This is a genomic window from Albidovulum litorale, assembly GCF_025751495.1.
GTDB classification, from domain to species: Bacteria; Pseudomonadota; Alphaproteobacteria; order Rhodobacterales; family Rhodobacteraceae; genus Albidovulum; species Albidovulum litorale.
On record NZ_JAOWKZ010000005.1, the window covers coordinates 225,533 to 337,426 of the forward strand.

At 63.4% G+C, this 111,894-nt stretch carries 109 protein-coding genes and 1 tRNA gene (2 of these 110 only partly in view); 63 read left to right on the top strand and 47 right to left on the bottom strand.

All coding sequences use genetic code 11. From position 1 onward, the window contains the following. On the bottom strand, window positions 1–226 hold the start of the coding sequence (locus tag OEZ71_RS18970) for a bifunctional sulfate adenylyltransferase/adenylylsulfate kinase (RefSeq protein WP_263741655.1). The gene continues 1,838 nt to the left of window position 1, outside the view; only the first 226 of its 2,064 coding nucleotides appear in the window; it begins with the start codon at window positions 224–226; its stop codon lies off the left edge, out of view. 442 nt (window positions 227–668) lie between these two features. On the opposite strand from OEZ71_RS18970, the gene OEZ71_RS18975 reads away from it, so the two are divergent. Then, window positions 669–2,195 carry an ABC-F family ATP-binding cassette domain-containing protein gene (locus tag OEZ71_RS18975; RefSeq protein WP_263741656.1) on the top strand — a complete coding sequence of 509 codons (1,527 nt, stop codon included), beginning with the start codon at window positions 669–671 and terminating at the stop codon, window positions 2,193–2,195. Between the two features lies 1 nt (window position 2,196). Here OEZ71_RS18975 and trxB read toward each other — a convergent pair whose 3' ends face one another. After that, window positions 2,197–3,165 carry a thioredoxin-disulfide reductase gene (gene trxB, locus OEZ71_RS18980; RefSeq protein WP_263741657.1) on the bottom strand — a complete coding sequence of 323 codons (969 nt, stop codon included), beginning with the start codon at window positions 3,163–3,165 and terminating at the stop codon, window positions 2,197–2,199. A gap of 250 nt (window positions 3,166–3,415) precedes the next feature. Between trxB and OEZ71_RS18985 the strand changes: the two genes are divergently transcribed. After that, window positions 3,416–3,916, top strand: coding sequence for an Lrp/AsnC family transcriptional regulator (locus tag OEZ71_RS18985; RefSeq protein WP_263741658.1), 501 nt, complete (start codon window positions 3,416–3,418; stop codon window positions 3,914–3,916). 54 nt (window positions 3,917–3,970) lie between these two features. Here the strand turns inward: OEZ71_RS18985 and OEZ71_RS18990 are convergent, their stop codons facing one another. From OEZ71_RS18990 to lgt, 4 genes are all read right to left on the bottom strand, one after another. Then, entirely contained in the window at window positions 3,971–4,657 is a 687-nt protein-coding gene (locus tag OEZ71_RS18990) for a Hint domain-containing protein (protein WP_263741659.1), read from the bottom strand. Window positions 4,658–5,415: 758 nt separating this feature from the next. After that, a complete protein-coding gene (pgeF, locus tag OEZ71_RS18995) occupies window positions 5,416–6,171 on the bottom strand; it encodes a peptidoglycan editing factor PgeF (RefSeq protein WP_263741830.1) in 756 nt (251 codons plus the stop codon). A 5-nt stretch (window positions 6,172–6,176) separates the two neighbouring features. Further along, the gene (locus OEZ71_RS19000; RefSeq protein ID WP_263741831.1) at window positions 6,177–7,250 is read right to left on the bottom strand and encodes a class I SAM-dependent methyltransferase; all 1,074 of its coding nucleotides are present in this window, start codon (window positions 7,248–7,250) and stop codon (window positions 6,177–6,179) included. Then, window positions 7,247–8,125 carry a prolipoprotein diacylglyceryl transferase gene (gene lgt / locus OEZ71_RS19005; RefSeq protein ID WP_263741660.1) on the bottom strand — a complete coding sequence of 293 codons (879 nt, stop codon included), beginning with the start codon at window positions 8,123–8,125 and terminating at the stop codon, window positions 7,247–7,249. The genes OEZ71_RS19000 and lgt overlap by 4 nt, the downstream gene beginning before the upstream one ends. A 116-nt stretch (window positions 8,126–8,241) precedes the next feature. Here lgt and OEZ71_RS19010 point away from each other — a divergent pair, with 116 nt between their 5' ends. The 4 genes from OEZ71_RS19010 to OEZ71_RS19025 all read left to right on the top strand — a co-directional run bounded on the left by OEZ71_RS19010 (window position 8,242) and on the right by OEZ71_RS19025 (window position 10,425). Next, window positions 8,242–8,490 (top strand): accessory factor UbiK family protein, encoded by a 249-nt coding sequence (locus OEZ71_RS19010; RefSeq protein WP_263741661.1) that lies wholly within the window; start codon window positions 8,242–8,244, stop codon window positions 8,488–8,490. Window positions 8,491–8,701: 211 nt separating this feature from the next. Next, window positions 8,702–9,205 carry a type III secretion system chaperone family protein gene (locus tag OEZ71_RS19015; RefSeq protein ID WP_263741662.1) on the top strand — a complete coding sequence of 168 codons (504 nt, stop codon included), beginning with the start codon at window positions 8,702–8,704 and terminating at the stop codon, window positions 9,203–9,205. Window positions 9,206–9,280: 75 nt separating this feature from the next. Next, window positions 9,281–10,093: a pyrroline-5-carboxylate reductase gene (proC, locus tag OEZ71_RS19020; RefSeq protein ID WP_263741663.1), complete on the top strand. Its 813-nt coding sequence runs from the start codon at window positions 9,281–9,283 to the stop codon at window positions 10,091–10,093. After that, the gene (locus OEZ71_RS19025) at window positions 10,090–10,425 is read left to right on the top strand and encodes a tRNA-binding protein (protein WP_263741664.1); all 336 of its coding nucleotides are present in this window, start codon (window positions 10,090–10,092) and stop codon (window positions 10,423–10,425) included. The genes proC and OEZ71_RS19025 overlap by 4 nt, the downstream gene beginning before the upstream one ends. Window positions 10,426–10,723: 298 nt before the next feature. On the opposite strand, the gene OEZ71_RS19030 is transcribed toward OEZ71_RS19025, so the two are convergent. Then, complete coding sequence (locus OEZ71_RS19030; RefSeq protein WP_263741665.1) at window positions 10,724–11,323, bottom strand: thymidine kinase; 600 nt, start codon at window positions 11,321–11,323, stop codon at window positions 10,724–10,726. A 382-nt stretch (window positions 11,324–11,705) separates the two neighbouring features. Between OEZ71_RS19030 and OEZ71_RS19035 the strand changes: the two genes are divergently transcribed. After that, window positions 11,706–12,164: a hypothetical protein gene (locus OEZ71_RS19035; protein WP_263741666.1), complete on the top strand. Its 459-nt coding sequence runs from the start codon at window positions 11,706–11,708 to the stop codon at window positions 12,162–12,164. A gap of 18 nt (window positions 12,165–12,182) precedes the next feature. Here the strand turns inward: OEZ71_RS19035 and OEZ71_RS19040 are convergent, their stop codons facing one another. Continuing rightward, on the bottom strand, window positions 12,183–13,499 hold the full coding sequence (locus OEZ71_RS19040; RefSeq protein ID WP_412175656.1) for a DEAD/DEAH box helicase: 1,317 nt from the start codon (window positions 13,497–13,499) through the stop codon (window positions 12,183–12,185). Window positions 13,500–13,849: 350 nt separating this feature from the next. Here OEZ71_RS19040 and OEZ71_RS19045 point away from each other — a divergent pair, with 350 nt between their 5' ends. From OEZ71_RS19045 to OEZ71_RS19070, 6 genes are all read left to right on the top strand, one after another. Continuing rightward, the gene (locus tag OEZ71_RS19045) at window positions 13,850–14,416 is read left to right on the top strand and encodes a hypothetical protein (protein WP_263741668.1); all 567 of its coding nucleotides are present in this window, start codon (window positions 13,850–13,852) and stop codon (window positions 14,414–14,416) included. Between the two features lie 37 nt (window positions 14,417–14,453). After that, complete coding sequence (locus OEZ71_RS19050) at window positions 14,454–14,876, top strand: putative toxin-antitoxin system toxin component, PIN family (protein ID WP_263741669.1); 423 nt, start codon at window positions 14,454–14,456, stop codon at window positions 14,874–14,876. Then, window positions 14,873–15,094 carry a pilus assembly protein HicB gene (locus OEZ71_RS19055; protein WP_263741670.1) on the top strand — a complete coding sequence of 74 codons (222 nt, stop codon included), beginning with the start codon at window positions 14,873–14,875 and terminating at the stop codon, window positions 15,092–15,094. The genes OEZ71_RS19050 and OEZ71_RS19055 overlap by 4 nt, the downstream gene beginning before the upstream one ends. A gap of 190 nt (window positions 15,095–15,284) precedes the next feature. After that, complete coding sequence (locus OEZ71_RS19060; protein ID WP_263741671.1) at window positions 15,285–15,881, top strand: hypothetical protein; 597 nt, start codon at window positions 15,285–15,287, stop codon at window positions 15,879–15,881. A gap of 89 nt (window positions 15,882–15,970) precedes the next feature. Next, window positions 15,971–16,747, top strand: coding sequence for a GNAT family N-acetyltransferase (locus tag OEZ71_RS19065; protein WP_263741672.1), 777 nt, complete (start codon window positions 15,971–15,973; stop codon window positions 16,745–16,747). Window positions 16,748–16,900: 153 nt separating this feature from the next. Beyond that, a complete protein-coding gene (locus tag OEZ71_RS19070) occupies window positions 16,901–17,548 on the top strand; it encodes a hypothetical protein (RefSeq protein ID WP_263741673.1) in 648 nt (215 codons plus the stop codon). 209 nt (window positions 17,549–17,757) lie between these two features. On the opposite strand, the gene carB is transcribed toward OEZ71_RS19070, so the two are convergent. Beyond that, entirely contained in the window at window positions 17,758–21,099 is a 3,342-nt protein-coding gene (carB, locus tag OEZ71_RS19075) for a carbamoyl-phosphate synthase large subunit (RefSeq protein WP_263741674.1), read from the bottom strand. A gap of 65 nt (window positions 21,100–21,164) precedes the next feature. Then, window positions 21,165–22,472: a glycosyltransferase family 87 protein gene (locus OEZ71_RS19080; RefSeq protein ID WP_263741675.1), complete on the bottom strand. Its 1,308-nt coding sequence runs from the start codon at window positions 22,470–22,472 to the stop codon at window positions 21,165–21,167. A gap of 140 nt (window positions 22,473–22,612) precedes the next feature. On the opposite strand from OEZ71_RS19080, the gene aspS reads away from it, so the two are divergent. Further along, window positions 22,613–24,394, top strand: a complete 1,782-nt coding sequence (gene aspS, locus OEZ71_RS19085; RefSeq protein ID WP_263741676.1) for an aspartate--tRNA ligase — start codon at window positions 22,613–22,615, stop codon at window positions 24,392–24,394. A gap of 6 nt (window positions 24,395–24,400) precedes the next feature. Here the strand turns inward: aspS and OEZ71_RS20290 are convergent, their stop codons facing one another. From OEZ71_RS20290 to OEZ71_RS19095, 3 genes are all read right to left on the bottom strand, one after another. Beyond that, a complete protein-coding gene (locus OEZ71_RS20290; protein WP_412175662.1) occupies window positions 24,401–25,261 on the bottom strand; it encodes a BglII/BstYI family type II restriction endonuclease in 861 nt (286 codons plus the stop codon). Next, window positions 25,158–25,790, bottom strand: coding sequence for an MT-A70 family methyltransferase (locus tag OEZ71_RS19090; RefSeq protein WP_263741832.1), 633 nt, complete (start codon window positions 25,788–25,790; stop codon window positions 25,158–25,160). Before OEZ71_RS19090 ends, OEZ71_RS20290 begins: the two co-directional genes overlap by 104 nt. A 93-nt stretch (window positions 25,791–25,883) precedes the next feature. After that, window positions 25,884–26,843: a LysR family transcriptional regulator gene (locus tag OEZ71_RS19095; RefSeq protein WP_263741677.1), complete on the bottom strand. Its 960-nt coding sequence runs from the start codon at window positions 26,841–26,843 to the stop codon at window positions 25,884–25,886. A gap of 118 nt (window positions 26,844–26,961) precedes the next feature. Between OEZ71_RS19095 and OEZ71_RS19100 the strand changes: the two genes are divergently transcribed. Then, the gene (locus OEZ71_RS19100) at window positions 26,962–27,654 is read left to right on the top strand and encodes a hemerythrin domain-containing protein (RefSeq protein WP_263741678.1); all 693 of its coding nucleotides are present in this window, start codon (window positions 26,962–26,964) and stop codon (window positions 27,652–27,654) included. 116 nt (window positions 27,655–27,770) lie between these two features. On the opposite strand, the gene OEZ71_RS19105 is transcribed toward OEZ71_RS19100, so the two are convergent. Continuing rightward, window positions 27,771–28,709 (bottom strand): LysR substrate-binding domain-containing protein, encoded by a 939-nt coding sequence (locus OEZ71_RS19105; RefSeq protein ID WP_263741679.1) that lies wholly within the window; start codon window positions 28,707–28,709, stop codon window positions 27,771–27,773. Between the two features lie 104 nt (window positions 28,710–28,813). On the opposite strand from OEZ71_RS19105, the gene OEZ71_RS19110 reads away from it, so the two are divergent. After that, window positions 28,814–29,020, top strand: a complete 207-nt coding sequence (locus OEZ71_RS19110; protein WP_263741680.1) for a hypothetical protein — start codon at window positions 28,814–28,816, stop codon at window positions 29,018–29,020. 86 nt (window positions 29,021–29,106) lie between these two features. On the opposite strand, the gene OEZ71_RS19115 is transcribed toward OEZ71_RS19110, so the two are convergent. Together OEZ71_RS19115 and OEZ71_RS19120 are read right to left on the bottom strand one after the other, a co-directional pair. After that, window positions 29,107–29,235, bottom strand: a complete 129-nt coding sequence (locus tag OEZ71_RS19115) for a hypothetical protein (protein ID WP_263741681.1) — start codon at window positions 29,233–29,235, stop codon at window positions 29,107–29,109. A gap of 132 nt (window positions 29,236–29,367) precedes the next feature. Beyond that, entirely contained in the window at window positions 29,368–30,087 is a 720-nt protein-coding gene (locus OEZ71_RS19120) for a response regulator (RefSeq protein ID WP_263741682.1), read from the bottom strand. A gap of 153 nt (window positions 30,088–30,240) precedes the next feature. Here OEZ71_RS19120 and mce point away from each other — a divergent pair, with 153 nt between their 5' ends. Both mce and OEZ71_RS19130 read left to right on the top strand, forming a co-directional pair. Then, window positions 30,241–30,645: a methylmalonyl-CoA epimerase gene (gene mce, locus OEZ71_RS19125; protein WP_263741683.1), complete on the top strand. Its 405-nt coding sequence runs from the start codon at window positions 30,241–30,243 to the stop codon at window positions 30,643–30,645. Then, the gene (locus OEZ71_RS19130; protein ID WP_263741684.1) at window positions 30,645–30,929 is read left to right on the top strand and encodes a DUF1467 family protein; all 285 of its coding nucleotides are present in this window, start codon (window positions 30,645–30,647) and stop codon (window positions 30,927–30,929) included. Before mce ends, OEZ71_RS19130 begins: the two co-directional genes overlap by 1 nt. A gap of 14 nt (window positions 30,930–30,943) precedes the next feature. Here the strand turns inward: OEZ71_RS19130 and OEZ71_RS19135 are convergent, their stop codons facing one another. The 3 genes from OEZ71_RS19135 to OEZ71_RS19145 all read right to left on the bottom strand — a co-directional run bounded on the left by OEZ71_RS19135 (window position 30,944) and on the right by OEZ71_RS19145 (window position 32,191). Then, window positions 30,944–31,303, bottom strand: coding sequence for an ArsR/SmtB family transcription factor (locus OEZ71_RS19135; RefSeq protein WP_412175657.1), 360 nt, complete (start codon window positions 31,301–31,303; stop codon window positions 30,944–30,946). 124 nt (window positions 31,304–31,427) lie between these two features. Next, window positions 31,428–31,922, bottom strand: a complete 495-nt coding sequence (gene ferA / locus OEZ71_RS19140) for a flavin reductase FerA (protein ID WP_263741685.1) — start codon at window positions 31,920–31,922, stop codon at window positions 31,428–31,430. Between the two features lie 119 nt (window positions 31,923–32,041). Beyond that, window positions 32,042–32,191: a hypothetical protein gene (locus OEZ71_RS19145; RefSeq protein ID WP_263741686.1), complete on the bottom strand. Its 150-nt coding sequence runs from the start codon at window positions 32,189–32,191 to the stop codon at window positions 32,042–32,044. Window positions 32,192–32,427: 236 nt separating this feature from the next. Between OEZ71_RS19145 and OEZ71_RS19150 the strand changes: the two genes are divergently transcribed. Then, the gene (locus OEZ71_RS19150) at window positions 32,428–33,471 is read left to right on the top strand and encodes a DUF475 domain-containing protein (protein ID WP_263741687.1); all 1,044 of its coding nucleotides are present in this window, start codon (window positions 32,428–32,430) and stop codon (window positions 33,469–33,471) included. A 200-nt stretch (window positions 33,472–33,671) separates the two neighbouring features. On the opposite strand, the gene OEZ71_RS19155 is transcribed toward OEZ71_RS19150, so the two are convergent. The 8 genes from OEZ71_RS19155 to OEZ71_RS19190 all read right to left on the bottom strand — a co-directional run bounded on the left by OEZ71_RS19155 (window position 33,672) and on the right by OEZ71_RS19190 (window position 42,222). After that, window positions 33,672–34,328 (bottom strand): hypothetical protein, encoded by a 657-nt coding sequence (locus OEZ71_RS19155; protein ID WP_263741688.1) that lies wholly within the window; start codon window positions 34,326–34,328, stop codon window positions 33,672–33,674. Window positions 34,329–34,419: 91 nt separating this feature from the next. Further along, window positions 34,420–35,058, bottom strand: coding sequence for an ATP-binding cassette domain-containing protein (locus tag OEZ71_RS19160; RefSeq protein ID WP_263741689.1), 639 nt, complete (start codon window positions 35,056–35,058; stop codon window positions 34,420–34,422). Then, window positions 35,055–36,764, bottom strand: coding sequence for an ABC transporter permease (locus OEZ71_RS19165; RefSeq protein WP_263741690.1), 1,710 nt, complete (start codon window positions 36,762–36,764; stop codon window positions 35,055–35,057). Before OEZ71_RS19165 ends, OEZ71_RS19160 begins: the two co-directional genes overlap by 4 nt. Beyond that, window positions 36,761–37,948 carry an ABC transporter substrate-binding protein gene (locus tag OEZ71_RS19170; RefSeq protein WP_263741691.1) on the bottom strand — a complete coding sequence of 396 codons (1,188 nt, stop codon included), beginning with the start codon at window positions 37,946–37,948 and terminating at the stop codon, window positions 36,761–36,763. Before OEZ71_RS19170 ends, OEZ71_RS19165 begins: the two co-directional genes overlap by 4 nt. Window positions 37,949–37,963: 15 nt before the next feature. Further along, window positions 37,964–38,575, bottom strand: coding sequence for a CDP-alcohol phosphatidyltransferase family protein (locus OEZ71_RS19175; RefSeq protein WP_263741692.1), 612 nt, complete (start codon window positions 38,573–38,575; stop codon window positions 37,964–37,966). Continuing rightward, complete coding sequence (locus OEZ71_RS19180) at window positions 38,576–40,726, bottom strand: FAD-dependent oxidoreductase (RefSeq protein WP_263741693.1); 2,151 nt, start codon at window positions 40,724–40,726, stop codon at window positions 38,576–38,578. A 224-nt stretch (window positions 40,727–40,950) separates the two neighbouring features. Beyond that, window positions 40,951–41,175: a hypothetical protein gene (locus tag OEZ71_RS19185; RefSeq protein ID WP_263741694.1), complete on the bottom strand. Its 225-nt coding sequence runs from the start codon at window positions 41,173–41,175 to the stop codon at window positions 40,951–40,953. A gap of 318 nt (window positions 41,176–41,493) precedes the next feature. Then, window positions 41,494–42,222, bottom strand: a complete 729-nt coding sequence (locus OEZ71_RS19190) for a helix-turn-helix domain-containing protein (RefSeq protein WP_263741695.1) — start codon at window positions 42,220–42,222, stop codon at window positions 41,494–41,496. A gap of 255 nt (window positions 42,223–42,477) precedes the next feature. On the opposite strand from OEZ71_RS19190, the gene OEZ71_RS19195 reads away from it, so the two are divergent. The 9 genes from OEZ71_RS19195 to OEZ71_RS19235 are packed head-to-tail and all read left to right on the top strand — an operon-like array spanning window position 42,478 to window position 54,499. Next, on the top strand, window positions 42,478–45,207 hold the full coding sequence (locus tag OEZ71_RS19195) for a nitrate/nitrite transporter (RefSeq protein ID WP_263741696.1): 2,730 nt from the start codon (window positions 42,478–42,480) through the stop codon (window positions 45,205–45,207). Window positions 45,208–45,224: 17 nt separating this feature from the next. Beyond that, on the top strand, window positions 45,225–48,968 hold the full coding sequence (locus OEZ71_RS19200; protein ID WP_263741697.1) for a nitrate reductase subunit alpha: 3,744 nt from the start codon (window positions 45,225–45,227) through the stop codon (window positions 48,966–48,968). Next, entirely contained in the window at window positions 48,965–50,485 is a 1,521-nt protein-coding gene (gene narH / locus OEZ71_RS19205) for a nitrate reductase subunit beta (protein ID WP_263741698.1), read from the top strand. The genes OEZ71_RS19200 and narH overlap by 4 nt, the downstream gene beginning before the upstream one ends. Further along, complete coding sequence (narJ, locus tag OEZ71_RS19210; protein ID WP_263741699.1) at window positions 50,482–51,183, top strand: nitrate reductase molybdenum cofactor assembly chaperone; 702 nt, start codon at window positions 50,482–50,484, stop codon at window positions 51,181–51,183. Before narH ends, narJ begins: the two co-directional genes overlap by 4 nt. A gap of 11 nt (window positions 51,184–51,194) precedes the next feature. Beyond that, a complete protein-coding gene (gene narI / locus OEZ71_RS19215) occupies window positions 51,195–51,878 on the top strand; it encodes a respiratory nitrate reductase subunit gamma (RefSeq protein ID WP_263741700.1) in 684 nt (227 codons plus the stop codon). Window position 51,879: 1 nt separating this feature from the next. Continuing rightward, window positions 51,880–52,671 (top strand): peptidylprolyl isomerase, encoded by a 792-nt coding sequence (locus tag OEZ71_RS19220; RefSeq protein WP_263741701.1) that lies wholly within the window; start codon window positions 51,880–51,882, stop codon window positions 52,669–52,671. 1 nt (window position 52,672) lies between these two features. Further along, on the top strand, window positions 52,673–53,287 hold the full coding sequence (locus OEZ71_RS19225) for a carbonic anhydrase (RefSeq protein WP_263741702.1): 615 nt from the start codon (window positions 52,673–52,675) through the stop codon (window positions 53,285–53,287). Between the two features lie 12 nt (window positions 53,288–53,299). Further along, window positions 53,300–53,812, top strand: a complete 513-nt coding sequence (locus OEZ71_RS19230; RefSeq protein WP_263741703.1) for a DUF2478 domain-containing protein — start codon at window positions 53,300–53,302, stop codon at window positions 53,810–53,812. Between the two features lie 24 nt (window positions 53,813–53,836). Further along, complete coding sequence (locus OEZ71_RS19235; RefSeq protein ID WP_263741704.1) at window positions 53,837–54,499, top strand: 5-formyltetrahydrofolate cyclo-ligase; 663 nt, start codon at window positions 53,837–53,839, stop codon at window positions 54,497–54,499. Window positions 54,500–54,508: 9 nt separating this feature from the next. On the opposite strand, the gene OEZ71_RS19240 is transcribed toward OEZ71_RS19235, so the two are convergent. After that, window positions 54,509–55,168: a GntR family transcriptional regulator gene (locus OEZ71_RS19240; RefSeq protein ID WP_263741705.1), complete on the bottom strand. Its 660-nt coding sequence runs from the start codon at window positions 55,166–55,168 to the stop codon at window positions 54,509–54,511. Between the two features lie 150 nt (window positions 55,169–55,318). On the opposite strand from OEZ71_RS19240, the gene OEZ71_RS19245 reads away from it, so the two are divergent. Genes OEZ71_RS19245 through OEZ71_RS19270 form a run of 6 tightly spaced genes read left to right on the top strand, consistent with a single transcriptional unit; the run spans window position 55,319 to window position 62,684 of the window. Further along, window positions 55,319–56,209, top strand: a complete 891-nt coding sequence (locus OEZ71_RS19245) for a dihydrodipicolinate synthase family protein (protein WP_263741706.1) — start codon at window positions 55,319–55,321, stop codon at window positions 56,207–56,209. After that, window positions 56,209–57,639 (top strand): aldehyde dehydrogenase family protein, encoded by a 1,431-nt coding sequence (locus tag OEZ71_RS19250; protein WP_263741707.1) that lies wholly within the window; start codon window positions 56,209–56,211, stop codon window positions 57,637–57,639. The genes OEZ71_RS19245 and OEZ71_RS19250 overlap by 1 nt, the downstream gene beginning before the upstream one ends. Before the next feature lie 22 nt (window positions 57,640–57,661). Further along, complete coding sequence (locus tag OEZ71_RS19255; protein WP_263741708.1) at window positions 57,662–58,951, top strand: NAD(P)/FAD-dependent oxidoreductase; 1,290 nt, start codon at window positions 57,662–57,664, stop codon at window positions 58,949–58,951. Continuing rightward, complete coding sequence (locus OEZ71_RS19260) at window positions 58,948–59,949, top strand: 4-hydroxyproline epimerase (protein WP_263741709.1); 1,002 nt, start codon at window positions 58,948–58,950, stop codon at window positions 59,947–59,949. Before OEZ71_RS19255 ends, OEZ71_RS19260 begins: the two co-directional genes overlap by 4 nt. Window positions 59,950–59,965: 16 nt before the next feature. Next, the gene (gene lhpI / locus OEZ71_RS19265) at window positions 59,966–61,642 is read left to right on the top strand and encodes a cis-3-hydroxy-L-proline dehydratase (RefSeq protein WP_263741710.1); all 1,677 of its coding nucleotides are present in this window, start codon (window positions 59,966–59,968) and stop codon (window positions 61,640–61,642) included. A gap of 10 nt (window positions 61,643–61,652) precedes the next feature. Beyond that, window positions 61,653–62,684: a trans-3-hydroxy-L-proline dehydratase gene (locus OEZ71_RS19270; RefSeq protein ID WP_263741711.1), complete on the top strand. Its 1,032-nt coding sequence runs from the start codon at window positions 61,653–61,655 to the stop codon at window positions 62,682–62,684. Window positions 62,685–62,765: 81 nt separating this feature from the next. Here OEZ71_RS19270 and cysK read toward each other — a convergent pair whose 3' ends face one another. Then, a complete protein-coding gene (gene cysK / locus OEZ71_RS19275; RefSeq protein ID WP_263741712.1) occupies window positions 62,766–63,842 on the bottom strand; it encodes a cysteine synthase A in 1,077 nt (358 codons plus the stop codon). Window positions 63,843–64,050: 208 nt separating this feature from the next. Next, a complete protein-coding gene (locus OEZ71_RS19280; RefSeq protein ID WP_263741713.1) occupies window positions 64,051–66,054 on the bottom strand; it encodes a BTAD domain-containing putative transcriptional regulator in 2,004 nt (667 codons plus the stop codon). A gap of 147 nt (window positions 66,055–66,201) precedes the next feature. On the opposite strand from OEZ71_RS19280, the gene OEZ71_RS19285 reads away from it, so the two are divergent. After that, a complete protein-coding gene (locus OEZ71_RS19285) occupies window positions 66,202–66,396 on the top strand; it encodes a hypothetical protein (RefSeq protein WP_263741714.1) in 195 nt (64 codons plus the stop codon). A 47-nt stretch (window positions 66,397–66,443) separates the two neighbouring features. On the opposite strand, the gene OEZ71_RS19290 is transcribed toward OEZ71_RS19285, so the two are convergent. Beyond that, complete coding sequence (locus tag OEZ71_RS19290; protein ID WP_263741715.1) at window positions 66,444–67,526, bottom strand: saccharopine dehydrogenase C-terminal domain-containing protein; 1,083 nt, start codon at window positions 67,524–67,526, stop codon at window positions 66,444–66,446. A 247-nt stretch (window positions 67,527–67,773) separates the two neighbouring features. Here OEZ71_RS19290 and OEZ71_RS19295 point away from each other — a divergent pair, with 247 nt between their 5' ends. Further along, entirely contained in the window at window positions 67,774–68,148 is a 375-nt protein-coding gene (locus tag OEZ71_RS19295) for a hypothetical protein (RefSeq protein ID WP_263741716.1), read from the top strand. A gap of 122 nt (window positions 68,149–68,270) precedes the next feature. On the opposite strand, the gene amaB is transcribed toward OEZ71_RS19295, so the two are convergent. The 5 genes from amaB to OEZ71_RS19320 form a co-directional block, all read right to left on the bottom strand. Beyond that, window positions 68,271–69,770 carry an L-piperidine-6-carboxylate dehydrogenase gene (gene amaB, locus OEZ71_RS19300; RefSeq protein ID WP_263741717.1) on the bottom strand — a complete coding sequence of 500 codons (1,500 nt, stop codon included), beginning with the start codon at window positions 69,768–69,770 and terminating at the stop codon, window positions 68,271–68,273. Window position 69,771: 1 nt separating this feature from the next. Next, window positions 69,772–70,803, bottom strand: a complete 1,032-nt coding sequence (locus tag OEZ71_RS19305) for an ACP S-malonyltransferase (RefSeq protein WP_263741718.1) — start codon at window positions 70,801–70,803, stop codon at window positions 69,772–69,774. After that, window positions 70,800–72,989 (bottom strand): thiamine pyrophosphate-dependent enzyme, encoded by a 2,190-nt coding sequence (locus OEZ71_RS19310; protein WP_263741719.1) that lies wholly within the window; start codon window positions 72,987–72,989, stop codon window positions 70,800–70,802. Before OEZ71_RS19310 ends, OEZ71_RS19305 begins: the two co-directional genes overlap by 4 nt. A gap of 102 nt (window positions 72,990–73,091) precedes the next feature. Next, entirely contained in the window at window positions 73,092–74,300 is a 1,209-nt protein-coding gene (locus tag OEZ71_RS19315; RefSeq protein ID WP_263741720.1) for an acyl-CoA dehydrogenase, read from the bottom strand. A gap of 7 nt (window positions 74,301–74,307) precedes the next feature. After that, on the bottom strand, window positions 74,308–75,513 hold the full coding sequence (locus OEZ71_RS19320; protein WP_263741721.1) for a pyridoxal phosphate-dependent aminotransferase: 1,206 nt from the start codon (window positions 75,511–75,513) through the stop codon (window positions 74,308–74,310). Between the two features lie 91 nt (window positions 75,514–75,604). Here OEZ71_RS19320 and OEZ71_RS19325 point away from each other — a divergent pair, with 91 nt between their 5' ends. The 4 genes from OEZ71_RS19325 to tdh all read left to right on the top strand — a co-directional run bounded on the left by OEZ71_RS19325 (window position 75,605) and on the right by tdh (window position 79,490). Beyond that, window positions 75,605–76,522 carry a LysR family transcriptional regulator gene (locus OEZ71_RS19325; protein WP_263741722.1) on the top strand — a complete coding sequence of 306 codons (918 nt, stop codon included), beginning with the start codon at window positions 75,605–75,607 and terminating at the stop codon, window positions 76,520–76,522. Between the two features lie 31 nt (window positions 76,523–76,553). After that, complete coding sequence (locus tag OEZ71_RS19330; protein ID WP_263741723.1) at window positions 76,554–77,114, top strand: helix-turn-helix domain-containing protein; 561 nt, start codon at window positions 76,554–76,556, stop codon at window positions 77,112–77,114. 148 nt (window positions 77,115–77,262) lie between these two features. Continuing rightward, window positions 77,263–78,453: a glycine C-acetyltransferase gene (locus OEZ71_RS19335; RefSeq protein WP_263741724.1), complete on the top strand. Its 1,191-nt coding sequence runs from the start codon at window positions 77,263–77,265 to the stop codon at window positions 78,451–78,453. An 11-nt stretch (window positions 78,454–78,464) separates the two neighbouring features. Continuing rightward, window positions 78,465–79,490: an L-threonine 3-dehydrogenase gene (gene tdh, locus OEZ71_RS19340; RefSeq protein ID WP_263741834.1), complete on the top strand. Its 1,026-nt coding sequence runs from the start codon at window positions 78,465–78,467 to the stop codon at window positions 79,488–79,490. On the opposite strand, the gene OEZ71_RS19345 is transcribed toward tdh, so the two are convergent. The 3 genes from OEZ71_RS19345 to OEZ71_RS19355 are packed head-to-tail and all read right to left on the bottom strand — an operon-like array spanning window position 79,487 to window position 81,694. Next, window positions 79,487–80,287 carry a 3-methyl-2-oxobutanoate hydroxymethyltransferase gene (locus tag OEZ71_RS19345; protein ID WP_263741725.1) on the bottom strand — a complete coding sequence of 267 codons (801 nt, stop codon included), beginning with the start codon at window positions 80,285–80,287 and terminating at the stop codon, window positions 79,487–79,489. The two genes, tdh and OEZ71_RS19345, sit on opposite strands and share 4 nt — an antisense overlap. Before the next feature lie 3 nt (window positions 80,288–80,290). After that, window positions 80,291–80,605 (bottom strand): MocE family 2Fe-2S type ferredoxin, encoded by a 315-nt coding sequence (locus OEZ71_RS19350; protein ID WP_263741726.1) that lies wholly within the window; start codon window positions 80,603–80,605, stop codon window positions 80,291–80,293. 12 nt (window positions 80,606–80,617) lie between these two features. Beyond that, window positions 80,618–81,694 carry a fatty acid desaturase family protein gene (locus tag OEZ71_RS19355; RefSeq protein WP_263741727.1) on the bottom strand — a complete coding sequence of 359 codons (1,077 nt, stop codon included), beginning with the start codon at window positions 81,692–81,694 and terminating at the stop codon, window positions 80,618–80,620. 136 nt (window positions 81,695–81,830) lie between these two features. Here OEZ71_RS19355 and OEZ71_RS19360 point away from each other — a divergent pair, with 136 nt between their 5' ends. The 12 genes from OEZ71_RS19360 (at window position 81,831) to OEZ71_RS19415 (ending at window position 93,471) form a co-directional block, all read left to right on the top strand. Further along, complete coding sequence (locus OEZ71_RS19360) at window positions 81,831–82,862, top strand: LacI family DNA-binding transcriptional regulator (protein WP_263741728.1); 1,032 nt, start codon at window positions 81,831–81,833, stop codon at window positions 82,860–82,862. A gap of 160 nt (window positions 82,863–83,022) precedes the next feature. Continuing rightward, window positions 83,023–83,850, top strand: a complete 828-nt coding sequence (locus OEZ71_RS19365) for a TIM barrel protein (RefSeq protein ID WP_263741729.1) — start codon at window positions 83,023–83,025, stop codon at window positions 83,848–83,850. Between the two features lie 78 nt (window positions 83,851–83,928). Beyond that, window positions 83,929–84,870: a sugar ABC transporter substrate-binding protein gene (locus OEZ71_RS19370; RefSeq protein ID WP_263741730.1), complete on the top strand. Its 942-nt coding sequence runs from the start codon at window positions 83,929–83,931 to the stop codon at window positions 84,868–84,870. An 81-nt stretch (window positions 84,871–84,951) separates the two neighbouring features. Then, on the top strand, window positions 84,952–86,025 hold the full coding sequence (locus tag OEZ71_RS19375) for an ABC transporter permease (RefSeq protein ID WP_263741731.1): 1,074 nt from the start codon (window positions 84,952–84,954) through the stop codon (window positions 86,023–86,025). Window positions 86,026–86,038: 13 nt separating this feature from the next. Next, window positions 86,039–86,812 carry an ATP-binding cassette domain-containing protein gene (locus tag OEZ71_RS19380; protein WP_412175658.1) on the top strand — a complete coding sequence of 258 codons (774 nt, stop codon included), beginning with the start codon at window positions 86,039–86,041 and terminating at the stop codon, window positions 86,810–86,812. Next, window positions 86,812–87,582 (top strand): SDR family oxidoreductase, encoded by a 771-nt coding sequence (locus OEZ71_RS19385; RefSeq protein ID WP_263741732.1) that lies wholly within the window; start codon window positions 86,812–86,814, stop codon window positions 87,580–87,582. Before OEZ71_RS19380 ends, OEZ71_RS19385 begins: the two co-directional genes overlap by 1 nt. A 10-nt stretch (window positions 87,583–87,592) precedes the next feature. Beyond that, complete coding sequence (iolG, locus tag OEZ71_RS19390) at window positions 87,593–88,597, top strand: inositol 2-dehydrogenase (protein ID WP_263741733.1); 1,005 nt, start codon at window positions 87,593–87,595, stop codon at window positions 88,595–88,597. Window positions 88,598–88,628: 31 nt separating this feature from the next. Then, on the top strand, window positions 88,629–90,458 hold the full coding sequence (gene iolD / locus OEZ71_RS19395; protein ID WP_263741734.1) for a 3D-(3,5/4)-trihydroxycyclohexane-1,2-dione acylhydrolase (decyclizing): 1,830 nt from the start codon (window positions 88,629–88,631) through the stop codon (window positions 90,456–90,458). An 11-nt stretch (window positions 90,459–90,469) separates the two neighbouring features. Then, window positions 90,470–91,369, top strand: a complete 900-nt coding sequence (gene iolE / locus OEZ71_RS19400; protein ID WP_263741735.1) for a myo-inosose-2 dehydratase — start codon at window positions 90,470–90,472, stop codon at window positions 91,367–91,369. Continuing rightward, window positions 91,369–91,563 (top strand): hypothetical protein, encoded by a 195-nt coding sequence (locus OEZ71_RS19405; protein WP_263741736.1) that lies wholly within the window; start codon window positions 91,369–91,371, stop codon window positions 91,561–91,563. The genes iolE and OEZ71_RS19405 overlap by 1 nt, the downstream gene beginning before the upstream one ends. After that, complete coding sequence (iolB, locus tag OEZ71_RS19410; RefSeq protein WP_263741737.1) at window positions 91,560–92,378, top strand: 5-deoxy-glucuronate isomerase; 819 nt, start codon at window positions 91,560–91,562, stop codon at window positions 92,376–92,378. The genes OEZ71_RS19405 and iolB overlap by 4 nt, the downstream gene beginning before the upstream one ends. 160 nt (window positions 92,379–92,538) lie before the next feature. Next, the gene (locus OEZ71_RS19415; protein ID WP_263741738.1) at window positions 92,539–93,471 is read left to right on the top strand and encodes a DMT family transporter; all 933 of its coding nucleotides are present in this window, start codon (window positions 92,539–92,541) and stop codon (window positions 93,469–93,471) included. Here the strand turns inward: OEZ71_RS19415 and cuyA are convergent. Further along, window positions 93,426–94,445: a D-cysteate sulfo-lyase gene (gene cuyA / locus OEZ71_RS19420; protein WP_263741739.1), complete on the bottom strand. Its 1,020-nt coding sequence runs from the start codon at window positions 94,443–94,445 to the stop codon at window positions 93,426–93,428. The two genes, OEZ71_RS19415 and cuyA, sit on opposite strands and share 46 nt — an antisense overlap. Window positions 94,446–94,568: 123 nt before the next feature. On the opposite strand from cuyA, the gene OEZ71_RS19425 reads away from it, so the two are divergent. Continuing rightward, window positions 94,569–95,435 carry a LysR family transcriptional regulator gene (locus tag OEZ71_RS19425; protein ID WP_263741740.1) on the top strand — a complete coding sequence of 289 codons (867 nt, stop codon included), beginning with the start codon at window positions 94,569–94,571 and terminating at the stop codon, window positions 95,433–95,435. Here OEZ71_RS19425 and OEZ71_RS19430 read toward each other — a convergent pair. Then, a complete protein-coding gene (locus OEZ71_RS19430; protein WP_263741741.1) occupies window positions 95,425–96,186 on the bottom strand; it encodes a DeoR/GlpR family DNA-binding transcription regulator in 762 nt (253 codons plus the stop codon). The genes OEZ71_RS19425 and OEZ71_RS19430 overlap by 11 nt on opposite strands. A 171-nt stretch (window positions 96,187–96,357) precedes the next feature. On the opposite strand from OEZ71_RS19430, the gene glpD reads away from it, so the two are divergent. The 7 genes from glpD to uvrC all read left to right on the top strand — a co-directional run bounded on the left by glpD (window position 96,358) and on the right by uvrC (window position 104,528). After that, a complete protein-coding gene (glpD, locus tag OEZ71_RS19435; RefSeq protein WP_412175663.1) occupies window positions 96,358–97,938 on the top strand; it encodes a glycerol-3-phosphate dehydrogenase in 1,581 nt (526 codons plus the stop codon). Continuing rightward, window positions 97,935–99,419 (top strand): glycerol kinase GlpK, encoded by a 1,485-nt coding sequence (glpK, locus tag OEZ71_RS19440; protein ID WP_263741743.1) that lies wholly within the window; start codon window positions 97,935–97,937, stop codon window positions 99,417–99,419. Before glpD ends, glpK begins: the two co-directional genes overlap by 4 nt. After that, on the top strand, window positions 99,416–100,531 hold the full coding sequence (locus OEZ71_RS19445) for an iron-containing alcohol dehydrogenase (protein ID WP_263741744.1): 1,116 nt from the start codon (window positions 99,416–99,418) through the stop codon (window positions 100,529–100,531). The genes glpK and OEZ71_RS19445 overlap by 4 nt, the downstream gene beginning before the upstream one ends. Window positions 100,532–100,581: 50 nt before the next feature. Then, the gene (locus OEZ71_RS19450) at window positions 100,582–101,385 is read left to right on the top strand and encodes a S49 family peptidase (protein ID WP_263741745.1); all 804 of its coding nucleotides are present in this window, start codon (window positions 100,582–100,584) and stop codon (window positions 101,383–101,385) included. A 1-nt stretch (window position 101,386) separates the two neighbouring features. Further along, window positions 101,387–101,563, top strand: coding sequence for a hypothetical protein (locus OEZ71_RS19455; RefSeq protein ID WP_263741746.1), 177 nt, complete (start codon window positions 101,387–101,389; stop codon window positions 101,561–101,563). Then, window positions 101,560–102,351, top strand: coding sequence for an SDR family oxidoreductase (locus tag OEZ71_RS19460; RefSeq protein WP_263741747.1), 792 nt, complete (start codon window positions 101,560–101,562; stop codon window positions 102,349–102,351). The genes OEZ71_RS19455 and OEZ71_RS19460 overlap by 4 nt, the downstream gene beginning before the upstream one ends. A gap of 311 nt (window positions 102,352–102,662) precedes the next feature. Beyond that, window positions 102,663–104,528, top strand: a complete 1,866-nt coding sequence (gene uvrC, locus OEZ71_RS19465; protein WP_263741748.1) for an excinuclease ABC subunit UvrC — start codon at window positions 102,663–102,665, stop codon at window positions 104,526–104,528. Between the two features lie 7 nt (window positions 104,529–104,535). On the opposite strand, the gene OEZ71_RS19470 is transcribed toward uvrC, so the two are convergent. After that, complete coding sequence (locus tag OEZ71_RS19470) at window positions 104,536–105,117, bottom strand: hypothetical protein (protein ID WP_263741749.1); 582 nt, start codon at window positions 105,115–105,117, stop codon at window positions 104,536–104,538. A 315-nt stretch (window positions 105,118–105,432) separates the two neighbouring features. Here OEZ71_RS19470 and pgsA point away from each other — a divergent pair, with 315 nt between their 5' ends. From pgsA to OEZ71_RS19485, 3 genes are read left to right on the top strand one after another with little or no spacing between them, the layout of a single operon-like run. After that, window positions 105,433–106,098 carry a CDP-diacylglycerol--glycerol-3-phosphate 3-phosphatidyltransferase gene (pgsA, locus tag OEZ71_RS19475; RefSeq protein WP_263741750.1) on the top strand — a complete coding sequence of 222 codons (666 nt, stop codon included), beginning with the start codon at window positions 105,433–105,435 and terminating at the stop codon, window positions 106,096–106,098. Continuing rightward, complete coding sequence (moaD, locus tag OEZ71_RS19480; protein ID WP_263741751.1) at window positions 106,095–106,343, top strand: molybdopterin converting factor subunit 1; 249 nt, start codon at window positions 106,095–106,097, stop codon at window positions 106,341–106,343. Before pgsA ends, moaD begins: the two co-directional genes overlap by 4 nt. 2 nt (window positions 106,344–106,345) lie before the next feature. Further along, window positions 106,346–106,801, top strand: coding sequence for a molybdenum cofactor biosynthesis protein MoaE (locus OEZ71_RS19485; RefSeq protein ID WP_263741836.1), 456 nt, complete (start codon window positions 106,346–106,348; stop codon window positions 106,799–106,801). A gap of 630 nt (window positions 106,802–107,431) precedes the next feature. Here the strand turns inward: OEZ71_RS19485 and OEZ71_RS19490 are convergent. From OEZ71_RS19490 to OEZ71_RS19510, 5 genes are all read right to left on the bottom strand, one after another. After that, a tRNA-Glu gene (locus tag OEZ71_RS19490) sits at window positions 107,432–107,506 on the bottom strand. A gap of 81 nt (window positions 107,507–107,587) precedes the next feature. Then, entirely contained in the window at window positions 107,588–109,330 is a 1,743-nt protein-coding gene (gene recJ / locus OEZ71_RS19495) for a single-stranded-DNA-specific exonuclease RecJ (protein ID WP_263741752.1), read from the bottom strand. Between the two features lie 88 nt (window positions 109,331–109,418). Continuing rightward, window positions 109,419–110,384: a class II fructose-bisphosphatase gene (gene glpX, locus OEZ71_RS19500; protein WP_263741753.1), complete on the bottom strand. Its 966-nt coding sequence runs from the start codon at window positions 110,382–110,384 to the stop codon at window positions 109,419–109,421. A gap of 77 nt (window positions 110,385–110,461) precedes the next feature. Continuing rightward, complete coding sequence (locus tag OEZ71_RS19505; protein WP_263741754.1) at window positions 110,462–111,748, bottom strand: homoserine dehydrogenase; 1,287 nt, start codon at window positions 111,746–111,748, stop codon at window positions 110,462–110,464. A gap of 105 nt (window positions 111,749–111,853) precedes the next feature. Then, window positions 111,854–111,894, bottom strand: partial view of a hypothetical protein gene (locus OEZ71_RS19510; RefSeq protein WP_263741755.1) — the end only. It continues 190 nt past the right edge of the window; the window shows 41 of its 231 coding nt (coding positions 191–231); the start codon falls outside the window, past its right edge; it ends in the stop codon at window positions 111,854–111,856.

Below are 111,894 nucleotides of genomic sequence, written 5' to 3' on the forward strand. Positions count from 1 at the left end.
TTGTCAGTTCATAGGTGAAGCGCTGGCGGCGGTCGGGGCCGTTGCGGTCGGCGACACGGATATATCCGGCCTCGGTCGCGGCGCGCAGATGGGTGTTGAGCGTGCCGAGGCTGACGCCAAGCGCATCCGCCGTCGCGCGCTGCGACGCGTCGGGCCGCTGGTCAAGCTGACGCAGCAGGCGGAAGAGCTGATCGTCTTCCGAAGGGGATGTGGCCGTCTGTGGCACCGGGGGCGACTCAATTTATGTTCAGCGCTGAACGAATCTCATATCGGTCCGGGAAATGAAAGGAAAAACCACCTTTTGGGGTGGCAGCGATAATCAGTGACCCTGATGCCACAGCATTGATGCAGTTGCGGGGCTGATCATCCGGGGGGTGCGACGACAAGATCCGATCGCGACGCTGGCGGTTGCCAGAACCTGCGTTGCTGGCTACCCTCCCCCAAGGCCAACAGAAAAGGGAGGGCTGCGAATGCGATCGATTCATAAGCGGCATCTGACCTATGGCCCTGTTCAAGCCCTGCATGACTGACGTGCAGGGCGGATCGACATAAGGTTTTCAGACCCCGATCTGCCCGGATGGGTGGCCGTTCCCTTTGCGGAAGGCCGCCCGACATTCTCGCCGCGATGACCAGACGGACGGCATCCGGCCCCGGCAGAGAAACCCGATATGACGATCCTGACCCTGAAAGACATTGGCGTAACGCTTGGCGCGCCGCTTTTCACCGATCTTTCCCTGACGCTGAGCCCGGGCGACCGCCTCGGCCTTGTCGCCGCGAACGGGCGGGGCAAATCCACGCTTCTGCGCATCATCGCCGGAGAAGCCGAACCGACGACCGGAGACGTGACCCGGTCGCGCGGCCTTCGCATCGGCCATCTGGTGCAGGAGATTCCCGAAAGGCTCATGCCCTTTCCGTTCCGCGCAGCCGTGCTTGACGCCCTGTCGCCGGATCAGGCCGAAAACGAAAGCTGGCGGGTGGATATTGTGCTCGACGATCTCTCGGTGCCCGGTGAACTGCGCGACCGGCCACTTACTGCTCTGTCCGGCGGCTGGCGCCGGATGGCGATGCTGACGCGGGTTTGGGTGACGGAGCCCGATTGCCTGCTGCTCGACGAGCCGACGAACCACCTCGATTTGGAACGGATTGCGGGGCTGGAGGCGTTCCTGACCGGCTTGCCGCGCAACTTCCCCCTGATCGTCGCCAGCCACGACCGCGCGTTTTTGGACCGTGTCACCAACCGCACCTTGTTTCTGCGCCCCGAGGCTTCCCGCGATTTCGCGCTGCCCTATTCTCGTGCACGGGCGGCGGTGGATGAGGCCGATGCTGCCGATGCCCGCCGCTTCGGCAATGAGATGCAGAAGGCCGCGGGCCTGCGCCGTCAGGCGGCGAAGCTGAAGAATATCGGCATCAATTCCGGCTCGGATCTCCTGACGGTGAAGACCAAGCAACTGAGCGAGCGGGCTGAAAGGATCGAGGCGACCGCCCGGCCTGCGCATCGCGAAGGCTCGGCGGGGGACATAAGGCTGGACGCGACGCGCAGCCATGCCCGCGCGCTGGTGACGCTGGAGGATGCCGGTGTGACCGCGCCCGACGGCCGTATGCTCTTCCGCACCGGCAGGAAATGGATCGTGCCGGGCGACCGGGTCGTCCTTCTGGGGGCGAATGGCGCGGGCAAGAGCCGGGCTTTGGCCCTGATCGCTGCGGCGATATCGGCGGGAGGGGCCGAGGGTTTGCGCATCGCGGCCTCGGTTGTGCCGGGTATCTTCGATCAGGGGCTCACGGGGCTGAACGGGGCCGACACTCCGTTTGAACTCATCGCCGGGAACTACGGCCAGTCGGACCAGACTGTGCGGGGTTTGCTGGCAGGCGTCGGGATCGCCATCGCGGCGCAGGACCGCCCGGCGCGGAACCTCTCGGGCGGGCAGCGGGCACGGCTTGCGATGCTGATCCTGCGGCTGATCCGCCCGAACCTCTATTTGCTTGATGAGCCGACCAACCATCTCGATATCGAGGGGCAGGAGGCGCTGGAGCGCGAGTTGATGGCCGAGGATGTCAGCGCGCTTATCGTCTCGCATGACCGCGCCTTCATCCGCGCCACCGGCACAAGGTTCTGGCGGATCGGTAAGGGGCGGCTGGACGAGGTGGATGACCCCGAGGCGTTCTTTGCCGGGATGGAGGGGGGCGGAGGCGGATAAGCTATTCCGCCGCCTCGACCTCTTTCTCGGCGTCCTGCTCGGCCAGCCAGCGTTCAGCATCAAGCGCGGCCATGCAGCCCATGCCGGCCGATGTGACGGCCTGCCGATAGACATGGTCGGTCAGGTCCCCGGCCGCAAAGACGCCGGAGATGGAGGTTTCGGTTGAACCCGGTTTGACCTTCACATAGGCGCCGTGATGCAGGTCCAACTGGTCTTTCACCAGTTCGGAAGACGGCGCGTGGCCGATGGCGACGAAGAAGCCGTCGCAGGGCACGACCTGCGTTTCGCCGGTCTGGACATGCTTGACCTTTACACCGGTGACGCCGAGCGGTGCCTCGGTGCCCAGCACTTCCTCGACCGTGTGGAACCACAGTGTCTCGATCTTCGGGTTCTTGAAGAGGCGGTCCTGAAGGATCTTTTCCGACCGAAGCTCGTCACGGCGGTGGATCAGCGTGACCTTGGAGGCGAAGTTGGTCAGGAACAATGCCTCTTCCACAGCGGTATTGCCGCCGCCGATGACGACCACTTCCTTGCCGCGATAGAAGAAGCCGTCGCAGGTTGCGCAGGCCGAGACGCCGAAGCCCTTGAACTTCTCTTCCGACGGCAGGCCCAGCCATTTCGCTTGCGCGCCGGTGGCGAGGATCACCGCATCGGCGGTATAGGTCGTGCCGCTGTCGCCCTGCGCGGTGAAGGGCCGTTTCGACAGGTCGAGCGCGGAGATATGGTCCGAGATCACCTCGGCTCCCATTGCCTTGGCATGGGCTTCCATCCGCACCATTAGGTCGGGACCCTGAACCTCGGTGTCGCCGGGCCAGTTCTCGACCTCGGTCGTGATGGTCAACTGGCCGCCGGGCTGGATGCCCTGCACCAGAAGTGGGTTCAGCATCGCGCGTGAGGCATAGACGGAAGCGGTGTAGCCTGCGGGGCCGGAACCGATGATCAGAACTTTCGTATGTCGTGCCGCGCCCATCGCCATTCCTTTCCGCAAGTGTCGAAGGCCATATAATCAGCATTGCCGAGCGGGAAAACCCCCGCTTGGGATTGGGCGGCTTCACAAGGGCAGGGTGTAAAAATCTTTTGAAGATTTTTACCAAGAAAATTTGAATTTTCTTGGCAGCGGAGACGGGGAGTTGCGAAAATAATTGCGCGTAGACGAAATATTATTGCGCATCCAGCCGCCCGAAGGTAAGTTCCGCAAAAATCCGAGGAGCATATTACCGATGGGCGCCAATCGTCTTGACGAGATCGACCGCAAGATCCTGGCCGAGTTGCAGGATGACGGGCGCATGACCAATGTCGAACTGGCCCGCCGCGTCGGGATTTCGGCCCCGCCCTGCCTGCGCCGGGTGCGGACGCTGGAAGAGGCGGGCTATATCCGCGGCTACCACGCCGATGTCAATCCGCGCGAACTGGGTTTCGAGGTTCAGGTCTTCGCCATGGTGGGGCTCCACAGCCAGGCCGAGGTCGATCTGTCGGCCTTCGAGCAGCGCTGCCGGAACTGGCCGTTTGTCCGCGAATGCCACATGCTGAACGGCGAGATCGACTTCATCCTGAAATGCGTGGCACCTGATCTGTCGTCATTTCAGACCTTTCTGACCGAGGAACTGACCTCCGCCCCGAATGTGGCCAGCGTCAAGACATCGCTCGTGATCCGCTGCGCCAAGGACAAGCCCGGCGTACCGTTTGACGTGCTGGAAGAAAGGCTCGGGCGCAGCGCCTGAGACCGATGATCGGTCCCCGGCACCGCGCCCGGAGGCTGCCGGTCCGGTTTCGCCCTAACCGACCAGGGCTGCCTCGACCTCTTTGGCAGTCATCCGCGGATGCGCCATCGCACCGAAGCCGCTGAAACCCTGCAAATGCGGGAACAGCGACAGGAAGCGCTGGGACAGTTCCACGCCGAACCGGTTCTGAAGCTCGGGGCCCGGGTGATAGCTTTCGATATCGAGCCCGGCGGCGCGGATCGAACCCTGCCGTTCAAGCATGATGTGATAGACCGGCACCGGGGTGACCGGCGTAACCTCGATGATGCTGACACCATCGACAAAGGTCGTCGCCGGGGCGTAGGAGCCGCTGAGATGGGCCTGATCGGGATTCTGGTCGCCGCGCACGAGAAGGCGCGCCGAGGGGCCGAGGACGACATCGGGCATCGGCCGTCCGACACCGAACGCATCGGCGGTCACCCGGATCATCCGGCCGGAGGACATTCCCGGCATCGCATGTGCCGGGAACAGCGTCATCGAGCCGATCCAGGTGATGGTTTCGCAGCGGCCTTCAGCGGTGATCGCCACCATACCCGGTACGAGGTCTTCGACGGCGACCGGCCCTTCGGTCGTCGCGATGACCGTTCCGCGGGCAAGTGCCGAGAACGCGGTCTCGAACTCCGCGATCGCGGGTGCGAGGCGGATAACACTTTCAATATTGCCATCGGCATCGAGATACGACACCTCGTATCGCCGCGTCATCGGCGCGCCGGTTGGCGCGGCCTTGCGGGGTTTGGGCGTGATTGAAGGAACAATTTGACTATGGTTTTTCGAAGGAGGTGTAACATCCGCCGAAAAACGGGCGGGGAACTGGGCATACGACACTAAAGCAGCCTTTCAGCACTATAGATCTGCGGGGCCCCCACCCCGAATGCAGATTTATGACCTTCACGTTAATCTGGCATTTATCAAAAAGTCAAAACGGTCAGCAGACTGGACCGGACTGGCAGTGCAATTCCCGATCACGCCAGTGCTTTGTTGCACCTGCCGGGACGAGTGTCACCATTCAGGAAATAGATTGGGTCCGATCCGCACAACAATGCGCGAATCGGTGACGCTCGACGCGGTGTTCCGTCCTGTCGAGTGTCTGGAAATAATCTGAAAGGGTTTTGCTGGCCCGACGGGACTATCCGGGGCGGTTTTCCCTCGCCCATGGAAATGCAAACTCGGGGCTTGCGCTCTCAAGGAGAATTCGTTTCATCCAGCGGGGTTTCTGCATCATCTTTTTTTGTCCTTGCCTCTGGTTTCGGCCTCTTTCGGGCCATGGATACGGGCCAGGATCTCTGCCCGCGCTACTACTCTAACCAGCAATGCGGCGCGGGTAGGGCAGTTCAGGTTGTATTTGATCTGCAGAACGTCACGCGCGCACAGGCTAAAATTAATCATTTTCAAAGGCTTGCGATGGGGTTTGCGGCAGCCGACGCGAATTGTGGCTTTTCCGTGGCGGTTCGGTGCTCTCTCTATAGCCGAATTGCGGAAATCAAGCGCCCGTAATCGGCTTCGTGCAGGTGGACCGAGCGGCGGTAGGAGAAGAACCGGTCAGGATCGCTGTAGGTGCAGTGGCCGGTCCACTCGGCACGGCGGATGCCTGCCTTGCGCAGCCGGTACAGCCCGAAACCGGGCAAATCGAAGAGGGCCCGGTCACCCCTGCCGCTGGAAAAGAAACGCGATAGTGCGGGGTCTTCAGTCAGGAACTCCTCGACGAATTCGGGGCCAACCTCATAGGCTTTCTGGCTGATTGACGGGCCGATCACCGCAACCGTGTCGCCGCGCCGCGCGCCAAGTGCGACCATCGCGTCGAGTGTTGCCTCCAGTACGCCTGACAGAGCGCCGCGCCATCCCGCATGGGCGGCGCCGATGACGCCTGCATTGTGATCTGCAAACAGCACTGGCTGGCAATCGGCGGTCAGCACCGTAAGCGCCAATCCAGGTTCGGCCGTCACCAGCGCATCGGCCCGCATCGGCGCGGTCAGTGGCCCGGTCACGGTCACGACATCGGCCGAGTGTACCTGGTGGACGCCGATCATCGACCCGGTCGAAATACCCAGCGCCTGTGCCACGCGCTCGCGATTGATGGCGACCGCCTCTGTCTGGTCCGAGGATCCGTGGCCGCAGTTCAACCCGGCAAAGATGCCCGACGACGCGCCGCCCTTGCGGGTGAAAAATCCATGCCGGAACGGCGCCAGCGCGTCATGGGTCAGAATGTCCAAGGTCATCGACATCAGGCAAGGTCCAATCCGGGAGGCGGCGCGCTGCCCCTCGGGTGGCAGGCGATGGCCTTGAACAACTGTCCCATTTCCTCGGGATGGGTCAAGCGCCGATGCGCGGCGATGTGGCTTTCCAGTTTTTCACCCGCGAGGTTCCGGGCAAGCGCCTGCGCCCGTGCCGTGATGCCGAGCCGTTCGAGGAATACACCCTGCGGGGTCATTGCCGTTGCCCTTGTCGCATCCGTCGCGAAGGCGTCCGCAAGCGACTGAAAATCGACATGCGCCGTCAGATCGGCGAGACCCGGTTCCGCAAAGGGATCGACCGGCTGGTGATCCTTCAGCGCCTGGAACGTATCGCCGAGTGAGCGCCAGTCGCCGTAATCGACGATCAGCGCGACGCCGCCATGTGCAGCGATGCGGCTGGCGATCTCTCCGGCAATGGCAGGCAGGGCAGGGCAGTGTTCGACGATATCCCCGGGCTTCGTGTCATGTGTGCGGTGGGCCAGAAGTGCCGCCGGTGCAGGAGGGGCAAGGCCCGGCACCAGCCTGTCGTTTTTCAGACCGACCTGCCGCTCTGCCCATCCCTCGATGCGGCGTTCGAACTGTCGTATCGGCAGCGCGTCGAAAAATTCGTTGGCAACAAGGTAGAGCGGCCCGTCGGGCAGTGTGGCAATGCTGTCATGCCAGTGCGGGGTATGGCCCTTCAGCGTCTCGGCCTGTTTCGCACGAAGCGCAGGCGATGCTTCGACCAGATGCACATTCGCGGCATCGGCCATGCCGGGCACCGCTCGGATCGTCCGCAGGATATCGGCCATCAGAGTGCCGCGCCCGGGGCCGATCTCGGCCAAGAGGAAGGGGGCGGGCCGCCCCTGATCCATCCAGCATTGGGCAAGGCAGAGGCCGAGCATTTCGCCGAACATCTGGCTGATCTCCGGCGCGGTGGTGAAGTCGCCTGCCGCGCCGAGGGGATCACGGGTCGCGTAATAACCGTGATCGGGGTTCAGGAGGCATTCGGCCATGTAATCCGACAGGCTCATCGGCCCCTCGGCGGCGATCCGTGCCGCGATGATCCGCCCAAGCGGCGTCACGCCCGCGCCCGACGCCAGAGCCACACCCCGACCACGATCATCGGCAATGACAGGAGCTGCCCCATCGACAGGCCGAAACCGCCCGCCTGCACCGCATATCCCATCGGGTTGTCCGGCGTGATGAACTGGGCATCTGCCTGTCGCACGAATTCAACGGCGAACCGCGAAAGCCCATAGCCGATCAGGAACATGCCGGTGATCAGACCGGGCGTTTTCAGTGCGCCGCGCCGGTAAAGGATGAACAGGACAAGGCCCAGAAGCAGCCCCTCCAGCCCCGCCTCGTAAAGCTGGCTCGGATGGCGGGCGCAGTCGCCGACGGGGATGCCCGCACAGGTCTGCGCCGTTTCGCCCGGAAAGATCACGCCCCAGGGCAGATCGGTCGGCCGCCCCCAAAGCTCGGCATTCACGAAATTGGCAATCCGTCCGAAGAAGAGGCCGATAGGTGCCACCAACGCCAGCGCATCGGCGAGTTGAAGGCGCGGCACGTCGTGGCGACGGCAGAACCAGAGTCCGGCGACAACGACGCCGAGAAACCCACCGTGAAAGGCCATGCCGCCCTGCCAGATCTGGATGATCTCACCCGGATTGGCGAGGAAATAACCGCGGTTATAGACGAAGACATAGACCAGCCGCCCGCCCAGAATCACGCCGAGAATGATTGCGGTCAGCAGGTCGTCGATACGTTCGGGCGCGGTTGGAGCGGTGTCGTTCGGCCACAGCTTGGGGCGCCGCATCAGCCCCAGCACGATGCGCCACCCGGCGATGATGCCTGCCAGGTAGGCGAGCGCATACCAGCGCAACGTCAGCGTTATGCCGAACAGGTCGATCGAAAATATGTCGTTCGAAATGTCGGGAAAGGGAATGGCAGCGTGCATGAACGTCTCCTTGCGCCCCTCTCAGAGCGCGCGGCCGCGACGAAGTCAACCTTGAGCTTTCGGACGCGTGCCCGCATATAGTCGACAACACGATTTTGCCTGGCAAGGAGGCACCGATGAGCGGACCGAACAAGTTCCTCGACGACATGTCGAAGCTGATGACCAATGCGATGGGCGTGGCCCAGGGCGCGCGGACCGAGGCCGAGACGGCGATGAAATCCTGGATGGACCGCTGGCTGGCCGACCGCGATTTCGTGACGCGCGAGGAGTTCGACGCCGTCCGCGCCATGGCCCAGAAGGCGCGGGAAGAGAACGAGGCGCTGAAGGCCCGGATCGAGGCGCTGGAGAAGGGCAAGAAGGGCTGACGACGGTCGGCTCGTGCCACACCCGTCACTAGCGCCGGGCGGCTGTCTATCCACAAGATTTTGTGGGAATTAACAAAAAATTGCTTTACAGGCCCTGTGTTCGCCTACACCATATCTGGTAAGGGCGGCGGTAACATCCGCCGTACCTTGAGCGGGCACCTAAGCCTTGCGGGCTGCCATCCACGCAAGGCCACAACCAGAGAGGCCGGGCATGTCATTATCCGAGGACTTCCTGAACACCGAGGACCTGCATCCGATCGACATTGTCGAGACGCTGGCCGAACACCACGAATGGGATTTCGACCGGGTGACCGACGACCAGATCGCCATGGCGGTCGAGGGTCAGTGGCGGACCTATTCCATCACGCTGGCCTGGTCGGGCTATGACGAGACCCTGCGCCTGATCTGCACCTTTGAGATGGACCCGCCGGAGGAAACTATCCCGGCGCTTTATGAAGCTTTGAACCGGGCCAATGACATGGTCTGGTCCGGCGGTTTCACCTTCTGGCGCGAACAGCGACTGATGGTCTGGCGCTATGGGCTCGTGCTCAATGGCGGCCATGTTGCGGGCCCGGAGCAGATCGACCGGCTGATCGGCGAGGCGGTGACCTCTGCCGAACGCTTCTACCCGGCCTTCCAGCTCACCTGTTGGGGCGGTGAGAGCCCCGAGCGCGCCATGGATGTGGCGATGACCCAGGCCTACGGGCGCGCGTAAGGGGCCATCCGGCGGCAGGGGCTTTCCCTCCGCCGCCGGATCGCTAATCTGCCTCCCGCGACAGAGGAGGCCTTCATGACTATGGATGACGTTCGCGACCGGGGGCTCGTGCTTCTGGGCTGCGGCAAGATGGGCTCGGCGATGCTGGCGGGCTGGCTGAAAGGCGGGCTGCCGCCCGGATCGGTCTGGGTGACGGACCCTTATCCCTCGGACTGGCTGAAGGCACAGGGCGTGCATCTGAATGAGGATCTGCCCGCCGCGCCTGCCATTGTGTTGATCGCGGTCAAGCCACAGATGATGACCGAGGCCTTGCCCGGCATCGCGGCTTTGGGTGGCGGGCGGACGCTGTTCCTGTCCGTTGCCGCCGGGACGACCATCGCGACCTACGAGGCGGTGCTGGGCGAGAGAACGCCCATCGTCCGCGCGATGCCCAATACACCCGCCGCCATCGCAAAGGGCATCACTGCGATCACCGGCAATTCCAAGGCGACAGAGGCGCATCTGAAGCTCGCCGAGGCGCTTCTGTCTGCGGTCGGGCAGGTTGTAAGGTTGGAGGGAGAGCATCAGATGGATGCGGTGACGGCGGTTTCAGGTTCCGGCCCCGCCTATGTCTTCCACCTGATTGAAACGCTGGCGGCGGCGGGAGAGGCCGAAGGCCTGCCCGCGCCGCTTGCCCTGAAACTGGCATGCGCGACGGTGGCCGGGGCGGGCGCTCTGGCCGAAGCGGCCGAAGAGGGGCCGGGGCAACTGAGGGTCAACGTGACGTCGCCCGGGGGAACCACTGCCGCGGCCCTCGGCGTGCTGATGGATGAGGCGCGCGGGTTTCCGGCGCTGCTGAAAGAGGCGGTGCATGCGGCGGCCGAACGGGGACGGGAACTGGGCAAATGACGATCAGCTTTGATGACTTCCTGAAGGTCGATATCCGCGTCGGACGAATCACGCGGGCCGAACCTTTCCCCGAGGCGCGCAAACCCGCGATCAGGCTCTGGGTCGATTTCGGGCCCGAAATCGGCGAGCGGAAATCCTCGGCCCAGATCACCCGGCACTACCAGCCAGAGGAGCTGGTGGGACGGCAGGTGCTGGGCGTCGTCAATTTCCCGCCACGCCAGATCGGGCCGGTCATGTCCGAGGTTCTGGTGCTGGGGGTGCCGGATGCGGACGGCGAGGTCGTGCTGATCGGGCCGGGCCACGAGGTGCCGGAGGGCGGGCGGCTTTACTGATTTCGCCCTCGGCTTTGCCTCGGCCGACACGCCGGAGGACGTCCCGTCCCCCGTCCCCCCTGGGGAGTATTTTCGGACAGAAAGTGGGTAACGGGTTCTTAACTCTGTTCGGTGAGTATCCAAATTGCGGTACAGGCGGGAGCGCCGTTGACCGCGACAGGAAGTGCAGCCCGTCCCGAAACCGGGGCGGGCTGTCTCACTTTCTGTCCGAGAATACTCCCGCTGGAGGGAACCGAGGGGCTGCGCTTCTGGCGCAGGCACGACAGATGTCTTGGCGCCGTAAGGCGCCTCAATTGGATCAGGTCTGGTCGGAAGCAGGTCGGTCGCCGATCTCTTCCCGCCAGTGCCGCCGACAAAGTGACACATAGGTTTCATTGCCGCCGATCTGCACCTGCGCCCCGTCGCGCATCGCCTTGCCGTCGGAGCCGCGCCTGACGACCATCGTTGCTTTCTTGCCGCAATGGCAGATGGTGCGCACCTCGCGCATCTCGTCTGCGAGTGCCAGCAGGGCCGCCGAGCCGGGAAAAAGCTCGCCGCGGAAATCGACGCGAAGTCCGTAACACATGACCGGAACGCCGAGATCGTCGACCGCGCGGGCCAGTTGCCAGACCTGTTCCTTGGTCAGGAACTGCGCCTCGTCGAGGAAGATGCAGTCGACCTGCCCCTGACCGAGCCGCGCGGCGATCGTGGCGAAGAGGTGGGTTTTGGTGTCATAGGTATCGGCCGCCTCGCCGATGCCGATGCGGCTGGCGATCCGGCCCGCGCCCGCCCGGTCGTCGAGCCGCGCGGTCAGAAGATAGGTGACCATGCCGCGTTCGCGGTAGTTGTGCGATGCCTGCAGAAGCAGCGTCGACTTGCCGGCGTTCATTGTCGAGTAGTGAAAGTAGAGCTTGGCCATGTCGCCTCATAGCGTCGCCCGCACCAAGCGCGCAAGGCAGTACCGGGGAAGCCCACCCAAGGCTTCCCCGGCCCGGCCGGTAACCCGAACGCAATGTGCCATCGTGGCCGGCCTTGGCCCCACGACGCATCCTACTCATGACCAAAAAAGGCTCGCCGCGCGGCTGCCGGTTTCCCGGCTCTGGCCCTCCCACCTGCCAGAAGCGCGACGAACCCCCACCAAAAACCGACGTCGGGTCGCCGGAAACTCATACCCATCCCCAAACACGGGACGCTTTAGAAATGACAAATCGGGGCGGGGGGATTAATGGGAATGACAGGGTTGATTTCCCCCTCTGATGCGAAAACGCTGAGGAAGAGGGTATGTGGTAGGGAGTTTGGTCTTGTCCGGGACGGTCGGCAGCTACTTGAAGAAACACACCGAGGCACTGGTGAAGGATGTCGGCATCGAGGCCGCGGCCGAACTCTGCGGCAAGTCGAAGGCAACGCTCGGGCGCTATTACTCGGCCGATGCCGACCATGCCGATAGGTTCATGCCGATAGATGTTGTCGCGGCACTGGAAGGGGCTTCGCGGTTTCCGCATGTGACGGCGGCCTTGGCCGATCTGCGCGGGATAACGCTGTCCTATGACGAGGATCGTCGCAACGCCAAAGCCGGGGGCATCAATTCCGATGTCGTGGCGCTTTCCCAGCGGTTCGCGATGCTGATGGGCGAATACAACCAGTCGATCGAAGACGGTAAGATCTCGATCAACGAGGCCAAGCGCCTTCTGGCAGAGACGCTCGCGATCCAGAAAGTGCTGATCGACATGAAGCTGAGCCTCGAGCAGGAGGCCGGCTGAACCGGCCTCCCCTTAGACTCAAGCCGCCTTGGTGCGCTTCGGGCGACGCGAAGGGCGGCGGGCCGGGCGTTTCGGCTGGCCTTCCGGGCGCTGTTTCTGCCCATGGGCGGCACCGCGACCCTGACGCTGGCCCTGCTTGGCCTTGGCGTCCTTGGCGGCGGCATTCGCCTCGGCCCCTGAAGGTGCGGTGCCGCCGATGACCGGGATCGCGGCTTTCATCACCTTTTCGATCGCCTTCAGATCGTTGAATTCGGCCGGGGCGCAGAAGGCCACGGCGCGGCCCGCCTTGCCCGCCCGCGCGGTGCGGCCGATGCGGTGGACATAGTTGTCGGGCACGTTCGGCAGGTCATAGTTGTAGACATGGCGCACGTCGGGAATGTCGATGCCACGCGCGGCGACATCGGTCGCGACCAGCACCTTGATCTTGCCGTCGCGGAAGGCCTGCAGGGTCCGTTCGCGCTGACCCTGGCTCTTGTTGCCATGGATCGCGCCGACATTGTGGCCCCAGCTTTCCAGCAATTTCATGAGCTTGTCTGAGCCGTGCTTGGTCCGGCCGAAGACCAGCGCCAGTTCGGAAGGGTGCTGGACGAGGTAGTCGTCGAGAAGCTTCGCCTTGTCGCCCTGATTGACGAAATGCACACCCTGCTCGATCTTCTCTGCCGCCTTGCCGGGGGGGGAGACCTGCACCCGGATCGGGTTGGTCAGGTAGCTTGCGGCAATCTCGTCCATCAGTTTCGGCATCGTCGCCGAGAAGAGCATGGTCTGACGTTCCGTCGGCAACAGCTTCGCAATCTTGCGCAGGGCGTGGATGAAACCAATGTCGAGCATCTGGTCGGCCTCGTCCAGCACCAGATAACGAACTTCGTTCAGTTTCACGGCCTTGCGGTCAAGAAGGTCGATCAGACGACCCGGGGTTGCGACCAGAATATCAATGCCGGAAGACAGCCTTTGGGCCTGTGCGTTGGGGCTTGCCCCGCCGACGACGCGGAAGCTGCGGACGGGGGTGCCTGCGGTAAATTTCTGAAGGTTTTCAGTGATTTGCGTGGCCAGTTCGCGCGTCGGCGCAAGGATCAGGGCGCGGCAGGTCTTGGGGTTGGGGCGGCGGCCGATTTCCAGCAGTTTCGTCACGATCGGCAGGCCGAAGGCGGCGGTTTTGCCGGTGCCGGTCTGGGCAAGGCCCATCACGTCGCGGCCGTCGAGGGCAGCGGGGATCGCGCGGGTCTGGATCGGCGTCGGCTCGGTCAGGCCGATCTGGGAGAGGTTGGCGACGACACGTTTGTCGATGCCGAGTTCTTCGAAGTAATTCAATGTCTTATCCTGTGGGTTCGGCCCCATCAATGGGCCGGAAAAGTCGGGTCACGCCGGGCGCGTTCGGGCGCGGCGTGGGCATCAGCGGGGTGCGGTTCGACGCGAACCGCAGGACCCCTGGCGTGACATGGGAACCGGTATCCGGGCCTCTGCCCCCATTATCGGGGAACGGCTGCTCACGCGGCAGCGGGCCGGTCGGACGGGGGGCAGATGAGGTATTTCGGACTATAAGTCAAGCGTCTGCAACGCGTCGGCATCCTGTCGGCAAAACGTATGGCAAAGGCGCACGCCCCGTTCAGCTTTTGGTGAGCCTGTCTGGAACTCCACCCGCGCCGCTTTTATGCTGGGCGGAACGCGAAACGGGACATGAGGCGGGAATGAGACTCTGGGCAAGCTTACTGGCGCTGATCGTGCTGCTTGCGGCCTGCGCCAAAGCGCCGGAGGTGGCGAGCCGCGATCAGGTTGCGGACCTCGCGGCTGGCATCCGCGCATTGGGGCCGGGGGTCGATCCGGAGGAGGCCGCGCGGGCCGCCGAGATTGCCTATTCCTGGTCGGCGCATCTGGCGCGGGAATATGAGATCGTTGACCCGCCTTTGGTCCACAACACCAAGGTCAATATGGGGCTGAAGCCACGCGGGCTCTGCTGGCACTGGGCCGAGGATATGGAAAAGCGGCTGAAGCAGGAGAACTTCCAGACATTGGAAGTGCAGCGCGCCATCGCCACGCCGGAATTCCTTGGCATCGACCATTCGACGGCTTTGGTCAGCCTGCCAGGGGGCACGATCTATGACGGCATGGTGCTGGACCCCTGGCGGAACGGCGGCAAGCTCTTCTGGTCGCCGACCGTGGCCGACACCCGCTACAACTGGCGCCCTCAGGCCGAGGTCCATGCCGAGAAGCGGCGCGAGATGGTGGCACGGGGCGAGATTGCGGTTGGGGGGTGATATTGCGTTATATACAATGTTACGCTATATATGACGCATGCGACTTGTCCTCGATACCAATGTCATCGTCGCGGGCACTCGCAGCCGGACGGGGGCGAGCAATCCGCTTCTGATCGCCGGATTCCGGGGCGGCTTTCGCTGGTGCTGTTCGGTGCCGCTCTTCTATGAATATGAAGACGTGCTGAACCGGGCCGAGTTCCTGCTGGAGACCGGGATCACGCGGAATGAGATCGGGGCGTTCCTGACCGACATTGCGGGGACGGTCACGCCGGTCGACCTGCATTTCCTCTGGCGACCGCAACTGCGCGACCCTGGAGATGAGATGGTGCTGGAAACGGCGGTCAACGCGCGGGCCGTCGCCATCGTGACGCATAATGCGCGGGATTTCGGGGCGGCGCCGGGCCGGTTCGGGATCGAAGTCCTGAGCCCGGCGGAGGCCTTGAGAAGGATCGTGACATGACCGCACCGAAAGCACGGGTATCGCTGAACCTGCCGCAATCGCTGAAAGCGGCGGCGGAGGATTTCGCGATGCGCGAAGGCGTATCGCTGAACCAGTTCATCGCGCTGGCCTTGGCCGAGAAAGTCGGTGCGGCGCGGGCGGCGGATTTCTTCACCGAACGTGGTCAGGGCGCGGATGCGGCACGCGCCGTGGCTTGGCTGGAGGGACGGCCGGGGTAAGTCGGTAAAAGTAGATGATCCGGTGGGTTCGCACGGAACCAACCTGTCTCCGGCTTGCTGCTGTCCCTCGGTCGTGCCGCAGCGCAGCGCCCTCTCGCCGGGCTTCAGCCCGTCAATAATGTCCCGCTTGCCGCTCCGCAGGCGGCGCTATATCTCTCGGGCGTTTGAATGCGGGCGGCGGAAGCGGGCCATGCGGTGTTTGTGGATGCTCGCCGTGGCGCTGGCCGGGGCGCTGATGCTGCCGGGTGCGGGCCGTGCCGCCGAGCAGGAATGCCGCGCCAACCTCAACGGTGTCGAGGTGGCGATCCGCTATGACCGCAAGGCCGAGGTCTATTCCTCGTTCCGTGAAAAGCGCCTGACCCGCCGCAAGACCTGCCCCGGTGCGGTGGTGATCGCCTATATGGTGCCGGGCCTGACCGAGGCCGAACGCGCGGTCTTTTGCGCGGTCTATGACAAGAAGAGCGATGAGTACCGCACCGTGGCCGAGGGCAGGCGCGACGCCTATGGCCGCTGCGCCCAGCCCTCGCGCGCCTGCCGGATCGTCAATGCGACGAAGGACGAGGTGGTGCAGATCGGCTCGGTCGGTGTCGGCGCGATGGCGCGCGGCGTGACGTCGGTGCGCGATCAGGCTGGGGTGCTGGTGCTGACCGGGCAGGCGAGCGCGCTGGCGGCACTTCTCACCGAAACCGGCACCGCCGTTGCGGCGACGCTGAATGCGCCGGGCGTGCTGGCCGGGGCGGCGGCGAGTGTGGTCGTGGTCGGCGGGGCGGTCTATGTCTGCCGCTGAGGGCGGGGCGTGACGCGCTGAAACCGGGATGTGCGCTGGCGGCTTCGTGGTAGAGTGCCGATGTCGATATCGGGGGGCCCCTTTCCACCATGACCGCAAGAGACAGGATCGCGGAAGACAACTACGTCGCGACCTTTGCCGGGATGGCCGGGTTGCTGCCCGGCGGGGTCTGTGATGCGCGGGACGGGGCGCTGCATATCTATAGCGGGGCGGAGATTGCGACGTTTAACCCGACGATCCTCTGCGGGCCGGACCTTGATGCCGACCGGGCGCTGGACGCGGCCGTGGCGTTTTATTCCCGCCATGGCTCGCCCCTCTGGACGGTCGCGACGCGGGCGGCGGATGCGCCGGGGGTTGAGCCCGCGCTGCGTGCGCGGGGGTTCAGCGTCGATGAGGAGGTGCCGCATATGGTGCTCGACCGGATTTCGCCGCCGGTCATGCCCGAGGGGCTGGAGGTGGAGCAGGTCACGGATTTCGCCGGGCTGCGATGCCATTTCGAGGTCGTGGCCGAGGCGTTCGGGATTCCGTTCAGCCTGTTCGGGCCCGCCTGCGACCCGGCGTTGCTGGACGATCGGTTCGGTTTCTTTGTCGGCCGGTGGGAGGGCCGCCCGGTCGCAACCTCGCTCTGCGCGGTGTCGGACGGGGCGGGTGTCAGGTGCGCGGGCATCTACAACGTGTGCATTCTGGAGGCGCACCGGGGCCGGGGGCTCGGCTTCGCGATGACCGCCTATGCGGCGGAGGCGGGCCGCAGTGGGCACGGTTGCGAGGTGGCGGCGTTGCAGGCGACGGAAATGGGCTATCCGCTATACGAGCGGATGGGCTACCGGGAGGTCACGTGCTGGCGGATGTGGTCACCGCCGAAGTGAGGGGGTGAGACCGGGTCGGGAACCGTCCAGCAGACCGTTTTCCGGGCGAACGCCCTCCCGTGACGGGTTAGGTAGTTGTGTGAGGGGCTTTCTAAACGTTACGCTGAACTGTACTCACAGTCTGAAAGACAAATACGCAATCGGATAATAAGTATGGACCAAGCTTGGAGTAGAGTTTTGTTTGCCGCAACGTGGTGTGGAACGCTTCTCATATTTTCTATTATTCTCACTTTTTCGAATTTCGACGCCTATGGGGAGGAATTTAATGACCCAGCGGCGCGACTCGCGGAGAGCTTGGAAGGAATGGGGTATTCCCACGTCGAAATTGAGGAATGCCGGGTCAAGTTTTCAAGAAAGCTTGACGTCGCGTGCCCCACAAACAGGGCTATTTCCTATAGAAGAGACTTCAACTTGGCGAACCTTCTTGTCGATGAAATCAGCGAGGTGACGGAGCAACGGAATAACGAAAAAAAATATTATGAATTTCAGATACCTCCTACATCCGAGTACGCGCGGTATACACGAGCGTTAAGCTTTTTCACGACCGAGGTGAAGGTGCGGTATCCACAGATTATCTGGCCATTCATCTTCGACGAAAGCACCAATGAGATTAGTGATTTCTTCTATGAGATATTTCCGAAGGAATCAGATTTGAACTGGTGGGTGTTGGAAACTTGTTTTGGGAAGGCTCCAGATTTTGATATAATTTTCAGAATGTCGTATTCCGACAAGGCAACTCTGGACGAGTTTCGTGGCCGCTTGATTGAATATTCTGATTCTCAGGATTGCGACCGAAACTAGGATAGTTCAGCGCTTATTTTTAAAACAAGCCAATGCCGTTAGTCGATATTCCCGGAGTGCGCAGCTTGTGCGCAGGCGCGTCTCTCCCGACCTTTCGCCGGGGAAACTCTCCACTGGAGAGTTTCCTGATCCGGCTCTCCCGGCCCGATCCTTGCGGATCGTGCGTTCGACGCTGACGACCTTCCACTGGAAGGTCGTCCGGGCGCGTCTCACCCCTGCAGCGTCCTCACGCCGATCCCCTCACCCCGTGCCTTGATCGCCTGCACGGCTGCGACGCTGCCGGCGGCGGTGGTGTAGTAGGGGATCTTGTCGTAGAGAGCGACGGCGCGGATGCTCCGGCTGTCCTCGATCGCCTGCTGCCCCTCGGTCGTGTTGAAGAGAAGCGCGACCTCGCCGTTCTTCAGCCGGTCGACGATGTGCAGCTTACCCTCCTGCCGGCCTTCATAGACCTTGTTGACGGTCTCGGCTGTGATCCCGTTCTCGGCGAGGAAGGACGCGGTGCCACGGGTGGCGATGATGTCGAAGCCCATCGCCACCAGATCGCGGGCGGCGGCGGCCATTTCGGGCGTCTTGTCCATGTCCTTGATCGAGATGAAGACGCGGCCGGTTTCCGGCAGCGTTGTGCCCGCGCCGAGCTGGGCCTTGAGGAAGGCGAGCGGGAAGGTGCGGTCCCAGCCCATGACTTCGCCGGTCGAGCGCATTTCGGGCCCCAAGATCGTATCGACGCCGGGGAAGCGGGCGAAGGGCATGACGGCCTCCTTGACGCTGAACCACGGCATGATCGGATCGGCGAGCGTCATCGGATCGGCGTAGGGCAGGTCGGTATCGGGGCCGACGCCCGCAGGGTAGGGCGCGCGCATCGGGAAGTTCGACATCGGCTCGCCCGCCATGAGCCGCGCGGCGATGGAGGCGATGGCCGAGTCCGTGGCTTTGGCGACGAAGGGCACGGTGCGGCTGGCGCGGGGGTTGACCTCCAGCACATAGATCTCGCCGTTCTTGATCGCGAACTGGACGTTCATCAGGCCCTTGACCTTGAGGGCGATGGCCATGGCCTCAGTCTGGCGCTTGAGTTCCGCGACGGTGTCGGCGGAGAGCGAATGCGGCGGCAGGCAGCAGGCAGAGTCGCCCGAATGCACGCCGGCCTCTTCGATATGTTCCATGATGCCCGCGACATGCACCGTGGTGCCGTCGCAGAGCGCGTCCACGTCCACTTCAATGGCGCCGGAGAGGTAGCTGTCGAGGAGGACGGGGTTCTTGCCCGAGACGTCGACCGCATGGGTGATGTAGCGCTTCAGGTGGTCCATGTCGCGCACGATCTCCATCGCGCGGCCGCCGAGGACGTAGGACGGGCGGATCACGAGGGGGAAGCCGACGCGTTCCGCGATTTCAATGGCTTGCGCGTCGGACGAGGCGATGCCGTTGACCGGTTGCCTGAGGCCGAGGTCGTTCAGGAGTTTCTGGAACCGCTCGCGGTCCTCGGCAAGGTCGATGGCGTCGGGCGTGGTGCCGAGGATCGGGATGCCCTCGGCCTCGAGCGCGTTGGCGAGTTTCAGCGGCGTCTGGCCGCCGAACTGGACGATGACGCCGTGGAGCGTGCCGTTCGACTGCTCGACGCGGAGGATTTCGAGGACGTGTTCGAGGGTCAGCGGTTCGAAATACAGGCGGTCGGAGGTGTCGTAGTCGGTCGACACGGTCTCCGGGTTGCAGTTGATCATGATGGTTTCATAGCCCGCGTCGGTCAGCGCGAAGCAGGCATGGCAGCAGCAATAGTCGAACTCGATCCCCTGGCCGATCCGGTTGGGGCCGCCACCGAGGATGACGACCTTTTTCGCGTCGGTGGGCCGCGCCTCGCATTCCACGTCGCCCATCGCGGGGACCTCATAGGTGGAATACATATAGGGCGTCTGGGCCTCGAACTCCGCGCCGCAGGTGTCGATGCGCTTGAAGACGGCTTTGACATTGGCGGCGAGGCGGGCCTTGCGGACCGCGGCCTCTTCCTTGCCGGTGAGTTTCGCCAGACGGGCATCGGTGAAGCCCATCATCTTGAGCTGCCTGAGGCCGCTTTCATCCGTGGGCAGGCCAGAGGCGCGCACGGCGTCCTCGGCCGTGACGATCTCGCGGATGCGGGCGAGGAACCAGGGGTCGAAGGCCGTGGCGTGCTGGATTTCGTCATCCGTCAGACTGTGGCGCATGGCCTGTGCGATCAGCCGGAGCCGGTCAGGGGTCTGGGCGGAGATGGCCTTGATCACTGCGGCCTTGTCGGGCGCGCCCTCGATCCTGATCTCATCGAACCCGGTCAGGCCGGTTTCCATGCTGGCCAGCGCCTTTTGCAGGGACTCATGGATCGTGCGGCCGATGGACATCGCCTCGCCCACCGATTTCATCGCGGTGGTGAGTTCGGCCTTGCTCCCCGGGAATTTCTCGAACGCGAAGCGCGGGATCTTGGTGACGACATAGTCGATGGTCGGCTCGAACGAGGCGGGCGTGACCTTGGTGATGTCGTTGTCGAGTTCGTCGAGCGTGTAACCGACGGCAAGCTTCGCCGCGATCTTGGCGATGGGGAAGCCGGTTGCCTTGGAGGCGAGCGCCGAGGACCGCGACACGCGCGGGTTCATCTCGATCACGACCATGCGGCCGTCCTTGGGGTTGATCGCCCATTGCACGTTCGACCCGCCGGTTTCCACCCCGATCTCGCGCAGGACGGCGATCGAGCCGTTGCGCATGATCTGGTATTCCTTGTCGGTCAGAGTCAGGGCGGGGGCGACGGTGATCGAGTCGCCGGTATGGACGCCCATCGGATCGACGTTCTCGATGGAGCAGACGATGATCGCGTTGTCCGCCTTGTCGCGGACGACCTCCATCTCGTACTCCTTCCAGCCCAGCAGCGATTCGTCGACGAGGATCTGCGCCATGGGCGAGGCGTCTAGGCCGGAGCGGCAGATCGCCTCATACTCATCCCGGTTATAGGCCACGCCGCCGCCGGTGCCGCCGAGGGTGAAGGCAGGGCGGATGATTGCGGGCAGGCCGATATGTTCCAGGGCTTCCATCGCCTCGGCCACACCCGCGTTCACGTCATACTTGCCGTTCGGCTTTTTCGGCGCGGCGATGATCGTGGCCTTGGGGTTTTCGATGCCAAGCCGGTCCATCGCCTCGCGGAACAATTTGCGGTCTTCTGCCATTTCGATGGCCTGCCGGTTGGCGCCGATCAGTTCCACGTTGAACTTTTCCAACACCCCCATATCGGCGAGCGCCAGCGAGGTATTGAGCCCGGTCTGCCCGCCCATCGTCGGCAAGAGCGCGTCGGGGCGTTCCTTTTCGATGATCTTGGCGACGATTTCAGGGGTGATCGGCTCGATATAGGTGGCGTCGGCCATGCCGGGATCGGTCATGATCGTGGCGGGGTTGGAGTTCACGAGGATGACACGGTAACCTTCCTCGCGCAGCGCCTTGCAGGCCTGGGCACCGGAATAATCGAACTCGCAGGCCTGACCGATGACGATGGGCCCTGCTCCGATGATCATGATCGACTTGATATCGGTTCTTTTCGGCATCGTCCCGGACCCCTCATGCAAATTGTCGGGGGTTATAGACAGAACCGGCCAGCGCGCAACCCCTGTCAGGCGGGTTCTTTCGGCATCCGGCTGGCAGCGGCAAAGAGGGCGGCGAGGACGATTAACCAAACCGTGCACATCAGCCACGTGTAGTGAGCGACTGGCCAGGGCAGAGCGCCGATCTGCGCGAAGACTGGTGTTAACGACGGAACGCCGACAAGTGCGATCAGAGTGATTGCGGTGCGGCGCGGTAGAATGCCGAGGAGGCCCGGCAGAAGCAACATCGGCAGGACGTAGTAGTGCAGCCAGCCAAGAGGTCCGAACAGTGCAAGTATGATAGAGAAAGCAAAAAGGCTGATCGCGCGGCGTGCATCGCCGGGAAGCCGGTAAAGCACCTGTCCGAACGCGATGGTTATCAAGAGTGCCGTGATCGCAATAGTCGGAGATAACCAGCGGGGAACGGCTGTAAACACGAACTGCGTTGCCTCGGGGTCAATCGGCGGCAGGAGCCCAAGTGCGGACCCGATTGCCAGAGTCGTCGGCAGGATCGAAGTGTTTATCGCGATAAGGTAAGCGACATCCTTGACGAGCGCGAGGCTTTGCAGAAACGCTTGGTGCGCGGGCCAGCCGGAAATTCCGACCGAAATTAGTCCGAGCGCCGCGCCTATGGTGGTGAAATACGCCGCAGCGCGCCATTGGCGGTCAAGAAGGAAGATCAGCACAAGGAAGGCTGGCGTCAATTTGACCGAAGCAGCCACAGCGAGTGCCCCTCCAGCCGTCAGCGGACGACCGTATTGCAGGCGTTCGAATGCGAGAAGGATTAAGAAACCGACGGTGATTGTCGGCTGATTATGCCTTATGGCGAGGTAGGTTTGGACCGACAGCGTGAGTGTCAGGAGACCGATCGCAGTCCAGACCCACCACGGCATGGCGGCGGGCTTGATGAGCCGCCCGGCCAACCAGACCGAGGCGGCAAGGAGCGGGATCTGGATCAGCGCGGCGGCATTGAAAAAGCCTTGCGGGGAAAGAATCTCGGTAAGTGGCGCCGTCAGCACCGCCCAGATCGGCGGGTAGACATAGGCGAAGCTGCTTTCGTCCGCGATGCCCATTGCGGCCATCGCCGGTTGCCAGCTTTCCGCAATGCCGCCGAAGAACGCGGGTGGCGTGTCATAGATCAGCGCGCCCTGACCGGACTGCCAGAGCCAGCCGGCGATGTAGACCGCCGAGAGGTCTTCGGCCCATTGCCCCCATTGCTGCCAAAGGACCGCAACGGTCCAGAACGCCAGAAGCAGCACTGAAATGAGCTTGTCACGGTCATCATCAATGGAAAGCGCGGCGATCCGGGGCGTGCGTTGCGCGGGCTTCGGGGGCATCCGGGTCCTGTCGGGCTGCATCTGGCCCGACGCTAGCTGGCCGGGCGGCGCTTGAAAAGGCCTGACCCGCCCTTGACTTCGACTGCGCCAAAGGGTGTATCGGCGCGGACCACGTTTTCGCCTCTTGAAAGGGGACGCTCATGCACGCCTATCGCAGCCATACCTGCGCCGATCTGAACAAAAGCCATGCCGGTGAGACGGTCCGGCTGTCGGGCTGGGTTCACCGGGTGCGCGATCATGGCGGGGTTCTGTTCATCGACCTGCGCGACCATTACGGGATGACGCAGGTTCTGGCCGACAGCGACAGCCCGGCTTTTGGCGCGATCGAGCGGCTGAAGGCCGAGACGGTTGTGCGCATCGACGGGCGCGTCAAGGCACGGGATTCTGCGCTGGTGAACCCGAAGATCCCGACCGGCGAGATCGAAGTCTATGTGACCGAGTTGGAAGTTCTGGGCCCGGCGGATGAACTGCCTTTGCCGGTCTTCGGCGAGCAGGATTACCCGGAAGAGACGCGCCTGACCTACCGCTTCCTCGACCTGCGCCGGGAAAAGCTGCATCAGAACATGATGCTGCGCGCCCGCGTCATCAAATCGATGCGCGACCGGATGTGGGCGGCAGGCTTCACCGAGTTCCAGACGCCAATCATCACGGCCTCTTCGCCGGAAGGCGCCCGTGACTTCCTCGTGCCGTCGCGGCTGCATCCGGGCAAGTTCTACGCGTTGCCGCAGGCACCGCAGCAGTTCAAGCAGCTGATCATGGTGGCGGGGTTCGACCGTTATTTCCAGATCGCGCCCTGCTTCCGCGACGAAGACCCGCGCGCCGACCGCTCGCCCACCGATTTCTACCAGCTCGACCTTGAGATGTCGTTTGTCGAGCAGGAGGATGTGTTCCAGGCGATCCAGCCAGTCATTCAGGGCATCTTCGAGGAATTCGGCGGCGGCCATAAGGTCGATGCGGTTTGGCCGCGGATTTCTTACGCCGATGCGGCACTCTGGTACGGGACCGACAAGCCGGACCTGAGGAACCCGATCAAGATGCAACGCGTCAGCGAACATTTCGCCGGCTCCGGCTTCGCGATCTTCGCGAAACTGTTGGAAAACGAGGGCACCGAGATCCGCGCCATTCCGGCGCCGGGCGGCGGCAGCCGCAAGTTCTGCGACCGGATGAATGCCTTCGCCCAGAAGGAAGGTCTGCCGGGGATGGGCTATATCTTCTGGCGCGAGGCCGAGGACGGGTCGGGGCTGGAAGCCGCCGGACCGATTGCCAAGAATATCGGACCCGAGCGGACCGAGGCGATCCGCCAGCAGCTGAAGCTGAACAAGGGTGACGCGGTCTTTTTCCTCGGCGGCCGCCCAGATCAGTTCGAGGCGGTCGCGGGCCGCGCGCGGGTGGAGATCGGGCGGGAACTGGGCCTGACCGAAGAAAACGCCTTCCGCTTTGCCTGGATCGTCGATTTCCCGATGTATGAGAAGGATGACGAGGGCCGGATCGATTTCAGCCACAACCCGTTCTCGATGCCGCAGGGCGGGATGGAGGCGCTGTCGGGCGATCCCCTGAAGGTGCTTGGCTATCAATACGACCTAGCCTGCAACGGCTATGAACTGGTGTCCGGCGCGATCCGGAACCACAAGCCCGAGATCATGTTCAAGGCATTTGAACTCGCCGGTTATGGCAAGGACGAGGTCGAGAAGCGTTTCGGCGGCATGGTCAAGGCGTTCAAATACGGCGCGCCCCCGCATGGTGGCTGCGCCGCAGGTGTGGACCGGATCGTCATGCTTCTGGCCGACACCGCGAATATCCGCGAGGTCATCATGTTCCCGATGAACCAGCGCGCCGAGGATCTGATGATGGGCGCGCCGTCGGAGCCGATGAACGAACAGCTTCGCGAATTGCGGCTGAGGGTCATTCCGAAGGAAAGCTGATAGACGCTATCTAATGACGTTACGGTCACTAATCCCGACCACAAGGACGGGGCAGGCTCCTCCCCTTCCAGACGATAACCGGCTTCGAAGCTTGGGTAGACCAGTTGTGCTGGCGCCCATTTTTGTGTGTAACGTTTGAAGTTGGCCTTTGCGCTCAATCTGGACCAAGTCGAGGCCTCTTTTTTGAATGCGCGTACGAAGCTGTGAACTGGAATAAGTTTTTGTCGTATCGAAAATCTCCAGGCTAGGAAAGAATTTTGTAAAATCTGACGAAAGGTCCCGCGTTACGATCACGCCTACTGAGATAATTCCGAGATCAAAGAATTGGCGAATTGCAAGTAGGTCACGGTCATAGGTCTGATCTTTACTATTCCATTCGAAGTCGAGAGATACCCGGTCCGACCAATGATCGATTTTGTGGGCATGCAACTCGTTTCCCGTACGCCATTCAAGGATACTTTCATTTGCCGCCGTCACAGCCCAAATGTATTCCGACTGAAGCGTTACTTCGCTTCGATATCCACAGCGGTCTGCTAGCTTGCCGAATAGCATGGTTGTGGGAGAGCGGTTGCCGCCAGGTCGGCAGATATCGATTAACCTAGTACGATACGTTGTGAGAAGTGCAACGAGGCGTTCAAACTCATGCGGCAGGTTGTAACGGAGTATTGCTGCTGCCCCGTTAAAACTTGTGAACGAATACCTTGTGCATAACTCATTCGGAAAAAGTGATGCAGTCGTGTTCGCGGGGTCAAACAATCGAAGCCTACTCCGCCGCCAAGCCCGAATTGTACGCGTAGGTTTTCCAATCGGGTTTATAATCCGCGTCTGCCTGATTGCCCCACACGGTCCAGCCCTCGCGCACCCCACGCCCGAACAACTCAAGATAGGGCCCCCAAGAACAGCTTTCGATGAGAGCATACTGCTCGTCGGGTTTTCGGGAATGCTCCCGTTTGCGCGTCGATAAAAAATTGACCTGCCGCCGTCCAGGCGACAGTGTTCGGGCGTTTTTTCCTCGCGTTCCGAAAAGGATCACCTCGGTGACGTTACGGAAATAGAAGCCGACCCCGCGTCCGTCTGATCCACCGTCCTTGCGTTCCTTGTGCCAAATCAAGTTCGATTTGTACTCGAATCCCCAAGCGGAGAGCACCCGAAGACCTTCCGGAAGGAGCGCGTTCGGCACCCAAAGATAGCAATGCGCTCTATCTTCTAGGTGATTCCCAACGGGCAGGTCACAGATTTCATCCAGCGTCATCGTTGGATAGCGTGCTAGACGCTTGTGTTCCGGGGCAATCTTTCCGGTCCGATTAGTGAATCGCCAAGGGGGATCGGCCAGTACGCAGCCGAACCGATCATCTTTGAGAAAGTCGCTCAGATCTTGTGTAGCAGAATGTCCCATATCCAACATATTGCGTTTCTCTCATGCGATAAACAACAAGAACAATATAAGAACATTTGTTAACAATCAATGAAGCAGCACTACGTCCTCACGTCATTCCGAAGGAGTGACGAGCCGCCCCGGTCCGGGGCTTTGGCTGTCGCGGATGTTCCATTTCGATCTGAAGCGCAGGTTCAGGTCCGACAGGAAATCCTCGAACACCTTGAGCCGGCGGGGTTTTCGCCGGTGGCGGGGATGCACGATCTGAAGCGTCGGGCCTTCGGGACGGAAGGCGTCGAGGACACTGACAAGGCGGCCTGAGCGGATATCGTCATAGACGAGGTAGCTCGCGATTTGCAGGATACCGCCGCCGCGCCGGGCGGCGGCCACCGCCGCTTCGGGGGATTCGAAGGCGAGGGGGCCCGGCACCGCGATGCGGACATCCTTGCCGTTCTCGCGAAAGCGCCAGATGACGGGGCTGCCGGTTGCGGTAGAAATGGTGCGGATGCAGTCGTGTCCCGCTATGTCAGCCGGGACAATCGGTGTTCCTCGCCGTTCCAGATAAGCCGGTGCGGCAACGGTCATCGCGGGCAAATGGCCCAGAGGCCGGGCAACCACGTCAAGCTCGGCCATCGGGCCGACGACGACCGCAGCATCGAGCCGCAGGCCGACGAAGTCGGGCAGATCCGAGCGCGAGAGGATTTCAAGCTCGATCCCGGGATACTGCGCGATGAAGCCCGGCAGGGCGGGCGCGACGATGAGCCGGGTGATGCCCGGCGGAATCTGCACGCGAAGCAGGCCATGCGGGCTGCGTTCGGCGGCGCCGATCTCTTCCTCAAGCTCGGCAATATCCGCGAGGATGGCGCGGGCGCGTTCGACGTAGTGACTGCCTTCCTCGGTCAGGCGGATCTTTCGCGTCGTGCGCTCCAGAAGCTGGACGCCCATGTGGCGCTCCAGTTCTTTCACGATGCTTGAAGCCGCCCCTCTGGCATAGCCCAATTCATCGCTTGCAGCGGTCAGACTGCCACGCTCGGCCACCCGAATGAAAACGCGCATTGCGCGAATGTGGTCCATGGATTGTCCGAAAATTTCAGAGACTGAAATCGAGTTTGCTCCGTTTTTCGGGAAATGGAAGCCGGATAATCAGACGCCGTTGATCCCGGTCCGCCGGGAATTCCTTCAGGAGACAATCATGAACGCCGAAACGCAATTTGACACCAAGACCAATGTGGCAAAGGACCTTTACTATGCAGTGCATAAGGGTATCCGCCTGGCCAATGCGCGTATGCTCGTCGCGCTGGGTCAGGCGGATGCCACAAACGACGACGAGGTAAGGAAGGTGCTGGACAAGCTGGACGCGCATCTCGATCTGAGCCTGTCGCACCTGACCCATGAGAACCAGAAGATTCACGACGTGGTCGAGGCGCGGCTGCCCGGCGGTTCCGATCATGCCGCCGAGGATCATGACCACCACCTTGTCGGGTTTTCCGAACTGCGTCGCATGGCCAAGGAAGTGGAGCAGGCCGGCAGCGACCGCGCCGCGAAACTGCGTCGGCTTTATCAGCGGTTTTCACTCTTCATGGCAGACGATCTCACGCATATGCATGATGAGGAAACCGAGTTGATGCCGCTGATTGCCACGCATTTCTCGCCGGCAGAGATCGATGCGATCGAACATAGTATCGTGTCGGACATACCACCGACCAAGATGGCGGGTTTTCTCAAGCTGATGCTGGGCGCCGCGTCGCGCTCTGAGCGTCAAGGCATGGTTAGCGGAATGCGTGCGGTGATGCCGCCGGATGCCTTCGCCGGTCTCTTTGCCGCAGTCGTCGGTCCGGACTGGCGGTTCGGCGACTGGGATGCAATGGAGCGGGCGCTGTGCTGACATCATCCTGTGACCGCTGTGTCGCTTGCCCGAGGCGAGCCTCGGGCGAGTGTCCGAGATTACCCGCAGCGCCCGATGATGAAATGGACGATGCAGCGATCTGATGATGGAGCGCATCATGCCGGAAGCGACATGACTTCTCCGTTCACGGTGATTTCCATCGTCGCTGTCTGGTCCGCCAGCCAGTCGCCGAAGGCCAGCAATCTTGGGTCCGCGACCGGCGTCCGGGGCCAGGCGAGATAGGTTCCGTTGACACCCCGGACGGTGGTCGGGTGCAGGCAGATCAGTTGGCCGGTTTCCAGTTCCTTGGCGGCGAACCGCAGATCGACGAGCGCGATGCCTGATCCGCTGACCGTATAGTCGAGAACGACGGCGCGGTTTTCCAGCATGAGCGGCGCGGGCCGGGGCGGATTGCTGAGACCATGCGTGTGGCACCAGCTCTGCCAGTCGCGGTTGGCGCCGCGCGAGACCGCGAAGGCAAGCGTGGCGATTTCTGCCGGGTCGAGCGGCAACTGTCGGTCGGCCAGAAATGCCGGTGCGCAGAGCGGGGCGAGCGTGTCGCGGAAGATCAGCCGCGTGTCGAGGCCGGGCCAGTCGCCCCCGCCGTAGCGCAGACCGGCATCGAAACCGCCGCCGTCCAGATCGGCCAGTCCGGCCTGCAGGTCCAACTCGACCTCCAGTCCCGGATGTGTTGCGTGGAAGTCCGGCAGACGCGGCAGGACGAAGCGGTAACCGAAAGCCGGCACGGCCGAAATCTTCAGATGGCCCTTGGATTTTTCCTCGCGGATGCGTGCGACTGCTTCGGCGATGTCGTCGAGGTTTGCCGCCAGCCGTTCGGCGAGGTCGGCGGCCTCGGGCAGGAGCTCGACCTTGCGCGTCAGGCGGCGGAAGAGCGGGCGGCCAAGATCCTCCTCCAGCGCCTTGATCTGGTGGCTGATCGCGGCGTGGGTGACGTGCAGCTCTTCAGCCGCGTTCTTGAAGCTCAGATGCCGGGCGGCGGCTTCGAAGGCGCGAAGCTGGTTGAGGTTGGGCAGGCGGCGGGTCATGGCGGCCATGCGTTAGTTAAACTAACCGATACTGTGAGAAAGCATCGTTTGTTGTCAATCGCGCTGCGGACTTACCCTGATTGCGAAACGAGGTCCAAGGATGGAGAAAGACGATGAAAGCCCATGAAAACACCACGTTCAGCGCACTTGACCACATGATCCTGTCCGCCGGTGGGCACACGGTTGCGGAACTGGAGCAAGCTACTTTGCGGTCGGTCGAAGCTGCGCCGCTGCGCCGGGTGTGCCGGGTGATTGGTCGCGTGCTTGCGTCTGTCGCAGAATGGTTCACCGCCCGCGCCGAGATCGTGCGGAACGGCTGAGAAACAGGTACGGGGGACGGAGCCAAAGAAAAGCCGCGCGGGGAACCCAGCGCGGCTTTTCGTTCACTTTGGTGGTGACGCCCGCGTCAGAACGCCGATGCGGCGGTCGCGGCGATCGAGAAAGTCAGAGACAAGAGGCCCGCAGTAAAGACCGTCCAATGGACTGCCCGTGTCAGCCGTTCATTCGTCGCGATCCGTACAAGGTTCTTTGTCATTTCCGTCCATCCCCATGGAACTTGGCTGATACCGACTGTCCTTCCGGATCGCGGCGGGAATGGGGCAGGGTCGGGGCATTTCCAGACCGATTTGGCGGCAACCACGTCGGTGCCATGCCGGTCGGCGAAGGGTCAGAACGGTGTGTTCGCGGCAAGCCGGTCGCGCACAAGGCTGTTGATCCGCTTCAATGGGGCGCGCGACGACCGCCCTGCAAGCCGGTCGCGGGCAAGCGCTTCGGCCGCAGCCTGAAGCGGCGCATCATGGGCCGAAAGCGCGATGCCGGAGAGAAACTGCGCCACGTAGTCAAGCCGCGCGCCATCGGCCTCAGGCCCGAGAAGATCGGCGATATGGGCCAGATCGTCGCGCAGGGCCAGCGGGTCAGGCGTGATGCGGTCGCCATCGGCGCCACAGGCCAGAACCGGCCTTGTTTCCGAAGGCAGGACGCCGAGCACCATGGACTGGAAGGCCAGAAGGCTTTCGATCGGCTTGGCGAGAAATCCATCCGCCCCTGCCTCCAGCGCGGCCCCTTCCGCCGTCGTGTCGCCGGACATCGCAAGAAGCGCCGGAACACGGGGAACGTGGTACGCAAGGTCGCGGATCAGGTCGAGCCCGGACCCGTCGGGCAGGCCAAGGTCGATCATGACAACGGTCGGACGGTAGGTGCGCAGATGCCGCCGGGCCGAGCGCAGGCAATCCGCCCGCCGGAGCCTAGCCCCCGACCGCAGGCACATGAGCCGCATCGCCTCGCACGCAAAGCGGCTGTCCTCGACCACCAGAAAGGTCAGACCCTGAAACGGGCGCGCCGGGGTCGGGTGCCGTGTCGCGATGAAATCGGTAAGATCGTCCGCCATCTGCCGCCTCCCATGTCGCGGTGACTGTTCCCGCAGTAAGACAGGCTTTGCCTAACGGGCGGTAAATTGCCGCTATGCCACCCATGGCGGCTTGCCTGACCGCGTTCCGCGTCCCATAAGTCGGCAGGAAAGACTGTCTGACCGGAGACCCCCATGATCGGCCGCCTCAACCACGTTGCCATTGCCGTTCCCGACCTCGATGCCGCCGCCGCGCAATATCGCGATACGCTCGGCGCATCCGTCGGCGCACCGCAGGACGAGCCGGATCACGGTGTCACCGTCATCTTCATCAAATTGCCGAACACCAAGATCGAGCTGCTGTATCCCCTGGGCGAAAACTCCCCCATCGCGGGCTTTCTGGAAAAGAACCCGGCGGGCGGCATCCATCATATCTGTTATGAGGTCGATGACATCCTTGCAGCCCGCGACCGGCTGAAGGCGCAGGGCGCACGGGTGCTGGGAACCGGGGAGCCGAAGATCGGGGCCCATGGCAAGCCGGTCCTTTTCCTGCATCCGAAGGATTTCAACGGCTGTCTGGTGGAACTGGAGCAGGTCTGATGAATCTTACCGGCGGGATCGTCCTCTTTGCGGTCATCTGGTTTCTGGTCTTCTTCATCGCCTTGCAGATCCGGCCGAAAAGCCAGGCCGAGGCGGGCGAGGTGGTGCCCGGCACCCCGGCAGGCGCTCCGGCGCAGGTTCAGATGAAGCGCAAGGTCGTGGCGACGACCATGGTCGCCGTCATCGTCTGGTCGGTGATCGCGAGCGTGGTCCTGTCGGGCGCGGTGACATTGCGCGACATCGACTGGTTCGGGCGGCTGGGTCCCGAGACGACTGCCGAATAGGCTGCCTGACCGCGTCAGCCCTGCTTGCAGAAGAGGTCGTAGAGAACGCCGATGACCTTTTCAGTCCGGGGATCGGACAGCGAATAATAGATCGCCTTGCCGTCACGGCGGGCCGATACAAGCCCCTCGAGGCGCAGCCGGGACAGTTGCTGGCTGACCGCCGCCTGACGCGAGGAGAGGAGCTGTTCCAGTTCGGTCACCGATTTCTCGCCGGTTGACAGATAACACAGGATCATCAGCCGGCCTTCATGGGCCAGAGCTTTCAGAAAGCTCGATGCGGCATCGGCACTCGTCACCATATCCGAGGGCGTCAGGTCGTGGTGACGATCGGTCTTTTCAGCCGTTCTTATGTGATCGAGTTGGTCCAAGGCCATTTCGGTCCTGTATCGTTGGTCGCCATAAATATAAGCGCCGCTTTATCGCGACGCCAGTCTTTCGCCAAGCTGGCATTCGTTTGTGGCAATATGGTGACGTAGGGTCAACAAGGATGACGTAACGTCAATCGTGGTGCAGGAAGTCGCCGTAGCGTCCGCCCCAGAACAAAAGCGGCTCACCCTCGCGCAGGGCGGCGCGCAGGACCCGGCCGACGATGATCGCGTGATCGCCGCCTTCATGCATGGCATGGGCGGCGCAGTCGAACCGCGCGAGGCATTCGGGCAGCAGCGGCAGGCCTTCGGGGGTCTGGCCGAGATCCAGACCCTCGAAACTGCCGCCAGCGCGCGAAAACCGCTGGCAGAGGGAAAGCTGGTCGGCGGCAAGGACATGGATGGAAAAATGTGAGGCGGCGGCAAAGGCCGGGAAGCGCTGCGAATTGCGCGCCGGGCACCAGAGGACGAGCGGCGGGTCGATCGAGACGGAGGTGAAGCTGTTGGCGGTGATCCCGACCGGGCCACGGTCGCCGAGGGTGGTGACGACGGTCACGCCGGTCGCGTAGCGCCCGAGCGCGGCGCGGAAGTCCTCCGGTCGTCCGGAATCCGGTGTGATATGGTCCATGATACGCCCTGTCATTTTCGCCGGGGACGGATCACCCGGCGTCGCGGCGACAGGAAAACCACAATCGGGCGTCGGTGACTACCCGTAACCGCCGCGATGGCGGTCGCCGTCTAGGGAGATCAGGCTTCTTCTTCGCCGGTATCGACCAGCCAGCCACCCGGACCGGCGATGCGATCTGGAAGCGCGAGGATCATGATTTCGCGCAGGACGAGGCAGGCAAAGAGGCTCGCTGCCACTTCATCGAAAGAAATCTGACTAAGGAAACTCATATTACTCTCCGTTGCCCTTGCCGCCAATCTGCCGGGCAATGCGGGCACGAATACGGCGCTGCCGGGGCAATTCGCTGCTTTTATGGCGGCAGCGGTTTCCGGGTGGCGCACGATCACGTCATGGCGGGGATAATTGGTGCGGAGGAGCGACGGGTGGTTGCCCTTTGCCGGCGGCATGCATATGTCGCCCCCATCCACTCACGGCGGCCCGAAGGGGGCGGCGAACGGAGCGTCAGATGGCAAGCACCGCGATCCACTACTTCCGCTGGGCGTTTCTGGTGACCATGGCCGGTCTTGCCGCGGCGTTCTGGTTGGGATGGGGGTACAGCGACAATCTTGGCGGGGCGATAAGCTTTTTCCTGATCGGCGCCGTTCTTGCGGTTCTGGAAATCTCGCTGTCCTTCGACAATGCCATCGTCAATGCCAACAAGCTGAAAGATATGGACCCGGTCTGGCAGCGGCGCTTCCTGACCTGGGGTATCCTGATCGCGGTCTTCGGCATGCGGATCATCTTTCCCTTGCTCATCGTGGTCGTGGCAGCCGGGATCGGACCGGTGGAGGCGGTGAAGCTCGCGGCCCTGCACCCGGACGAATATGCCCGCATCATCGGCTCCGCGCATATTTCGATCGCAGCTTTCGGCGGCACGTTCCTGATGATGGTGGCGCTCAACTACTTCATCGACGAGGGCAAGGAGGTCGACTGGATCCGAACGCTGGAATGCCAACTCCGCCGCTGCGCCTCGGTCCGCGGGCTGGAGATCGCGCTTGTTCTGGCCGTTGTGCTGGTCTTTGCCAGCGTCATGGCGGCCGATGACCGGGCGCGGTTTCTCTTCGCGGCGATCGGCGGGCTTCTAACCTATCTGGCGGTCGAGGTGCTGGGCCATGTGCTTGACGCCCGCCAGCGCACGGTGGGCGTGGCCGCGCAAGGGGGTCTTGGCGCCTTTCTCTACCTTGAAGTGCTTGACGCTTCCTTCAGCTTCGACGGGGTTATCGGTGCCTTCGCGCTGACCCATAACCTCTTTCTGATTGCCATCGGCCTGGGCATCGGGGCGATGTATGTGCGGTCGATGACGATCATGCTGGTCGAACGCCAGACGCTGGCGCATTTCCGCTATCTGGAGCATGGGGCGTTCTATTCGATCCTTGTGCTCAGCGTGATCATGTTCGCCCAGACGCTCTGGCATATTCCGGAACTGGTGACCGGGGTCCTGGGATCGGCTTTCATCGGCATCGCGCTCGTCTCGTCGATCCTTCACAACCGCCGTCAGACCGCGTCCTGACCGTGAGAGCTACCTGTTTCTGATGGATGCTACTCGAGCGTAGACCGAAACGCGTGGCGCGACGCAAACAGAACGGGTCCGCAATCAAGGGCTTTACCGACCTTCAACGGGACCGACAATCGTCCGGCTTGCGTAGTGCGTGGGGCAATGACCGCAAAGGCGTCTGCCCGGATCGGCACGAATTTCGGAGATGAAAGAATTCAGAACCCCGGCAGGGGCAGCGTTTCGCCCAGAAGATAGACGACGACGGGCACCGGTGCGACGGCGAGGGCCACTGTTGCGAAGGTGGCGAGCGGGGAAAATAGCCGGCTCATACCTGCCAGCAGCAGGATGCCACCGCCGCCGCCCAGCACTGAATTGCCCGGCAGGTTGATGAGTAGGGCGAGCAGCACATAGCGTTGCGACCGGACGAGGGGAGACAGAAAGTGTGGCAGGCGGTCGCGGAGTGCCGCCAGCCGCTCCTCGCGGTCAAGCGGCTCCAGTGTCGCGACAAGTGCGGCCGCACGGGCAAGCTTCAGGTCCTCAAGCGCCCGCCGCAGCACCGGATAGGGCAGATACGCGCCCGCCGCGAAGGCAAGCGTCAGGCCGAGGAGCGTCGCCGCCCAGATGAAGGGCGCAATTACCGCGCCTTCGACCATCAACAGCGTCAGGCCCAGTTCCACGCCCGGGACGAAGGGTATCGCGATCAACAGCGCATAGGCCAGTAGAAGCGCGGCAAGAAACCCGATCCCCGCCATCGGATTCGCTTTCAGGGCGGCCCCCTCGGTCATGGTCCAGCCGATCAGCCAATGGGCCAAAAAGACAAGCAGGGCCAGAAGCGCGAGGCGTACGACAATCCGGGCGAAGCGGTCGTTCATTGCCTTTTCCCCGCGCACTCGGCCGGTTCCTTGCCGACATACATGGCGATTGCCCCCGTTCCCGTCCGGGGGAAGAATACGCGCTCTGGCGTCAGCCGCCCAGTGGAATGACAGGTCCGTCCGCCGCCGCCGCGTCGGCCTCGTCATGGGTGACCATCAGAACCGGGATATCCCGGTCGCGGATATGGTCGAATACAAAGCGGCGCAGGTCTGCGCGCAGATCCGGGTCGAGTTTGGAGAAGGGTTCATCGAGGAGGAGCGCGCAAGGTTCAGCCAGAAGCGTCCGCATCAGCGCGGCGCGGGCGCGTTGCCCGCCCGACAAGGTCGCCGGATCGCGGTCGGCGAAACCGGCAAGCCCGGCCTTATCAAGTGCCGTCTCGATGGATGCCCTTCGCATGGCGCGGCCCCGGACATGGGAGGCAAGGCCGAAGGCGAGGTTGTCGCCCACCGACAGGTGCGGGAAAAGCGCCGCATCCTGAAACAGGATGCCGATCCGGCGCGCCTCGGCGGGCAGACGGGTAACATCCTGTCCGTCGAGGATCACCGTGCCAGTGGCGTGGAACCCCCGCGCCAGATGTCCGCCGATGAAGTCCATCAGCGTCGATTTGCCAATGCCCGAGGGGCCGACGATGGTCGTCACCGTACTTGGAGGCACAGTGAGCGTCAGCGGTGCGAACAGGGGCGCCTCCCCGGCGTGAATTGTTACGGAGTTCAATTCCAACCCCCTCATCCCGCGTCTCCTTGTAGCCCGGCGCGGTGGCGGTGAAGGAAGCCGGGCAGGGCCAAAGCCGCCAGATAGGCCGCGAAGGGCAGGACGGCCTGCAAGACCGCATAGACGCCCGTGACACGTCTGTCGGAACCTGAGGAGAGCGTGACCGCCTCGGTCGTCAGCGTCGCGATCCGGCCCGACCCCATGAAGAGCGTGGGCAGGTATTGCGCCACTGACACCGCGAAGCCGATGGCCGCAGCGGTCATCAGCGGACGCAGGAGGATGGGCAGTTTCACCGCGACGAGCCTGCGAACCGGACCGGCCCCCAAAGCCGCGGCGGCGCGGACAAGGCGCGGATCAAGTGCCCGCCACGGGTCGCTGAGCGCGATCATGACATAGGGAAACACGAAGAGTGCCTGTGCCCAGATGACGGTGACCATACCCCCCGACAGGCCCGCCCGGAGGAAAGTCACGTTCAGCCCGTAGAGAAAGGCGATCTGCGGCACCAGAAGCGGCAGATAGATCAGCGCCTCGGCCCAGCCTGCACGGGGCAGGCGGGCGCGGTCTTCGCCTTCGAGCCAGGCCACGGCGAGCGCGACCGACAGCAGTGTCGTGGCCCCGCCGATGACAATCGTGTTGTTCAGCGCCATGCCCCAGCCGCCCGCAGGCTGCATCCAGGCCTTAAGGCTCCAGCTTTCGGGCAGGGCATTGGGGAAGGACCAGCGCCAGGCAAGGGACCAGATCAGAAGCGAGACCAGCGCCAGTGCGCCCAATGCCATCAGTATCAGCACTGCGCCGCCCGCCGCCATCAGTCCGGGCTCGGCCGACACCCCGCGTCCACCGCGCCTTATCCAGATACGGCCGAGGCGGGCGCAAAGCCGTTCGGCGCCGAACCATGCGGCGATGCCCGCGATGACGACACCGCTTTGCAGCAACGCGGCGGCCGAGGCGGGCAGGATGAGCGTGGTATCGGCCGCCAGAAACCAGCGGGTGACCGCAACCGACAAAACCGGTGGATTGGAGCGGCCAAGGATGATCGCCATGTCCACGACCGACAGCGCGAAAGAGAGAACGACGTAAACCGGCAGGCGAATGAGCGGATAAAGCTGCGGCAGGATCACCTTGATCCAGACCACGCCCCGCCCGTAGCCCAAGGCGCGGCCTGCCGACAGGTGCCGCCGGACCGGCAGCTGCGACAGCGCGGCGAGGATCACCAGAAGGAAGAACGGCACTTCCTTCACCAAGAGCCCGAAGATCAGTGCGAGGCCCAACGGGTCATTCACTGTCGCCACATCGGGCGGCAGGTCCCAGCCGGTTGCCCATGGGCTGATCATCCTAGCAATCCAGCCCGATGGCGCGATGAGGAAGGCGAGCCCGATGGCCAGCGCGGCATGTGGCGTCGCCAGGAACGGCGTCAAAAGCCGCGCACCGCCCTTCAGCCCGAACCGGTCATACATTACGGCGGCGAAACCGACCGCGAGCGCCAGCGCCAGTGCGGTGGAGGCGAAGCCGGTCCAGAGCGTCAGTGTCAGGCTGGTGCCAAACCCCGGCAGGGCAAAAAGCCGCCGCCACGAGTCAAGCGACCACTCCACCGCCCCGATGGCCGGAAGGATACCGAAAGCCGCGCGCGTCGTTTCCCACAAACCCGCGAGGATCGGCAACACGAGGCCGCCCGCGACAAGGGCGAGGACAATCAGGCGAAGCTTGCGGCCTTCGGGTGCGGTCATTCGGTGTAGCGCCGCGCCCATTCCTCGGCGATGCGCGTCATCCAGCTTGGATGCGGCTCATTGAGGGTGCGGCCAAGCTCTTCGTTCGTCGGCAGAGCGGGCGACGAGGGCAGCGCCGCGAAGGCCGCCCGCGCCGCGTCATCCAGCTTCGCAGGGTCCAGCACCGAATAGCTGCCCAAGACGGTGATATCCTGTGCCTTGGCCTGCGTGGCGGGGTCCAGCAGGAAGTTCGCCACCACCATCGCGCCTTCCTTGTTGGCGGCGTTGAAGGGGATGGCGACGAAACTGATATTGCCGATGGAGCCGCCTTCGGGCGCGTAGCTGCGCACGGTTTCCGGCAGCAGGCCGCGTTCCACGGCGGCGGCAGCAGCAGCCGGATCAAAGGCCATGGCGAAATCGACCTCGCCGTCATTCAGCATCTGCTGCAGGATACTTTCGTTTTCGGGGAAAGTGCTGCCCTCGCGCCAGAGCGTCGGGCGCAACTCGTCATACCACGCCCAGAGCGGGGCGGTGGCGGTTTCGAAGGCCTCGTCCGTCGCCTCTCCCTGCAGGACCGACGCATCGGGGGTCAGTTCGATCAGCGCCTGCTTGAGAAATGTCGCGCCCATGAAGTTCGACACCGCCGGATGGGTGAAACGGCCGGGACTGGCCGTCGACCAGTCGAGAAGCGCCGCCATCGATTTCGGCGGCTCGGCCACCCGGGCGGAATCATAAGTCAGCACAAACTTTGCCAGCCGCCAGGGGCTCTCATAGCCCTCGGTCGCGATGGTGAAATCGACAACCGCCGCCGACCCCTCGGAAAGGTCGAGGTATTTCGCATTCGGTAGATCGCTCAAGAACGGCCCGAGCAGAAGGCCCTGTTGCTTCATCGACAGGAAATTGGCTCCGTTGATCCAGATCATGTCGACCGAGCCGCCTTCCGTCTGCCCCGCCGCCTTTTCGGCGATGACGCGGGTGACGGCCTCGGCGGTATCGGTCAGCTTTACTTGCTGGATCGTAATCCCGTATTCCGCCTCCAGTTGCCCGCTCGCCCAGGCGATGAAATCGTTGGTGCGCTCATCCCCGCCCCAGGCGTTCCAGTAGACGGTCTGGCCCTTGGCGGCGGCGACGGTGTCGTCCCAGCTGTTGGCAAGGGCCGGAAGGGCGATGCCGGTTGCAAGGGCGGCGAGTAGGGGTAGGCGCATGGATACTCCTGTCGGTCAGTTATGGTCGAAGGCCCGCCAGCCCTGATGCCAGCGGGTCAGGGTGGTCAGCGCGCAGAGCGCGGCGAAGGTCCAGGCAAGCGCCGGGAACGCAGCGGGCCAGAGGCACATGGCGATGAAAAGCCCGATGGTCTCGGTCCCCTCGGTCAGCCCGCCGATATAATAGATACCCTTGGTCGGGTAGGCGTCAGCCGTCCGGCCGGTCTTGGCCGCGATGGAGGCGAAGGCGAGGAAACTAGATCCGGTGCCGACGAAACTGGCGATCAGCACGGCGGCAGGCAGGGCATTGGTGGCGGGATCGGCCAGCGCGAAGCCCAAGGGCACCAGTGCATAAAAGACGAAGTCGAGCGCGATGTCGAGGAAAGCCCCCCGGTCGGTCGGCTGCGTCATCCGCGCCATGATCCCGTCCATCCCGTCGGCAATGCGGTTGGCGAGGATGAGAATGAGCGCGGGCAGATAGGCCCCTAAGGCCAGCGCGCCAATCGCCAGCAGCCCCAGCCCGAATCCGCAAATCGTCACCTGATCGGCACTCACGCCTCGCGTCACCAGCGCGCGGGCGGGCCCGTGGAGAGTGGCGCGGACAAGAGGCAGCAGGTGACGGTCGAGCATTCAGCCCCTCCGCCAGCTATGAAACCGTTCAAGCAGGCTCAGGGTGCGCACATTCACATGCGCCTTGCGCCATTCCCCGGCGGCGTACTTGTTGGCCTCGGCCAGCGTCGGGTAGATGTGGATCGTCGACAGGATCTTGCCGAGCCCGTGGCCATGTTTCATCGCGAAGACGAACTCGGCCATCAGGTCGCCCGCATGTTCGCCCGCGATGGTCACACCAAGGATCGTGTCCTTGCCCGGCGGGGTCAGCACCTTGACGAACCCAACGGCAGAGCCGTCAGCGATGGCGCGGTCAAGATCGTCAATGCCGTAGCGCGTGACCTCGAAAGGAATGCCCTTCTCCTTCGCCTCCTGTTCGTTGAGACCCACCCGCGCCACTTCGGGATCGGTGAAGGTGGCCCAGGGGATCACCCGGTAATCCGCCTTGAACCGCTTGAACTTGCCAAAAAGCGCGTTGACCGATGCAAACCATGCCTGATGCGACGCGGTATGGGTGAATTGGAAAGGTCCTGCGACGTCGCCCGCGGCGAGGATATTGGGATATTTGGTTTCCAGATATTCGTTGGTCTCGATCACCCGGCCGGTCTCGATCCCCAGTTCCTCCAGCCCGTAGCCCTTCAGCCGTGCGGCACGGCCGACGGCGACAAGGATATCGTCGAACTCGATCTTGCGGGTCTGGCCATTCGCCTCGACCTCGATCCATTTCTTATCGCCGGTCTTGCCCAGCGCCACCGCCTTGTGACCGGTCAGCACCGTGACGCCATCGGCCTCCATCGACGCCTTCACGAGGTCCGACACTTCCTCATCCTCGCGGATCAGGATGCGCGGCAACATCTCGATCTGCGTGACCTCTGATCCCAGCCGCGCGAAGCTTTGCGCCAGTTCGCAGCCGATTGGCCCGCCGCCAAGCACAACAAGCCGTTTCGGCGCGGCGTCACGTCCGACCATGTCATCCCAGAGCGTGTCCGAGGTCAGGTGGCCCACCTCATCCAGCCCCGGTAATGGCGGCACGAAAGGTGCGGCACCAGTCGCGAGGATCACGGACCGGGTCGTCAGGCGCTGCGCGGCGCCATCCGCCCCGGTGATCTCCACCGTCCAGGGGTCGATCAGCTTTGCGTGTCCCTGCAGGACCTCGACGCCTAGTCCTTCATAGCGATCGACGCTGTCATGCGGCTCGATGGCCTTGACCACGGCATGGATGCGCTCAAACACCTTGCGAAAGGAAAACTCCGGTGTGGTCGCGGTCAGGCCGTAATGGTCGGCATGGCGCATCTGGTGGGCAAGCTTCGCCGATTTGATCAGAGCTTTCGACGGCACGCAGCCATAGTTCAGGCAATCGCCGCCCATCTTGTGGGACTCAATCAGCGTCACCTTCGCCTTCACCGCCGCCGCGATATAGGCCGAGACGAGGCCCGCCGCGCCCGCGCCGATCACGACGAGATTGCGGTCATAGCGCGCGGGCCGGGTCCAGCCGGCATAGGCGCGGCGGCGCTTGATGAGGCGCAGGACGAATTTCGCGATCCAGGGGAAGATGCCCAGAAGCACGAAAGACAGGATCAAGGGCAGCGACAGGATGCCCGAGAGGCTTTCAAGCTGCGCCAGTTGCGTGCCCGCATTCACGTAGACCGCCGTCCCGGCCAGCATCCCGGCCTGACTGACCAGATAGAAGGTCAGCGCCCTGATCGGGGTGAGGCCCATCAGAAGGTTGATGGCAAAGAACGGGATCGCCGGGATCAGGCGCAGGGTGAAGAGGTAAAAGGCACCGTCGCGCTCCATCCCCTCGTCGATAGTTTGAAGCCGGTTGCCGAGTTTCTCATGCACCCAGTCCGACAGAAGATAGCGCGAGGCGAGAAAGGCCAAGGTCGCCCCGGTGGTCGAGGCGAAGGAGACGAGCAAGAGTCCCCACCAGAAGCCGAAAAGCGCCCCGGCGGCCAGCGTCATCCAGACCGCCAGCGGCAGCGACAGGGCGGTGACCGCGACATAGGCGGCAAAGAAGATCGCGGCGACGGTCAGCGGGTTCTCCGCCATCCGCGCCTCAAGCCCCGTCAGATGGCCGCGCAGCATGTCGAGATCGGGCGGGTTGCGGCCGATCAGGGCGATCAGCACGGCGACCAGAAGGGCAAGCGCGAGGAAGAGGGCGGGTTTTTTCATAGGTGTTCGCCCTTGGTGCAGGGTTCAGGCGAAATCGCCCGGTGGCGGAATTGGCGTTTCGTCATACTGTCCCCGACCTTGTTGCACATGTTTTGCAACGAAGTCTGACCAAAGGCCAAGGACGTTACAAAAATGTCCGCATCTCGTGAACCGGATGTGATTGGGCGGAATGAATGAAAAGGGCGTCCGCAAGTTGCGGACGCCCCGGTCGCGCGTGAGTGGTGTCAGTTCAGGATCGCGCGGATCTGGCCGCCGCGATTGTCGTTGTCGCTGGCGAGGATGCTTTCAATCGCGTTGACCTGCGCGGCCGTAAGGTTGTCGAAATCACCGTTCGGAACGATGCGCTCGGCCTGGGCACGGGCGGGGCCGGTCAGGTCGGCATGGGTGGTCATCGCCATTGCGGAGCTGGCGGAAAGCACGAGCGCGGCGGTAAGAAGAAGGCTTTTCATGGTCTGTCCTTTCGGTGTCTGGTCATGTGTGGGCCGGGAGCGGCCTTGTGACACCAAAATGGGCGGTGTGGCCGGCGAGTTGAAATCACAACCGGGTCGCGAAACCTCACGCGGAGTTTTTCGGATGTTGGCTTGAAAACGGCAGGGTGGACCCGGGTGCATGCCTTGCCCGCAAAACCAAGGCCGCATTTGTTAGAAGCATGTTACCGAGAATGAAACACGGCTCACATCTCTGTGGATCGACCGCTTGGCGGCTGTCGGTTTTGGCGTCCGCACGGCCACTGTGCATCGCCGCACAATATTCCAAAACAACGACGTTCAGCAGTTCGAGGACGACCCTGTATAGCTAAGGTCGCCGCAGCCATCGCCGCCATCGATCAGCGGGGTGGGACAGGCCACCGCAACAAGGGCTGCGGCGTCCGTGATCGTCACGCGCATCCCGTCCACCGAGACGCCGTCCGGGCCCAGAGATTTCAGCGCCCTCGAAAGGTTCTCTGGCGTCATCCCGAGATAGGAGGCCAAGGTCCGCTTCTCCACCGGGAGATCGAAAGCACCACTCCCCCGTGCGTGCCGCAGAAGATAGGCAGCGAGCCGTTCGCGTGACGCGCGCAGTTTCAGATCCTTGGCGTGGCGCACGACGCTGCGGTAACAGCCGGCCAGCTCCCTCACGATCGCCTGGGCAAAGGCCGCGTCGCGGGCGAAGGTGGCGCGCAGGTCGGACCCGGCGATCATCGCGATGCGGGACGGCATCATCGTGCGGGCCGACATCAGATAGGGCGCGTCATTGATGCAGGCGGCGAGAATGAAGGTCGCCACGGGTCGGACGACCGCCATCGTCGTTTCACGACCGTTCCATCCGGCGTAAAGCTCCACCGCGCCCTCGGTCACGATGTGCAGGAAATCGGCCGGCCGGCCTTCCTCGATCAGGGTGACCTGTGGCGGGAAGTTCTGGTGATAGGCGCCACGCATCAGATTGCCGAAATGATCGCCATCCATGTCGCGGAATAGCGGCAGGTCGCGGATCTCTTCGAGGTCGGCGTTACGCATGAATCACCAGGGTCGGATTGAGTTGCTTGACAAATGTTAAGCATAGCGGCGGCAATTGTCGATGTGCGCTAAAATATTTTTCCCGCAGCGCATCCAACAATGCCCAAGGGCTGCCAGAAGAATATCATAAGACGCTGAATTATATAGGTAAATCTCAGAAATTTGACTTGGATCAAGCCCCGTTGCCAACGCCGGTGTTTTTGTGCGCCCAATCGTGGAGGGCCCTCTCCCTCCGCATCTCTTATGGAGGCGACAATGCTGGATGGCTCGCATGTGTCGAAGGGCGATCAAACCCGCGCCCTTGCGCTCAGCACCATTGCGTTCACGGTCTGCTTTGCGGTCTGGACGATCTTTTCCATCATCGGTGTCGCGATCAAGAAGGAACTCGGGTTGACCGAATCCGAGTTCGGCCTTCTGGTCGCCACGCCTATCCTTACTGGCTCTCTTACGCGGTTGATCCTCGGCGTCTGGACTGAGAAATACGGCGGCAAGATCGTGTTCTCGCTGCAGATGATCCTCACCGGTCTCGCGACCTGGGCGCTGACCTTGGCAGACAGCTACATCATGTACCTGATCGCAGCGTTGGGCATCGGCCTTGCCGGCGGGTCCTTCATCATCGGCGTGGCCTACGTCTCGCGCTGGTACGGGCCGGGCAAGCAGGGTACCGCGCTGGGCATCTTCGGCGCCGGCAACGTCGGTGCGGCGGTGACCAAGTTCCTCGCCCCCTTCGTCATGGTGGCCTATGGCTGGCAGGGCGTGGCGCAGGTCTGGGCCGCGGGCATCGCGCTCATGGGCGTGATCTTCTTCATCCTCGCCAAGGACGACCCGATGCTGGTCGAGCGCCGCAAGACCGGCGTCAAGGCGCCGAGCCTGCGTGAGCAGTTCGCGCCGCTGAAGAACCTCCAGGTCTGGCGCTTCTCGCTTTATTATTTCTTCGTCTTCGGCGCCTTCGTGGCGCTGGCGCTGTGGATGCCGCACTACCTGATCGACGTCTATGGCGTCGACGTGAAGACGGCGGGCATGTCGGCGGCGGCCTTCTCGCTCTCGGCGTCGCTTTTCCGCGCTTATGGCGGTCACCTCTCGGACCGCTTCGGCGCCCGTTCGGTCATGTACTGGACCTTCGGCTTCTCGCTGATCTTCCTCTTCATGCTGTCCTACCCGCCCACCGACTACGTCATCCAGGGCAAGGACGGCCCGATCCACTTCACCACGGAAATGAGCCGCTGGCCCTTCGTCGTCACGCTCTTCTGCCTCGGCTTCTTCATGTCGCTCGGCAAGGCCGCGGTCTACAAGCATATTCCGGTCTACTATCCCAAACACGTCGGTGCCGTCGGCGGCCTCGTCGGCATGATCGGCGGCCTTGGCGGCTTCATCCTGCCGATCATGTTTGGGGCGCTCCTCGATCTGACCGGCATATATACGAGCTGCTTCGCTCTTCTCTTCGTTCTCGTCGCCATCGCGCTCGGCTGGATGCACATGTCGATCCGTCAGATGGAACGCGCAGCCCATGGCAAGACGCTCGACGAACTCCCGGGCCTGCCTGAAATGCAGCCCATCCACATTCCTGGAAAGACGGTAATGACCACCCATACACTTGACGACTGGCGTCCCGAGGACAAAGCCTTCTGGGACGAGAAAGGCCGCAAGATCGCGCGCCGCAACCTGTGGCTGTCGATACCGGCCCTCCTATTGGCCTTCTCGGTCTGGATGGTGTGGTCGATGGTCGTCGCACGGCTTCCCGCCATCGGCTTTGACTTCACGCCGGGCCAGCTCTTCTGGCTCGCGGCCCTGCCGGGCCTCTCGGGCGCCACGCTGCGTATCTTCTACAGCTTCATGGTGCCGATCTTCGGCGGAAGGCTCTGGACGACGCTTTCGACGGCCTCGCTCCTCCTGCCTGCTATCGGCATCGGCTATGCTGTGCAGAACCCTGAGACGCCCTACCTCATCTTCATGACGCTGGCGCTTCTCTGCGGGCTTGGCGGCGGCAACTTCGCCTCGTCGATGGCTAACATCGCCTACTTCTTCCCGAAAGCGGAGAAGGGCAACGCGCTGGCGCTGAACGCAGGCCTCGGCAACCTCGGCGTGTCGGTCATGCAGTTCCTTGTGCCGATCGTCATCACCATGGGCGTCTTTGGCGCAATGGGCGGTGCGCCGGTGCAGCTTGCCGACGGCGGCGAACTGTGGATGCAGAACGCAGGCTTCGTCTGGGTGCCGTTCATCATCATCGCGACCATCGCGGCCTGGCTCGGCATGAACGACATCGCCGACGCGAAAGCCTCTTTCCGCGATCAGGCAGTGATCTTCACCCGCTTCCACAACTGGATCATGTGCATCCTCTACACCGGGACCTTCGGCAGCTTCATCGGCTACTCGGCAGGCTTCCCGCTGCTCACCAAGCTCATGTTCCCCGAAGTCAACGCGCTGCAATACGTGTTCCTCGGCCCCCTTGTCGGCGCGCTCTCCCGCGCGGCGACCGGCTGGGTCAGTGACAAGTTCGGTGGCGGCCGTGTGACCTTCTGGACCTTCGCGGGCATGATCATCGCGGTCTTCGGTGTCATCACCTTCCTGCCGTCGGACGGCGTGAGCGGCAGCTTCATGGGCTTCTTCGCCTGCTTCATGGCGCTGTTCATGCTGACCGGTATCGGCAACGCGTCGACCTTCCAGATGATCCCGGCGATCATGGGTCGCGAGATCCCGCGCCTCATGCCGAACCTCGATGCCGCCTCCAGCCGCAAGCAGGCAGAACGCGAAAGCGCCGCGATCATCGCCTTCACCTCGGCAATCGCTGCCTACGGCGCCTTCTTCATCCCGAAGGCCTACGGCACCTCGATCGCGATGACGGGCGCCCCGTTCATGGCGCTCTGGGGCTTCCTGATCTTCTACGCGATCTGCCTTGTCCTGACGTGGTTCTACTACACCCGTCCGGGCGGTGTTCTCCATGACCTCGAGCGTGGCCGGCTTCCCGCCGCCCCGGCTCAGGCCTGACCGGAAAGGAGAGAAAGATGAGCCATCTTCTCGACCGTCTCAACTTCCTGAAATCCGTCCGCAAGGATACCTTTGCGGACGGGCACGGACAGACCACAATCGAAAGCCGCGACTGGGAGGACACCTACCGGAACCGGTGGCGCCACGACAAGATCGTGCGCTCGACCCATGGGGTGAACTGCACCGGATCGTGTTCCTGGAAGATCTACGTCAAATCCGGGATCGTCACCTGGGAGACCCAGCAGACCGACTATCCGCGGACCCGTGCGGACCTGCCGAACCACGAGCCGCGCGGTTGTGCGCGCGGCGCCTCCTACAGCTGGTATCTCTACTCCGCGAACCGGGTGAAAACGCCCTTGGTGCGCGGCCGGCTGATGCGGATGTGGCGTGACCTGCGCAAGACGATGTCGCCAGTCGAGGCCTGGAAGACCATTCAGTCCGATCCGAAGAAGCGCGCCGACTACACCAAGACCCGTGGCAAGGGCGGCTTCGTCCGGGCAAGCTGGGACGAGGTGACCGAGATCACCGCCGCCGCCAACGCCTATACGGCAAAGACCTACGGCCCCGACCGGGTCTTCGGCTTCTCGCCGATCCCGGCGATGTCGATGGTCTCCTACGCGGCGGGCTCGCGTTACCTCAGCCTTCTGGGCGGCACCTGCATGTCGTTCTACGACTGGTACTGCGACCTGCCACCGGCCTCGCCGATGACCTGGGGCGAGCAGACCGACGTGCCGGAATCGGCCGACTGGTACAACGCGGGCTACCTGATCCTCTGGGGCTCGAACGTGCCCCAGACCCGGACCCCGGACGCGCATTTCTACACCGAGGCGCGCTATCGCGGCACCAAGTCGGCGGTTGTCAGCCCCGACTATTCGGAGGCCGCGAAGTTCTCCGACATCTGGCTCAATGCCAAGCAAGGCACGGATGCCGCGCTTGGCATGGCGATGGGTCATGTGATCCTGCGCGAGTTCCATCTCGACCGGCAGGCGGAGTATTTCGAGGATTACTGCCGCAAGTACACCGACATGCCGATGCTGGTGAAGCTGGAGCCGAAGGGCGATGGCTATGTGCCCGGCAAGCAGTTGCGCGCCTCGGACTTCGACAAGTCGCTCGGCCAGTCGAACAATCCGGAGTGGAAGACCGTCGCCATCGAAGAGAAGTCAGGCAAGATCGTTGTTCCGAACGGTTCGGTCGGCTTCCGTTGGGGTGAAGAAGGCAAGTGGAACCTTGAGGAGAAGGCCGAGGGCAAGGATGTGACGCTCAAGATGAGCCTCATCCTCGATACCGACCGAGACGACGTGATCGGAGTCGATTTCCCGTATTTCGGCGGCATGGCCTCGAACGGCTGGGAGAACGACGCGCGCGGCGAGGTTCTGACCCGCAACGTGCCGGTGAAGAAGATCAAGCTCGCCGACGGCGAGGAGCACTACGTCGCCACTGTGTTCGACCTCTTCTGCGCCAATTACAGCCTCGACCGCGGACTCGGTGGCGATCATGTCGCCAGCGACTTCAACGCCGACGTGCCCTTCACCCCAGCCTGGGCGGAGAAGATCACCGGCGTGAAGCGCGACCGGATCATCCAGGTCGCACGGGAATTTGCCGAAAATGCCGAGAAGACCAACGGCAAGTCGATGATCATCATCGGCGCGGCGATGAACCACTGGTACCACATGGACATGAACTACCGCGCCGTCATCAACATGCTGGTGATGTGCGGCGCCGTGGGTCAGTCCGGAGGCGGCTGGGCGCACTACGTGGGCCAGGAAAAACTGCGTCCGCAGACCGGCTGGACCGCGCTCGCCTTCGCGCTCGACTGGGCGCGCCCGCCGCGGCACATGAACTCCACCTCGGCCTGGTATGCCCATACCGACCAATGGCGTTATGAGACGGTGTCGTCGTCCGAGATCCTCTCGCCGACCGCACCGGATGGCGACTACAAGGACCTGAGCCTGATCGACTACAACATCCGCGCCGAACGGATGGGCTGGCTTCCCTCCGCGCCGCAGCTTCGCACCAATCCGCTTGAAGTGGGCAAGGCGGCGAAGGCCTCGGGCAAAACCATTCCGGAATACGTTGCCGAGCAGTTAAAGGCCGGGGCGCTGGAAATGTCGGCCGAGGACCCGGACGCGCCGGAAAACTGGCCGCGCAACCTCTTCGTCTGGCGCTCGAACCTTCTTGGGTCCTCGGGCAAGGGGCATGAATACTTCCTCAAGCACCTGCTGGGCACCGATCACGGTGTTCTCGGCAAGGATCTGGGCGAGGAAGGCCGCAAGAAGCCGGTGGAGGCCCGCTGGCACGACAAGGCGCCGGAGGGTAAGCTCGACCTCCTCGTGACGCTCGACTTCCGCATGTCGACGACGGCGGTCTATTCCGACATCGTGCTGCCGACCGCGTCGTGGTACGAGAAGGACGACCTCAACACCTCCGACATGCACCCGTTCATCCACCCGCTGCAGGCGGCCGTGGACCCGGCCTATGAGTCGAAGTCGGACTGGGAGATCTTCAAGGCCATCGCCAAGAAGTTCTCAGAGGTCGCGCCCGAGATCCTCGGGGTGGAGACCGATGTGGTGCAGCTGCCGCTGCAACACGACAGCCCCGGCGAGATCGCGCAGCCGATCGTCCAGGACTGGAAGAAGGGCGAATGCGACCTGATCCCGGGCAAGACCGCGCCGGCCTATATCGCGGTCGAGCGGGACTACCCGAACCTCTACGCCCGCTTCACCTCGCTTGGGCCGTTGATGGAGAAGGTCGGCAACGGCGGCAAGGGCATCGCCTGGGATACCAAGGTTGAGGTGCATCACCTCAAGGACCTGAACGGCACCCATCACGAGGGTCCGACCGAGGGCATGGCGAAGATCGAGACCGCGATCGACGCGGCCGAGGTCATTCTGATGCTCGCGCCGGAAACCAACGGTGAAGTTGCCGTCAAGGCCTGGGACGCGCTCTCGAAGGCCACGGGCCGTGAGCACGCCCATCTGGCCGAGGTCAAGGAAGACGAGAAGATCCGCTTCCGCGACATCGCCGCGCAGCCGCGCAAGATCATCTCGTCCCCGACCTGGTCGGGCATCGAGAGCGAGGAGGTCTGCTACAACGCCGGCTGGACCAACGTCCATGAACTGATCCCGTGGCGCACCGTCTCTGGCCGCCAGCAGCTCTATCAGGATCACGAATGGATGCAGGCCTTCGGCGAATTCTTCGTGACCTGGCGCCCGCCGGTGGATCTGAAGACCATCACCGCAGGCGCGACCGGGCATCTCGGCGCGAACGAGAAGCATGTCGTTTTGAACTTCATCACGCCGCACCAGAAATGGGGCATCCATTCGACCTATTCCGACAACCTCCTGATGCTGACGCTGAACAGGGGTGGCCCGGTCGTTTGGATTTCGGAGAATGACGCGAAGACGGCGGGCATCGTGGACAACGACTGGGTCGAGGTCTTCAACTCCAACGGCGTTCTCACGGCCCGTGCGGTCGTCAGCCAGCGGATGAAGGACGGCACGCTCTTCATGTACCACGCGCAGGAGAAGATCGTGAACACGCCGGGATCGCAGATCACCGGCAAGCGGGGCGGCATCCACAACTCCGTCACCCGCGCGATCGTCAAGCCCACGCACATGATCGGCGGCTACGCCCAGCAGAGCTACGGGTTCAACTATTACGGCACCGTCGGCGCCAACCGCGACGAGCTTGTCGTGGTCCGCAAGATGGACAAGGTCGACTGGCTCGACACGCCGGTTTCGAAAGTGGAGGCTGCGGAATGAAAGTACGCGCACAAATCGGCATGGTGCTGAACCTCGATAAATGCATCGGGTGTCACACCTGTTCCGTTACCTGCAAGAACGTCTGGACCAGTCGCGACGGCGTCGAATACGCCTGGTTCAACAACGTCGAGACCAAGCCCGGCATCGGTTATCCGAAGGACTGGGAAAACCAGAAGCGCTGGAACGGCGGCTGGGAACGCACCGCGTCGGGCGGTCTCAAGCCCAAGCAGGGCGGCAAGTGGCGGATCCTCGCGAACATCTTCGCCAACCCCGACCTGCCGGAGATCGACGACTTCTACGAGCCGTTCGACTTCGACTACGACCATCTGAAATCGGCGCCCGAAATGCCGGCCTTCCCCACCGCCCGGCCGCGTTCGAAAGTCTCGGGCGAGCGGATGGAGAAGATCGAATGGGGCCCGAACTGGGAGGAGATCCTCGGCGGCGAATTCGAGAAGCGTGGCAAGGATTACAACTTCGAGGGCATCCAGAAGGAGATCTACGGACAGTATGAAAATACGTTCATGATGTACCTGCCGCGGCTCTGCGAGCACTGCTTGAACCCGGCCTGCGCCGCGTCGTGCCCCTCGGGCGCGATCTACAAGCGCGAAGAGGACGGCGTTGTCCTGATCGACCAGGAGAAGTGCCGCGGCTGGCGGATGTGCGTCTCGGGCTGCCCCTACAAGAAGATCTACTACAACTGGTCTTCGGGTAAATCCGAGAAATGCACGCTTTGCTATCCGCGTCTGGAAAGCGGCATGCCGACGGTCTGCTCGGAAACCTGCGTGGGCCGGATCCGCTATATCGGCGTGATGCTCTATGACGCCGACAAGATCGCGGATGCGGCATCGGTCGCGGGCGAAAAGGAGCTTTACGACGCCCAGCTTGGTGTCTTCCTCGACCCCAACGATCCGGCTGTGATCGAGGCCGCCCGCGCCGAGGGCGTGCCGGAGGACTGGATCGCCTCTGCCCGCAAGTCGCCGATCTGGAAGATGGCGATGGAATGGAAGATCGCCTTCCCGCTGCATCCGGAATACCGGACGCTGCCGATGGTCTGGTACATCCCGCCGCTCTCGCCGATCCAGAACGCGGCGGCGGCCGGTCAGATCGCCGCGCAGGACGACATGCCGGACGTGAAATCGCTGCGCATCCCGGTTCGCTACCTCGCCAACATGCTGACGGCGGGCGACGAGGCGCCGATCGTCTCGGCGCTGGAACGGATGCTCGCGATGCGCTCTTACATGCGGTCGAAGACCGTGGACGGGGTCGTCAATCTCGGCGTGGCCAACCGCGTGGGGCTGACCCCGCACCAGATCGACGAGATGTACAAGATCATGGCCATCGCCAATTACGAGGACCGTTTTGTGATCCCGACGACGCACCGGGAGCTCGTGGAGGATGCCTATGACCTGCGCGGCGGCTGCGGCTTTACCGACGGCAACGGCTGCTCCACCGGCACCACCGGCGGCAAGCTCTTTGGCAGCCGCAAGTTCGTGACACCTGCGGAGGGCTGGAAATGAAGACGTTCAAGGCGCTCTCGGCGCTCCTCTCCTATCCGAGCGAGGACCTGCAAGCCGCCATTCCGGCGATCCGGATCGCGCTGAAGGCCGAGGGGCTCTTGCCTCTCGGTCAGCGCCGCGCGCTGGAACCGTTGCTTGTTGGAATGGAGACGGGCGACATCTACGACCTGCAGGAGCGCTATGTGCTCCTGTTCGACCGCTCGCGTACGCTCTCGCTCAACCTTTTCGAGCATATCCATGGTGAGAGCCGGGATCGCGGTGGTGCGATGGTGGACCTTCTGGAGACCTACCGCGCGGGTGGCTTTGACCTCACCGGGCCGGAGCTTCCCGACCACCTGCCGGTGCTGCTGGAGTTTCTCTCGACCCGGCCTCTGGCCGAGGCAACGGCGTTGCTGGCCGATGCCGGTCACATCATTGCCGTCCTTGCCGAGCGTTTGACCCGGCGCGACACGCCCTACGCGGCGGTCCTGACGGCACTGGCAGCCATCGCCCAGGCGAGCACCGACAGTCCCGAGGCCACGGCCCTTTTGTCGGAACGGGACGACGATCCGGAGGACCTCGAAGCGCTGGATGCCGTCTACGAGGAGGCGCAGGTCACCTTCGCTCCCGATCCGAATGCCGGTTGCCCGGTCTCGCGCGACATCCTCGCGCGGATGGACATGCCCCTCTCTCCGGCCCGTGCCGGAACGGCCCAGTAAAGGAGGCCACGATGCATCAATTTTTCTTCGGAACCTATCCCTACATCGCGCTCTCGGTGCTGCTGATTGGCTCGGTCGCGCGCTATGAACGCGACCCGTTCACCTGGAAATCGTCTTCGTCGCAGCTACTCAGGCGCAAGCAACTGGTGATTGGCTCCAGCCTCTTTCATGTCGGCGTTCTGATCATCTTCTTCGGTCATCTGATCGGGCTTCTGACGCCGATTCAGATTTTCGATGCATTCGGTATCGGCCATGGCTTCAAGCAGCTCATGGCGGTGATCGCGGGCGGTGTCGCCGGGATCATGGCGCTTGCAGGCGGGGCGATGCTTCTGCACCGTCGGCTCTACGATCCGCGCATCCGGGCAAACTCGACCTTCGCCGATACCGGCATCCTGATCCTCCTGATGGTGCAGCTCGTGCTCGGCATCCTGACGATCTTCGTCTCGCTCCAGCACCTTGATGGCCACGAGATGACCAAGTTCATGGCCTGGGCCTTCGGCATCTTCACCTTCGATGGTCAGGCGGCGAGCTACATTGCCGACGCCAATATCCTCTTCAAGCTGCACATCTTCCTTGGGCTGACGATTTTCCTTCTCTTCCCGTTCACGCGGCTCGTCCATATGCTTTCGGCGCCTGTCCGTTACATCTGGCGGCCGGGCTACCAGATCGTGCGAACGAAGAAGCGCGGGGCCTGAGATGGGACCGCTCCTGAGCGATATCACGGTGAACGGCGAGGTCATCCCCGCCGCCACCATCGCCGCCGAGATACAGATGCACGAAGCCCCGAAGGGCAAGCCGGGCATCGCCTGGCGTGCTGCGGGGCGTGCGCTGGCGGTGCGCGCCCTTCTTTTGCAAGAGGCGCGCGCGAGAAACCTCACTCCAGAACCGATCACCGAGGGTGGCCGCGCCGAGACAGAGGAGGAGGCGCTGGTGCGTCAGCTTCTGGATGAGGCGATCACGCCGCCAGCGCCTCAGGACGAGGCGGTCCGTGCGGCTTACGACGCCGATCCCGGCCGCTTCCGGGCGCCGACGCTTTACGAAGCGGCCCATATCCTCTTCCCGGTCCGCCCCGGCGACGCCGCCGCAATGGAGGCGGCGCGCGAGAAGGCGACGGCAGTTCTCGCCGACCTCGCGAAGGCGCCACGCGACTTCGACCGTCTCGCGCGTGAGCTCTCCTCCTGTTCTTCCCGCAACGCTGGCGGTCGGCTCGGCCAGATCGCGACCGGCGACACGGTGCCCGAGTTCGAGGCCGTGCTCGACCGTCTCGCCGAGGGTGAGATTGCCCGCGACCCTGTCGCGACGCGCTACGGCCTCCACATCATCCGCCTCGACGCCCGCGCGGAAGGCGCGATCCTGCCCTTCGAGACCGTCGCCGCCCGCATCCGCGATATGCTGGCGAAGGCAGAATGGGCCAACGCTGCCCGTGACTTCATCGAAACCCTCGCCGACAAGGCAGAGGTGACGGGCGTCGATCTGAAGGCGGCGTGACATGGCCCAAGTTCTCGAAGCTCTGCTTGAGCGCAACCGCGACTGGTCGGCAAAGATCAGGGCCGAAGCCCCGGATTATTTCGACGGCCTCGCCTTGCAGCAGACACCGGAATTTCTCTGGATCGGGTGCTCCGACAGCCGGGTGCCGGCGAATGTCATCTCCGGCCTTGCGCCGGGTGAGGTCTTTGTCCACCGCAACGTGGCGAATGTCGTCCATTCGTCGGACATGAACCTGCTCTCGGTCCTCGAATTCGCGGTCGATACGCTCAAGGTCCGCCAGATCATCATCTGCGGCCACTATGGTTGCGGCGGTGTACGTGCCGCGACCGAAGAGGACATGCCGCATGGCCTTGCCGACCACTGGCTGGAGCCGATCCGGCGGCTGGCCAAGCGGCATGCCCATGAACTGTCAAAGATCGGTGACATCGAGATGCGCCGCGACCGGCTTGCGGAACTGAACGTTCTGGAAAGCGTCGCCCGGGTGGCCGAGACGCCGATCCTGCGCCGTGCGTGGGGCAGGGGGGATTATCCCCTTCTACACGGCCTCATCTACGGCATCCGCGACGGCATCCTCAGAAACCTCGACTGCACGATCAGCGGCACTGACGCCCGCTGAGAAAGGAAGACCATGCGCCTTGCTTATATCACCGCCGCCGACAAGGGCCTGACCGACCGGGTTCTGGCCGGGGCCGCCGACCTTCTGGCACGGCGCGGGTTCCGTCTGACGGGCGTTGTTCAGACCAATATCGAGCGGCCACAGCGCTTTCACTGCGATATGGACCTGCGCATTCTGCCCGATGGCCCAACCATCGGCATCACCCAGAACCTTGGGCAGAACGCCCGCGGCTGTCGTTTGGATCCCGGCGCGCTCGAAAGCGCCGTGGCCGATGTCTCGGCCCGGCTTTCGTCCGGCGCTGACCTGCTGATCCTCAACAAGTTCGGCAAGCACGAGGCCGAGGGCAGGGGGTTCCGCCCCGTCATCGCCGAGGCCTTGGCGATGGGCCTGCCGGTGATCCTCGGCGTCAATGCGCTGAACCTTGACGCCTTCCAAACCTTCACCGAAGGTTTGGCTGAGGAACTGCCGGCTGATCCGGTGGCAGTTGCGGACTGGTGTGCCATGTCGCTGGCCGAGGCAGCCTGACCGGTTCCCGAACGAGGATGGGCGATGACAGGAGATGAGAAAAGCGCAAGCTACGCCTCGCCGCCCTGCTTTCTGCACGAGCTGAGCGCGGAGGAGGGCGGTCTGCCCGGCGCGACGGACCCGGTCCAGGCCCGTGACGTCGCCCGTTGGCGTAAGGCCGAACGTAACCGCCTGCTGGCAGATCGAGCGACGTTGAGCGTGACGGAGCGCAAGGAAGCCGCCGAAGCCGTGGCTAGCCATCTCGACACTCTTTTCGGCGATGTCGCGGGCTTTACGATCTCAGCCTGGTGGCCGATCCAGTCCGAACTTGACCTGCGCTTCTGGCTCGCGGCGCTGTCCGGACGCGGCGCTACCGCCGCCCTGCCGCTCGTCACCGAAAAACACGCGCCCCTGCGCTTTCGCCGCTGGACGCCCCGCGTGAAGATGGAGCGGGGATTCTGGAATATTCCGGTTCCGGCAGAAGGTGACTGGATCATCCCGGACATCGCGCTCGCGCCGCTTGTCGGCTATGACGCCAAAGGCTACCGGCTTGGCTACGGTGGTGGCTATTTCGACCGCACGCTTGCTGCTCATCCCGAGGTTCGGCCGATCGGCATCGGTCTTTCCGCAGCGCGTCAGACGACGATCTTCCCGCAATGGCACGATGTCCCGATGACCGCGATCGTGACCGAGGAAGGTATTGTCTGATCACTGCCGTTATCGCTTGCGAAGGTTGTCCAGCAGGTTGGTCTTTGCGCCAAGAATGTGCTGCCGCGTCAATTCTGCCGCACGGGTCGCATCGCGGCGCTCGCAGGCCGCGAGGATCGCCTCATGTTCCCTGTTTGCGCGGGCAAGGCCATTCGACAGCGCCAATTGCGCGCGCAGGTAGCGATCCACCCGGTCGAGCGTCTTCTCGATGACCCCAAGGTGATAGAAAAGCCCGCTGTCGCGATAAAGGATCGTATGGAACTTGCGGTTCTGGTCGCCCCAGTCGACGGGCGTCGCGCCTTCGGAAAAGGCCATCAAATAGGATCGTGCCAGTTCCAGCGTCTCGTCCGACATGCGCGGCACGGCGGCCTCGATCACATGACCCTCGACCAGCGCGCGGAAATCCCAGATCTCGGCCGCCTCGTCGGGCGATATCCCCGCCACAACCGCGCCCTTGTAGCGCTGCGTCACCACCAGCCCCTGCTGTTCCAGCATGGTGATCGCCTCGCGCACCGGGATGCGGGACGTATTGAACATCTTCGCGATCTCGTCCTGCCTCAGCGGCGCGCCATCGGCCAGTTGCCCCTCTATGATCGCCTTTTTCAGCGCCTCATAGATGATCGTCGCGGCGGATGCCGTCTGGGCGATATTGATGCTGTCGATCTGCATGGGCACTCCCATAACCGGGCTTTCGGAGATTGGATACAATTTCGCACTTGCATATTGTATCCAATATTCGATATCCAAGTCACGAAGATTCTTCCGGCCCCGCTGCCGACCCCCATCCGAGGAAAGGATATGCTCATGTGGAGTGGAATGATGCCCGCCGTGACCACGAAGTTCACGGCTGACGGCGCGCTGGACCGTGCCGAGATGGAACGCTGCTTCGGCCTTCAGATCGACGCGGGCAATGCGGGCCTGATCACCTGCGGCACTTTGGGCGAGGGCAATATGCTGTCGCCCGACGAACGGCTTGAGGTGCTGAAGATCGCCAAGTCGGTGACCGGCAGCAAGCCTGCGCTTCTGACCGTGTCCGAGGCCGGAACCCGCGAGGCCTGCGATCTTGCCGCGCGTGCGGCGAAGGCCGGGGCCGACGGCATCATGGTCGTGCCCTCGCCGATCTACCATACCAACCGGGCCGAGACGATCGCCAACCTCAACGCCATCGCCAATGCCGGTGGTCTGCCGGTGATGATCTACTCGAACCGCGTCGGCTACCGCGTCGATGTCACGCCCGAGATGATGGTGGAGCTGGCCGAAAACCCCCTGATGGTGGCGATCAAGGAAAGCAGTGACGACATCCGCCGCTGCACCGAGATTTTCAACACTGTCGGCAACCGCTTCAAGGTTCTGACCGGGGTCGATAACCTTGGGCTGGAGGCGATCCTGATGGGCTGCGACGGCTGGGTTTCGGGCGTGTCCATCGCCTTCCCGAAGGAAAATCAGGCGATCTATGATCTGGCCAAGGCAGGCCGGATCGAAGAGGCGCGCACGATCTACCGCTGGTTCCGCCCGCTCCTCGATCTCGACGTCTCGACCTTCCTGGTCCAGCAGATCAAGCTGGCCGAAGCGCTGGCCATCGGCTCTACCGAATATGTCCGCGCGCCCCGCATGCCGCTGGTGGGCGAGCATCGCGCCCGGGTCGAGGCGCTGATCCGCGAACGCATCGCCTGCCGCCCGGACCTTGCAAAATTCGCGAAAGCGGCCTGATGGAATATCGGAACTATATCGGTGGTGAATGGGTGGAGGCTGCTTCCTCCACGCCGAACGTCAACCCGTCGGATATCTCCGACATAATCGGCCATGCCGCGAAATCGGACGCGGCGATGATGCAGGCGGCCATTGAGGTCGCCCATACCTCAGCACCCAAATGGGCGGCCTCCACGCCCCAGCAACGCTTCGACGCGCTCGATTTCGTCGGGACCGAAATCCTCGCCCGCAAGGGTGAGCTTGGCCGCCTTCTGGCCCGCGAGGAGGGCAAGATCCTGCCCGAAGCGGTGGGCGAGGTCGCCCGCGCCGGTCAGATCTTCAAGTTCTTCGCAGGCGAAGCCTTGCGCCAGACCGGCGACCGGCTGGCCTCGGTCCGCCCGGGCGTCGAAGTGGACGTAACCCGCCAGCCCCTTGGCGTTGTCGGCCTGATCACGCCCTGGAACTTCCCCATCGCTATCCCGGCCTGGAAGATCGCGCCCGCCTTGGCGCATGGTAATACGGTCGTGCTGAAACCCGCCGACCTTGTCCCCGCCTCGGCCCATGCGCTGATCGAAATCCTCTCTCGCGCCGGTCTTCCGGCGGGCGTGATCAACGTCGTTTTCGGGCGCGGTTCCGAGCTTGGGCCGGTCCTGACGGGCAGCGCCAAGGTCGCGGGCATTTCCTTCACCGGATCGGTTGGCACCGGGCGCGGCATCGCAGCCACTTGCGGCGCCAATCTCAAAAAATGCCAGCTGGAAATGGGCGGCAAGAACCCGATGGTCGTGCTCGACGACGCCGATCTCGACCTTGCGGTCGAGGCGAGCCTCAACGGCGCCTTCTACTCTACCGGCCAGCGCTGCACCGCCTCGTCGCGGTTGATCGTGACGGAAGGCATCCACGACCGCTTCGTCGCGGCGCTTGCCGACCGCGCAAAAGCGCTGAAGGTCGGCCCGGCGCTGGGGACGGGCAGCCAGATGGGCCCAGTCGTCGACGAAAAGCAGATGGCGCAGAATATGCGGTATATCGACATCGCGCGGGACGAGGGTGGCACTGTCACCGGCGGCGAACGCCTGAACGCGGCGACCGAGGGCTGGTTCATGGCCCCCGCTCTGGTTACGGACACGACCAATTCCATGCGCATCAACCGCGAAGAGGTCTTCGGCCCCGTCGCCTCCGTCATCCGCGTGAAGGATTACGATGAGGCGCTGAACGTCGCCAACGACACCGAATTCGGCCTTTCGGCGGGCATCTGCACTGCCAGCCTGAAGCATGCCCACCACTTCCGCGCCAATGCTCAGGCCGGTATGGTCATGGTCAACCTGCCGACGGCCGGGGTCGATTACCATGTGCCCTTCGGCGGCACCAAGGGGTCGAGCTTTGGTCCCCGCGAACAGGGCCGCCACGCGGCGGAGTTCTATACCACCGTCAAGACCGCCTATCTCATGGCGTAACCTTACAGAAACAGGGCCCGAATTGACCGCCACCACCACCGCCCCCGCCGATCAACCCTCCCGGACCGATCTGGTCGTGATCGGCGCGGGTGTCATCGGGCTTTCCATTGCCCATGCCGCGCTTTCTCGCGGCATGGGTGTTCTCGTCATCGACCGCACCGGGCCAGCCGCCGGGGCTTCCGCGGGCAATGCCGGGGGCTTCGCGTTTTCCGAAATTCACCCGCTCGCCTCCGCCGATACGCTCATGGCCTCGCCGAAATGGCTGCTCGATCCGCTGGGTCCGCTGTCGCTGCCGCTCCGCTACGCGCCGATGATGGTGCCCTGGATGCTGCGCTTCGCGAAGGCGAGCCTGCCCACCCGGGTGGCCGCCTCCACCCGCGCACAGGCCGCGCTGATGGCCCATGCAAAGAAGGTGCTGGAACCCGCGATGGCGCTGACGGGTACCTCGGACATGCTGCGCAAGACCGGCCAGTTGCAGGTCTTCGAGTCCTCCCGGTCCTTCGACGCCGCGCGGCGCGATTGCGATGAGGCCGCGCATTACGGCTACAGCTTCCGCCCGCTCATCGGCGCGGACGCCATTGCCGGGGTGCAGCCCGGCCTCTCGCCGCGCTTTACCCATGGCATCGCGACCGAGGACTGGTGGGCCATTGCCGATCCGAAGCTTTACACGCTCGCGCTCGCCAAATCGCTGACAGGGAAGGGCGGAAGGATCGACACCGCCGAAGCCCGCGCGATCTCCGTCAGTTCGGAGGGCGTGACGATCCACCTTGCGGATGGCACGACGCTCGCCGCCCGACAGGCCGTCGTGGCCGCGGGCGCGCATTCCCACCGTCTGGCGGCAAGCCTCGGCGACCGCATCCCGCTGGAGACCGAGCGCGGCTACAACACCACGTTGCCGCCCGGCGCCTTTGACCTCCGCCGCCACATCACCTTTTCCGAGCACGGCTTTGTCGCCGCCCCCCTCTCGACCGGCATCCGCATCGGCGGGGCGGTGGAACTGGGTGGGCTCGACCTGCCGCCGAACTATGCGCGCTCAAAGGCGATGCTGAAGAAGGCGGAAGGGTTCCTGCCGGGCCTGAAGACCGCAGATGGCACCGAATGGATGGGCTTCCGCCCCTCGTTGCCCGACACGCTGCCCGCCATCGGCCGGGCGAGCCGCGCGCCGAACGTCATCTACGCCTTCGGCCACGGCCATCTGGGCCTGACCCAGTCCGCAGGCACCGCTGACCTCGTCGCCGCTCTCCTGACCGGCGCGCCCCCCGCCATCGACCTTACCCCCTTCGCGCCGAACCGTTTCAAGGGCCTTCTGTGACCAGCCACACCTTTCTCTGCATCGACGGCCATACCTGCGGCAACCCGGTCCGCCTTGTCGTCGGCGGCGCGCCGCAGCTTCAGGGCAGAACCATGCTCGAACGCCGCGCGCATTTCCTTGCCGAATACGACTGGATCCGCACCGGCCTGATGTTCGAACCCCGCGGCCATGACCAGATGTCGGGCTCCATCCTCTACCCGCCGACCCGCGAGGATTGCGACGTGGGCGTCCTTTTCATCGAAACCTCCGGCTGCCTGCCGATGTGCGGCCACGGCACCATCGGCACCGTGACGACCGCCATCGAAAACGGCCTCGTCACGCCCAAAACCCCCGGCATCCTGCGGCTCGACACCCCCGCCGGGCTTGTCATCGCCGAATACCGGCAGGAGGGGCGCTTTGTCGAAGAGGTGCGCCTGACAAACGTCCCCGCCTTCCTCTATGCCGAGGGCCTGACTGCCGAGGTCGAGGGCCTCGGCGAGATCACCGTCGACGTCGCCTATGGCGGCAACTTCTATGCCATCGTCGAACCGCAGGAGAACTTCCGCGACATCGAGGACCAACGCGCTATAGACCTTGTCGGCTGGAGCCCTAAGCTCCGCGCCGCGCTCAACGAAAAATACACCTTCACCCATCCCGAGAAGCCGGAGATCAGGGGCCTTTCCCACATTCTCTGGACCGGAGCGCCCAGGCACCCCGAGGCTACCGCCCGCAACGCCGTCTTCTACGGCGACAAGGCCATCGACCGCTCGCCCTGCGGGACCGGCACTTCGGCCCGCATGGCGCATTGGGCGGCGAAAGGGCGGCTGAAGGAGGGTGAGGATTTCGTGCACGAAAGCATCATCGGCTCGCTCTTCAAGGGCCGAATCGAGGGGCGGACGACGGTCGGCGACCGTGACGCGATCATCCCCTCCATTGCCGGCTGGGCGCGGGTGACCGGCTACAACACCATCTTCATCGACGACCGCGACCCGTTCGCGCATGGTTTCGTCGTCACCTGACCGGAAGGCGCCCCGCATGGCTCAGAGCATCATCGCCGCCAAGGCCGAAGGTCCGATCCTCGCCCTTAGCGAGGGCCTCAGCTTCTGGGGCGGCGTCGATTCCGCCACGGGCCGCCTGATCGACGCGCATCACCCCGATTGCGGGGCCGATCTGGCGGGCAGGATCGTGATGATGCCGACCAGTCGGGGTTCCTGCACCGGCAGCGGCGTCCTCCTTGAACTGACGTTGAACGGCCACGCCCCAGCCGCGCTGATCTTCCGCGAGGCCGAGGACGTGCTTACCCTTGGCGCGCTCGTCGCGGGCATGCTCTTCGACCGCCCCATACCGGTGCTGCGGCTCGGACCCGACGACTATGCAGCCCTCGCCGCCCATCCCACGGCTTCTATCGGTGAAGTCCGACTGGAGGCCGGCGCGCTGTCCCTGCCGCTCACGCCCCTCGCGAGCGACCGCTTGACACTCAGCGAAACCGACCGGGCAATGCTGGCAGGGCAGGAGGGCAGGGCGGTTGAGATCGCGATGCAGATCCTGACCAACATGGCCGCCGCACAGGGCGCAACCACGCTGACCGACGTAACCCGCGCCCATATCGACGGCTGCATCTATGCCAGCCCCGCCAACCTGACCTTCGCCCGGCAGATGGCGGATATGGGGGCGCGGGTGCGCATCCCAACCACGATGAACGCCATCTCGGTCGACCATGCCCATTGGCGGCAGCAGGGCGTGGCGGAGAGTTTTGGCAGCCCGGCGGCCGCTTTGGCCGATGCCTATACCGGGATGGGCGCGGAACCGAGTTTCACCTGCGCGCCCTACCTGCTCGACGGCGCGCCAGCGACCGGCGAACATATCGGCTGGTCGGAATCCAACGCCGTCATCTACGCCAATTCGGTGCTCGGCGCGCGGACGGTGAAACACCCCGATTTCCTCGACCTCTGCATCGCGCTGACCGGCCGCGCGCCCCTGTCCGGCGTCTATCTCGACGCCGCCCGCGCCCCGCGCCGGGTGATCCATGTCACCCTGCCAGACGGCCACGACGACGCGCTCTGGCCGATGCTCGGCTATCTGGCGGGCAGGCTCGCCCCCGACCGCATCCCGCTTCTGACCGGGCTTGAAACCACGAAGCCCGGCGAAGACGATCTCAAGGCACTCTGCGCCGCCTTCGGCACCTCGTCGGCAGCACCCATGCTGCATGTCGCAGGGATCACGCCCGAGGCGGATATGCCCCCGGCCGCCGATGCCGACACGGCCCGGATCACCCCCGCCGATCTGGCACGGACATGGACGCAGTTCAACTCCGGCCCGGCCGGGATCGACCTCGTCGCCTTCGGCTCCCCGCATTTCTCTGCGGGTGAATGCCGAAAACTGGCGGACCTGCTCGACGGCGATAAGGTCGCGTCCGGCACCACCGCCATCGTCACGGCAGGCCGCGACACGATCAGGGCGATTACCGCCGACGGCACGGCGGATCGGCTGCAAAGGGCAGGTGTCCGCATCATCCCTGATCTCTGCTGGTGCTCGATCTCCGAACCCGTCTTTCCGCCCGCCGCCCGCACGCTGATGACCAATTCCGGCAAGTATGCCCATTACGCCCCCGCCTTGTCGGGTCGCGCCGTGCGTTTCGGTAGCATCGCTGACTGCGCGCGGGCCGCGATCACCGGCAAGTCGCCCGACACCCCGCCCGAATGGCTTCGATAAGGACCGCCCCATGCGCACGACAAAAACCATCCACGTGATCTCCGCCCATGCCGAGGGCGAAGTGGGCGACGTCATCGTCGGCGGCGTGACGCCCCCACCGGGCGACACGCTCTGGGACCAGCGGAGGTTCATCGCCGAAGACGGCGCGCTCCGCGCCTTCATGCTGAACGAGCCGAGGGGCGGGGTCTTCCGCCATGTGAACCTTCTCGTGCCGCCCAAGCATCCCGACGCGCAGATGGGCTTCATCATCATGGAGCCCGAGGACACGCCGCCGATGTCGGGCTCCAACTCGATCTGCGTGGCGACCGTTCTGCTGGATGCGGGTATCCTGCCGATGACGGAACCCGTCACTGAGCTGACGCTCGAAGCACCCGGCGGCCTTGTCCGGGTCCGCGCCGAGTGCCGCGACGGCAAGGCGGAACGGATCACGGTGCGGAACCTGCCCTCCTTCGCCGACCGGCTGGATGCGGCTTTGGAGGTCGAAGGCATCGGCACGCTGACGGTCGACACCGCCTTTGGCGGCGACAGTTTCGTCATCGTCGATGCCGGGGCGCTGGGTCTCAGGATCGCCCCGGACGAGGCGCGCGACATCGCGCGGCTGGGGACAAGGATCACCAATGCCGCCAATGCCCAACTGGGCTTTGCCCATCCCGAACGGCCCGACTGGGACCACATCTCATTCTGCCTTTTTGCCGGTCCGCTGGAGAAGGCGGGCGACGGCTTCACCGCCCGCTCCGCCGTCGCGATCCAACCCGGAAAGGTCGACCGCTCGCCTACCGGCACCGGGGTTTCGGCCCGGATGGCGGTGCTGCATGCGAAGGGCGTGATGGCAGAGGGGCAGACTCTCACCGCCCGTTCGATCATCGATAGCACCTTCACCGGCCGCATCGCCGGTCTCGCGGAAGTCGCGGGCCGCCCGGCGATCGTGCCCGAAATTTCCGGGCGCGGCTGGATCACCGGCATCCACCAGCACATGCTCGACCCCACCGACCCGTGGCCGGGCGGCTATCGCCTGTCGGATACCTGGGGTGCGGGAGGCTGAACGGAAAGCGGCGCTTTTTTCAATCTGTAATACTGCGCCGGTAGATGGCGCTGCCCGCAAGTGGTGACCCGTACCTTTCGCTTATCCCATCTGGTGATTAGGGGTGGAGCGGGAAATCTCCAGTTCCGCCTCATCCATATCTTCGGGGATACCTTCGAAAAGCGGTGTCGAAAGGTACCGTTCACCGGTATCGGGCAGCATTACGAGGAAAACCGAGCCCGGTGCCGCTTTTTCGGCCACCCGCATCGCGACCGCGAAGGTGGAGCCGCCGGAGATGCCGGTAAAGATGCCTTCCTTTTGTGCGAGCTTCTTCGCCCAGGCGATCCCTTCCGGCCCGGGCACCGGGATAAGGTCGTCGTAGAACTTCTTGTCGAGCGCTTCCTGCAGCACGGCCGGAATGAAATCCGGTGTCCAGCCCTGGATCGGATGCGGTTCAAACGCCGGGTGGCTGGCGGCGGGCGCGTCGCCTGCACCGCGTTCCTGCGCGATCCCGCTTGAAACAATCGCCGCGTTGGCGGGTTCCGTGAGGATAATCTTGGTCGCAGGCCGCTCCTTGCGCAGAACACGACCAACGCCGGTGACGGTCCCGCCTGTGCCATAGCCCGAGACGAAATAGTCGAGACGCTTGCCGTCAAAATCACCGAGAATTTCGCGCGCCGTCGTCGCTTCGTGGATGTCAGCATTGTCCTTCGTCTCAAATTGACGGGCAAGGAACCAGCCATGCTTTTCGGCCAGTTCCACCGCCTTCTTGTACATGCCGAAACCCTTTTCGGCGCGCGGGGTCAGGATGACCTTGGCGCCCAGCATCCGCATCAGCCTGCGGCGTTCGATGGAAAAGCTGTCGGCCATTGTCACGACCAGCGGATAGCCCTTTTGGGCGCAGACCATCGCAAGGCCGATGCCGGTATTGCCCGATGTCGCCTCGACCACCGTCTGTCCTGGCTTCAGCCGCCCCTCACGCTCGGCAGCCTCGATGATATTCACTGCCAACCGGTCTTTGACCGAGGCGGCGGGATTGTAGGCCTCGGCCTTTACATAGACTGTTACATGGTCAGGCCCGAGGTTGTTGACCCGGATCACCGGCGTATCGCCGATCGTGTCGAGTACGCTGTCGAAAAGCCGCCCGCGTCCGTTCGTCGTTCTGATCGTACCAGCCATGTCATACCCCCGTTCGTGACCTTTGCCCCCTCAAGATGGGGCTTCCTCTTGGCAACTTATACCTTGCAGAACGGTGGTGACGCAAAAAAGAACACCCTCCGCAAAAGCGAAGGGCGCGGGGAACCGAATACGGTCAGACCCGTTCAGTCCGGAACTGGCGTTCAGCCAATGGGTGCCTCAGTGACTTGCAGATCGCGACACGACCTGATCAGCCCGGCAATCCGGCCTTTCTGAGCCCATCCGCCAGATGCTCCCAATCGCCCGGATCACGCCACATCGCCCGGTAGGCGCCCGCGAAGCCTTCGACCGTGTCCTCCTTCACGTCGATACCCCGGCTCGCGAATTCCTGCCGTCGCATGCGGATGAACTCCGCCAGCGCCGCTGCCGCTTCGCCCGGCTGGTCGAGATGGGCATAGGCACTGACCAGAAAGGCATGAGCGAGGGAGTTGAGCAGCGCCTCGCCGATCAGAACCCGAACGACGGCCGCGTAGTCGCCGGTGAAAAAGTGGATCTGGCCGAGGATCCAGTCGATCGACGGTGAATGCATCGGGTCGAGCCGGATCGCCTCCCGTACAACTTCGCGCGCTTTCTCGCGCCGCCCGAGGAGCAGAAACGCATAACCGCACCACGCCATCGACTCCGCCTCGTTCACGATCTTGGACAAGGTCTTTTCGAACTGAACCTCAGCCTCGTCCCAGAGCCCTTCGCAAAGAAACGCGTAGCCGAGTTGGTCCTGGATATAGACGTCGTTGTTGTCGAGGCCCGCCCCCTTGCGCGACAGGGCAAGCGACTTGCCCGCAGCACCTTCCTCGGCGAGACCGAGCCATCCATCGACGACATAGGTGTCGGCAAGATACATGTAGGCGCGTGCATAACGCGGGTCGAGTTCCAGTGCCTTCTTGAACAACGCGCGCGCCTCGGCGGTGTCCTCGGCATTCAGCCCGTCGCGCAGCGACTTGCCGCGCAGCATGTACTCATAGGCCTTCATGTTTTCGGTAGGCATGCGAGAGGCGCGGTCGGCCACATCCTCCTGCACCCGTCCGGGCAGGACGGCGACGATACTGCGCGTGACCTCATCCTGCACGGCGAAGATATCGTCGAACTCCCGGTCATAGCGTTCCGCCCAGACATGAGTGCCGGTCAGGGCATCGGCGAGTTGCACGGAGATACGAACCTTGGTCCCGGCGCGACGCACGCTGCCCTCGACAATGTATTGCACGCCGAGCCTCTGGCCGATTTCCCGGACCCCGAAGTTTTCGTTCCGGAACGCGAAAGAAGAATGGCGCGCGACAACGAACAGGGTGCGGAACCGCGACAGGCCGGTGATGATGTCCTCGGTGATCCCGTCGCTGAAATAATCCTGTTCGGGATCGCCGCTCATATTAGTGAAGGGCAGCACCGCGACCGAGGGCTTGTCGCGCTTCTGCGTGGCTTGGGCCGGCGGCCGCTCGGGGGCGGTTTCCGGAGTGGGCGCTTCGTCGGGGGCGCTTCGGATGCGGGCGATCAAGGCGGTGGTTTCAGGTCCGGGCTGAATACCAAGCTCTTCCGAAAGCATCTCTCGCATCTTGTTGTAGTGCCGGAGCGCCGAGGCGGTTTCCCCCTGGGCGTGGAGGACGCGCATTAAAAGCCGATGCGCTGCTTCGTTGAACGCGTCGAGGTCAAGAAGCCGGCGGGCGGCCGTAAGTGCTGCGGAAAGGTTCCTGTCGCCAAGAAGGTCCTCGGCGATCCGGGTAAGCTCCGACGACAGGAGGGCTGCGTATTTCGCGCGCTCGGCGGTCAGCCAGTCCTCGAACGGTGCCTCGTTGACCGTCAGCCCGGCAAGCAGGGTCGATGCCGCCGCGAGATCGTCGAGCCTTTGCCCGGCGGTCGGCGGCGGGTCATCCTTGCCAAGCGCGTTGGTATCCAGGTCGACGTCATCCAGCCGCAGCCCAAGCACCGCCCCCCGGGCTTCGATCACGTCGGCATCCGCACCAAGCGCCTTACGCAGGCTCGCAAGCGATTGGCGGAGATTGGTGCGCGCCTGCGCCTGACCGCTGCGGCTCCATAAGAGGTCAGCCGCAGTGTCACGATGCAGCCCGCCGGGCCCGGCGAGGGCGATCATAGCCAGAAGCGCCTGAGATTTCTGCGTCGGGAAGGAAGCGACCGTCCCGTCGCTGCATGTAACCGCCAGCGGACCCAGAAGCCGGATATGAAGGCGATTGCGTCTGCTCACTGTCCCGGTCCCCGGATGCCACGGTCGATTTTACGGGCGCTCCCCGCCGTTTTTACGCCCCCGTCACGCCCGGCCATACGGATCCCGAACGCCCCACCCGCATCTTAGGTGCATCGACCCACAATCCAAGAACAGAAAGGAACGACGATGTGCTTTGATGTGAACCCGCTGGCCCAGGACCTCTATCTGCAGGAGCTCAACCGCGACCCTCGCGCCGGATATGACCATGCCGACGCCCCCCTGACCGGCTGGCGCGCTGAACGTCTGCGCGCGCTGCTGGAGGGGGGCAAGCGGGTACGGCGCCGGGGCGGGTTGTGGACCCCGGTCATCGCAACAAGTTGAAGGCGGTGCTGCCCGGGGGCGGTTTCCTGCCACCGGGCGAAGTCAGGTCAGCCGTGACGGTTTTTGTGGCCGAGATTGTAGTAATTGCCGGTGCGGGTCGCGAGGTACGGGGTCAGCGGGATCTCTTCCTGCTTCAGGAAGCCCTTTTGCGGCAGCTTGCCCTCGCGCACCATCTCGATCACCGCCACGACCGAGGCTGAGGTCGTCCAGGCAATCGCCGTCCGCCGCTTGCCGCCGATCTCCAGCGGATAATAGGCGCGCACGAATTCCTTGCGCTTCAACTGGCCTTCCACCCAGCCCTCGGCGGCGACATGGACATAGACCACGTCCTCATCCACAGGGGGTTTGGCATGAGTCAGGATCTTTCCCGCCGCCTCGCGGTTCTCGCGCATCAGCAGTTCGTGGAAGAAGAAGTTCATCAGTTCCACATGGCCGGGATAGCGCATGGTCTTGTAGTCGAGGTTCTCGATCTTGTCGGCATAGGTCTCGCACATCGTGCCGAGCCCGCCCGAGGTGGTGAAGGCCTCCAGCTTCACGCCGTCGATATAGATCGTCTCCAGCCATTCCATGGCCGAGACGGTCTTGTGCACCCCCTCCTCGATCACCTCGCAGTCGTTGAGGTATTCGTTGACGACGCCTTCGGGCGACCAGTTGAAGGCGTAGCCAAGGAGCCCCGTCGGGTTCTGCGGCAGCGCGCCGACCCGCAGGCGAATGGAGCGGACCTTGTCGAACATATCCGCCAGATGTGCGCCCACGATGCCGACGAAACCGGGGGCGAGGCCACATTGCGGGGCCATGATGCCTTTCGCGGTCTTGGCCAGTTCGCGGATATGCTGGGTCGTCGGCACGTCCTCGGTCAGGTCGAAATAGTGAAGGCCGAGGCCGTGGGCGACGGTGGAGACGCCGATATTCAGGTGATAGGGCAGGCAGGACAGAACCGCCTCCTGATCCTTCAGGATCGCGGCCAGGGCGTCCTTGTCGGTCAGGTCGGCCGCCTTGACCGGGAAGGGGCAGCCCGAAACCTCGCGCGCATCGACGCCGGTGACGGCAAAGCCCGCCTCGGAGAGCAGTTCCGCGGCCAGATGGCCGACCTTTCCGAGGCCGAGAACGGCAACCTTGTTGAACGACATGACGCGCTTCCTTTTCTTGTCTGAACCCTCCGGCCTGCCGCCGGTTCGCCGCCACAATCGCCCGCGCCGCTGACGATTTCTTCGGGTATTCCGGCGGTTTCGATCGGGGAATGCAGAAAAGTGCCGGGGTGGTCGGTCAATGTGTCGGGCTACAGGGCAGGCGGGTCATTGGTGGCCGAGCGATATTGCCAGCTGGGATTTCAAGTTGGCGTTTGGTCGATCCCGGTCCGGTATGTAAACTGCCGATATGAGCGGCGATCCTACACGACGAATGGCGTTCCTTAGGGAGTATTTGGCGGGCGTTCAATCCATGGACCCAGAGCGGGCCATGCGTGCCGCCTCGCCTGCGTACAGATGGTATGACGGGATGGTGGCAGAGCCCATTACGCAAGATCACTTTGCTGAGTATCTCCTCGGCTGGGAGGATCGGATGAAGTCGATTGGCGGCACTGGACGATACGATGTGTCAGACGAACTATTGGCAGACCGAGGCGGTTATATCCTCCGTTGGGCGTGGTGGAAGTTTGCGGGCACCGATGTGGAGGGCTCCGCCTTACTCAAAGTCGGCGACCAAGGCGTAATTTACGAGAAGATCACGTATTTCAAGCCGATCGGATCCTGAATGAAAAGGCGCTTGCCTCGCGCTTAAAGAAATCTGAACGAAAAAAGCCTCGGATCTCATCCGAGGCTTTTGGGAGCCCGTCTCGGGGTCCCGGACCAAGCCCGGGGCTGCGTTGCTCGGGGTCAGAAGTCGAACTTCACGCCCTGTGCCAGCGGCAGTTGGGCCGAATAGTTGATCGTGTTGGTCTGCCGCCGCATATAGCCCTTCCAGGCGTCCGAGCCGCTTTCGCGCCCGCCGCCCGTCTCCTTCTCGCCACCGAACGCGCCGCCGATCTCGGCGCCCGAGGGGCCGATATTGACGTTGGCGATGCCGCAGTCGGAACCGGCGGCGGAGAGGAACGCCTCCGCCTCGCGCATGTTCAGCGTGAAGATGCAGGAGGAAAGCCCCTGCGGCACGTCGTTCTGGATGGCGATGGCCTCATCCAGCGTCTCATAACCCATGACATAAAGGATCGGCGCGAAGGTCTCCGTCCGCACGGTGTCGGTCTGTGCGGGCATTTCGGCAATCGCCGGTTCCACATAGGCCCCGCCCTGCGGCACGCCCGAGGTCACGGTCTTGCCGCCGTGGACGGTGCCGCCCTCGGCCTTCGCCTTCTCCAAGGCCGCCTGCATCCGGTCGCGCGAGGCGTGGTCGATCAGCGGGCCGACGAGCGTGGTAGATTTGCGCGGATCGCCGATGGGGAGCGAGCTATAGGCCTTGGTGAGCTTCGCGACCAGATCGTCCTTGATCGAGTTATGCGCGATGAGGCGGCGGAGCGTCGTGCAACGCTGGCCCGCTGTGCCGACGGCGGAAAAGACGATGGCGCGGACGGCCATGTCGAGATCGGCCGAGGGCGCGACGATCATCGCGTTGTTGCCGCCCAGTTCGAGGATCGGCCGCCCCCAGCGCCCCGCGACCTTCGGGCCGACGATACCGCCCATGCGGGTGGAGCCGGTGGCCGAGACGATGGGCACGTCCTGCGAGTTTACCAGCGCCTCGCCGATGGCCGGGCCGCCGATGACGAGCTGGCAAAGCCCCTCGGGCGCGTCGCCGAAGCGCTTCAGCGCCCGTTCCATGATCTTCATCGAGGCCATGGCCGTCAGCGGTGTCTTTTCCGACGGTTTCCAGATCACCGGATCGCCGCAGACCAAAGCGAGCGCCGAGTTCCAGGACCAGACCGCGACGGGGAAGTTGAAGGCGGTGATGATCGCGCAGGGGCCCAAGGGGTGCCAGGTTTCCATCATCCGGTGGCCGGGGCGTTCCGAGGCAATGGTCAGCCCGTAGATCTGGCGCGAGAGACCGACGGCGAAATCGCAGATGTCGATCATTTCCTGCACTTCGCCCGAGCCCTCGGAGGTGATCTTGCCCGCCTCAAGCGTCACCACGGCGCCAAGTTCGTCCTTGGCCGCGCGCAGTTCCTCGCCGAGTAGCCGCACGAGTTCGCCCCGGCGCGGCGCCGGCACGGTGCGCCAGGCTTTGAAGGCTTCCTGCGATTTCGCGATGATCGCAGCCATATCCGCCGGGTCGGTTTCGCGCACCCGCGCGACCTCGGCCCCGTCGATAGGCGAATGCACGGCCAGCGTGCCGCCGGTTACTTCCGCTTCGGTCAGGCCCGCGGCCTGGATGATGTCGTTGTGGCTCATGTCAGTCTCCCTTGGTGACGGTGCCGCGCTGATCGTCCATTCCCATGGAGATCAGCACCGGCCCTTCCTGTTGCCGTGTCTGAAAATCTTGCTTTGATCCCATGCTACGCCAATCCGACAGGATCAGCGACTGGGCAACCGCGCCGCCAAGCGTCGTGCCGGGGCCGGTGACGATGAAGAGATCGGGCGCGAATTCCCGCGCCGCGATCCTTATCGCATGGGTGAAGTCGTAGGTCTCGGTCACCTGATGGCCGAGGGTATAGTCCCAAAGCGCATGGGTGTCCGTGGCGCCGGGCCACCAGATCGCCCCGCGCCCGTCGATCATCGGCAGCTTCGGCTGGCTGAAAAGCGACGGGCCAAGCCGCGTCCGGCCGCGTTCAGCGACCGGCGCCTGAAGGCTGGAATGGAACGCCGCATGATTGGCCAGCCGCATCGGGAAACGGCCCTGAACCGGCGGCACGGCCGCTTCGAACGCCTTCAGCCCGTCTTCGTTCCCCGCCAGCACCAGCATGCCGCCAAGGTCGATGGAGAGCGTCAGGATATGATCCGCGCGGGTCGCAATATCGCCGATCAACGCCATCAGTTCGGCCTTCCGCGCCGGATCGGGCCGCCAGTCCCCGCCCACGAAGGGATAGATCAGCTGCCCGCCGATCAGCGCCTCCTGCATCAGCGTGCCCATGGTGTTCACCACCTCGAACCCGGCTTCCGCCGTTAGCGCACCGCCGCAGGCGAGCGTCGAGTACCAGCCCATCGAGTTGCCGGTCACCGCCACCACCTCGACCCCGTCGATGGCGCGGAAATCGCCCAAGGTCGCCGCGTAGATCAGGGCCGAGGCATTGTCGCCGCGCGTATGTTTCGCAACGGAATATGAAGCCGCCCCGTCCAGCGCCGAAAGCGTCTCCTGCCCCAGCGAGGAGCGCGCTTCATCGAAGCAAGCGAGGAGCGTCCGGTCGGGAAAATGGCGCTTGAGATACCCAAGTTCGGTCTTTGTATAGGTGCCCCGTCCGGGGCAAATGACGACGGCCTTCTTCATTTCGCCCCCCCGGTCAAAGCCATCGCGGCGTCAAAGATACTATCGGCGGATGGCATCGTCGCCGCATAGGCCGGGCCAGTGGCGATGAAACTGTCCTCGGCGGTCAGCCGCGCCTTCGGCACGTCCGTCCGTTCGGAGAAGAGCGCCATCAGCGCCTCGGCAAGGCCGCCAGATCGCCGGGTCTCATCCACGATCAGGATGCGCTTCGCACCTTTGACGGCTTCGACCAGCGCGTCGGCGGGCAGCGGCGACAGCCAGCGCATGTCGATGACCCGCGCTTTCACGCCCGCATCGGCCAATCGCTGCTCGGCCTGCCGCGAGAGGTAATAACCGTTGCCGAAGGTGACGATGGCAAGGTCCGTACCGTTGCCATGAACCCCCACCTCTCCGAACTCGATCACCTCGGACCGCTCCGGATAGCGGCACATCCAGCCGCCGTCCTTCTCGGCATGAAGATCGCGCATCGGGTAAAGCGCGATGGGTTCGAGGAAGACGACGACCCGTTGCTCCTCACGCGCCAGCCGCACGCATTCGCGCATCATCCGCGCCGCATCCGCACCGTTCGAGGGGCAAGCGAGGATCACGCCCGGAATGTCGCGGATCACCGCCACCGAGTTGTCGTTGTGGAAATGCCCGCCGAAACCCTTCTGGTAGCCAAGCCCCGCTATCCTCAGCACCATCGGGTTGGTGTATTGGCCGTTCGAGAAGAAGGAAAGCGTCGCCGCCTCGCCCCGGATCTGATCCTCGGCATTGTGCAGATAGGCGAGGAATTGAATCTCGGGCATCGGCACGAAGCCGTTCTGTGCCATGCCGATGGAGAGACCGAGGATGGATTGCTCGTCCAGAAGCGTGTCGATCATCCTGTCCTGCCCGAAGCGCTGGGTCAGCTTCTGGGTTACGCCATAGACGCCGCCTTTGCGGCCGACATCCTCGCCCATCATGACGATCTCGGGATGTTCCAGCATCAGGTCGGTCAGCGCCCAATTGATGAGGCGCGACATGATCTGCGGCTCGTCCATGGCCTTCATGTCGCCGCCAAAAGCGGCAATGCGGGCCTCGGCTGAGGGGCCGTTGGTGGGCTTACAGACCCGCTTTGGCGGAATGAGGCTCGCCATGACATCGCTGGCCGTCTTCAGGCGTGGCCGCTTGACGGCTTCACCCGAAATCCGCGCCACACGGGCATTGGTCTCTTCGTAGATCGCGAGCGCCCCGGCGGCGTCGAGCGCCCCTGCCTGATCCATCAGGCGTACCGAATGAAGCAGCGGATCGTTTGCCTCCTCGGCCTCGACCTCCTCGCGGCTGAGATAGGTCGTCGGCACATCCGCCCCGGCATGGCCGTAAAGCCGGATCGTACCGATATGGAGGAAGGCAGGTTTCTTCCGCGCGCGGACATAATGCGCGGCTTCTTGCGCCACCCGGAATGTCTCGTACATGTCGAGCCCGTTGCAGTGGAAATACTTCAGCCCCGGCCGATCCCGGAACGTGGCCGCGATCCAGCCCTTGGGGGTCTTAGTGGAAATGCCGATGCCGTTGTCCTCGCAGACGAAAAGCAGGGGCAGGGGGATCGACTGGTAGGAGGTCCAGCCAGCGGTATTGAAGGCGCCCTGCGCCGTCGAATGGTTGGCCGAGGCGTCGCCGAAGGAGCAATAGACGATGGCATCGTCCGGCAGCGCCTTGTGCTCCGGCGCGTGCCGCCGGGCAGCGCCGATCGCATAGGCCGCGCCCACCGCCTTCGGCAGATGCGAGGCGATGGTTGAGGTCTGCGGCGGGATATTCAGCGCTTTGGAGCCCAGCACCTTGTGCCGCCCGCCCGAGATCGGGTCTTCGGACGAGGCGGCGAAGCTCAGAAGCATGTCCCAGGCAATCGACTGCCCCGGCACCTGCTGGCCGCGCGCGATCTGAAAGGCCGCATCGCGGTAATGCAGGAAGGCCATGTCGGTCGGCCGCAAAGCAGCGGCCACCGCCGCCAGCCCCTCATGCCCCGAAGAGCCGATTGTATAGAACCCTTGTCCCGCCTTCTGCATCGCCCGGCTCTGCCGGTCGAGCGCGCGGCTGAGGCACCCGGCTCGGTAGATCGACACCGCCTCGGCCGCTGACAGCGGGCCGGACGGCGCAGCGCCGCCGGGCAGGTCTCCTGCGGCCACCCGTCTCAGGAAGTTCTCATGAACAATATCGGCGCGGTCCATATCTTGCTCGCTTGCTCTTCTTCTGTTTCCAAATACTCCCGCCGGAGGCGTCGGACGGAAAGGCCGGGAGCCTCCGGCGGGAGTGTTTTCGAACAGGAGAAATCAGAAAAACGCCTGCAGCCCGGTGATCGCGCGCCCGAGGATGAGCGCGTGGACATCATGGGTGCCTTCGTAGGTGTTGACGGTCTCCAGATTGACCATGTGACGCATGATCTGGAAGTCCTCCTGAATGCCGTTGCCGCCATGCATATCCCGGGCATGGCGCGCGATTTCCAGCGCCTTGCCGCAGTTGTTGCGCTTGACGATGGAGATCATCTCGGGCGCGGCCTTGGCGTCGTCCATCAGGCGGCCGACACGCAGGGAGGCCTGAAGTCCAAGCGAGATTTCGGTCATCATGTTGGCGAGCTTCAGCTGATAAAGCTGTGTCTGTGCCAGCGGCCGGTTGAACTGCTTGCGGTCCAGCCCGTATTGACGGGCGGCATGCCAGCAGAATTCGGCCGCGCCCAGAACCCCCCAGGAAATACCGTAACGCGCGCGGTTGAGGCAGCCGAACGGACCTTTCAGCCCCTCGACATTTGGCAGAAGTGTATCTTCGCCGACCTCGACATTGTCCATCACAATCTCGCCGGTGATCGAGGCGCGAAGGCTGAGCTTGCCGCCGATCTTGGGTGCCGACAGGCCTTTCATGCCCTTGTCGAGGACGAAGCCGCGGATTTTGCCGCCATGCGCCTCGGACTTGGCCCAGACGACGAAAACGTCTGCGATGGGCGCGTTCGAGATCCACATCTTCGACCCGTTCAGCACATAGCCATTCGTTGTCTTCGTCGCACGGGTCTTCATGCCCGCGGGGTCCGATCCGGCATCGGGCTCGGTCAGGCCGAAGCAGCCGATGAATTCGCCGGAGGCGAGTTTCGGCAGGTACTTCTGGCGCTGCTCTTCAGAGCCATAGGCATAGATCGGATACATGACGAGCGAGGATTGCACCGACATCATCGAACGATAGCCGCTGTCGACCCGCTCCACCTCGCGGGCGATCAGCCCGTAGGAGACATAGCCCGCGCCCAGCCCGCCATATTCCTCGGGCACCGTGACGCCGAGAAGCCCCATCTCGCCCATCTCGCGGAAGATTTCGGGATCGGTCTTTTCCTCGCGGTAAGCCTCGGTCACGCGCGGCTGGAGTTTCTCCTGCGCATAGGCGTGGGCGCCGTCGCGCAGCATGCGCTCTTCCTCGGTCAGCTGGTCTTCCATGCGGAAGGCGTCTTCCCAGTCAAAGCGGGAAAGGTCGGGGGCGTCTTTCGGTTTCAGGGCCATTGGGTCCTCACTTAAGATTTGCGCAGAACCGCGCGATGCGGGTGGCGGCCTCGTTTAGCGAGGCCCGTGAATAGGCGTAGGAAAGCCGGATGTGGCCCGGCGTACCGAAGGCGCGGCCGGGGACGAGGGCGACGCCCTCCTCCTCCAGAAGCGCTTCGCAGAAATCGGCGTCGGTTTCGATGCGGCGGCCCTTGGCCGTGGTCTTGCCGAAGGCGCGGGCGCAACCGGGGAAAAGGTAGAAGGCCCCATCAGCCGAGGGGCAGTCAAGCACGCCGGTCGCGCTCAGCGCAGCAACCATCATGTCACGCCGATCCCGGAAATCGTCGCAGCGTTCGGCCAGAAGCTGCTGATCGCCTTCCAGCGCCGCCGCCGCCGCCGCCTGAGAAACCGAGGAGGCACCCGAGGTGATCTGGCTTTGCACCGCGACCATGGCAGAGATCAGCCGCTTCGGTCCGATCCCCCAGCCAATGCGCCAGCCTGTCATCGCGTAGCTTTTCGACACGCCGTTCACGATCAAGGTGCGGTCGGCGAGGTCGGGCGCGACCGCGCGGAACGAGTGGAACGGGACATAGGAGATATGCTGATAAATCTCATCGACCATGATTCCGACATGCGGGGTGTCTCGCAGCACCTCGGCAAGCGCTTCGAGGTCGTCTTTGGCGTAGGCGGCCCCGGACGGGTTTGAGGGCGAATTGAGCAGCAGCCAGCGCGTCTTCGGGCCGATCGCTCCGCGCAACTGTTCGGGCGTGATGCGGAAGCCGGTTTCGGCGGTGGTCGGCAGCACCACAGGCTTGCCATTGCAGACGGTGATGATGTCGGGATAGCTCGTCCAGTAGGGAGCGATGATCAGCACCTCATCGCCGGGATCGAGCGTTGCCGCGAAGGCGTTGTAAAGCACTTGCTTCGCGCCGGTGCAGACGATGATTTCGCCGGTCTCGGGCCTGTAGCCGTTTTCGCGCTGACAGGCTTCCCCGATCGCCTTTCGCAGAGGCAGCCTTCCAGCGGTGAGTGTATAGGTGGTCTCTCCCGCCAAAGCCGCTTTGTGTGCGGCTTCGATAACCGGCGCGGGTGTCGGAAAATCCGGCTCTCCGGTGCCAAGGCTGATGACGTCGCGCCCCTCGCGCTTGAGCGCATCGGCGAGTTCGGAAATCTTCAGGATTTCCGAAAGTTCGACCGCGTCGATGCGGGCGGAGCGGCGGAAGGGGTCGGACATGGAAGCCTCATGCGGGTTTTATGCATTATGGGCCATTGTAGCGGTCGGATATACCGCTATTCTGGCTATATAATATGTATGGAGCGCATATATGGCCACGCCGCGTCGGTTCCTGCCATCAATCTCGCTGCTGACCGCCTTTGAATCAGTGGTGCGCACCGGTTCGACGCTGGCGGCCGCGCGCGATCTGGACCTGACGCAGGGCGCGGTCAGCCGTCTGATCCAGAATCTTGAGGCGCAGCTTGGTGTTACACTTTTCCTGCGCGAGCGGCGCAGGCTGATCCCGACCGACCATGCTTTGGCCTATGCCCGCGACGTGGTGAAGGCGCTTGACCTCATCTCGCGCGGCTCGATGCGGGTTCGGTCCAACACCGGGGGCGGTACGCTGTCGCTGGCGATCCTGCCGACCTTCGGGACACGCTGGCTGGCACCGAGACTGCCGCGTTTCCTGGCTGACCATCCGGGGATCACGATCAATCTTGGCACGAGGCTGAAGCCTTTCGATTTCGAGGAAGAGGGGTTTGATGCGGCCATCCATTTTGGACAGGAGAACTGGGCCGGGACCGGTTCCGTCAAGCTTTTCGACGAACGGTTGGTCGCCTGCTGCGCACCGCGTTTCCTTGCCGATCATCCGGTGGAAGAGCCTGCCGACCTGATCGGACTGCCGCTGCTGCAACTGGAAACTCGACCCAATGCATGGGGCGCATGGTTCGCCCATCACGGTGTGGACAAGCGGGTGGGACAGGGAATGCTCTTCGATCAGTTCGCGCCGATGATTCAGGCTGTGATCCACGGGCTGGGCGTGGCGCTCTTGCCCGAGTTTCTCGCCAAGCCGGAACTGGCCGACGGGCGTCTGGTCGAGGTCTTTGGCGGGCCGGTACGCGGCGATGGCAGCTATTACCTCGTCTGGCCTTCGGTCGGGGCCTGGTATCCGCCGCTGCAGGCCTTCCGCGACTGGCTGGTGGAAGAGGCCGCCGATCCCGATGGCGAGGCGATGTTGCCCCGTTGACCTTTTCCCCGCCCCGCATCACCCTGAGCCTATGAACACGCGCCCCGACATCCATGACCGTCTTGCCGCGTCTCTCAAGGAGGCGCGGAAGTCGAAAGGTCTTAGCCTCGACGCGGTGGCAAAACTTTCGGGCGTGAGCCGGTCGATGGTCAGCCAGATCGAGCGGGGGGAGAGTAGTCCGACGGTCTCGACGCTGTGGAACCTGACGCAGGCGTTGCAGGTCGACTTTGCCGGGCTGCTGGAAGGGCGCACCACGCCCGGGATCGAGGTGATAAGGGCCGAGGCGGCACCGGTGATTGCGGGCCGGGGTCAGGGCGTACGGATACGGATATTGTCGCCCGCCGAGGCGGCGGGGGAGCATGAGGTCTATGACCTGACCTTCGATGCTGGCGGCCGACTTGTAAGCGACCCGCATGGGCCGGGCTGTCGTGAGCATCTGACGGTTCTGGACGGCACGGTGACGGTTGTCTCGGGTGAGGACCGGCAGCGGCTTGGGGTGGGCGATACCGCCCGCTATTTCGCTGACCGCCCCCACCGGATCGAAGCCGAAGGCGGTGAGGCGCGGGCTATTCTGATTGTGCAGAATTCCTGACCGTCCGGCGCGCGGAGAGGGCAGGAGCCTCCGGCGGAGGTATTTTGGAACAGAAGAAGCAGAAATCCGTGATTTGGGATTATTGTCCGTGATATTGACATTGGCGGAATAACGGATAGTATTCCGTCAAACTGGAGGAGATTCTGCGATGTCGGATAAGGCGGCGTTTTTGGCGCATCTGGGAGAGACCCTGACCGGGATCGAGGCCGATGGTCTTTTTAAACGCGAACGGCTGATCACCTCGGCACAAGGCGCGCATGTGAAAGTGGCCGGGCGCGATGTTCTGAACCTCTGCGCCAATAACTATCTGGGGCTGGCAGACCACCCGGACCTGATCGCGGCCGCGAAATCGGCGATGGACGATCACGGCTATGGCATGGCCTCGGTTCGCTTCATCTGCGGCACGCAGGACCTGCACCGCGATTTGGAGGCGCGGATCGCGCGGTTTCTGGGCAAGGATGACGCGATCCTTTTCGCGGCCTGTTTCGACGCCAATGGCGGGCTCTTTGAGCCGCTTCTGGGGCCGGAGGATGCGGTGATCTCGGACGCGCTCAACCATGCCTCGATCATCGATGGCATCCGACTCTGCAAGGCAAAACGCTACCGCTACGCCAATTCCGACATGTCCGATCTTGAGGCGCAGTTGCAGGCAGCGCGCACGGATGGGGCGCGGTTCATCATGATTGCCACCGATGGCGTCTTTTCGATGGACGGCTATCTGGCGAAGCTGCCCGAGGTCGTGGCTTTGGCCGGAAAGTACGGCGCGCTGACCATGGTCGATGATTGCCATGCGACGGGCTTCATGGGGCCGCAAGGCCGGGGCACGCCCGCCCATGCCGGGGTCGATGTCGATATCCTGACGGGGACCTTGGGCAAGGCGCTCGGCGGCGCGCTTGGCGGTTACATCGCCGGGCCGCAAAAGGTCATCGACCTGCTGCGCCAGCGGGCACGGCCCTACCTGTTTTCCAACGCCCTGCCGCCCGCCGTGGTCGCCGCAGGCATCGCCGCGCTCGACCTTGTTGAAGCCGCCGACGACCTTCGGGCGCAGTTGTTCGACAATGCCCGCTACTGGCGCGCGGGGCTTAGCGATGCGGGCTTCACGCTTCTGCCCGGCGAACACCCGATCATCCCGGTGATGCTGGGCGAGGCGAAGCTCGCGCAATCCATGGCGGCGGCGCTTTATGAGCGTGGCGTCTATGTCTCGGGCTTCTTTTTCCCGGTCGTGCCGAAAGGTCAGGCACGCATCCGCACGCAGATGAATGCGAAACTGACGAAGGCTGATCTGGATTTTGCACTCGACGCCTTCCGGGGCGCGGGCAAGGCAGTGGGGGCGATCTGATGCGCAACGACATGAAGGCACTGGCAAAGGCGAGGCCCGAGGTCGGGCTTTGGATGGAGCACCGCCCGGTGCCCGAGATTGGGCCGGATGACGTGCTGATCCGCATCCGCAAGACCGGGATCTGCGGTACCGATATCCATATCTGGAACTGGGACGAATGGGCGGCGAGGACCGTGCCTGTGGGCCTTGTCACGGGCCATGAATTTGCGGGCGAGATTGTTGAGATCGGCAAGAACGTCGAGGGTCTGACCATCGGCCAGCGCTGTTCGGGCGAGGGCCATCTGATCGGTAAGAAGTCGCGGCAGAGCCGCGCGGGCAAGTTTCATCTCGATCCTGCCACGCGGGGGATCGGCGTCAATGAACAGGGCGCCTTTGCCGAATACCTGCGGCTCCCCGCCTTCAACGTCGTGCCGCTGCCCGATGAGATCGACGACGAGATCGGGGCAATCCTCGACCCTCTCGGCAACGCGGTCCACACGGCTTTGTCCTTTGACCTCGTCGGGGAGGACGTGCTCATCACCGGTGCGGGGCCGATCGGCATCATGGCCGCCGCTGTCGCCCGCCATGTCGGCGCGCGGCATGTGGTGATCACCGATGTCAATCAGGATCGGCTGGACCTTGCGGCCCAGGTGACCGACGTCGTGCCTGTCAACGTCGCGAAGCAGGACCTGAAAGACGTCGAAGGCGCCCTGAAGATGAAGGAAGGCTTTGATGTCGGCATGGAAATGTCCGGCAATCAGGCGGCACTCGACCAGATGGTCGAGAACATGGTGATGGGCGGGCGGATCGCGATGCTCGGCATCCCGCCGGGCAAGAGCCCCGTAGACTGGTCACGCATCGTCTTCAAGGCCATCACGATCAAAGGCGTCTATGGCCGCGAGATCTTCGAGACATGGTACAAGATGATCGCGATGCTGGAAAACGGACTCGATATCCGCCGTGTTATCACCCACCGCTACAAGGTGGATGACTTCCGCGACGGGTTCGAGATCATGCGGTCTGGCAAGAGCGGAAAAGTGGTGCTGGACTGGGGCTAGGCCGGGGTGTCGAGGCCGTTCAGGAACGCCTCGAATTCCCGGTCGTCTATACCCACAACATGCTCGGGCGCGGGATAGGTGCCTGATGCCACATCCGCAGCAAACTCGCGGAAGGCGGCTATGCGTTCCCGCTGCAACCGTTCGTATTCGGCACGGAAGTTGCGATAGACCTTGGCATGGCGCGGACGGTGGCCACGGGTGCAGCCCAGCACGTCCTCGGCAAAGAGGTATTGGGCGTCACCCCCGGCGCCCGCCCCCATCGACAGCATGATAAGCGGCGTGCGGCGTGAGATTTCGGCCGCCACGCGGTCGGGGACGACTTCCAGTTCCGCGCCGATCGCGCCCGCTACTTCCAGTGCCTTGACGTGACGCCAGACGGACAGCGCGCTGTCGGCGGTCTTGCCCACGGCCTTGAACCCGCCTGTCCAAGTGGCCTTTGACGGAATCAGCCCGACATGACTGATTACCGGAATGCCCTCCTCCGCCAGCGCCTGGATCGTGCCCAGCCCGGCCGCGCAATAGACCGCGTCGCCACCGATCCGCATCGCCCGATGGGCGGCACGCAGATAGTCCTCTGCGGTCACGAGTTCGCCGTAGAGAAGACCGACCTGTACGAAGCAATCCCCCGCCGCCTCCCGCATCTCGGGCGTCCACAACGGGTCTATGATCGACAGGATGTCGATTCCGGCGACGGCAGCGGCGCGGGCCTCGTCGAGCGTTTCGACATAGAGCATCGTCATCTGCCGCGTGCCCTTCATCGCCCTCAGACCGGCGACGGTCATCCGGTTATGGCGCATAGCTCAACCCACCTGCACGAGTACGCGGCCACCCTCAACCTTCACCGGATAGGTCGCAAGGTTCACGCAGACGGGCGCGCGCTTCGCCTCGCCCGTCCGATAGTCGAACTGGCCATTATGCTTGGGGCATTCGATGACGTAGTCCATCACCAGCCCCTCCGCGAGGTGCACCTGTTCGTGCGTGCAGAGCCCGTCAGTACAGAAGTATTCGTCGTCTGGGCTCCGGTAGATCGCGTAGGTCCGGCCGCCGTGATCGAAACGGATCACATCCTCTTGCTCGATTTCCTCCGTCCCGCAGGCGTCAATCCAGTTGCTCATGTCCTTCTCCCTTTATCCGGCCGCGCCGAGTGCCGCGGCGTGGAAATCTTCCTTGTAAGGTTTCGCCGTAGGCGGCAGATCGCGTCTGAGGAAGTAATCCTCGTAGGCGAGCTGGCGCTTCAGGGTTGGCAGAACCTCGGCATAAGCCTCCCAAATCGATCGATTGGGGCGCGGCAGGTCATCCTTGATCCGCTCGTGCAGCGCAGGCAGCCGGTGGTAGGGCACCATCGGGAACATGTGATGCTCCACATGGTAGTTCATGTTCCAGTAGATGAAGCGGCTGACGGGGTTCATGTAGACCGTGCGGCTGTTCAGCCGGTGGTCGACGACATTGTCGGCAAGGCCCGCATGTTGAAGGACGCCGGTCAGCACGTGATGCCATGCGCCATAAAGGCGGGGCAGGCCGATCAGCATGAAGGGCAGGATTGAACCCGTCCAGATCGCGAGCCCGATGGTTGCGGCGTAAATCAACACCCAGATCCGGGCAATGCGTATGACCTTGGGATGCTCGCTTTCCGGGATAAAGGTCGCTTCCTCAGGGTCGAGGCGGCCTGAGGCGTTCAGCAACATCCGAGCCCAGCCGTTCCATGCGTCAAGGATGCCGAAAAAGTTCAGGCAAATCCGGAACAAAGCCGGCGGGCGCATTGCCACGATCTCAGGGTCGCGGCCGACGATGATCGTGTCGGTGTGGTGGCGGGCATGGCTCCAGCGCCAGGCGACCGGATTGCGGATCATGCAAAAGCTGGCGATCTGGTAGACGAGGTTGTTCATCCAGCCGGTGCGGAAGGCAGTGCCGTGCCCGCATTCGTGCCAGCGTGAATCCATGGCCGAGCCGTAGAGAACGCCGTAGGCCAGCCAAAAGGGCGCAGACCACCACGTAGGCCAGAGGACTATGCCTCCCGCCGCGAAGGTGATCATCGCCGAAAACAGAATGACCGTGTCGCATATAGCGGGCCAATCCTCGCGCGCCATCAGCGCCTTCATCTCCTTGCGGGGAATATCGGTGTGATACCATTCCGCCGCCGCGAGGCCGGTTTCCACCGCGCGTTTCGCGTCGTCGCCCAGAAGGCTGTAATCCCGTTTCGTCATGTCCGTTCCCGAGTTGTGCCGGACACAAGCCTAGGGGCGATTGCAGTAGCGCCATAGATCGGGTCTTGGATTCCCATCAGATATCGTCAAAATCCGGCAGATATGGTGATGTAATCACATCAGTCGCGGAGGTATGATGGCGGGGCGGATGACGATTGCGGATGTCGCGCGCGAGGCGGGTGTCAGTACGGCCACGGTCGACCGGGTGCTGAACGGGCGCGAGAAGGTACGCGAATCCACTGCAAAGCAGGTCTTCGAAGCGGCGCATCGGATCGGCTACCATGCGGCCGGCCTGATCGGGCAGCGGATCAAAACCGACCTGCCGCTGATGCGCTTCGGGTTCGTCATGCACAAGGAAAAGCAGGCTTTCTACAAGAACTTCGCCGCCGAGATGGAACGCGCCGTGCGGGCAGCGCCGAATGTCCGGGGGGAGCTGATCATCGAGTACTCGGCCTCACAAGCGCCGGGGGACTTTGCCGATCTGATGCGGGGGCTGAAGGGCCGGGTCGACGTGATGGGGGCAACCGCCGTTACCCATCACATCGTCACCGAAGCCGTGCAGGAATTGCAGGAGGATGGCACTCCCTGTTTCGCGCTGCTGAACGACTTCGCCCAAGGAGTGCGGCAGAACTATATTGGCCTTAACAATTTGAAAGTTGGCAGAATCGCGGCCTCGATGATCGCGACTGCCGTGCATAAGCCGGGTAAGATCGCTGTTTTTGTTGGCGGCTACCGCTGGCACGGGCACGAATTGCGCGAAACCGGTTTCCGCTCCTATTTCCGGGAATACGCACCGCAGTTCACCGTGCTCGACACACTGGTCAATCTTGAGACCCGGCAACTGACGTATGAGGCAACGCTCGACCTTCTGGCCCGTCATCCCGACCTGCGCGGCATCTATTGCGCGGGGGGCGGAATGGAGGGCGCGATTGCCGCCCTGCGCGAAGTGCGCCAGCCGGGCGACGTTGCGCTCGTAGTCAACGAGGTGACGCCCGAAACCCGCGCCGGTCTGCAGGACCGGTACATAACCCTGGTTATCTCCACCCCCTTGGCGGTGCTCTGCCGCGACATTGTCGCGCTGATGTCCAACGCCGTCCTGAACGGCATGTCGGATGTCGTGGGTCAGCATTTCCTTCAGCCTGAGCTATATCTGGCAGAGAGTATATGATGATGTAATATCATCATATTGATGATGTTGATTTCGTCATTCCTGACGGAAACTGCACCCCTCGCATTGACGATTCGCCTGTCCGGGCGGCACCTTCTTGCGAAACGGCATTAGACCGGACCCGGGACAATGTGCCCGGGACAGGGAGGAAACGCGAAACATGCTGCCACTCGCGCTGAACCACATGACCGTGGCCCGGCTCAACTACGAGCGTCTTCTCGACCTCGCGGCGGAGCTTGGCTGTGAAGGTGTCGAAGTGCGTAACGACCTGCCGCAGCCTCTGTTCGACGGACGTGACCCGGCCGAGGCAGGACAGATGGCGCGCGACAGGGGACTGAGGATACTGGCCGTCGCCGAAGTGAAGAGGTTCAATGACTGGTCCGCCGATAAGGCAAAAGAGGCGCGCGACCTGATGCGCCTCGCCGCCGCTGCGGGCGCCGAGGCGGTCAGCCTGATCCCCCGCAACGACGGCTTGGGTATGGGCAATGGCGAGCGTCAGGCCAACCTGCGCCTCGCGCTCAAGGACCTCAAGCCGATGCTTGAGGATCATGGGCTGATCGGTCTGATCGAACCTCTCGGCTTTTCCATATGCGCCTTGCGTCACAAGATCGAGGCGGTCGAGGCAATCGAGGCCCTCAACGCGACCGGCCGTTTCAAACTGGTCCACGACACATTCCACCATACGCTCGCCGGGGGCGGCCCATTCTTTGCGCCACATACCGGCATGGTTCATGTCTCGGGCGTCACCGATCCCGGGTTAGGCATTGACGAGATGGGCGACGGGCACCGGGTGCTGGTCGATGAACGCGACCGGCTGGGAAATGTCGACCAGCTGAGGGCGCTGCGTGACGCGGGTTACACGGGGCCGGTATCAATGGAGAGCTTTGCGAAAGAAATACACGACCTGAGCGATCCGGGCGCCGCATTGGCCCGGTCGTTCAATTTCATGCGGTCACGAATGAGCGAACGTGAAAGCGCTCATTACTGACCGATACCAATGCCCGAAGCGGGCTTCCGGCATGGTTTCAGGGAAAGGGTGCGCCGGACATCCGATGGGAGGAACGAAATGAAAAAGACAGTATTCATGGCCGGAGTGGCGATGCTCATGGGCACGACCGCCATGGCCGAAAACATCGGTGTGTCGATGGCAAGGTTCGACGACAACTTTCTGACGGTTCTGCGGAACGGGCTTCAGGCCTATGCCGACGAACAGGGCCACAGTGTCCAGATCGAGGACGCACAGGACGACGTCGCCAAGCAGCTTGACCAGATCAACAACTTCATCGCCTCGGGCGTCGACGCGATCATCGTCAACCCGGTCGACACCTCGGCCACGCAGGCCATGACCGACGCCGCAGCTGCGGGCGGAGTGCCGCTCGTCTACGTGAACCGCCAGCCGATCAACCTCGACACATTGCCCGACAATCAAGCCTTCGTCGCGTCGAATGAGGTCGATTCCGGCACGCTGGAAACGATCGAGGTCTGCCGCCTCTTCAAAGAGGCGGGCAAGGACCCTGCCAATATCTATGTTATGATGGGCCAGCTTTCGAACCAGGCAGCGGTCATGCGCACCAAGGACATCCACGATGTGATGGGCGACGGGCGTTGCGCGGTGACGCTGAACATCATCGACGAGCAAACCGCCAACTGGTCGCGTGATGAGGCGCAGAACCTGATGACCAACTGGCTGTCGACGGGCGCCGCCTTCGACGGCGTTATCGCCAACAACGACGAGATGGCAATCGGCGCCATTCAGGCGATGAAGGCGGCAGGCATCGACATGGCCTCGGTCGTTGTCGGCGGCGTCGATGCGACGCAGGATGCTCTGGCGGCGATGCAGGCCGGTGACCTCGACGTTACCGTGTTCCAGAACGCGGCAGCGCAGGGCTCCGGCTCGCTCGACGCGGCGGTAAAACTGGCGCGCGGGGAAGAGGTTGATCGCGAGGTCTGGATCCCGTTCGAACTCGTGACACCGGCCAATATCGGCGACTACCTGTCCAAGAACTGATCCGCATCTGGCGGCCACGGGGCGCGGCGCCACATGGCGCCGCCCCCAACCCGCGACATTGCGTCCGAAGGAAGAGGGAAGATGGCTGACACAGCTCATGGAATTGGCGGGTTGAAGTACGACCCGAAGAAACGCGCCAAACCGCCGGAACTGAACGTCTTTTTTGCACTTGTCCTGATCGTCGTCACATTCGAGGTTCTCGGCTGGCTGATCTACGGGCAATCCTTCCTGTTCAATACGCGCGACAATGTCGATGCGATCTTCAACTGGGCGCGGATCAACATCATCATCCTTCAGGTGTCGATCATCGGCATCATTGCGCTGGGGGTCACGCAGGTCATCATTTCGGGCGGGATTGACCTCTCGTCCGGCTCCATTGTCGGCGCCACCGCGATGATCGTGATGAGCTTTGCCCAGACGGCCATGGTCAACGGAAATCCGAACCCGAAGGCGATCTTCGGCGAATGGGCCATGGACCTGCCGGTTCTGGTTCCCATTCTGGTCGGGCTGGTCTGCGGCCTGATCGCCGGCATGATCAACGGGCTTCTGATCGCCTATACCAAGATCCCACCTTTCATCGCGACACTGGGCATGATGGTTTCCGCGCGCGGTCTGTCGAAATGGTGGTCGAACGGCAACCCGATCTCCTTCCCGACCGAAAGCTTCGCGGCCATCGGCAAGGGCATGATGCCGGTTGCGATCTTTGTGGCCCTCGCCATCCTTTTTCATCTGGTGCTGAAGTTCACGGTCTACGGAAAGCACACCTATGCGATCGGATCAAACGAGGATGCGGCGCGGATGTCGGGCATCAAGGTCGCGCGGCACAAGGTGCTGGTCTATTCCATCGCCGGAACCCTCGCCGCCGTCGCGGCGATTGTTCTCAGCTCTAAGAACCTGACTGCGCAGGCGGGCATGGGGGTCATGTACGAACTGGACGCCATTGCGATGACGGTCATCGGCGGCGTGTCGCTGGCTGGCGGGCGCGGGTCGATCATCGGCACTGTTCTTGGCGCGCTAATCTTTGGCGTCATCATTTCCGGTTTCACCTTTCTCCGGCTCGACGCCTATTACCAGGAGATGGTGAAGGGCGCGATCATCGTCGGCGCGGTCGTCCTTGATCAATGGCGCCAGGGTCGGGCGCAGTTGCGGTCATGAAGGGGGCAGGATCATGAGCGATGTCATTCTGGAAACCCGTGGGCTGACCAAGCATTACGGTGGCGTCCACGCACTCGAAGGCGCCGATTTCACCCTCAGTCGAGGCGAACATGTTGCCATCATGGGGGATAACGGCGCAGGTAAATCGACCTTCGTGCGCCAGATCACCGGCGTGGAACAGCGCACGCGGGGCGAGATCATCTTCGATGGCAAGCCGGTACATTTCGGGGGGCCGCTTGAGGCACGCGAGGCGGGGATTGAAACGGTGTTCCAGACGCTGGCGCTGGCTGACGACCTCGATGTGCCGGACAACCTCTTTCTGGGGCGCGAAAGGACCAAGTGGGACTGGCTCGGCCCGTTCCGGGTGCTGGACTACAAGGCGATGCGCGAGGCAACGCTCGCGGGACTTGAAAAGACCGCAGTCAAGATCCCGAACATCCGTAATACGATCCGAAACATGTCGGGCGGGCAACGGCAATGCGTGGCCATCGCCCGCACTGCGACCTTCCATTCGAAGCTGACGATCATGGACGAACCGACCGCGGCGCTTGGCGTTCAGGAAACGGCACAGGTGGAAAACATCATCCGCAACCTAAAAGAGGCGGGCGAGCCCCTGATCCTTATCAGCCACAACATGCGGCAGGTCATGGATCTTGTCGACCGGATTGTCGTCTTCCGGCGGGGCCGGATCGTTGCGAACCTGAAAAAGGAAGAGACTGACGGGCAGGATGTCGTTGCCTATATCACAGGCGCCAAGACTCAAGCTGAATACGAAGGCGCGGCCTGATGGAAGCGGATCATCGCGAAACCTCGGCGCTGATCATCGGCGGGACGCAGGGCCTTGGCCTTGCCATCGCCCGGGCACTGATTGCGGCCGGGTGCCGCAACCTTGTGATAGCGGGGCGTAGCGCAGAGCGGGGCGCGAAGGCTGCGGCCGAAATCGGTGCTACCTACCGGCAGGCCGACCTTGCCGATACAGACCAGATCATACGTCTTGTGGATGACGCCACCGCAGCGATGGGCAGAGTGACCGCGCTTGTGAATGCCGGGGCGGCGACGGACCGGGGCTCGGTTCTCGATACGACACCCGCGCTTTGGGACCGGATGATGGCGGTCAATGCGCGGTCGCCGTTCTTCGCGATCCAGCGGGTGGCGCAGCGGGCGCGCGAGGCGGGGCATGCGGCATCCATCGTCAACATCCTGTCGATGGTGGTCCATTGCGGGCAATCCTTCCTTGCCCCCTATTCCGCATCAAAGGCGGCGCTTGCCAATGTCACGAAGAACGCCGCGCAGGCTCTCAGGGGGGACCATATCCGGGTCAATGCGATCAACTGCGGCTGGATGGACACGCCGGGTGAGGATGAAACGCAGCGCCGCTTTCATGGCGCCGGTGACGGCTGGCTGGCCGATGCCGAGGCGCGCCAGCCCTTCGGCATGCTGGTCAAGCCCGACCATGTGGCCGGTCTCGCTTCCTACATGCTATCGCCGCAGTCTGGCGTAATGACGGGCGCGATTGTTGATTTCGACCAGAACGTCGCCGGGGCCTATCCCGAGTAAAGGAAAAGACATGACGACACGATTTGCAGTTTTAGGGGCCGGCCGCATCGGTCAGGTCCATGCCCGCGCCGTGACATCCACCCCGGGGGCCCGCCTTGTCGCCGTGGCCGAGCCGCATGCGGCGGCGGCTGAGGCCGTTGCGACGGCCTATAACTGCGACATCCGCACGATTGACGAAATTGAAGCATCGTCCGACATCGATGCGGTCATCATCTGTACCCCGACCGACACCCATGCCGATCTCATCGAACGCTTCGCCCGCGCGGGCAAGGCGATCTTCTGTGAAAAGCCGGTGGACCTAAGTCTGTCCCGGGTTCGTGCCTGTCTGGATGTGGTCGGGGAAACTGGCGCGACGCTGATGGTCGGCTTCAACCGCCGCTTCGATCCCGACTTCATGGCGGTGAAGGCGGCGATCGATGCGGGTCGGATCGGCAAGGTTGAGATGGTGACGATCACCTCCCGCGATCCCGGCGCGCCGCCTTATGACTATATCACCCGGTCTGGCGGAATCTTTCGGGACATGACGATCCACGACTTCGATATGGCCCGCTGGCTGTTGGGCGAGGAGGTGGAGACGGTCATGGCCGCTGCCTCGGTCCTGACTGATCCGAAGATCGGCGAACTTGGCGATTATGACAGCGTCAACGTGATCCTGCGGACTGCGTCCGGCCGTCAGGCGATCATCACCAATTCCCGGCGGGCGAGCTATGGTTACGACCAGCGGATCGAGGTTCTGGGCGACAAGGGCGCGCTTTCCGCCGCCAATACGCATGAGGCGAATATCCAGTTTGCGGGTGAGGGCGGTTTCACCCAGCCGCCGCTCCTGAATTTCTTCATGACGCGTTACACCGCCGCCTATGCCAATGAAATCGCGGCCTTCATCGCGGCGGTGAATGCCGGGGCGACACCGCCGACCAGCGGGGAAGACGGCCTCCTGGCGTTGGCGCTTGCCGAGGCCGCGCTGAAATCAGTGGCTGAAGACCGCGCCGTGCGGGTCGCCGAAATACTCGGATGATCCCGGCGCGTAGGGCAGGGAAGGACAAGAGATGAAGACGATACGATTGACCGCCGCGCAGGCCATGGTGAAATACCTCGCCGCGCAGAAGAACGAGTCCGGAGAGGCCTATATCGCCGGATGTTGGGCGATCTTCGGTCATGGCAACGTAGCGGGTCTGGGCGAGGCGCTGTACGGCGTGCGCGACCGGCTGCCGACCTATCGCGGGCACAATGAACAGACGATGGCACATACCGCGATTGCCTACGCAAAACAGCTGCGGCGGGCGCGCGCGATGATGGTGACCTCGTCCATCGGGCCGGGTGCTACCAACATGGTCACAGCTTGCGCGCTGGCTTACGTGAACCGCCTACCGGTCCTCATGGTGCCAGGTGATGTCTTTGCCCATCGCGGGCCCGATCCCGTACTGCAGCAGCCCGAGAACTTTGCCGATGGCACGGTCACCGCCACCGACACGTTCCGCCCCGTCAGCCGGTATTTCGACCGGATCACCCGGCCCGAGCAGTTGCTGACCGCTTTGCCCCGCGCCATGCGCACCATGACCGATCCCGCCGATTGCGGCCCCGTCACGCTTGCCTTCTGTCAGGACGTGCAGGCCGAGGCCTATGACTGGCCCGAAGCCTTTTTCGATGAACGCATCTGGCACCGCCGGGTGCCGCCGCCCGATCCGGCGGAACTGGCCCGTGTTGCCGATCTTCTGAAGACCGCGAAGCACCCGGTGATCGTTGCGGGCGGCGGGGTGCATTACGGCTATGCGACCGATGCCCTGCGCGCCTTCGCCGAAGCCCACGGCGTTCCGGTGGTCGAGACGCAGGCGGGCAAATCCGCTTTGCCCTGGGACCACCCGATGAACCTCGGCCCCGTCGGCGTAACCGGGGCCAGCAGCGCCAATGAGGTCTGCGGCAAGGCCGACCTCGTCCTCGGCGTCGGCACGCGGTTTCAGGATTTTACCACCGGGTCATGGTCGCTCTTCCGCGCGCCGGGGCGCAAACTGGTCAGCCTCAATGTCCAGCCCTATGACGCGATGAAGCACGGCGCGGTGCCGCTCTGCGCCGATGCAAGGGCGGGGCTGGAGGCATTGTCGGGAGCCCTGAAGGGCAAGACCTTCGACGACCCTTCCGCGACGCTCAAGGCCGATTGGTTCGCCAAGGTCGATCCACTGACCGATGCGCCCGGTGAGGGCAATGAAAAGCCGACCGACATGCAGGTGATCGGCGCGGTCCAGCGCGCCGCCGGGCCCGATACGGTCGTAATGTGCGCTGCCGGCACCATGCCGGGAGAGTTGCACAAGCTCTGGAAGGCGGGCCGACCGGGCTCTTACCACATGGAATACGGCTTCAGCTGCATGGGTTATGAGATCGCCGGAGCCATCGGCATCAAGATGGCCGAACCCGACCGCGATGTCGTCTGCTTCACCGGGGACGGCACCTACATGATGGCGAACTCGGAGCTTGCCACCGCATGCATGATGGGGATCAGCTTTACCCTGATCATCACCGACAATCGCGGTTTCGGCTGCATCAACCGGCTGCAGATGGGCACCGGGGGGGAGGAGTTCAACAACCTTCTCGACACCGCCCATCACGTGAACCCTTCAGCCATCGACTTCGTCGCCCATGCCGGATCGATGGGGGCCAAGGCGGTCAAGGCTGGCAACATTGCCGAGCTTGAGGAGCATCTGGCGAAGGCCAGCGACCACAAAGGCGTCTATGCCATCGTCATCGACACCGATCCCTATCCCTCCACCCCCCATGGCGGAAGCTGGTGGGAGGTTGGCGTGCCCGAGGTCTCCGATCGGCCCAAGGTGCGCGCGGCGCGTGAGGTTTACGAAACACGGCGCAAGGACCAGAGCGCCGTCTGAGGACATGAAAGATGAGTGTAAGGATCGGGATTTCCCCCATCGCCTGGCAGAACGACGACCTGCCGGACCTGACCGCCGCCTATACGATGGAACAGGCGCTGAAGGAGGCGCGTGAGATCGGCTATACCGGCGTCGAGCGCGGCCAGCGGATGCCGCACGACACCGAGGGGCTGAAGGCCTATCTCGACACCTATGACATCGCGCTTTGTGGCGGCTGGTGTTCGGGCAACACTCTGGTGAATGACGCCGCCACAGAGACGGCGGCGATCCGCCAGCAGGTTGACCAGTTCGTCGCGCTGGGCTCTCCTTGCATCGTCTATGCCGAATGCTCCAACACCGTGCAGGGAAAGCAGGACGTGCCGGTCAACAAGCGCCCGAAGCTGTCGCGAGACGAGGTCTTAGCCTATGCCAAGAAACTCAGTGAAGTCGCGAAATGGGTGACCGACCGGGGCATGCCCTTTGCCTATCATCACCATATGGGCTCGATCATCGAAGATGAGGACGATGTGAACTGGCTGATGGAGGGCTCGTCACCTGAGGTGAAATTGTGCTTCGATACCGGTCACCTTCTATTTGGTGGCGGTGACGTGATGGCCACACTGAACCGCTGGGGCGACCGGGTGCATCATGTGCATTACAAGGATATCCGACCCAATGTGGTGGCCGAAGTCCGTGCCAATGACCGTAGCTTCTTGGACGCCGTTATCGCGGGCGCCTTCACCGTGCCGGGCGACGGCTGCATCGACTTTCAGGCCGTCACGGATGCACTGAAGGCAATGGACTACTCGGGCTGGATCGTGGTCGAGGCTGAGCAGGACCCGGCCAAAGCGCCACCCTACGACTATTCCAAACGTGGCTACGAGCATATCCTGTCTGTCTGCTGTAAAGCCGGACTGGAGATCGCAGACTGATGGCCCTGATCGACCCCGCCCACCCGTTCTTCCGCCCGCGCTGGCGGCGGGTCGTGGTGGTGGTGGCGTGTCTTGGCTGGGCATTGATCGAGATCATCACGGGCTCGCCCGGCTGGGCGATGCTGTTCGGAGGCGCCGGGCTTTACGCCGCCTATGTCCTGCTGATCACCACCCCGCCGGAGGACAGCGAATGAACAAGCTTTTGGTGAAACCCGCCGGAGCGACCGGCAAGGTCCATAATGTGACACCGCAGAGTGCCAGCTGGTCCTATGTCGGCTTTGGCCTCTACCGGCTGGCGCCGGGCGAGGTCGCGCAAGAGGAAACCGGCGACCGTGAGGTGATACTGGTTCTGGTCGAGGGCAAGGTGCAGATCACCGTCGATGGCCACGACTTTGGCGAGCTTGGCGACCGGATGGACGTCTTTGAGAAGACCCCGCCGCATTGCGTCTATGTCCCGGACGGCGCTGCCTGGCAGGCCACCGCCGCCACCGATTGCACGCTTGCCGTCTGCTCGGCCCCCGGAAAGGGCGGCCATCCGGCGCAGATCATCGGGCCCGCCGGGATCGACCTGACCCCGCGCGGCAAGGGCACAAACACCCGCTACATCAACAATATCGCGATGGAGGGGCGGGATGTGGCCGACAGCCTTCTGGTGACCGAGGTCTTCACACCGGCCGGGCACTGGTCCTCCTACCCGCCGCACCGGCATGATGAGGATGACTATCCGAACATGACATATCTGGAGGAAACCTATTACCACCGCCTGAACCCCGAACAGGGCTTCGGCATCCAGCGGGTTTGGACCGAAGACGGGTCGCTGGACGAGACGATGGCGGTCGGCAATCACGACGTGGTTCTGGTGCCGAAAGGCCACCATCCCTGCGGTGCGCCATATGGATATGAGATGTATTATCTCAACGTCATGGCCGGGCCGTTGCGCAAATGGCGCTTCAGGAACCATCCTGACCATGACTGGATCGTGCAAAGGGATCTCGCGACCGGCACATGACGGCTCTGCTGTAAACCTAGGATCGCAATCTGCTTGTCCACGGAGGCTGTCGCCCCTAGCCTCGCCGCCAACGGGAACCGCGCTGAGGATGTGATATGTGATGCCTGTGAATACTGACTGCTGCGCAAATCCGCTCTGCGCTGGAGCGGTTTCCTGATCCATGGCGCAGGCGACGGAAGACTCCGATACCAGTACCGCCCTGTTCTGGCGCACGGCGCCGTTGGTGTTTCTGCTGTTCTGGTCTGGCGGCTACAGTTTCGCCAAGCTTGGCCTGGCGCATATCGAGCCCATGACCATGCTCGCATTACGCTATGGACTCGCGGCGCTCGCGCTTGTGCCGTTCCTTTTTCGGCGCAAGCTCAAATGGCCATCCGGTGCCCGGCACTGGGGCGCGCTGATGCTGACCGGTTTCCTTATCCAATGCGTTTATTTCGGGCTTGCCTATCTTGCGATGAAACGGGGGATGAACGCTGGCACCACCGCGATCATCATGGCCTTACAACCGATCCTGGTCGCGGCCCTCTCCCCTTTGGTCACCGGGGCCCGCAGCGGGCGGCATTTGTGGCTTGGCCTCGTCCTCGGCTTTCTCGGCGTGGTGATTGTCATTGCCGGAGGCCGGACATTGGGGCCGAGCCCCGCTGTCGCCGTGATCCTTGCCCTGTCGGCGCTCCTGGGCATCACGCTCGCGACGCTTTTCGAGAAATGGCACGGGCTGCGCACCGATCCGGCCATCGGTGGAGTGGTGCAATACGTCGTAGGTTTCGCGGTTTTAATGCCAGCCGCTTGGGCCACTGAGACCATGGCGATCGACTGGCATCCGGAACTGATCGTGTCGCTTGCCTATCTTGTAATCGCCAATTCGATCATCTCGATCGGGCTTTACATCGCGCTTTTGCAGCGCGGCGATGCGACGCGGATATCGGCGCTGCTCTATCTCGTGCCGCCTCTGGCGCTTTTTCTCGCCTGGGCAATCCTGGGAGAGGTCGTAACCCCCGCCGCCTTCGCGGGACTCGCGCTGTCGGCGGCGGGGGTCTATCTGGTCAATCGTCAGGCGGCGACCCAGCGGCCTGTGAAATCGAAGGCACCATCATAACCGAAGAGTGCTGCCGCGCCGCCGGTATGCAGGAAGACCACGCGCTCGCCCTTCTTGAAATGCCCCTTTCGGATGAGGTCGATGAAGCCAGCGGCACCCTTGGCAGAATAGACCGGGTCGAGAAGGATCGCTTCCAGTTCTGCGAACATACGGATCGCTTCCATGCCGCTTGCGGTCGGGATGCCGTAGCCCTCGCCGACATAGTCGGTATTCGCCACTACATCCTCGCGCTTTACGATCCCGGCGCAGCCGAGCTTCTCCGCCGTCGCGCAGGCGAGGTTGTAGACATTCTCTTCCTGCTTCGGCTTCGGCGCGCGGACGCCGATGCCCAGAAGCGGGATCTGCGCGTTCATCGCCTTCAGGCCCGTGATCAGGCCCGCCTGGGTCCCGGCCGAGCCGGTCGCGGTGACGATATGGTCGATCTTCATGCCGCTGTTGTTGACCTGTGCCAGCATCTCGAAGGCGCAGTTGACATAACCCAGCGCACCTGTCGGGTTCGAACCGCCGCCGGGGATCGTGTAGACCTTTTTGCCGTCGGCGCGCAGCTTGTCGGCCACCTTTTCCATCTCGGCATTCATGTCACCGCCGCCCGGGCGCTTTTCGGTCGTCGCGCCATGCAGGTGATCGAGAAGGACGTTGCCGTTGTGGTTGTAGTTTGCATTGTTCGACCCGGTGCGGTCTTCCAAGAGGATATGGCACTTCATGCCCAACTTTGCGGCGAAGGCGGCGGTCTGGCGGGCGTGGTTTGACTGGGTCGCGCCCTGGGTCATCACCATTTCCGCGCCCTGCGCCTCGGCCTCGGCCATCAGAAATTCCAGCTTGCGGGTCTTGTTGCCGCCGGTCGACAGGCCGGTGCAGTCGTCGCGCTTGATCCAGATTTCCGGCCCGCCAAGCTCCTTCGACAGGCGATCCAGCCGCTCCAACGGCGTCGGCAGATGGGCGAGGAAGTGGCGCGGGAAGCGGGCAAGATGCATGGGTCTCTCCGTGAGTTGCGTTTGATGACATATAGCTGCGCCCGACCCGCCAAAACAAATGCGAACTTCGCGAATTAATATTCCAAAGTTGCAAGTTGAGGCTCATTGAGCTATGCGCCCTGCATGCGGCTCGATTGGATCGACGATCTTCTGGCAGTGCTCGACACCGGCTCTTTTGCCCGGGCGGCCGAGATGCGCTGCCTGACGCAATCAGCCTTTACCCGGCGCATCCGGGCGATCGAGGACAGTATCGGGGCGGAGCTTTTCGACCGCTCTCGCAAGCCGGTGGAGCTGCTGCCCGCCATCCGGGCACAGGAGCCCGAACTGCGGGCGTTGGCGGCGGGTCTGCGCCGCTTGCGCGAGGGGCTGAAACGCGCAGGGCAAGGCAAGGGTGGAACGCTCTCGCTCGCCTGCCAGCATGCGATCACCACGACCGTCTCACCCCCCCTTGTCTCGGTTCTGGCCGAGACCGGAAATCACGCCGTACGGGTTCGTTCCGGTAATCGCGACGAATGCCTGCTGATGCTCCTGTCGGGTGAGGTCGATCTGGCGGTGATGTACGAATTGCCGGGTGAGCGCAGCCTGCCTGCCAGCCACGCCTTTGACACCGCCATTCTGGGCCGCGACCGCTTCTTGCCGGTCGCGGCCCCCGGAGTGGTCGGGGGAGAGGGCTGGCCCTTGATCGCTTATCCGTCCGATGTTTTTCTTGGACATGTCATGGAACGCGCCGTCCTGCCACGTGTCGCGCCCCATATCGGCTTTATCCGAAAGGCAGAAACCGCATTGACGCTGGCTGCCCTGCAATACGCGCTGAACCGGATCGGCATTGCCTGGCTGCCCGAAGCCCTGGTGAAGGAACCCTTGGAAGATGGGCGGCTCGTGACGCTGGACGACCGCCTGCCTGCTCAGGATCTCGACATCCGAATGATCCGCATTGCGGGCGAGGCGCGGCCCGATCTGCTCTCTGCCTGGGCGCAGCTTACCGGCTGAGCACCACGTCGGTATCCCAGTCCCGGCATTTTTCCGCGAGAGGGTCGGGCAATGGCAGGTCCGTGAAGACGCGACCGATTTCAGAGAGCGAGGCGATGCGGACCGGCGCGCGCCGTTCAAGTTTCGAAGCATCGGCGACAAGGCAGGTGGCGCGGGCCTGACGCAGGATTGCCCGGCTGACGCGCCCCTCCTGCGGGTCGAAATCCAGTAGGTCGCCATCAAGGTCCAGCGCCGACGTGCCGATGATCGCGTAATCCACCTTGAAATGCGAAATCGCCTCGGTGGTCAGGTCACCCACCAGCCCGCCATCCGAGCGGCGCAGGACGCCCCCCGCGACTATCACGTCGCAGCTTTCGTTGGCGGCAAGAATGTTGGCGACGTTCATGTTGTTGGTGACAACGGTCAGGTTGCGGTGTTTCAGCAGCGCTCGCGCCACGGCCTCGGTCGTCGTGCCGATATTTAGGAACAGCGAGGAATTGTCCCGGATCGTGGCCGCGCAGGCCGCGCCGATCGCGGCCTTGGCCTCGGCATTCATCAGCCGCCGTTCCTCATAGCCGATATTGGCGACACCGGCGCGCAGGACCGCGCCACCATGGACGCGGTCAAGTTGTCCGGCATCGGCCAGTTCGGTCAGATCGCGGCGGATCGTCTGAAGCGTGACGCCGAAGCGTTCGGCAAGGTCGTCCACGCCGACGCGCCCCTCGGCCCGCGCGATGTCGAGAATCTCGCTCTGCCGGAAACTGAGTGCCATTCCGTAGCTTCCTCTCCTTGCCCGACCTGCCGTTAAGGTGGGTTCAAACCCACCTTACAACGATCCGATACCGCATCTGATCGGCTTCGTCACGAAAAACGAACATTAACGAATACAAAAGTTGACAAAACGCGCCATACAGCGCGATAACCCGAACGGCATCCGTGGAGAATCCCCTTGGTTTCCGAACCCATCCCCGAACACGCCTATGACCTTTTCATCATCGGCGGCGGCATAAACGGCACCGGCATCGCCCGTGACGCGGCCGGGCGCGGGCTTTCGGTCGCGCTGGCCGAGATGGGAGATCTGGCGCAGGCGACCTCTTCGGCCTCGACCAAGCTCTTTCACGGCGGGCTACGCTATCTGGAATATTTCGAGATCGGGCTGGTGCGGAAGGCGCTGATCGAACGCGAGGTGCTCCTGAGTGCCATGCCGCATATCGCCTGGCCGATGCGGTTCATCCTACCCTATCATGAAGACATGCGGTTTGAGGGCGCGACACCCACCTCGCGGCTTCTTTCGGTCTTCATGCCGTGGATGCGCGGCCGTCGACCTGCATGGCTGATCCGGCTAGGGCTCTTTATGTATGACCACCTTGGCGGGCGGAAGATCCTGCCGGGCACGCAAACGCTTGACCTGTCCACGGACACCGCCGGGGCCGTGCTGAACCCCAAATTCCACAAGGCTTACGAATATTCCGACTGCTGGGTGCAGGATGCCCGTCTCGTGGTTCTCAACGCCCGCGACGCCGAGGCGCGTGGGGCGAAGATCATGACCCGGGCAAAAGTCGTCGACGCGCGCCGGGACGGGGATGTCTGGGAAGTGAAAGTCGCACTGAACGGCCGCACCAAGACCATGCGCGCGCGGATGTTGGTTAATGCAGGCGGGCCCTGGGTCGAAAGCATTGTCCGCGACACCGCGCATTTGAAGCCAAAAGCGCATATCCGGCTGGTCCGCGGTTCGCACATCGTGACGAAGCGGCTGTTCGACCATGACCGCGCCTATTTCTTCCAAGGCACGGACGGGCGGATCATATTCGCGATCCCCTATGAAGAGGATTTCACCCTTATCGGCACCACCGATCAGGACCATGATGGCGACCCGCTGGATGCGCACTGCACCGAGACGGAGCAGGACTATCTCTGCGCCTTCGCATCGGAGTACTTTGCCAAGCCCGTGACGCGCGACGACATCCTTTGGACCTATTCCGGCGTCCGTCCACTTTACGACGACGGCGCGAGTTCGGCGAGCGCCGCGACGCGGGACTATGTGCTTACGCTCAACACAGACGGCGCACCGGTGCTGAACGTCTTCGGCGGCAAAATCACCACCTATCGAAAGCTGGCCGAAGCGGCGCTGGCAAAGATTGCGCCGATCCTGAAAGTGACAAAGCCCGACTGGACGGCAGGCGTGCCCCTGCCGGGTGGCGACTTTCCGGTGAACGGAGTGTTGACGCTGATCGACGATCTGATGGAACGATATCCCTTCCTTGATGCCTTCACCGCGCGGCGGCTGATCCGGACATATGGGACCGAGGCCGCGCAATTGCTCGCAGAGGCGAAAGCCGCCGCCGATCTCGGCCGTGATTTCGGCGCAGGGTTGACGGAGGCGGAGGTCCGCTGGCTCATGGAGAAGGAATACGCAAGAACCGCCGAGGACGTGGTCTGGCGCCGTACGAAACTGGGGCTGCGCATGAGCCCGGCACAGATCGCGGCGCTTGACGCATGGATGGCGGAGGAGGGAGCGACATGACTTACATCCTCGCAATTGATCAGGGCACCACGTCGAGCCGGGCGATCCTGTTCGACGCCACGATGAAGGTGACGGCCGTCGCGCAGGAGGAGTTCACGCAGCATTTTCCGGCCTCGGGCTGGGTGGAGCATGATCCCTCGGACCTCTGGTCCTCGGTCGCTGCCACGACCCGGGCGGTGATCGAGAAGGCGAAGGTCCAGGCCAAGGATATCGCCGCCGTCGGCATCACCAACCAGCGCGAGACGACTTTGGTCTGGGACCGCAGAACGGGTGAGCCGATCCACCGCGCCGTCGTCTGGCAGGATCGCCGCACTTCGGATCTGTGTGCAAAGCTGAAGGCGGCTGGAAACGAGCCGATGGTGACGGAAAAGACCGGTCTCCTGCTCGACCCCTATTTCTCGGGCACGAAGCTCGCCTGGCTTCTCGACACGGTCGAAGGCGCACGCGCAAAGGCCGAGGCGGGCGACCTCTTGTTCGGCACCGTGGATTGCTTCCTGATCTGGAAGCTGACGGGCGGCAAGGTGCATGCGACCGACGCGACGAACGCGGCGCGGACGCTGATCTACAACATTCGGACAGGCGGCTGGGACTCAGACATCTGCAAGCTTCTGAACATCCCGATGGCTATGCTGCCAGAGGTGCGCGACTGCGCCGCTGATTTCGGTCATACCCGCGCCGACCTTTTCGGCCGCGAAATCCCGATCTACGGCGTCGCGGGTGACCAGCAAGCCGCGACCATCGGGCAGGCCTGTTTTGCGCCCGGCATGATGAAATCAACCTACGGCACCGGCTGCTTCGCGCTTCTGAACACCGGCGCCACCCCGGTCGCCTCGAAAAACCGGCTTCTGACCACTATTGCCTACCAGTTCGGCGGAAGACCCACCTACGCGCTCGAAGGCTCAATCTTCATCGCGGGTGCCGTCGTGCAATGGTTGCGTGACGGGCTGAAGATCATTCGCGAAGCGTCTGAGACTCAGCCGATGGCAGACAAGGCCGATCCCGCTCAGGACGTGGTGCTTGTCCCGGCTTTTGTCGGCCTCGGCGCGCCGTACTGGAACGCCGATTGCAGGGGAGCCGTCTACGGGCTGACCCGCAATTCCGGTCCGGCGGAACTGGCGAAGGCCGCGCTGGAAAGCGTGGGGTATCAGACCCGCGACCTTCTCGAAGCCATGCGCGCTGACTGGGGCGGGTCGGCCGAGGGCGTGCTGCGCGTCGATGGGGGAATGACCGCGTCCGACTGGGCGATGCAGTTCCTGTCGGACATCATCGGCGCGCCGGTGGACCGGCCGCAGGTGCTGGAGACAACGGCTATGGGGGCCGCCTGGCTCGCCGGATCGCGGGCCGGGGTCTACCCGGATGCCGAGGGCTTCGCCAAGAGTTGGGCGCTGGAGCGGCGGTTCGAACCGGCGATGGATGATGGCATAAGGGACGCGAAATACGCCCGGTGGAAACGCGCCGTCGCCGCCACGCTGACGGTATGAGCGCGCCCTTCACGATCCTTCAACCGAAACGTATCCGCTTTGGACGGGGCGAGGCGCGGGCCGCCGTTCCCGAAATCGCCGCGAAGGGACAGCGTATCTTTCTCGTCCACGGCCGCGACCGATCGCGGGCGGAATGGCTGTTACAGGTGCTGAAGGCCGAGGGTGCGGGCGTTCACCGTTATGGTTGCGCAGGCGAACCGACCCTGCCGATGCTCAATGAAGCGCTTAAGGACGCCCGAGGGTCCGACTGCGTGGTCAGTCTGGGCGGCGGGGCAGCCATCGATCTTGGCAAGGCGGTCGCGGCGCTCCTGCCTGCCTCCGGCACGCCGCTCGACTATCTCGAAGTCGTCGGGCGTGGGCAGCGGCTGGACGCCGACCCACTGCCTTTCGTGGCAATTCCGACCACCGCAGGAACCGGGGCAGAGGTCACCAAAAATGCCGTCATCGACGTGCCAGAGCACCGACGCAAGGTCTCGCTTCGCGATGACCGAATGATCGCCGAACTTGCAATCATTGACCCGGCGCTGACCGACGATTGCCCGCGCGGGGTCACACTCGCTTCGGGCCTCGATGCGATCACGCAGGTGATCGAGCCCTATCTCTGCACACGCGCCAATCTATACACGGATGCGCTTTGCCGGGCCGCGATCCCGAAGGGGTTGGCCGCGCTGCACCGCCTGATGGAGAGCGAGGACGCGGGTGCCCGGGACGGCATGGCTTGGGTCAGCCTGTCCGGCGGGCTGGCGCTTGCCAATTCGGGGCTGGGCGCGGTGCATGGGCTGGCGGGCGTGATCGGCGGCATGACGGGTGCGGCGCATGGCGCGGTTTGCGGCGCGCTGCTGCCGCATGTCCTGCGCGCCAACGGGGCGGTGGTGGCGGACACCAGTCGCTTTGACGACGTGGCCCGCTGGATCGGCGCCGTATTTGGAAGCGTCGGCGGTCTTGAACGCTGGATGCATGAGGCCGGGCTGCCTCGCCTGTCGGCGCAGGGACTTCATGCGCGGGATCATCACGTTGTGGCCGAGGCGGCGGCCGTTTCATCCTCGATGAAGGCCAATCCGGCGCCGCTCAATGCCGCCGATCTTGTTGCCGTGCTTGCCGCGGCGGGCTGATCCGGCATCTTCTATTGTTCCCGCCCCCCTTGCGGATTACATCGGTGCCCATGAAACGCTTCATCCCCTTTCTTAAATCGCCGCCGCGTGTCGCGGTGATCCGCCTGCAGGGCGTCATCTCGGCCGGTGGGCGAACCGGCGCGGGGCTGAACGACGCCACGCTCGCGCCGGTCATCGAAAAGGCCTTCAAACGCGGCAAGCCGGCTGCTGTCGCGCTGGTCATCAACTCGCCCGGCGGCTCTCCTGTGCAATCGGCGCTGATTGCCGCGCGCATCCGCAGGCTGGCGGAGGAAAAATCCATCCCCGTTCACGCGTTTGTCGAGGATGTCGCAGCGTCGGGCGGCTATTGGCTGGCCACGGCGGGCGACGATATCTGGGTCGATGACAGTTCGGTCATCGGCTCCATCGGCGTGATCTCGGCCAGCTTCGGCTTTCCCGAATTCCTGACCCGCCACGGAATCGAACGGCGGGTGCACACGGCGGGCAAGTCGAAAAGCTTCCTTGATCCGTTCCGCCCGGAGAAGCCTGAGGACGTTACGCGGCTGCGCGCGATCCTCGAGCCGATCCACGAGGCGTTTAAGGCACAAGTTTCAACCCGTAGGCAGGGCAAGCTGCCAGAGGGGCAGGATCTCTTCACCGGCGATGTGTGGGTCGGGCAGGCGGCAGTGGATCATGGGCTGGCAGATGGCGTCGCACATTTGGTGCCGACGCTGAAGGCAGTCTACGGCGACAAGGTCAAGATCGTGCCTTACGACGTTAAAAAATCCATCTTCCAGCGCTTCAGCGGGCGCATTCTGGGCGAGGCGATGGACCAGATCGAGGAACGTGCGCTCTGGGCGCGGTTCGGGTTGTGATATGATCTTAAAGATCATCTCGCTCTTTCTGATCTTCATGGCGGTACTCGCGTTGTTCGGACGGCTGCGGTTTCCGAAGCTTCCGGGCAAGACGGGCAAGACAGGTATGAAACGCTGCCCGGATTGCGGCCGACCGCTGATCGGCAAGGGCCCATGCGATTGCGGGGGCAAGGTATGACCGGTCGAGCACTGGTTACGGGGGCGGGGCGAAGGCTGGGGCGGGCGATGGTGCTGTACCTCGCCGGGCGCGGCTATGATGTGGCGATCCACTACGCGACCTCGGCCGCCGAAGCCGAGGCCGTCGCCGGGGAGGCCCGCGCGAAAGGCGTCAACGCCGCGACGCTTCAGGCCGATATCCTGAACGAGGCTGAGACGCAGGCGCTGGTTGGTCGCGCGGTAGATGCCTTGGGCGGGCCGCTCAATCTGCTTGTCAACAACGCCTCGATCTTCGAATACGACAATATCCGCACCGCGACCCGCGATAGCTGGGACCGGCATCTGGAATCCAACCTGCGCGCGCCTTTCGTGCTGACACAGGCCTTCGCCGCGCAGGCGCCGAAGGCAGAGGTTGTGGAGGGCGAAGCGCGATCGCAGGCACTTGTGATCAATATGGTTGATCAGAGGGTCCGGAAGCTGACGCCGGAATTCATGACCTATACGATTGCCAAGATGGGACTTTGGGCTCTGACCCAGACCTCGGCCCGGGCTTTGGGGCCTGAAATCCGCGTCAATGCAATCGGCCCTGGATCGACGCTGAAGGGCGAGAAGCAAAGCGAAGAGCAGTTCCGGGCGCAACGTGCGGGGTCCGTTCTCGCGCGGGGCGCGAACACGGAGGACATCTGCGCAGCCTTAGGGTATTTCCTCGATGCACCCGCTGTGACGGGCCAGCTGCTGTGCGTCGATGGCGGTCAGCATCTGGGTTGGCGGACACCCGATATTTTGGGTGTGAACGAGCGAAATTCGTAACGAAATCAGGCCTCGCCCCCTTGACTTGTCCACTCGTAACGGGCGCGTAACAAAGCTGTCACGATTCTGTCAATATTTTCAGGGATTTGCGGATATCACGAAAAAAAATGTTAATTTTCAGGCCTTTGTGGTGCTGCCTAAAAATTAGGCAAAGCAACGAAGCCTGCTGAAAACAACGAGAATTTCCGGGTGCCCAATTCTTTTCACCAGACTTATCCACAAAATCCGTGGACAGGTTTTCTCTTGATCCAGGGCGCGTAAGATTGCAGCCGAAGCAGGGAATCGGTGTGAAATGAGGGGAATGCAAAGGCATGGCTGAGGTGACGTTGGGGAAGGAAAGCGGCCATACTCTGATCCAGTCCTATCTCAAGTCCCTGACCGCGCAGCCGGGCGTCTACCGGATGCTCGATGCCGAGGGCCGGGTGCTCTATGTCGGCAAGGCTCGCAACCTCAAGGCGCGGGTATCGAACTATGCCCGTCCCTCCGGCCATTCGGCGCGGATCACCCGGATGATTCATGCCACCCATTCAATGATGTTCCTGACGACGCGGACGGAAACTGAAGCGCTGCTGTTGGAACAGAATCTGATCAAACAACTAAAGCCTTATTTCAATGTACTTCTTCGCGACGATAAGTCTTTTCCCAACATCCTGGTGTCCAAGGAACATGCCTTCCCGCAGATCAAGAAGCATCGCGGGGCGAAGAAGGAAAAAGGCGACTATTACGGCCCGTTCGCCAGCGCCGGCGCGGTGAACCGGACGCTGAATCAGCTTCAGAAGGTCTTTCTGCTGCGGAATTGTTCCGATTCAGTTTTTGCCTCGCGCACGCGGCCTTGCCTGCTTCATCAGATCAAGCGCTGCGCCGCACCTTGCGTGGGTTACGTGGACGAGGCCCAGTATTGCGCTCTTGTCGCAGATGCGGAGCGGTTCCTTCAAGGACGCTCGACCCAAGTGCAGGCCAAGCTGGCCGAAGAGATGGCTGCGGCCTCAGAGGCGCTGCAGTTCGAACGCGCCGCGGCTCTGCGCGACCGGATCAAGGCGTTGACCCAGGTGCAGCAGGTGCAGGGCATCAATCCGCGCGGCGTGGCCGAGGCCGACGTGGTCGCGCTTCACATGGAGGGCGGGCAGGCCTGTGTGCAGGTCTTCTTCATCCGCGCCAATCAAAGTTGGGGCAACCGCGACTTCTACCCAAAGACCGGGTCGGGTGCGGAAGAGGCGGAGGTGCTGGAAGCGTTCCTGGGCCAGTTCTACGCCGACAAGGAACCGCCGCGCCTCATCCTGCTCAGCCATCCGATCGAGGATGCAGACCTGATGACGCAGCTTCTGTCGGACAAGGCAGGGCGCAAAGTTGAGATTGCCGTGCCCCAGCGCGGCGAAAAGGCCGAGCTTGTCGAAAACGCCGCCCGCAACGCGCGCGAAAGCCTTGGCCGACGGATGAGCGAAAGTGCCGCCCAGTCGAAACTGCTGGAAGGGCTTGCCGAGGCGTTTGATCTCGACGCCCCGCCGCGCCGGATCGAGGTCTACGACAACTCGCACATCATGGGCACGAATGCCGTCGGCGGCATGGTGGTGGCCGGGCCAGAGGGTTTCGTCAAAAGCCAGTACCGCAAGTTCAACATCAAGGGCACCGAGCTGACGCCCGGCGACGATTTCGGCATGATGAAAGAGGTGCTGACCCGCCGCTTCCAGCGCCTTCTGAAGGAAGACCCCGACCGCGAAAGCGAGGCATGGCCCGATCTGTTGCTGATCGACGGCGGCGCCGGACAGGTCTCGGCTGTGGCAGGGATCATGGAAGACCTCGGGGTCGAGGATATTGCGATGATCGGTGTCGCCAAGGGTGTCGACCGCGATGCGGGGAAAGAGGAGTTTTACCGCCCCGGCGCGCGCCCCTTCGCGCTGCCGCACAATTCACCGGTGCTCTACTTCGTCCAGCGCCTGCGCGACGAGGCGCATCGCTGGGCGATTGGTGCGCACCGGAGCAAACGCGCGAAATCCATTGGTGCAACGCCGCTCGACGATGTGCCGGGGATCGGGGCAGCACGAAAACGCGCGCTGTTGCAGCATTTCGGCTCTGCAAAGGCGGTCAGCCGTGCGGGCCTCGACGACCTGATGGCCGTCGAGGGAATCTCAGAGAAGGTGGCGCAGACCGTCTACGACTTCTTCCACGCCGGGGGGTGAAGCGCTGTCAGCCCGAATGGTGGTCGCAGGTCACCGCCGGGTTGAACGGCACGTCGACGCCATTCGGGTTGTCGCGGAATATCCACACATGCTGGTCGAAATGCGGCATAAAACCGTGGGCTTCGTCTCCTGCCGTCGCGGGGTCGTCCGACATGTGGTCCCATTTGCGCCCGTTGAACATGGGTGGTTCCGCGTTGCCCGCATCGGTCCACGCTTTCTCAAACACGAGGTTCTCGATGCCGACCAGTTCCATCGACCCGTCCGCCTGAGGTTCATAAAGCAGGATCGCCGGAGCCGTGAAGTCGGTATGGGTACTGCCGCCGTCCACACGGTCGCCACCTTGGGCAATCTGCAAAAGGTCCGGCCGCAGATAGTGAATGCCCATGGCGCCCCATTCCGCGGGAAGCCCTTCATGCGCTGCAGAGATGCAATGGCCAGATGGGTCCGGGATGAACCCCTCGGCAAGGGCGACGTTCACGTCCTGGTACTTTTCGGTCGCCGCACGAAGTGCATCTAGGTCATAATCATCGCCGAAAGCTGCAATCGGCGTACAAAGCAGTGCGGACACTGCGAAACCCATAAATCGCATTCTGTTCCCTCCCATTTTGCCGGGTTCCATCGCGTCGCGACTCGCCCCGACCGGTGAAAACTGTACCATGATCGAATTGACGGCGTTTAATATTCTCGGGAATCAGAATTGAGGCTGGCGTCTATCAGGCCCTGCTCACCCCTATATCTGAAGAGCGCCAGTGGTTATCGCACGGATCGCGCGTGTTCTTTTTCTCTCATGAGGCAACGTTCGGCTTGTGTCGCCACATCGAAGAAAACCTTGCTACTGGCGCACCGGAGTGAAACCGATTCAGACCCCCTTTCCCCTGAGTCCGGCAATGGGTAGTGTGCGGCCATGACATGGACGATCCCGAACATCCTGACGGTTCTCCGTCTCTTCGCAGCGCCCGGTATTGCGTTGATGTTCCTCTATTTTCATCGTCCGTGGGCCGATTGGTTCGCGCTTGCCCTGTTCATCACCGCGGCGATCACCGATTTCTTTGACGGATACCTGGCACGGGCCTGGAAACAGGAATCCAAATTCGGCGCTATGCTGGACCCGATCGCTGACAAGGCGATGGTCGTGATCGCAATCATGGTGATTACCGGCTATTCGGGAATGAATCCCTGGCTAATCCTGCCTGCTACGGTGATCCTCTTCCGCGAGGTCTTTGTCTCGGGCCTGCGCGAGTACCTTGGCGCCACGGCTGGGCTCCTGAAGGTCACGAAACTCGCCAAGTGGAAGACCACGGCGCAGATGGTCGCCATCGCGATCCTGTTCCTCGGCACCGGGCTTGAGCATCTCGAAGGCATCGCGCGGCGAGGTTTGACGACTGAGGAATATGCCGAATTGGTAACGGCCGGGCTTGCCGATCCGATCCGCTCCTGCGGGGTGCGCGGCTGTTCGTCCTATGCGACCATGGCAGGACTGGCCTTGATCTGGGTGGCGGCGGTGCTCACATTCCTCACGGGATGGGACTATTTCCGAAAGGCCCTGCCATTCCTCAAGGATGAGGCATGATTGACGTACTCTACTTCGCCTGGGTCCGGGAACGGATCGGCGTTCCGCGCGAGCGGATCGAGACCTCGGCGGTAACCGTCGCCGATCTGGTCGAGGAGCTGAAGGCGCGCGAGGACCGCTATGCGGCGGCCTTCGCCGACACCTCCGCCCTGCGTGTGGCGCTCGATCAGGAACTGACGGAGTTCTCTGCGTCCCTATCAGGTGTGCGCGAGGTGGCGTTCTTCCCGCCGATGACAGGCGGATGACGATGCGCGTCCTGGTGCAGTCCAAGCCTTTCGACTACGGCGCCGAGTGCGCAGGCTTCGGGCAAGGCGGACGCGATGTGGGCGCGGTCGTCACCTTCCTTGGCGTGGTACGCGATGACAGCGGAAGCCTCGCCCGGATGGAGATTGAGCACTATCCGGGCATGACCGAAAAGGCGATCGCCGCGATCGCCGACGAAGCGAAGACCCGCTGGCAGCTTGCCGATGTCCTCGTTATCCACCGCCACGGCACTCTTGAACCGGGCGAGGCGATCATGATGGTTGCAACAGCCGCGCGCCACCGCGTTGCCGCGTTCGAGGCGGCCGAATTTCTGATGGACTACCTGAAATCCCGGGCGCCCTTCTGGAAGAAGGAAATCGGTCCGGAGGGCACCGGCTGGGTTGCCGCCAGGGATGAGGACGAGACGGCGCTTTCGCGCTGGCGTCCAGAACGTGGATGACGAGACTATCCCCCCGCCTTGAAGCGGCTGACGCCCCGGATCAGCTAACAGGAACTGCGTGGGCGTTGTGTAATGGTAAGCCCCGCTGTCGTCCACGCGAGCACCTTGAGTTTCAGGGCGCGTATTCGAATTAATAACTATATGAAATAATTTAATAATAAATCGCGAGGCGCCTCGTCAGGTTGCGCGCGGCATCATGCGGTTCCCCGTGGAATGCTTGTCGCCGGCACATCCCGAAAAAGCGCGGACCGTATTGATAAGGAGCCTCCGGTTCGGTTCCTGATTCAACTTTGGCGGCGGCGGTCTGGTGCCGCGAGTGGCCTTTCTGATCGTCGATTTCCTGATCTGCTCGCTAGTTTTCGGGACCTTGCTGATTGTCTAGGCTGTTAGAATGCCGCCATCGCCGTTAACCACGACCTCATACAAAACGCGGCCGCCGGATAGACACCAGGAAATCACAATATCGACCGCATGAAGCAATGACGAAGGGGATACAGGCACATTGGGTTGTGCTCATCAGCCTTCAACACATTGTTGCAAGGAAACCACATCAGCGTGCCGGGATGGATATTGGGTTACGCCAGGGTACAAGCGAAAATGCAATATTTCACAGGCTATTGCAAGATTTGGTGGCAGCCCGTAGGGGAATCGAACCCCTCTTTCCAGGTTGAAAACCTGGCGTCCTAACCGATAGACGAACGGGCCACGTTTGGCGTGCGGCGGTGTTTAGGCGGTTGCGGGATGACTCGCAAGAGGATTTTTGCAGATTTTTGCGCAAAACCCAAATCAACTGCGCGCCGCGTCTTCGAGCCTCAGTTGCGGGCGGGACCGGCCCTGCCAGTGGTTCAGTTCCAGCCGTCCCGCGAGGTGAAAGCGCATGCCGCCGTGGCTGTCGAGCAGCGGCCCGAGCGGCCCGTCGAACGCGCCGAAGGCGATGGCATCAAGGGGGGCGGACATCCCGTCGGAAAAGCTGATCTTCAGGTGGTTTTCGCCGACCCGCCGCGCATGGGTGATCGCCATATCGGCAAAGGCGAAACGGGGCGCGGGGGCGCCCTGGCCGAAAGGGCCAGCGCGCTCGATCTCCTCGATCAGGCCGGGAGTAACGGCTCCCGGCATGAGGAGTCCGTCCAGGCGCAGGTCGCGCGGGCCCTGGCGGTCCGCTCCTTGCCGGGCAAGCAGGTCGGAAAGCCGGTCCATCGCCGCAATCAACCGGTCGCGGGCGACTGTGAGACCTGCCGCCATCCGGTGGCCGCCGCCCTTGATCAGAAGACCCTCGGCCGCCAGACGCTGCACGGCGGCGCCGAGATCGACGCCTTCGACCGACCGGCCCGAACCCTTGCCCTCATCCCCATCAAAGCCGATGATCACGGCCGGGCGGTTCGTCGCCTCCTTCAGTCGCGCTGCGACGATGCCGACGACGCCGGGATGCCAGCCATCATCGGCGGCCCAGACGAGGGCTGTCTCCAGCCCGCGCGTCTCGGCTTGCGCCAGTGCAGCATCACGCACCCGGTTCTCGATCTCGCGTCGTTCGGTGTTGAGCGCATCGAGCCGCTCAGCAAGCGCCGCCGCCTCATGCGGGTCGTCGGTGGAAAGAAGGCGTGCGCCGAGATCGGCGGCACCGATGCGCCCGCCGGCATTGACGCGGGGACCAAGCAGAAAGCCTAGGTGATAGGGCGTGGGCGCCCGATCCATCCGCGCCACATCGGCGAGTTTCGTAAGCCCGATCCGCTCCCGCCGCGCCATCACCTTCAGCCCCTGCCGCACCAGCGCCCGGTTGACGCCGACTAGCGGCGCGACATCGGCGACGGTCGCGAGCGCCACGAGGTCGAGCATGGCCATCAGGTCGGGCCCCTTGACGCCGTCCTCGCGCAATTGCCGGTTGGCCTCGACCAGCATCAGGAAGACGACCGAGGCGGCGCAGAGATGCGCGAGCGATCCGTCTTCGTCCTGCCGATTGGGGTTCACAACCGCGAGGGCTGGGGGCAGGGTTTCAGCCCCCAGATGGTGATCGAGCACGACGACATCCGCCCCCTTGGCCGCTGCAATCGGATCATGGGAAAGCGTGCCGCAATCGACGCAGAGGATAAGGTCGTGATCCAGTGCCAGTGCCGCCATCGCGGGCTCGTTCGGGCCATAGCCCTCGTCGATGCGGTCGGGTACATAGAGCGTGGCCTTGCAGCCCATGGCGCGCAGCCAGATGATGAGAAGCGCGGCGGAGGATCCGCCATCGACGTCGTAATCGGCAAATACGGCGATCCGTTCACGCCCCTTCACCGCCCTCAGGAACCGGCCTGCCGCCGCCTCCATGTCCTTCAGCTTGCGCGGATCGGGCAGCAGGTCGCGCAGTTGCGGCTCAAGGAACCCCGGTGCCTCGGCGGGCACCACACCGCGCGCGACCAGCACGCGGGCCAGCGCCATCGGCAGGCCCGTCTCCTGCACCATCGCCTCGGCCAGCCGGTCGGCTTCCACCGTTGGGCCGACCCAGCGGCGGCCCGTTGCAGACTTTTCGACGCCTAGAAATGCGGTCATGCGCCTCCCGATGCGAGGCCCATGCCTCGCCTCTTCTTCTTGGCCCAAATACTCCGGGGACCCGGGGGTGGAACCCCCGGCCGCCGCGTCACTTGATCGGGTTGCGGTAGATCATCCGGCGGACGGAACCGGTCTTTGACCGCATCAGGATCGTCTCGGTCTCGATGAAGTTCGGTTCGCGCTTCACGCCCCGGACGATAGAGCCATTGGTGACACCGGTCGCCGCAAAGATCACATCGGCGCGCACCATCTCGTCCCGCGCATAGATGCGGTTCAGGTCGGTGATCCCGGCCTTGGCCGCCCGGCCACGCTCGTCGTCGTTGCGGAACAGCAACCGGCCCCAGATCTGCCCGCCCATGCATTTCAGCGCCGAGGCCGCCAGCACGCCCTCCGGCGCGCCGCCCGAGCCCATATACATGTCGATGCCGGTGATCTCGCTTTCCGCGCAGTGGATGACGCCTGCGACGTCACCGTCGGTGATGAGCCGGATCGCCGCACCCGTGGCGCGAATCTCGGCCACGATCTCCTCATGGCGCGGCCGTTCGAGGACGCAGACGGTGATATCAGTCGGCTTGCACTTTTTGGCCTTGGCGAGTTCCACGACACGCTCAGTCGGGCTCATTTCAAGGCTGACCACGTTCTTCGGCAGGCCGGGGCCGATGGCGAGCTTGTCCATATAGACATCGGGCGCATGCAGGAGTGTGCCGCGCGGTGCCATGGCGATGACGGTCAGGGCGTTCGGCATGTCCTTTGCGGTCAGCGTCGTGCCTTCAAGGGGATCCAGTGCGATATCGACCTCGGGTCCCTGACCCGTACCCACTTCCTCGCCGATATACAGCATCGGTGCCTCGTCGCGCTCGCCTTCGCCGATGACGACGGTGCCCTTGATGTCGAGCAGGTTGAGTTGGTCGCGCATCGCGTTGACGGCAGCCTGGTCGGCGGCCTTCTCGTCGCCCCGCCCGATCAGGCGGGCCGAGGCATGGGCGGCGGCTTCGGAGACGCGGGCGAGGCCCAGCGAGAGCATGCGGTCGTGGAATTCCTGGGCGTCGGCCATGGTCTGTCCCTGTAAGGTCGGTTTCAAGCATCTAGCCGGTCAGCGGCCCACGGGGCAAGGCCCCGGGGCCCTACCGGTCAGACGGATTCGATGCGGATCGCCACCGGTTCGGTGACCACAACGCCGGTTGCGGGCAGGCGTTTCAATGCGTGGTCGATCGCGTCGCGCGTGGTTTTGTGCGTGACGATCAGCACGGGCGCCGAAGTATCGGCATGTCCATACTGCCGCATCCGGTCGATGGAGACGCCTTCCTCACCCAGAATCGTCGCCACCTTGGCGAGCGCGCCCGGCTTGTCGGACAGTTCCATGCGCAGGTAGTAGGGTGCGGGCGCGGTGGCCTTGGCGGGTACCGGATCGGCAAGCGAGGTCGCGGGCTGGCCGAAGGTCGACACCCGGCAACCGCGGGCGATCTCCACGATATCGGCCATGACCGCCGAGGCGGTCGGGCCTTCGCCCGCGCCCGGCCCGCGCAGCACGATCTGGCCGACGCTGTCGCCTTCCAGCACGACCATATTGGTGCCGCCCTGCAATTGGCCCAGCGGGCTGTCGGCGGGCACGAGGCAGGGCGACATGCGCTGTTCGAGGCCGCGGCCCGTCATCTGCGCGACGCCCAAAAGCTTGATGCGGAAATCCATGTCCGCGGCGCGGCGGATATCGTCGATCGAGATGCGGCCGATCCCTTCCAGTTCCACTGCGTCGAAAGACACCTTGGTGCCGAAGGCGATGGAGGCCAGAAGGCTCAGCTTGTGGCCCGCGTCGATGCCACCGACGTCGAGATTCGGGTCAGCCTCCAGATAGCCCAGTTGGCGTGCTTCCTCGAAAACTTCTGCGTAAGCCAGGCCCGCGTTTTCCATCCGGGTCAGGATGTAGTTGCAGGTGCCGTTCATCACGCCCATGACGCGGCGGATTTCATTGCCCGCGAGCCCTTCGGTCAGCGCCTTTACGACGGGGATGCCACCCGCCACCGCGGCCTCAAATCGGATCACCCGACCTTTGGCCTCGGCGGCCACTGCGAGTTCCTGACCATGGACGGCCAGAAGCGCCTTGTTGGCGGTGACGACGTCTTTGTCGGCAGCAATGGCGGCCTCGATCGAGGCCTTGGCCACACCGTTTTCACCGCCCATCAACTCGACGAAGACATCGACATCCTCGCGCTTGGCGAGCGCGACGGGATCGTCCTCCCAGCCGTATGCAGAAAGGTCGGCATCGCGGTTCTTCGTACGGCTGCGGGCCGAGACAGCGGAAATCGAAATGGCCCGTCCGGTCCGGCGGGCGAGGAGCTCGGCGTGGTTCTGCACAATCTTTACGGTGCCGATGCCCACCGTGCCGAGGCCGGCAATGCCAAGACGCAGGGGGTTGGACATGGGAAACTCCGTCAGAAAGGGTCGGCTCAGCGCCAGTCGTCGCGCGGTGTTAGCCTTTCGCGCGGGCGCATGCAATCTGTCGGGTGCCGCACCGCGCCTTACGGCCTAGATATCCGTGGCTGAGAGCAGTGCCGCCCGCGCCCTGA

Bases quoted from the DNA above. Each gene is read 5' to 3' on its own strand.
- OEZ71_RS19350 (WP_263741726.1), bottom strand. From the start codon at position 80,605: ATGAGCAACTGGATTGACGCCTGCGGGACGGAGGAAATCGAGCAAGAG.
- OEZ71_RS18990 (WP_263741659.1), bottom strand. From the start codon at position 4,657: ATGACGCGGCGATACGAGGTGTCGTATCTCGATGCCGATGGCAATATT.
- OEZ71_RS19155 (WP_263741688.1), bottom strand. From the start codon at position 34,328: ATGAACGACCGCTTCGCCCGGATTGTCGTACGCCTCGCGCTTCTGGCC.
- OEZ71_RS19375 (WP_263741731.1), top strand. From the start codon at position 84,952: ATGGCTGACACAGCTCATGGAATTGGCGGGTTGAAGTACGACCCGAAG.
- OEZ71_RS19470 (WP_263741749.1), bottom strand. From the start codon at position 105,117: ATGCGATTTATGGGTTTCGCAGTGTCCGCACTGCTTTGTACGCCGATT.
- OEZ71_RS19115 (WP_263741681.1), bottom strand. From the start codon at position 29,235: ATGACAAAGAACCTTGTACGGATCGCGACGAATGAACGGCTGACACGG.
- glpX (WP_263741753.1), bottom strand. From the start codon at position 110,384: ATGGCCGACGCCCAGGAATTCCACGACCGCATGCTCTCGCTGGGCCTC.
- ferA (WP_263741685.1), bottom strand. From the start codon at position 31,922: ATGGACCATATCACACCGGATTCCGGACGACCGGAGGACTTCCGCGCC.
- iolE (WP_263741735.1), top strand. From the start codon at position 90,470: ATGAGTGTAAGGATCGGGATTTCCCCCATCGCCTGGCAGAACGACGAC.
- OEZ71_RS19360 (WP_263741728.1), top strand. From the start codon at position 81,831: ATGGCGGGGCGGATGACGATTGCGGATGTCGCGCGCGAGGCGGGTGTC.
- OEZ71_RS19505 (WP_263741754.1), bottom strand. From the start codon at position 111,748: ATGTCCAACCCCCTGCGTCTTGGCATTGCCGGCCTCGGCACGGTGGGC.
- OEZ71_RS19445 (WP_263741744.1), top strand. From the start codon at position 99,416: ATGAGCGCGCCCTTCACGATCCTTCAACCGAAACGTATCCGCTTTGGA.
- lgt (WP_263741660.1), bottom strand. From the start codon at position 8,125: ATGCACGCTGCCATTCCCTTTCCCGACATTTCGAACGACATATTTTCG.
- OEZ71_RS19080 (WP_263741675.1), bottom strand. From the start codon at position 22,472: ATGCCCCCGAAGCCCGCGCAACGCACGCCCCGGATCGCCGCGCTTTCC.
- OEZ71_RS19185 (WP_263741694.1), bottom strand. From the start codon at position 41,175: ATGAAAAGCCTTCTTCTTACCGCCGCGCTCGTGCTTTCCGCCAGCTCC.
- OEZ71_RS19385 (WP_263741732.1), top strand. From the start codon at position 86,812: ATGGAAGCGGATCATCGCGAAACCTCGGCGCTGATCATCGGCGGGACG.
- OEZ71_RS19070 (WP_263741673.1), top strand. From the start codon at position 16,901: ATGGACCAAGCTTGGAGTAGAGTTTTGTTTGCCGCAACGTGGTGTGGA.
- OEZ71_RS19295 (WP_263741716.1), top strand. From the start codon at position 67,774: ATGAGCGGCGATCCTACACGACGAATGGCGTTCCTTAGGGAGTATTTG.
- OEZ71_RS19060 (WP_263741671.1), top strand. From the start codon at position 15,285: ATGCGGTGTTTGTGGATGCTCGCCGTGGCGCTGGCCGGGGCGCTGATG.
- OEZ71_RS19030 (WP_263741665.1), bottom strand. From the start codon at position 11,323: ATGGCCAAGCTCTACTTTCACTACTCGACAATGAACGCCGGCAAGTCG.
- OEZ71_RS19460 (WP_263741747.1), top strand. From the start codon at position 101,560: ATGACCGGTCGAGCACTGGTTACGGGGGCGGGGCGAAGGCTGGGGCGG.
- OEZ71_RS19010 (WP_263741661.1), top strand. From the start codon at position 8,242: ATGAGCGGACCGAACAAGTTCCTCGACGACATGTCGAAGCTGATGACC.
- iolG (WP_263741733.1), top strand. From the start codon at position 87,593: ATGACGACACGATTTGCAGTTTTAGGGGCCGGCCGCATCGGTCAGGTC.
- OEZ71_RS19100 (WP_263741678.1), top strand. From the start codon at position 26,962: ATGAACGCCGAAACGCAATTTGACACCAAGACCAATGTGGCAAAGGAC.
- OEZ71_RS19105 (WP_263741679.1), bottom strand. From the start codon at position 28,709: ATGGCCGCCATGACCCGCCGCCTGCCCAACCTCAACCAGCTTCGCGCC.
- OEZ71_RS19240 (WP_263741705.1), bottom strand. From the start codon at position 55,168: ATGCAGATCGACAGCATCAATATCGCCCAGACGGCATCCGCCGCGACG.
- trxB (WP_263741657.1), bottom strand. From the start codon at position 3,165: ATGGGCGCGGCACGACATACGAAAGTTCTGATCATCGGTTCCGGCCCC.
- OEZ71_RS19025 (WP_263741664.1), top strand. From the start codon at position 10,090: ATGACGATCAGCTTTGATGACTTCCTGAAGGTCGATATCCGCGTCGGA.
- OEZ71_RS19230 (WP_263741703.1), top strand. From the start codon at position 53,300: ATGCGCCTTGCTTATATCACCGCCGCCGACAAGGGCCTGACCGACCGG.
- OEZ71_RS19450 (WP_263741745.1), top strand. From the start codon at position 100,582: ATGAAACGCTTCATCCCCTTTCTTAAATCGCCGCCGCGTGTCGCGGTG.
- OEZ71_RS19135 (WP_412175657.1), bottom strand. From the start codon at position 31,303: ATGGCCTTGGACCAACTCGATCACATAAGAACGGCTGAAAAGACCGAT.
- OEZ71_RS19355 (WP_263741727.1), bottom strand. From the start codon at position 81,694: ATGACGAAACGGGATTACAGCCTTCTGGGCGACGACGCGAAACGCGCG.
- OEZ71_RS19120 (WP_263741682.1), bottom strand. From the start codon at position 30,087: ATGGCGGACGATCTTACCGATTTCATCGCGACACGGCACCCGACCCCG.
- OEZ71_RS19365 (WP_263741729.1), top strand. From the start codon at position 83,023: ATGCTGCCACTCGCGCTGAACCACATGACCGTGGCCCGGCTCAACTAC.
- OEZ71_RS19160 (WP_263741689.1), bottom strand. From the start codon at position 35,058: ATGAGGGGGTTGGAATTGAACTCCGTAACAATTCACGCCGGGGAGGCG.
- OEZ71_RS19015 (WP_263741662.1), top strand. From the start codon at position 8,702: ATGTCATTATCCGAGGACTTCCTGAACACCGAGGACCTGCATCCGATC.
- OEZ71_RS19200 (WP_263741697.1), top strand. From the start codon at position 45,225: ATGAGCCATCTTCTCGACCGTCTCAACTTCCTGAAATCCGTCCGCAAG.
- OEZ71_RS19320 (WP_263741721.1), bottom strand. From the start codon at position 75,513: ATGTCCGACCCCTTCCGCCGCTCCGCCCGCATCGACGCGGTCGAACTT.
- uvrC (WP_263741748.1), top strand. From the start codon at position 102,663: ATGGCTGAGGTGACGTTGGGGAAGGAAAGCGGCCATACTCTGATCCAG.
- carB (WP_263741674.1), bottom strand. From the start codon at position 21,099: ATGCCGAAAAGAACCGATATCAAGTCGATCATGATCATCGGAGCAGGG.
- amaB (WP_263741717.1), bottom strand. From the start codon at position 69,770: ATGAGCCACAACGACATCATCCAGGCCGCGGGCCTGACCGAAGCGGAA.
- OEZ71_RS19285 (WP_263741714.1), top strand. From the start codon at position 66,202: ATGTGCTTTGATGTGAACCCGCTGGCCCAGGACCTCTATCTGCAGGAG.
- OEZ71_RS18985 (WP_263741658.1), top strand. From the start codon at position 3,416: ATGGGCGCCAATCGTCTTGACGAGATCGACCGCAAGATCCTGGCCGAG.
- glpK (WP_263741743.1), top strand. From the start codon at position 97,935: ATGACTTACATCCTCGCAATTGATCAGGGCACCACGTCGAGCCGGGCG.
- proC (WP_263741663.1), top strand. From the start codon at position 9,281: ATGACTATGGATGACGTTCGCGACCGGGGGCTCGTGCTTCTGGGCTGC.
- OEZ71_RS19305 (WP_263741718.1), bottom strand. From the start codon at position 70,803: ATGAAGAAGGCCGTCGTCATTTGCCCCGGACGGGGCACCTATACAAAG.
- OEZ71_RS19170 (WP_263741691.1), bottom strand. From the start codon at position 37,948: ATGCGCCTACCCCTACTCGCCGCCCTTGCAACCGGCATCGCCCTTCCG.
- OEZ71_RS19225 (WP_263741702.1), top strand. From the start codon at position 52,673: ATGGCCCAAGTTCTCGAAGCTCTGCTTGAGCGCAACCGCGACTGGTCG.
- OEZ71_RS19380 (WP_412175658.1), top strand. From the start codon at position 86,039: ATGAGCGATGTCATTCTGGAAACCCGTGGGCTGACCAAGCATTACGGT.
- OEZ71_RS19430 (WP_263741741.1), bottom strand. From the start codon at position 96,186: ATGGCACTCAGTTTCCGGCAGAGCGAGATTCTCGACATCGCGCGGGCC.
- narH (WP_263741698.1), top strand. From the start codon at position 48,965: ATGAAAGTACGCGCACAAATCGGCATGGTGCTGAACCTCGATAAATGC.
- pgsA (WP_263741750.1), top strand. From the start codon at position 105,433: ATGACATGGACGATCCCGAACATCCTGACGGTTCTCCGTCTCTTCGCA.
- OEZ71_RS19220 (WP_263741701.1), top strand. From the start codon at position 51,880: ATGGGACCGCTCCTGAGCGATATCACGGTGAACGGCGAGGTCATCCCC.
- OEZ71_RS19425 (WP_263741740.1), top strand. From the start codon at position 94,569: ATGCGGCTCGATTGGATCGACGATCTTCTGGCAGTGCTCGACACCGGC.
- OEZ71_RS19165 (WP_263741690.1), bottom strand. From the start codon at position 36,764: ATGACCGCACCCGAAGGCCGCAAGCTTCGCCTGATTGTCCTCGCCCTT.
- narI (WP_263741700.1), top strand. From the start codon at position 51,195: ATGCATCAATTTTTCTTCGGAACCTATCCCTACATCGCGCTCTCGGTG.
- OEZ71_RS19290 (WP_263741715.1), bottom strand. From the start codon at position 67,526: ATGTCGTTCAACAAGGTTGCCGTTCTCGGCCTCGGAAAGGTCGGCCAT.
- OEZ71_RS19315 (WP_263741720.1), bottom strand. From the start codon at position 74,300: ATGGCCCTGAAACCGAAAGACGCCCCCGACCTTTCCCGCTTTGACTGG.
- OEZ71_RS19130 (WP_263741684.1), top strand. From the start codon at position 30,645: ATGAATCTTACCGGCGGGATCGTCCTCTTTGCGGTCATCTGGTTTCTG.
- OEZ71_RS19190 (WP_263741695.1), bottom strand. From the start codon at position 42,222: ATGCGTAACGCCGACCTCGAAGAGATCCGCGACCTGCCGCTATTCCGC.
- iolD (WP_263741734.1), top strand. From the start codon at position 88,629: ATGAAGACGATACGATTGACCGCCGCGCAGGCCATGGTGAAATACCTC.
- pgeF (WP_263741830.1), bottom strand. From the start codon at position 6,171: ATGACCTTGGACATTCTGACCCATGACGCGCTGGCGCCGTTCCGGCAT.
- OEZ71_RS19145 (WP_263741686.1), bottom strand. From the start codon at position 32,191: ATGAGTTTCCTTAGTCAGATTTCTTTCGATGAAGTGGCAGCGAGCCTC.
- OEZ71_RS19335 (WP_263741724.1), top strand. From the start codon at position 77,263: ATGTCGGATAAGGCGGCGTTTTTGGCGCATCTGGGAGAGACCCTGACC.
- lhpI (WP_263741710.1), top strand. From the start codon at position 59,966: ATGGCTCAGAGCATCATCGCCGCCAAGGCCGAAGGTCCGATCCTCGCC.
- OEZ71_RS19245 (WP_263741706.1), top strand. From the start codon at position 55,319: ATGCCCGCCGTGACCACGAAGTTCACGGCTGACGGCGCGCTGGACCGT.
- OEZ71_RS19195 (WP_263741696.1), top strand. From the start codon at position 42,478: ATGCTGGATGGCTCGCATGTGTCGAAGGGCGATCAAACCCGCGCCCTT.
- OEZ71_RS19180 (WP_263741693.1), bottom strand. From the start codon at position 40,726: ATGAAAAAACCCGCCCTCTTCCTCGCGCTTGCCCTTCTGGTCGCCGTG.
- aspS (WP_263741676.1), top strand. From the start codon at position 22,613: ATGCACGCCTATCGCAGCCATACCTGCGCCGATCTGAACAAAAGCCAT.
- OEZ71_RS19095 (WP_263741677.1), bottom strand. From the start codon at position 26,843: ATGGACCACATTCGCGCAATGCGCGTTTTCATTCGGGTGGCCGAGCGT.
- OEZ71_RS19110 (WP_263741680.1), top strand. From the start codon at position 28,814: ATGAAAGCCCATGAAAACACCACGTTCAGCGCACTTGACCACATGATC.
- OEZ71_RS18975 (WP_263741656.1), top strand. From the start codon at position 669: ATGACGATCCTGACCCTGAAAGACATTGGCGTAACGCTTGGCGCGCCG.
- moaD (WP_263741751.1), top strand. From the start codon at position 106,095: ATGATTGACGTACTCTACTTCGCCTGGGTCCGGGAACGGATCGGCGTT.
- OEZ71_RS19310 (WP_263741719.1), bottom strand. From the start codon at position 72,989: ATGGACCGCGCCGATATTGTTCATGAGAACTTCCTGAGACGGGTGGCC.
- tdh (WP_263741834.1), top strand. From the start codon at position 78,465: ATGAAGGCACTGGCAAAGGCGAGGCCCGAGGTCGGGCTTTGGATGGAG.
- OEZ71_RS19050 (WP_263741669.1), top strand. From the start codon at position 14,454: ATGCGACTTGTCCTCGATACCAATGTCATCGTCGCGGGCACTCGCAGC.
- OEZ71_RS19150 (WP_263741687.1), top strand. From the start codon at position 32,428: ATGGCAAGCACCGCGATCCACTACTTCCGCTGGGCGTTTCTGGTGACC.
- narJ (WP_263741699.1), top strand. From the start codon at position 50,482: ATGAAGACGTTCAAGGCGCTCTCGGCGCTCCTCTCCTATCCGAGCGAG.
- OEZ71_RS19405 (WP_263741736.1), top strand. From the start codon at position 91,369: ATGGCCCTGATCGACCCCGCCCACCCGTTCTTCCGCCCGCGCTGGCGG.
- OEZ71_RS19455 (WP_263741746.1), top strand. From the start codon at position 101,387: ATGATCTTAAAGATCATCTCGCTCTTTCTGATCTTCATGGCGGTACTC.
- OEZ71_RS19045 (WP_263741668.1), top strand. From the start codon at position 13,850: ATGAGACTCTGGGCAAGCTTACTGGCGCTGATCGTGCTGCTTGCGGCC.
- OEZ71_RS19345 (WP_263741725.1), bottom strand. From the start codon at position 80,287: ATGCGCCATAACCGGATGACCGTCGCCGGTCTGAGGGCGATGAAGGGC.
- cysK (WP_263741712.1), bottom strand. From the start codon at position 63,842: ATGGCTGGTACGATCAGAACGACGAACGGACGCGGGCGGCTTTTCGAC.
- OEZ71_RS19325 (WP_263741722.1), top strand. From the start codon at position 75,605: ATGGCCACGCCGCGTCGGTTCCTGCCATCAATCTCGCTGCTGACCGCC.
- OEZ71_RS19250 (WP_263741707.1), top strand. From the start codon at position 56,209: ATGGAATATCGGAACTATATCGGTGGTGAATGGGTGGAGGCTGCTTCC.
- OEZ71_RS19485 (WP_263741836.1), top strand. From the start codon at position 106,346: ATGCGCGTCCTGGTGCAGTCCAAGCCTTTCGACTACGGCGCCGAGTGC.
- OEZ71_RS19055 (WP_263741670.1), top strand. From the start codon at position 14,873: ATGACCGCACCGAAAGCACGGGTATCGCTGAACCTGCCGCAATCGCTG.
- OEZ71_RS19065 (WP_263741672.1), top strand. From the start codon at position 15,971: ATGACCGCAAGAGACAGGATCGCGGAAGACAACTACGTCGCGACCTTT.
- OEZ71_RS19175 (WP_263741692.1), bottom strand. From the start codon at position 38,575: ATGCTCGACCGTCACCTGCTGCCTCTTGTCCGCGCCACTCTCCACGGG.
- iolB (WP_263741737.1), top strand. From the start codon at position 91,560: ATGAACAAGCTTTTGGTGAAACCCGCCGGAGCGACCGGCAAGGTCCAT.
- recJ (WP_263741752.1), bottom strand. From the start codon at position 109,330: ATGACCGCATTTCTAGGCGTCGAAAAGTCTGCAACGGGCCGCCGCTGG.
- mce (WP_263741683.1), top strand. From the start codon at position 30,241: ATGATCGGCCGCCTCAACCACGTTGCCATTGCCGTTCCCGACCTCGAT.
- OEZ71_RS19235 (WP_263741704.1), top strand. From the start codon at position 53,837: ATGACAGGAGATGAGAAAAGCGCAAGCTACGCCTCGCCGCCCTGCTTT.
- cuyA (WP_263741739.1), bottom strand. From the start codon at position 94,445: ATGCATCTTGCCCGCTTCCCGCGCCACTTCCTCGCCCATCTGCCGACG.
- OEZ71_RS19040 (WP_412175656.1), bottom strand. From the start codon at position 13,499: ATGGGGCCGAACCCACAGGATAAGACATTGAATTACTTCGAAGAACTC.
- OEZ71_RS19330 (WP_263741723.1), top strand. From the start codon at position 76,554: ATGAACACGCGCCCCGACATCCATGACCGTCTTGCCGCGTCTCTCAAG.
- OEZ71_RS19415 (WP_263741738.1), top strand. From the start codon at position 92,539: ATGGCGCAGGCGACGGAAGACTCCGATACCAGTACCGCCCTGTTCTGG.
- OEZ71_RS19270 (WP_263741711.1), top strand. From the start codon at position 61,653: ATGCGCACGACAAAAACCATCCACGTGATCTCCGCCCATGCCGAGGGC.
- OEZ71_RS19370 (WP_263741730.1), top strand. From the start codon at position 83,929: ATGAAAAAGACAGTATTCATGGCCGGAGTGGCGATGCTCATGGGCACG.
- OEZ71_RS19090 (WP_263741832.1), bottom strand. From the start codon at position 25,790: ATGGGACATTCTGCTACACAAGATCTGAGCGACTTTCTCAAAGATGAT.